110 protein-coding genes and 1 tRNA gene (2 of these 111 only partly in view) are annotated in these 111735 nt (G+C 66.5%); 55 read left to right on the top strand and 56 right to left on the bottom strand.

Annotated elements, in window-relative coordinates; translation table 11 throughout:
• Positions 1-251 carry the beginning of a transcriptional regulator gene (locus tag DIE03_RS08245; RefSeq protein WP_124449214.1) on the bottom strand. The gene continues 544 nt to the left of window position 1, outside the view, so only the first 251 of its 795 coding nucleotides appear in the window; the start codon lies at positions 249-251; its stop codon lies off the left edge, out of view.
• Positions 248-1222, bottom strand: a complete 975-nt coding sequence (locus DIE03_RS08240) for an ornithine cyclodeaminase family protein (RefSeq protein ID WP_124449212.1) — start codon at positions 1220-1222, stop codon at positions 248-250. Before DIE03_RS08240 ends, DIE03_RS08245 begins: the two co-directional genes overlap by 4 nt.
• A 382-nt stretch (positions 1223-1604) precedes the next feature.
• Between DIE03_RS08240 and DIE03_RS08235 the strand changes: the two genes are divergently transcribed.
• The 9 genes from DIE03_RS08235 to DIE03_RS08190 all read left to right on the top strand — a co-directional run bounded on the left by DIE03_RS08235 (position 1605) and on the right by DIE03_RS08190 (position 10313).
• Complete coding sequence (locus DIE03_RS08235; protein ID WP_124449210.1) at positions 1605-2384, top strand: ABC transporter substrate-binding protein; 780 nt, start codon at positions 1605-1607, stop codon at positions 2382-2384.
• A gap of 67 nt (positions 2385-2451) precedes the next feature.
• Positions 2452-3696: an FAD-binding oxidoreductase gene (locus DIE03_RS08230; RefSeq protein ID WP_124449208.1), complete on the top strand. Its 1245-nt coding sequence runs from the start codon at positions 2452-2454 to the stop codon at positions 3694-3696.
• 531 nt (positions 3697-4227) lie between these two features.
• Positions 4228-6690, top strand: coding sequence for a hypothetical protein (locus tag DIE03_RS08220; RefSeq protein WP_124449206.1), 2463 nt, complete (start codon positions 4228-4230; stop codon positions 6688-6690).
• A gap of 295 nt (positions 6691-6985) precedes the next feature.
• Positions 6986-7345, top strand: a complete 360-nt coding sequence (locus DIE03_RS08215) for a hypothetical protein (protein WP_124449204.1) — start codon at positions 6986-6988, stop codon at positions 7343-7345.
• Between the two features lie 33 nt (positions 7346-7378).
• Positions 7379-7894 (top strand): sigma-70 family RNA polymerase sigma factor, encoded by a 516-nt coding sequence (locus DIE03_RS08210; protein ID WP_124449202.1) that lies wholly within the window; start codon positions 7379-7381, stop codon positions 7892-7894.
• Entirely contained in the window at positions 7891-8673 is a 783-nt protein-coding gene (locus DIE03_RS08205; protein WP_124449200.1) for an anti-sigma factor, read from the top strand. Before DIE03_RS08210 ends, DIE03_RS08205 begins: the two co-directional genes overlap by 4 nt.
• 28 nt (positions 8674-8701) lie before the next feature.
• Positions 8702-9124, top strand: a complete 423-nt coding sequence (locus DIE03_RS08200; RefSeq protein ID WP_124449198.1) for a quinol oxidase — start codon at positions 8702-8704, stop codon at positions 9122-9124.
• Positions 9121-9753 carry a DUF1571 domain-containing protein gene (locus DIE03_RS08195; RefSeq protein ID WP_124449196.1) on the top strand — a complete coding sequence of 211 codons (633 nt, stop codon included), beginning with the start codon at positions 9121-9123 and terminating at the stop codon, positions 9751-9753. The genes DIE03_RS08200 and DIE03_RS08195 overlap by 4 nt, the downstream gene beginning before the upstream one ends.
• Before the next feature lie 44 nt (positions 9754-9797).
• Positions 9798-10313 (top strand): SRPBCC family protein, encoded by a 516-nt coding sequence (locus tag DIE03_RS08190; protein ID WP_124449194.1) that lies wholly within the window; start codon positions 9798-9800, stop codon positions 10311-10313.
• Positions 10314-10349: 36 nt separating this feature from the next.
• On the opposite strand, the gene DIE03_RS08185 is transcribed toward DIE03_RS08190, so the two are convergent.
• From DIE03_RS08185 to DIE03_RS08160, 6 genes are all read right to left on the bottom strand, one after another.
• Positions 10350-11399 (bottom strand): ABC transporter ATP-binding protein, encoded by a 1050-nt coding sequence (locus DIE03_RS08185; RefSeq protein ID WP_124449192.1) that lies wholly within the window; start codon positions 11397-11399, stop codon positions 10350-10352.
• A gap of 27 nt (positions 11400-11426) precedes the next feature.
• Positions 11427-13025, bottom strand: a complete 1599-nt coding sequence (locus DIE03_RS08180; RefSeq protein WP_124449190.1) for an iron ABC transporter permease — start codon at positions 13023-13025, stop codon at positions 11427-11429.
• Positions 13026-13027: 2 nt separating this feature from the next.
• A complete protein-coding gene (locus DIE03_RS08175) occupies positions 13028-14062 on the bottom strand; it encodes an iron ABC transporter substrate-binding protein (RefSeq protein WP_124449188.1) in 1035 nt (344 codons plus the stop codon).
• Positions 14063-14124: 62 nt separating this feature from the next.
• Positions 14125-15432, bottom strand: a complete 1308-nt coding sequence (gene efeB / locus DIE03_RS08170; RefSeq protein ID WP_124449186.1) for an iron uptake transporter deferrochelatase/peroxidase subunit — start codon at positions 15430-15432, stop codon at positions 14125-14127.
• Positions 15433-15443: 11 nt separating this feature from the next.
• A complete protein-coding gene (locus DIE03_RS08165) occupies positions 15444-16577 on the bottom strand; it encodes a hypothetical protein (RefSeq protein WP_124449184.1) in 1134 nt (377 codons plus the stop codon).
• A gap of 81 nt (positions 16578-16658) precedes the next feature.
• The gene (locus DIE03_RS08160; protein ID WP_260434826.1) at positions 16659-18083 is read right to left on the bottom strand and encodes a carbohydrate porin; all 1425 of its coding nucleotides are present in this window, start codon (positions 18081-18083) and stop codon (positions 16659-16661) included.
• Between the two features lie 722 nt (positions 18084-18805).
• On the opposite strand from DIE03_RS08160, the gene groES reads away from it, so the two are divergent.
• Entirely contained in the window at positions 18806-19099 is a 294-nt protein-coding gene (gene groES / locus DIE03_RS08155) for a co-chaperone GroES (RefSeq protein WP_011351136.1), read from the top strand.
• 46 nt (positions 19100-19145) lie between these two features.
• Entirely contained in the window at positions 19146-20786 is a 1641-nt protein-coding gene (gene groL, locus DIE03_RS08150) for a chaperonin GroEL (protein ID WP_043181578.1), read from the top strand.
• Between the two features lie 155 nt (positions 20787-20941).
• Here groL and DIE03_RS08145 read toward each other — a convergent pair whose 3' ends face one another.
• The gene (locus tag DIE03_RS08145; protein ID WP_124449180.1) at positions 20942-21808 is read right to left on the bottom strand and encodes a hydroxymethylpyrimidine/phosphomethylpyrimidine kinase; all 867 of its coding nucleotides are present in this window, start codon (positions 21806-21808) and stop codon (positions 20942-20944) included.
• Positions 21809-22061: 253 nt separating this feature from the next.
• On the opposite strand from DIE03_RS08145, the gene DIE03_RS08140 reads away from it, so the two are divergent.
• The 8 genes from DIE03_RS08140 to DIE03_RS08105 all read left to right on the top strand — a co-directional run bounded on the left by DIE03_RS08140 (position 22062) and on the right by DIE03_RS08105 (position 28665).
• Entirely contained in the window at positions 22062-22232 is a 171-nt protein-coding gene (locus DIE03_RS08140) for a rubredoxin (protein WP_004186709.1), read from the top strand.
• A gap of 104 nt (positions 22233-22336) precedes the next feature.
• Entirely contained in the window at positions 22337-23638 is a 1302-nt protein-coding gene (locus DIE03_RS08135; RefSeq protein WP_124449178.1) for a hypothetical protein, read from the top strand.
• Between the two features lie 182 nt (positions 23639-23820).
• Complete coding sequence (locus DIE03_RS08130) at positions 23821-24399, top strand: YqgE/AlgH family protein (RefSeq protein WP_006491354.1); 579 nt, start codon at positions 23821-23823, stop codon at positions 24397-24399.
• Positions 24396-24845 carry a Holliday junction resolvase RuvX gene (ruvX, locus tag DIE03_RS08125; protein ID WP_011351144.1) on the top strand — a complete coding sequence of 150 codons (450 nt, stop codon included), beginning with the start codon at positions 24396-24398 and terminating at the stop codon, positions 24843-24845. The genes DIE03_RS08130 and ruvX overlap by 4 nt, the downstream gene beginning before the upstream one ends.
• Positions 24832-25344 (top strand): bifunctional pyr operon transcriptional regulator/uracil phosphoribosyltransferase PyrR, encoded by a 513-nt coding sequence (gene pyrR / locus DIE03_RS08120; RefSeq protein ID WP_124449176.1) that lies wholly within the window; start codon positions 24832-24834, stop codon positions 25342-25344. The genes ruvX and pyrR overlap by 14 nt, the downstream gene beginning before the upstream one ends.
• A 73-nt stretch (positions 25345-25417) precedes the next feature.
• Positions 25418-26449, top strand: coding sequence for an aspartate carbamoyltransferase catalytic subunit (locus DIE03_RS08115; protein WP_006476735.1), 1032 nt, complete (start codon positions 25418-25420; stop codon positions 26447-26449).
• Positions 26450-26501: 52 nt separating this feature from the next.
• Positions 26502-27788 carry a dihydroorotase gene (locus DIE03_RS08110; RefSeq protein WP_124449174.1) on the top strand — a complete coding sequence of 429 codons (1287 nt, stop codon included), beginning with the start codon at positions 26502-26504 and terminating at the stop codon, positions 27786-27788.
• A 19-nt stretch (positions 27789-27807) separates the two neighbouring features.
• Complete coding sequence (locus DIE03_RS08105) at positions 27808-28665, top strand: 1-acyl-sn-glycerol-3-phosphate acyltransferase (RefSeq protein WP_124449172.1); 858 nt, start codon at positions 27808-27810, stop codon at positions 28663-28665.
• Positions 28666-28697: 32 nt separating this feature from the next.
• Here DIE03_RS08105 and DIE03_RS08100 read toward each other — a convergent pair whose 3' ends face one another.
• The gene (locus DIE03_RS08100; protein WP_124449170.1) at positions 28698-29537 is read right to left on the bottom strand and encodes a symmetrical bis(5'-nucleosyl)-tetraphosphatase; all 840 of its coding nucleotides are present in this window, start codon (positions 29535-29537) and stop codon (positions 28698-28700) included.
• Positions 29538-29880: 343 nt separating this feature from the next.
• Between DIE03_RS08100 and rfbB the strand changes: the two genes are divergently transcribed.
• From rfbB to DIE03_RS08065, 7 genes are all read left to right on the top strand, one after another.
• Positions 29881-30942 (top strand): dTDP-glucose 4,6-dehydratase, encoded by a 1062-nt coding sequence (rfbB, locus tag DIE03_RS08095; RefSeq protein WP_124449168.1) that lies wholly within the window; start codon positions 29881-29883, stop codon positions 30940-30942.
• A gap of 11 nt (positions 30943-30953) precedes the next feature.
• On the top strand, positions 30954-31847 hold the full coding sequence (rfbA, locus tag DIE03_RS08090) for a glucose-1-phosphate thymidylyltransferase RfbA (protein ID WP_124449166.1): 894 nt from the start codon (positions 30954-30956) through the stop codon (positions 31845-31847).
• Positions 31832-32383: a dTDP-4-dehydrorhamnose 3,5-epimerase gene (gene rfbC, locus DIE03_RS08085; RefSeq protein ID WP_011544743.1), complete on the top strand. Its 552-nt coding sequence runs from the start codon at positions 31832-31834 to the stop codon at positions 32381-32383. The genes rfbA and rfbC overlap by 16 nt, the downstream gene beginning before the upstream one ends.
• A complete protein-coding gene (gene rfbD / locus DIE03_RS08080) occupies positions 32376-33290 on the top strand; it encodes a dTDP-4-dehydrorhamnose reductase (RefSeq protein WP_124449164.1) in 915 nt (304 codons plus the stop codon). Before rfbC ends, rfbD begins: the two co-directional genes overlap by 8 nt.
• Before the next feature lie 131 nt (positions 33291-33421).
• Complete coding sequence (locus DIE03_RS08075) at positions 33422-34840, top strand: mannose-1-phosphate guanylyltransferase/mannose-6-phosphate isomerase (protein WP_124449507.1); 1419 nt, start codon at positions 33422-33424, stop codon at positions 34838-34840.
• Between the two features lie 139 nt (positions 34841-34979).
• Positions 34980-35891: a glycosyltransferase family 2 protein gene (locus tag DIE03_RS08070; protein ID WP_124449162.1), complete on the top strand. Its 912-nt coding sequence runs from the start codon at positions 34980-34982 to the stop codon at positions 35889-35891.
• Positions 35892-36224: 333 nt separating this feature from the next.
• Positions 36225-37040, top strand: a complete 816-nt coding sequence (locus DIE03_RS08065) for a class I SAM-dependent methyltransferase (protein WP_185658125.1) — start codon at positions 36225-36227, stop codon at positions 37038-37040.
• Positions 37041-37223: 183 nt separating this feature from the next.
• On the opposite strand, the gene DIE03_RS08060 is transcribed toward DIE03_RS08065, so the two are convergent.
• From DIE03_RS08060 to DIE03_RS08050, 3 genes are all read right to left on the bottom strand, one after another.
• On the bottom strand, positions 37224-39380 hold the full coding sequence (locus DIE03_RS08060) for a glycosyltransferase (protein WP_124449158.1): 2157 nt from the start codon (positions 39378-39380) through the stop codon (positions 37224-37226).
• 61 nt (positions 39381-39441) lie between these two features.
• Complete coding sequence (locus tag DIE03_RS08055; RefSeq protein ID WP_124449156.1) at positions 39442-40842, bottom strand: ABC transporter ATP-binding protein; 1401 nt, start codon at positions 40840-40842, stop codon at positions 39442-39444.
• A complete protein-coding gene (locus tag DIE03_RS08050) occupies positions 40832-41656 on the bottom strand; it encodes an ABC transporter permease (RefSeq protein WP_124449505.1) in 825 nt (274 codons plus the stop codon). Before DIE03_RS08050 ends, DIE03_RS08055 begins: the two co-directional genes overlap by 11 nt.
• 501 nt (positions 41657-42157) lie before the next feature.
• On the opposite strand from DIE03_RS08050, the gene DIE03_RS08045 reads away from it, so the two are divergent.
• The 5 genes from DIE03_RS08045 to DIE03_RS08025 all read left to right on the top strand — a co-directional run bounded on the left by DIE03_RS08045 (position 42158) and on the right by DIE03_RS08025 (position 49923).
• On the top strand, positions 42158-43528 hold the full coding sequence (locus DIE03_RS08045; RefSeq protein WP_124449154.1) for an ABC transporter ATP-binding protein: 1371 nt from the start codon (positions 42158-42160) through the stop codon (positions 43526-43528).
• A gap of 116 nt (positions 43529-43644) precedes the next feature.
• Positions 43645-47040 carry a methyltransferase domain-containing protein gene (locus tag DIE03_RS08040; RefSeq protein WP_124449152.1) on the top strand — a complete coding sequence of 1132 codons (3396 nt, stop codon included), beginning with the start codon at positions 43645-43647 and terminating at the stop codon, positions 47038-47040.
• 46 nt (positions 47041-47086) lie between these two features.
• Complete coding sequence (locus DIE03_RS08035) at positions 47087-48304, top strand: glycosyltransferase family 4 protein (protein ID WP_409364415.1); 1218 nt, start codon at positions 47087-47089, stop codon at positions 48302-48304.
• A 14-nt stretch (positions 48305-48318) separates the two neighbouring features.
• On the top strand, positions 48319-48897 hold the full coding sequence (locus tag DIE03_RS08030; protein ID WP_124449148.1) for a DapH/DapD/GlmU-related protein: 579 nt from the start codon (positions 48319-48321) through the stop codon (positions 48895-48897).
• Positions 48898-48945: 48 nt separating this feature from the next.
• Positions 48946-49923 (top strand): glycosyltransferase, encoded by a 978-nt coding sequence (locus DIE03_RS08025; protein WP_124449146.1) that lies wholly within the window; start codon positions 48946-48948, stop codon positions 49921-49923.
• Positions 49924-50016: 93 nt separating this feature from the next.
• Here DIE03_RS08025 and DIE03_RS08020 read toward each other — a convergent pair whose 3' ends face one another.
• Positions 50017-50832 carry a sulfotransferase gene (locus DIE03_RS08020; RefSeq protein ID WP_124449503.1) on the bottom strand — a complete coding sequence of 272 codons (816 nt, stop codon included), beginning with the start codon at positions 50830-50832 and terminating at the stop codon, positions 50017-50019.
• A 257-nt stretch (positions 50833-51089) separates the two neighbouring features.
• Here DIE03_RS08020 and DIE03_RS08015 point away from each other — a divergent pair, with 257 nt between their 5' ends.
• The 4 genes from DIE03_RS08015 to DIE03_RS08000 are packed head-to-tail and all read left to right on the top strand — an operon-like array spanning position 51090 to position 55797.
• Positions 51090-51917 (top strand): glycosyltransferase family 2 protein, encoded by an 828-nt coding sequence (locus tag DIE03_RS08015; RefSeq protein WP_124449144.1) that lies wholly within the window; start codon positions 51090-51092, stop codon positions 51915-51917.
• A complete protein-coding gene (locus DIE03_RS08010; RefSeq protein ID WP_124449142.1) occupies positions 51914-52879 on the top strand; it encodes an SDR family oxidoreductase in 966 nt (321 codons plus the stop codon). Before DIE03_RS08015 ends, DIE03_RS08010 begins: the two co-directional genes overlap by 4 nt.
• A 5-nt stretch (positions 52880-52884) precedes the next feature.
• The gene (locus DIE03_RS08005; protein WP_124449140.1) at positions 52885-53901 is read left to right on the top strand and encodes a glycosyltransferase family 4 protein; all 1017 of its coding nucleotides are present in this window, start codon (positions 52885-52887) and stop codon (positions 53899-53901) included.
• Positions 53902-53913: 12 nt separating this feature from the next.
• Positions 53914-55797, top strand: a complete 1884-nt coding sequence (locus DIE03_RS08000; protein WP_124449138.1) for a nucleoside-diphosphate sugar epimerase/dehydratase — start codon at positions 53914-53916, stop codon at positions 55795-55797.
• A 90-nt stretch (positions 55798-55887) separates the two neighbouring features.
• On the opposite strand, the gene DIE03_RS07995 is transcribed toward DIE03_RS08000, so the two are convergent.
• The 5 genes from DIE03_RS07995 to DIE03_RS07975 are packed head-to-tail and all read right to left on the bottom strand — an operon-like array spanning position 55888 to position 61325.
• Positions 55888-56994, bottom strand: coding sequence for a glycosyltransferase (locus DIE03_RS07995; RefSeq protein ID WP_124449136.1), 1107 nt, complete (start codon positions 56992-56994; stop codon positions 55888-55890).
• Positions 56995-57021: 27 nt separating this feature from the next.
• Entirely contained in the window at positions 57022-58044 is a 1023-nt protein-coding gene (galE, locus tag DIE03_RS07990; RefSeq protein WP_124449135.1) for a UDP-glucose 4-epimerase GalE, read from the bottom strand.
• Positions 58045-58059: 15 nt separating this feature from the next.
• Positions 58060-59196: a glycosyltransferase family 4 protein gene (locus tag DIE03_RS07985; protein ID WP_124449133.1), complete on the bottom strand. Its 1137-nt coding sequence runs from the start codon at positions 59194-59196 to the stop codon at positions 58060-58062.
• A gap of 51 nt (positions 59197-59247) precedes the next feature.
• Positions 59248-60072 carry a glycosyltransferase gene (locus DIE03_RS07980; RefSeq protein ID WP_124449131.1) on the bottom strand — a complete coding sequence of 275 codons (825 nt, stop codon included), beginning with the start codon at positions 60070-60072 and terminating at the stop codon, positions 59248-59250.
• Positions 60069-61325, bottom strand: a complete 1257-nt coding sequence (locus tag DIE03_RS07975; RefSeq protein ID WP_124449129.1) for a lipopolysaccharide biosynthesis protein — start codon at positions 61323-61325, stop codon at positions 60069-60071. The genes DIE03_RS07980 and DIE03_RS07975 overlap by 4 nt, the downstream gene beginning before the upstream one ends.
• A 255-nt stretch (positions 61326-61580) precedes the next feature.
• Between DIE03_RS07975 and DIE03_RS07965 the strand changes: the two genes are divergently transcribed.
• From DIE03_RS07965 to waaA, 4 genes are all read left to right on the top strand, one after another.
• Positions 61581-62975: a phosphomannomutase/phosphoglucomutase gene (locus DIE03_RS07965; protein ID WP_124449127.1), complete on the top strand. Its 1395-nt coding sequence runs from the start codon at positions 61581-61583 to the stop codon at positions 62973-62975.
• Between the two features lie 175 nt (positions 62976-63150).
• Positions 63151-64146 carry a lipopolysaccharide heptosyltransferase I gene (gene waaC / locus DIE03_RS07960; RefSeq protein ID WP_124449125.1) on the top strand — a complete coding sequence of 332 codons (996 nt, stop codon included), beginning with the start codon at positions 63151-63153 and terminating at the stop codon, positions 64144-64146.
• Positions 64147-64170: 24 nt separating this feature from the next.
• Positions 64171-65055: a Kdo hydroxylase family protein gene (locus tag DIE03_RS07955; protein WP_124449123.1), complete on the top strand. Its 885-nt coding sequence runs from the start codon at positions 64171-64173 to the stop codon at positions 65053-65055.
• A 37-nt stretch (positions 65056-65092) separates the two neighbouring features.
• Complete coding sequence (waaA, locus tag DIE03_RS07950) at positions 65093-66454, top strand: lipid IV(A) 3-deoxy-D-manno-octulosonic acid transferase (protein ID WP_124449121.1); 1362 nt, start codon at positions 65093-65095, stop codon at positions 66452-66454.
• A 63-nt stretch (positions 66455-66517) separates the two neighbouring features.
• Here waaA and ureG read toward each other — a convergent pair whose 3' ends face one another.
• From ureG to hemN, 16 genes are all read right to left on the bottom strand, one after another.
• The gene (gene ureG / locus DIE03_RS07945; protein WP_124449119.1) at positions 66518-67165 is read right to left on the bottom strand and encodes an urease accessory protein UreG; all 648 of its coding nucleotides are present in this window, start codon (positions 67163-67165) and stop codon (positions 66518-66520) included.
• Between the two features lie 16 nt (positions 67166-67181).
• Positions 67182-67862: an urease accessory protein UreF gene (locus DIE03_RS07940; protein WP_124449117.1), complete on the bottom strand. Its 681-nt coding sequence runs from the start codon at positions 67860-67862 to the stop codon at positions 67182-67184.
• Positions 67849-68481, bottom strand: coding sequence for an urease accessory protein UreE (gene ureE, locus DIE03_RS07935; protein ID WP_124449115.1), 633 nt, complete (start codon positions 68479-68481; stop codon positions 67849-67851). Before ureE ends, DIE03_RS07940 begins: the two co-directional genes overlap by 14 nt.
• 18 nt (positions 68482-68499) lie before the next feature.
• A complete protein-coding gene (gene ureC / locus DIE03_RS07930; protein WP_124449113.1) occupies positions 68500-70206 on the bottom strand; it encodes an urease subunit alpha in 1707 nt (568 codons plus the stop codon).
• 31 nt (positions 70207-70237) lie between these two features.
• Entirely contained in the window at positions 70238-70543 is a 306-nt protein-coding gene (locus DIE03_RS07925; RefSeq protein WP_043181642.1) for an urease subunit beta, read from the bottom strand.
• Positions 70544-70550: 7 nt separating this feature from the next.
• On the bottom strand, positions 70551-70853 hold the full coding sequence (gene ureA / locus DIE03_RS07920; protein ID WP_006406310.1) for an urease subunit gamma: 303 nt from the start codon (positions 70851-70853) through the stop codon (positions 70551-70553).
• A gap of 233 nt (positions 70854-71086) precedes the next feature.
• Positions 71087-71962: an urease accessory protein UreD gene (locus DIE03_RS07915; RefSeq protein WP_124449111.1), complete on the bottom strand. Its 876-nt coding sequence runs from the start codon at positions 71960-71962 to the stop codon at positions 71087-71089.
• A gap of 166 nt (positions 71963-72128) precedes the next feature.
• Positions 72129-72821, bottom strand: coding sequence for an urea ABC transporter ATP-binding subunit UrtE (gene urtE / locus DIE03_RS07910; RefSeq protein WP_124449109.1), 693 nt, complete (start codon positions 72819-72821; stop codon positions 72129-72131).
• Positions 72822-72825: 4 nt separating this feature from the next.
• The gene (urtD, locus tag DIE03_RS07905; RefSeq protein WP_124449107.1) at positions 72826-73683 is read right to left on the bottom strand and encodes an urea ABC transporter ATP-binding protein UrtD; all 858 of its coding nucleotides are present in this window, start codon (positions 73681-73683) and stop codon (positions 72826-72828) included.
• Complete coding sequence (gene urtC, locus DIE03_RS07900; RefSeq protein WP_124449104.1) at positions 73680-74867, bottom strand: urea ABC transporter permease subunit UrtC; 1188 nt, start codon at positions 74865-74867, stop codon at positions 73680-73682. Before urtC ends, urtD begins: the two co-directional genes overlap by 4 nt.
• Before the next feature lies 1 nt (position 74868).
• Positions 74869-76488: an urea ABC transporter permease subunit UrtB gene (gene urtB / locus DIE03_RS07895; RefSeq protein ID WP_124449102.1), complete on the bottom strand. Its 1620-nt coding sequence runs from the start codon at positions 76486-76488 to the stop codon at positions 74869-74871.
• Between the two features lie 113 nt (positions 76489-76601).
• Positions 76602-77909 (bottom strand): urea ABC transporter substrate-binding protein, encoded by a 1308-nt coding sequence (gene urtA, locus DIE03_RS07890; RefSeq protein ID WP_124449100.1) that lies wholly within the window; start codon positions 77907-77909, stop codon positions 76602-76604.
• A gap of 364 nt (positions 77910-78273) precedes the next feature.
• Complete coding sequence (locus tag DIE03_RS07885; RefSeq protein ID WP_124449098.1) at positions 78274-78597, bottom strand: rhodanese-like domain-containing protein; 324 nt, start codon at positions 78595-78597, stop codon at positions 78274-78276.
• A gap of 14 nt (positions 78598-78611) precedes the next feature.
• Complete coding sequence (locus tag DIE03_RS07880; RefSeq protein WP_124449096.1) at positions 78612-79268, bottom strand: protein-L-isoaspartate O-methyltransferase; 657 nt, start codon at positions 79266-79268, stop codon at positions 78612-78614.
• Positions 79269-79372: 104 nt separating this feature from the next.
• Complete coding sequence (locus DIE03_RS07875) at positions 79373-79630, bottom strand: hypothetical protein (RefSeq protein ID WP_006488573.1); 258 nt, start codon at positions 79628-79630, stop codon at positions 79373-79375.
• A gap of 72 nt (positions 79631-79702) precedes the next feature.
• Positions 79703-81094: an oxygen-independent coproporphyrinogen III oxidase gene (gene hemN / locus DIE03_RS07870; RefSeq protein WP_124449094.1), complete on the bottom strand. Its 1392-nt coding sequence runs from the start codon at positions 81092-81094 to the stop codon at positions 79703-79705.
• A 159-nt stretch (positions 81095-81253) separates the two neighbouring features.
• On the opposite strand from hemN, the gene DIE03_RS07865 reads away from it, so the two are divergent.
• The 3 genes from DIE03_RS07865 to DIE03_RS07855 all read left to right on the top strand — a co-directional run bounded on the left by DIE03_RS07865 (position 81254) and on the right by DIE03_RS07855 (position 83071).
• Positions 81254-81583, top strand: a complete 330-nt coding sequence (locus DIE03_RS07865) for a YkgJ family cysteine cluster protein (RefSeq protein WP_260434825.1) — start codon at positions 81254-81256, stop codon at positions 81581-81583.
• The gene (locus DIE03_RS07860; protein ID WP_124449092.1) at positions 81580-82161 is read left to right on the top strand and encodes a DUF1439 domain-containing protein; all 582 of its coding nucleotides are present in this window, start codon (positions 81580-81582) and stop codon (positions 82159-82161) included. The genes DIE03_RS07865 and DIE03_RS07860 overlap by 4 nt, the downstream gene beginning before the upstream one ends.
• 79 nt (positions 82162-82240) lie before the next feature.
• On the top strand, positions 82241-83071 hold the full coding sequence (locus DIE03_RS07855; protein WP_124449090.1) for an undecaprenyl-diphosphate phosphatase: 831 nt from the start codon (positions 82241-82243) through the stop codon (positions 83069-83071).
• A 95-nt stretch (positions 83072-83166) separates the two neighbouring features.
• Here the strand turns inward: DIE03_RS07855 and trmB are convergent, their stop codons facing one another.
• On the bottom strand, positions 83167-83934 hold the full coding sequence (gene trmB, locus DIE03_RS07850; protein ID WP_124449088.1) for a tRNA (guanosine(46)-N7)-methyltransferase TrmB: 768 nt from the start codon (positions 83932-83934) through the stop codon (positions 83167-83169).
• 130 nt (positions 83935-84064) lie between these two features.
• Positions 84065-84139 (bottom strand) — tRNA-Gly (locus tag DIE03_RS07845).
• 211 nt (positions 84140-84350) lie between these two features.
• Between DIE03_RS07845 and DIE03_RS07840 the strand changes: the two genes are divergently transcribed.
• On the top strand, positions 84351-84695 hold the full coding sequence (locus DIE03_RS07840) for a cupin domain-containing protein (RefSeq protein ID WP_027788152.1): 345 nt from the start codon (positions 84351-84353) through the stop codon (positions 84693-84695).
• A 284-nt stretch (positions 84696-84979) separates the two neighbouring features.
• Complete coding sequence (locus DIE03_RS07835) at positions 84980-86140, top strand: enolase C-terminal domain-like protein (protein ID WP_124449086.1); 1161 nt, start codon at positions 84980-84982, stop codon at positions 86138-86140.
• Positions 86141-86143: 3 nt separating this feature from the next.
• Here DIE03_RS07835 and DIE03_RS07830 read toward each other — a convergent pair whose 3' ends face one another.
• The 3 genes from DIE03_RS07830 to DIE03_RS07820 form a co-directional block, all read right to left on the bottom strand.
• Positions 86144-86773, bottom strand: a complete 630-nt coding sequence (locus DIE03_RS07830) for a LysE/ArgO family amino acid transporter (protein WP_124449084.1) — start codon at positions 86771-86773, stop codon at positions 86144-86146.
• A gap of 108 nt (positions 86774-86881) precedes the next feature.
• On the bottom strand, positions 86882-87223 hold the full coding sequence (locus DIE03_RS07825; protein ID WP_124449082.1) for a multidrug efflux SMR transporter: 342 nt from the start codon (positions 87221-87223) through the stop codon (positions 86882-86884).
• 122 nt (positions 87224-87345) lie between these two features.
• Entirely contained in the window at positions 87346-88275 is a 930-nt protein-coding gene (locus DIE03_RS07820) for a LysR substrate-binding domain-containing protein (RefSeq protein WP_124449080.1), read from the bottom strand.
• A gap of 180 nt (positions 88276-88455) precedes the next feature.
• Between DIE03_RS07820 and DIE03_RS07815 the strand changes: the two genes are divergently transcribed.
• The 3 genes from DIE03_RS07815 (at position 88456) to scpB (ending at position 91869) form a co-directional block, all read left to right on the top strand.
• Complete coding sequence (locus tag DIE03_RS07815; protein ID WP_124449078.1) at positions 88456-89778, top strand: MFS transporter; 1323 nt, start codon at positions 88456-88458, stop codon at positions 89776-89778.
• A gap of 61 nt (positions 89779-89839) precedes the next feature.
• On the top strand, positions 89840-91063 hold the full coding sequence (locus tag DIE03_RS07810; RefSeq protein ID WP_124449076.1) for a CaiB/BaiF CoA-transferase family protein: 1224 nt from the start codon (positions 89840-89842) through the stop codon (positions 91061-91063).
• Complete coding sequence (gene scpB / locus DIE03_RS07805; protein ID WP_124449074.1) at positions 91060-91869, top strand: methylmalonyl-CoA decarboxylase; 810 nt, start codon at positions 91060-91062, stop codon at positions 91867-91869. Before DIE03_RS07810 ends, scpB begins: the two co-directional genes overlap by 4 nt.
• 33 nt (positions 91870-91902) lie before the next feature.
• Here scpB and DIE03_RS07800 read toward each other — a convergent pair whose 3' ends face one another.
• The 3 genes from DIE03_RS07800 to DIE03_RS07790 form a co-directional block, all read right to left on the bottom strand.
• Complete coding sequence (locus DIE03_RS07800) at positions 91903-92445, bottom strand: chromate transporter (protein WP_124449072.1); 543 nt, start codon at positions 92443-92445, stop codon at positions 91903-91905.
• Positions 92442-93059: a chromate transporter gene (locus tag DIE03_RS07795; protein WP_124449070.1), complete on the bottom strand. Its 618-nt coding sequence runs from the start codon at positions 93057-93059 to the stop codon at positions 92442-92444. The genes DIE03_RS07800 and DIE03_RS07795 overlap by 4 nt, the downstream gene beginning before the upstream one ends.
• Before the next feature lie 125 nt (positions 93060-93184).
• Positions 93185-93940, bottom strand: coding sequence for a DeoR/GlpR family DNA-binding transcription regulator (locus tag DIE03_RS07790; protein WP_124449068.1), 756 nt, complete (start codon positions 93938-93940; stop codon positions 93185-93187).
• 81 nt (positions 93941-94021) lie between these two features.
• On the opposite strand from DIE03_RS07790, the gene DIE03_RS07785 reads away from it, so the two are divergent.
• The 3 genes from DIE03_RS07785 to DIE03_RS07775 all read left to right on the top strand — a co-directional run bounded on the left by DIE03_RS07785 (position 94022) and on the right by DIE03_RS07775 (position 96052).
• On the top strand, positions 94022-94621 hold the full coding sequence (locus DIE03_RS07785; RefSeq protein WP_124449065.1) for an NUDIX domain-containing protein: 600 nt from the start codon (positions 94022-94024) through the stop codon (positions 94619-94621).
• Complete coding sequence (locus DIE03_RS07780; protein WP_124449063.1) at positions 94618-94998, top strand: DUF4406 domain-containing protein; 381 nt, start codon at positions 94618-94620, stop codon at positions 94996-94998. Before DIE03_RS07785 ends, DIE03_RS07780 begins: the two co-directional genes overlap by 4 nt.
• 184 nt (positions 94999-95182) lie before the next feature.
• A complete protein-coding gene (locus DIE03_RS07775) occupies positions 95183-96052 on the top strand; it encodes a Sir2 family NAD-dependent protein deacetylase (RefSeq protein WP_124449061.1) in 870 nt (289 codons plus the stop codon).
• A 37-nt stretch (positions 96053-96089) separates the two neighbouring features.
• On the opposite strand, the gene DIE03_RS07770 is transcribed toward DIE03_RS07775, so the two are convergent.
• On the bottom strand, positions 96090-97301 hold the full coding sequence (locus DIE03_RS07770; RefSeq protein WP_124449059.1) for a S53 family peptidase: 1212 nt from the start codon (positions 97299-97301) through the stop codon (positions 96090-96092).
• Positions 97302-97716: 415 nt separating this feature from the next.
• Between DIE03_RS07770 and crcB the strand changes: the two genes are divergently transcribed.
• Together crcB and DIE03_RS07760 are read left to right on the top strand one after the other, a co-directional pair.
• Positions 97717-98103 (top strand): fluoride efflux transporter CrcB, encoded by a 387-nt coding sequence (gene crcB / locus DIE03_RS07765; RefSeq protein ID WP_124449057.1) that lies wholly within the window; start codon positions 97717-97719, stop codon positions 98101-98103.
• A 23-nt stretch (positions 98104-98126) separates the two neighbouring features.
• Positions 98127-98477 (top strand): DUF190 domain-containing protein, encoded by a 351-nt coding sequence (locus DIE03_RS07760; RefSeq protein WP_124449055.1) that lies wholly within the window; start codon positions 98127-98129, stop codon positions 98475-98477.
• A gap of 14 nt (positions 98478-98491) precedes the next feature.
• Here DIE03_RS07760 and DIE03_RS07755 read toward each other — a convergent pair whose 3' ends face one another.
• Together DIE03_RS07755 and DIE03_RS07750 are read right to left on the bottom strand one after the other, a co-directional pair.
• Entirely contained in the window at positions 98492-99055 is a 564-nt protein-coding gene (locus DIE03_RS07755) for a YggT family protein (protein ID WP_006488584.1), read from the bottom strand.
• Positions 99056-99130: 75 nt separating this feature from the next.
• Entirely contained in the window at positions 99131-100060 is a 930-nt protein-coding gene (locus DIE03_RS07750; RefSeq protein ID WP_124449053.1) for a Rossmann-like and DUF2520 domain-containing protein, read from the bottom strand.
• A gap of 527 nt (positions 100061-100587) precedes the next feature.
• Here DIE03_RS07750 and DIE03_RS07745 point away from each other — a divergent pair.
• A complete protein-coding gene (locus DIE03_RS07745) occupies positions 100588-100896 on the top strand; it encodes a hypothetical protein (protein ID WP_124449051.1) in 309 nt (102 codons plus the stop codon).
• 118 nt (positions 100897-101014) lie between these two features.
• On the opposite strand, the gene DIE03_RS07740 is transcribed toward DIE03_RS07745, so the two are convergent.
• Positions 101015-101683 (bottom strand): LysE family translocator, encoded by a 669-nt coding sequence (locus DIE03_RS07740; protein ID WP_124449049.1) that lies wholly within the window; start codon positions 101681-101683, stop codon positions 101015-101017.
• Between the two features lie 60 nt (positions 101684-101743).
• Entirely contained in the window at positions 101744-103300 is a 1557-nt protein-coding gene (locus DIE03_RS07735; RefSeq protein WP_124449047.1) for a UbiD family decarboxylase, read from the bottom strand.
• On the opposite strand from DIE03_RS07735, the gene DIE03_RS07730 reads away from it, so the two are divergent.
• A complete protein-coding gene (locus DIE03_RS07730) occupies positions 103272-103466 on the top strand; it encodes a hypothetical protein (protein WP_124449045.1) in 195 nt (64 codons plus the stop codon). The genes DIE03_RS07735 and DIE03_RS07730 overlap by 29 nt on opposite strands.
• Before the next feature lie 430 nt (positions 103467-103896).
• A complete protein-coding gene (locus tag DIE03_RS07725) occupies positions 103897-105024 on the top strand; it encodes a lytic transglycosylase domain-containing protein (protein ID WP_124449043.1) in 1128 nt (375 codons plus the stop codon).
• A 108-nt stretch (positions 105025-105132) separates the two neighbouring features.
• Here DIE03_RS07725 and DIE03_RS07720 read toward each other — a convergent pair whose 3' ends face one another.
• The 8 genes from DIE03_RS07720 to hemL all read right to left on the bottom strand — a co-directional run.
• Positions 105133-106329, bottom strand: a complete 1197-nt coding sequence (locus tag DIE03_RS07720; RefSeq protein ID WP_124449041.1) for a pyridoxal phosphate-dependent aminotransferase — start codon at positions 106327-106329, stop codon at positions 105133-105135.
• A gap of 70 nt (positions 106330-106399) precedes the next feature.
• Entirely contained in the window at positions 106400-106837 is a 438-nt protein-coding gene (nusB, locus tag DIE03_RS07715) for a transcription antitermination factor NusB (RefSeq protein WP_124449039.1), read from the bottom strand.
• Positions 106834-107352, bottom strand: a complete 519-nt coding sequence (gene ribH / locus DIE03_RS07710; RefSeq protein ID WP_011351235.1) for a 6,7-dimethyl-8-ribityllumazine synthase — start codon at positions 107350-107352, stop codon at positions 106834-106836. Before ribH ends, nusB begins: the two co-directional genes overlap by 4 nt.
• A gap of 53 nt (positions 107353-107405) precedes the next feature.
• Positions 107406-108548 (bottom strand): bifunctional 3,4-dihydroxy-2-butanone-4-phosphate synthase/GTP cyclohydrolase II, encoded by a 1143-nt coding sequence (gene ribBA / locus DIE03_RS07705; protein WP_124449037.1) that lies wholly within the window; start codon positions 108546-108548, stop codon positions 107406-107408.
• Between the two features lie 192 nt (positions 108549-108740).
• Positions 108741-109259, bottom strand: a complete 519-nt coding sequence (locus tag DIE03_RS07700; protein ID WP_124449035.1) for a DUF1993 family protein — start codon at positions 109257-109259, stop codon at positions 108741-108743.
• A gap of 345 nt (positions 109260-109604) precedes the next feature.
• A complete protein-coding gene (locus tag DIE03_RS07695; protein WP_124449033.1) occupies positions 109605-110234 on the bottom strand; it encodes a riboflavin synthase in 630 nt (209 codons plus the stop codon).
• 14 nt (positions 110235-110248) lie between these two features.
• On the bottom strand, positions 110249-111370 hold the full coding sequence (gene ribD, locus DIE03_RS07690; protein WP_124449031.1) for a bifunctional diaminohydroxyphosphoribosylaminopyrimidine deaminase/5-amino-6-(5-phosphoribosylamino)uracil reductase RibD: 1122 nt from the start codon (positions 111368-111370) through the stop codon (positions 110249-110251).
• Positions 111371-111385: 15 nt separating this feature from the next.
• Positions 111386-111735 carry the end of a glutamate-1-semialdehyde 2,1-aminomutase gene (gene hemL, locus DIE03_RS07685; RefSeq protein ID WP_124449029.1) on the bottom strand. It continues 934 nt past the right edge of the window, so 350 of the gene's 1284 nt are visible here — the last part of the coding sequence; the start codon falls outside the window, past its right edge — the gene reads right to left on this strand; the stop codon is at positions 111386-111388.

Below are 111735 nucleotides of genomic sequence, written 5' to 3'. Positions count from 1 at the left end.
ATCACGACTTCCGCGTACGGGAAGAACAGCGCGGCGATACCGTCGGCGATCGGCGCATAGCGGGTGAGCAGCAGGTCTTTGACGGGGGATTGCTTCTTGCGCATCGGTGTCGCGATCTCGGGTGGGCGGAGGCCGGGCGGCGCGTCGGGCCGGCGTGCGGGCGCACCGGTGGCCGGCATGCCCGTGCGCCCGCGCGCGGCTGCCGCGGCGGTTGCGCCATTGTATCGGCCTCGCGTGCGCGTGCCGCTCATGCGCGCGTCAGATGCGTGTACAGCGCGTGCGCGATCGCGATGTCCTCCAGCCCGAGGCCGATCGACCGGAAGAACACGTGACGCGTGCGCGACGGCGCCGCGCAGGTGCCGGCGACGAGCGTGGGCAGGTCGCCGACGATCCGCCCGGCCTCCCAGCCGTGGTCGGCCGCCGCGATCTGCATCTCGCCGGCGCTGGCGGGCGTCGTGTGGCGGTAGTCGCAGTAGACGTCCATGTCGGGCAGCCAGGCGGGCGGGATTTCGTGCGCGCGCGCGACGTTCGTGCTGATCGACGTGACGAGCGTCGGGCGCGTGAGCATCCCGTCGCCGAGCACGGGCGTGCCCGACGACGTGCACAGCATCACGACGTCCGCGTCGCGCACGCAGGCTTCGATGCTCGCCGCCGCACGGGCGCGCGGATCGAGTTCGGCGAGCTTCGCCTGCTGTGCGGCATCGCGGGCCAGCGCGGGCGAATACACGCGAATCGTCTCCCAGTCGCGCAGCGCCGCCGTGTGCCGCAGGTGCGCGAGACCGACCGTGCCCGCGCCGACGATCGCCAGGCGGCGCGCATCGCGCGGCGCGAGGCAGTCGACCGCGAGCGCCGTCGTGCCGGCCGTGCGTTCGATCGTCAGCAGCCCCGCGTCGCACCACATCAGCGGCTGGCCGGTCTGCATCGACATCAGCGCGGTCCAGGCAGTGACGATTGGTCTCCCGTCGGGCTTGCCGCCCGTCACGACGTACGGCGACAGTTTTGCGCCGAACACCTGCGCATCGGCGAGCGCGCCGAGATACGTGATGAAGTCGCCGGCCTGGCCGGGAAACAGCGTGAGCGTCTGCGGCGGCTGCACCGCGCGCGCCGCGGCGAGCGACGCGAACATGCGGCGCAGCGTGCCGAGCACGTCGAGCGACGGCAACGCCGCGCGCACGGCGGCTTCGTCGACGGTCAGCGGCAGGGTCGGGACGGTTTGCGTCATGGGGACATCTCCGGTGGGGGCCGGACAGAACTGTCTCGAAAGACGGTGTCCGGCAATGTTCGTGATGGACGAAAAGTCTAATATAGACAAACGAAGCCTGGAGAATTTTTCTTTTTCGAGACTGGATTACGCCGCGATTTTTGAGAAAAGTGTCGGTAAATCAAAGGCATATATCGTGGAGTGCAGAAATTTCGATCTGGCTCGACAGCGCACGATTCTCGTAACCCCTATAGTCTAGAGTAGACTTTAAGTCTATATTTCGCCTGCAGGACACGGCACGTCGCCTGGCGGCTGCTGCCTGCATCGAATGCCGATCGGGCGCCTGTCCGACGGCGTCGTGCGACCGATCTTCCTCGCCTCAATCCGGAACAGAAGGACCGTCATGAACTGGAAGCTTTCCCTTTGCGCCGCTGCGGCGCTCGCGTGCGCGGCCGTCACGGCCCATGCGGAACAGACCACGCTGCGCTTCGGCATCGAAGCCGCCTATCCGCCGTTCGAGAGCAAGACGCCGGCCGGCCAGCTGCAGGGTTTCGACGTCGACGTCGGCAACGCGGTGTGCGCGAAGCTGAACATGAAATGCGTGTGGGTCGAGAATGCGTTCGACGGGTTGATTCCGGCGCTGCAGGCGCGCAAGTTCGACGCGATCAATTCGGCGATGAACATCACCGCGAAGCGCAAGCAGAGCATCGACTTCACGCCGGCGATCTATGTGGTGCCGATCGTGATGGTCGCGAAGCACGGCTCGCCGCTGCGGCCCGACGTCGCGAGCCTGCGCGGCAAGCACGTCGGCGTGCTGCAGGGTTCGTCGCAGGAGGATTTCCTGAAGGCGCACTGGGCCAATGCGGGCGTGGCCGTCGTGTCGTACCAGGATCAGGACCAGATCTACACCGATCTCGTCGCGGGGCGGCTCGACGCGGCCGTGCAGGAAGCGCAGACCGCGCAGGACGGGTTCCTCGACAAGCCGGCCGGCCGCGACTACCAGATCGTCGGCGACGCGCTGAAGGATCCGGCGACGCTCGGCGAAGGCACGGGCTTCGGGATGCGCAAGAACGACAAGGCGCTGCAGGCGAAGATCGTCGGCGCGCTCGACGCGCTGAAAAAGGACGGCACGCTGAGCGCGCTGTCGCAGAAGTACTTCAAGCGCGACATCATCGCGAAGTAAGCACCGCCGCGCGCCGGCCGCGGGGTCGGCGCGCGGCGCATCGAATCTCGACGCAGGACGGGGAACCATGGATTTCGACGTCATCGTTCTGGGGGCCGGCATCGTCGGCGTGTCGTCGGCGCTGCACCTGCAGGATCGCGGGCTGCGCGTCGCACTCGTCGACCGGCGCGCGCCCGGCGAGGAAACCAGCCACGGCAATGCCGGGCTGATCGAGCGCTCGTCGGTCGTGCCGTACGCGTTTCCGCGGCGGCTCGGCACGCTGCTGCGCTACGCGCGCAACCGCTCGGTCGATCTGTACTGGGATTACCGCGCGCTGCCCGCGTATGCCGGCTGGCTCGCGCGGTTCTGGCGCGAATCGTCGCCGCAGCGGCTCGCCGTCGCTGCGCGCGACCTGCTGCCGCTCGTCGCGGCGAGCGTGGTCGAACACGACGCGCTGCTCGCGCGTACCGATGCCCAGCCGCTCGTGCACGACGGCGGGTGGATCGAGGCGTTCCGTTCGCCCGCGCTGTTCGACGCGCAAGCGCGCGCGCAGCAGCGCGTGGCCGACGCGCACGGGCTGCGGATGGCCGTGCTCGACGCGCGTGCGCTGCGCGATCTCGAGCCCGGCATCGGCGACGCATTCTGCGGCGCCTTCCACTGGCAGGACCCGAAGACCGTATCGAGCCCGGGCGGGCTGACCAAGGCCTACGCGCGGCTGTTCGAGCGCGATGGCGGCACGTTCGCGTGCGGCGATGCGAAGACGCTCGTGCAGGTGGACGGCGGCTGGCAGGTCGGGTCCGAACACGGGCCGATTTCGGCACGTTCGGCCGTGGTCGCGCTCGGGCCGTGGTCCGATCACGTGTTCGCGCCGCTCGGCTACCGCATTCCGCTGCGCGCGAAGCGCGGCTACCACATGCATTACCGGCCGACGCGCACGCCGCTGAGCGTGCCCGTGTGCGATACCGAGGAAGGCTTCGTCGTCGCGCCGATGGAGGGCGGCCGCCTGCGGCTCACGACGGGCGTCGAGATCGCGCTGCGCGGCGCGCCGCCGACCGGCGTGCAGCTCGCGCGCGCCGAACCGCTGGCGCGCGACGCGTTCGGCATCGGCGAGCGGCTCGATCCCGAGCCGTGGCTCGGGATGCGGCCGTGCACGCCCGACATGCGTCCGGTGATCGGGCCCGCGCCGCGCCATCGCCATCTGTGGTTCGCGTTCGGCCATGCCCACCACGGGCTCACGCTCGGCCCCGCGACCGGGCGCCTGCTCGCCGAAATGATGACGGGCGCGCCGACCTATATCGATCCCCATCCGTACCGGCCCGCGCGCTTCGGCTGACCGGCGGCGAGGCGAGGCAGCGCCTGCCGCCGCCTTGCGTTGCCGCCTGTATGCCGATCGCTTGACGGCATTCACAGTATTTCATTTTGCTATCCGGATAATCGAAAGCCACGCGATCGGAAATGGTCTGCGTAATCGGCAAGAAAGATAATCGCGAAATAAAGAAAATCGGTAAATCCGCGATTTATCAATGCATTTTCATATTGCTGAAATGCGTAATGGGCAGCCGGCCCTGATGGTGTGGCGCACCATCTCGATCAGGTGTTCCGGCGTTACGTGGAATGTACCGGAACACGTTACTACGGGGCTCGCAAACGTTACGTTACATCCGTGCTTCACGGGCCTTTTTCATCAGACGATTGAGGTCCGTCAACCCGTCGCAACCCGTGAATTTCGTCCGAAATCGATTAAAAAATCGTTATTGCAGAAAAATCGACAGACAAATCAATCCGTTTTTTGAATTGGCACGCTTCGTGCAATCCGTCCCCATGCTTTATCAACGTAGTGCCAACCGAGATGGGGAAAATAACGATGGGACACAATTTCAAATTGACGGGTGTGGCGCTGTCGGTCGCGACGGTGTTCGGGGTACTGGCTTCGGGTTCCGCGATGGCGGGCGCCCTCGATTCGCTGCCGATCCCGCAAGTGATCGTCAACCCGCCGACGAACAGCGTGTCGGTCGGGCTGGTCGCCACGGGTACGTCGCCGCTGGGCTCGATCACCGTGACGGCGGGCGGGTCGGGTGCGATCCAGACGTCGCTCGGCGATCCGGGACAAGTGCTGTCGGGCGCCGTGGGGGCGGTGACAGGCGCACTGGGTGGTGGCGGCACGGTGCAGCCGCTCGCGCCGGTCCAGGGTGTGTTGAACCAGGTGACGGGTGCGCTCAATGGCGGCAACCCGGCAGGTGCGTTGACCGGTGCGCTGAATACGGCGACGGGGACGCTGAGCAATGCGGTTGGCACCGTGACGGGTGCGCTGGGTAACGTCGGCGGTGGATCGAACCCGCTGGCGCCGGTGCAGGGTGTGGTGAATCAGGTGACGGGTGCGCTGGGTGGTGGCAATCCGGCCGGCGCGCTGACGGGTGCGCTGGGCGAGGTGACCGGTGCACTGGGCGGTATCGGCGGCGGTGCGAATCCGCTGGCGCCGGTCCAAGGCGTGGTGAATCAGGTGACGGGCGCGCTCGGCGGCGGCAATCCGGCCGGTGCACTGACCGGTGCGCTCAATACGGCGACTGGCGCGCTGAGCAATGCGCTCGGCACCGCAACGGGGGCGCTGGGCGGTATCGGTGGTGGTTCGAATCCGCTGGCACCGGTTCAAGGCGTGGTGAATCAGGTCACGGGTGCGCTCGGCGGCGGCAACCCGGCAGGCGCACTGACCGGCGCACTCGGCACGGTGACGGGCGCGCTGGGCGGTATCGGCGGCGGCTCGAACCCGTTGGCGCCGGTGCAAGGTGTCGTGAATCAGGTGACGGGTGCGCTCGGCGGCGGCAACCCGGCAGGCGCGCTGACTGGCGCACTGGGCACGGTCACGGGTGCACTGGGTGGCCTCGGCGGTGGCTCGAACCCGCTGGCACCGGTGCAAGGCGTCGTGAATCAGGTAACGGGCACGTTGGGCGGTATCGGCGGCGGCTCGAATCCGCTGGCGCCGGTCCAGGGCGTCGTGAACCAGGTAACGGGCGCGCTCGGCGGCGGCAACCCGGCAGGCGCACTGACCGGCGCACTCGGCACGGTGACGGGCGCACTGGGTGGCCTCGGCGGCGGTTCGAACCCGATCACGCCGATCCAGAACATCGTCAACCAGGTCACGGGTACGCTCGGCAGCGGCAACCCGACCGGCGCGCTGAGCAACGCGGTCAACACGATCACGGGCTCGCTCGGCAACCTCGGCGGCGCAGGGAGCCCGCTGGCACCGGTGCAAGGCGTCGTCACGCAGCTCGCAGGCACGCTCGGCAACGGCAATCCGGCCGGTGAACTGACGAACGCGCTGAACTCGGTGACGGGGGCGCTCAGCGGCGCGAATCCGCTGGCGCCGGTGCAAGGCGTCGTGAACCAGGTCGTCGGCACGTTGTCGGGTGCAGGCGGCAGCCCGATCACGCCGATCACGAACCTCGTCAATGGCCTGCAGAACGCGCTGCCCGGCGGCAATCCGGCCGGTGCGCTGACCGGTGCGCTCGGCTCGGTGACGGGCGCGCTCGGCAACCTCGGCGGCTCGAACCCGCTGGCGCCGGTGCAGGGTGTCGTCAACCAGGTCGTCGGCACGCTCGGCGGCAGCAACCCGGCCGGCACGTTGAGCAACGCGGTCGGCGCGGCCACGGGCGCACTCGGCAACGCGGTCGGCTCGGTTACAGGCGCGCTCGGCGCGCTGGGCGGCTCGAATCCGCTGGCGCCGGTGCAGGGCGTCGTCAACCAGGTGGTCGGCACGCTCGGCGGCGGCAATCCGGCCGGTGCACTGACCGGCGCGCTGAACTCGGTGACGGGCGCACTCGGCAGCCTCGGCGGCTCGAACCCGCTGGCGCCGGTGCAAGGCGTCGTCAACCAGGTCGTCGGCGCGCTGTCGGGCGCGGCGGGCAACAGCCCGATCGCACCGATCACGAACCTCGTGAACGGCCTGACGGGCGGCAGCAACCCGGCCGGCGCACTGACCGGTGCACTCGGTTCGGTAACGGGCGCACTCGCGAGCGGTCCGGCGGCACTCGGCCAGGCGGCCGGCGCGCTGTCCGGCGCGGCCGGCTCGACGGCAGCGGCAGGCGGCAGCCTGCTCGGCGCGGGCGCGAACGCGGCCGGCGGCACGGCGGGCGCAGTCGGCTCGCTGCTGACGACGGGTGCCAACTCGACGGCGACGGTCGTCAATGCGGTCGGCACGTCGGTGGGTACGGCGCTCGGTTCCGCGCCGAGCCTGTCGGTGACGCCGCATTCGGGCAACGGCTCGCCGAACAACCCGCTCGCACCGGTGACGACGCTGCTCCAGTCGCTGACCGGCGCACTGCCGAAGTAACCGGCCGGCCCCGCACGGCGGCGCCGCATCGGCCGCCGTGCGCGACGGTCGTGCCATACGGGTCGCGCAACGCGGCATGACAGCGATGTCATGCCGCGTTGTCTTTTCGGGCTTCCCGCTGTCTTTCGTCGCATGAATGACCGCCGCCGATCGTTGCGGCGCAGCATGGAATAACCGATTCCCGCCGTCCGTTTACCTACCGAGTTCCGGCACGGCCGGCGGGATAATGGTTGCAACGAAACCGATCGTCCCGTCCGGCGGTGCGTGCCATGAGGTCCTGCCAAGGAGAACGGGAATGAAGCGGATACTCTTTGCCGCCGCGCTGACGGCGGCGATCGTGCGGCCGGCGGCCGCGGAACCGCCGCAGGTCGGCGACGGGAAACTGGTCGACGAGGCGCACATGACGCTTTACGTGTTCGATCGCGACGCGCCGGGCAAGAGCGCGTGCGACAGCGCATGCGCGGCGAACTGGCCGCCCGCGATCGCGGACGCGTACGACAAGGCATCGGGCGCACTGAGCCTCGTCGCGCGCGACGACGGCAAGAAGCAATGGGCGTACCGCGGGCGCCCGCTGTATCGCTGGAAGATGGACCGCAAGGCCGGCGATGCGGGCGGCGACGGGATCGGCGGCATGTGGCACGTCGCGCGCCCGTGACCGCGCGGCGACGCTGATGCGCAAGGCTTCCTGATGAGCTACGAATCGGATCTGCTGGTGTGGCTGCCGCATCTCACGCGCTATGCGCGTGCGCTGACGGGCGACCGCGCGTGGGCGGACGATCTCGTGCAGGACACGCTCGAGCGTGCGCTGAACCGGCCGCCGCGCGATGGAGGCAACCTGCGCGCGTGGCTGCTGACGTTGTTGCGGCACCGTTTCATCGACCAGTTGCGCGCGCGGCACGAGATCGCGGTCGACGACGCCACCGCACCCTGGCAGACGATGGCCGCGCCGGCCGGCGAGATCGGCGGGCTGGTGCTGCGCGACGTGCAGCGCGCGCTGTACCGGCTGCCGGTCGAACAGCGCGAGGTGTTGCTGCTGGTCGCGCTTGAAGAGTTGAGCTATCGCGATGCCGCACAGGTGCTCGGCGTACCGGTGGGCACGGTGATGTCGCGGCTCGCGCGGGCGCGCGCGCAGATGCGCGCACTGCTGTCGGACGAGCCGTCGTCGCACGGCACGGCCGCGTTACGGGTGATCGGGAAAACATGATGGACGATCCGCACAAGCCATCGAACGAGCGGGATGACGACGCGTCGGCGCAGCTGCTGTCCGCATTGCTGGACGGCGAGCTGTCCGGGCACGAGCAGCGCGAGATGCTCGAGCGCCTGCGCTCCGATCCGGAGGAAGCCGAACGATTCGCGCATTACCGCGCGCAGCGCGACGCGCTGAAAGCACTGTTCCCGCTGCCGGGCGCGGTGCCCGCGCTGTTCGTGCAGCGCCGCGCGCCGCGCCGTCGTGCATTCGCGTATGCGTGCGCGGCGCTGGCGGCCGGGTTCTTGATCGGCGTGGCGCTGCATGCGGGTTGGATGGCATTCGGCAGCGATCCGGCGTTCGCCGCGCGCGCCGATGTCGCATATGCCGTGTACGCAGCCGATCGCGAGCATCCGGTCGAGGTCGGCGCGGGTGATCGCGCGCAGCTTGCCGCGTGGTTGTCGGCGCGCGTCGGGCGGCCCGTGCGCGCACCGTCGCTCGACGAATACGGCTACGTGCTGCTGGGCGGCCGGTTGCTCCCCGGCGATCGCGGGCCGGCCGCGCAGTTCATGTACCAGCGCGCGGACGGCGCGCGCGTGACGCTGTACGTGACCGCCTACGATGCGCGGCATCTCGCGCCGCAGTCGATGTCGGCCGACGGCCGCTACACGTATTTCTGGTCGGATCGCGGCATCGGCTATGCGTTGTCCGGCCGCGGCGACGAACGGCGGCTGCGCGAGCTCGCGATCGAGGCGTGCGGCGCGCTCGGCGGCTCGACCGACGCGTGGAGGAGCTGACGCGCGACGCCGGCAGGGAGTCCAGGCGATGAAGACGACGATGACGAAGGTGCTCGTGCAGGCGGCGCTCGCGGCGGCCGCGACCACCGCGCGGGCGGAAGGCGAGGCGCCCGTGCGCGTGCCGGTCGACGCCGACGGCGTGCAGCGGGTTGCCATCGTCGGCGGCAGCTATTTCTTCCGGCCGAACCATGTGATCGTGCGCGCGCACGTGCCGGTCGAGCTGACCGTGTCGGCCGAGCCCGGTGTCGTGCCGCACAGCTTCGAGATCGATGCGCCGCCGCAGGCCGGCATCGCGGTGCGTACCGAGCTCGGCACGACGCCGAAGACGTTCCGCTTCACGCCGGCGCAACCGGGCCGGTTCGCCTACTATTGCACGCATCGGCTGCTGTTTTTCAGGAGCCATCGCGAGCGCGGGATGGAAGGCGCGCTCGATGTCGAGGCGGCGCCGTGATCGCCGCGTTGCTGGCCGCGAGCCTGATAGGAGCGAGCATGACAGCCGACCCCGTGACCGTCGCCCAGGCGCATTTCGACCATGTCCGCTCGTACCGCGCGACGATCCGCTCGTCGGCGCGCAGCGGCGAGCACACCGAAATCCGCTACGCCTACCTGAAACCGGGCTTCGTCCGGATGGATTTCGTGTCGCCGCATCACGGCGCGGTGCTTGCGTACGATCCCGGCGACGGCAAGGTGCGGCTGCGCCCGTTCGGCGCGCACGCGCCGCCCGCGCTGACGCTGTCGCCGTCCAATCCGCTCGTGCGCGACCGCAGCGGCCACCGCGTCGACCGGTCGGACGTCGGCGAACTGCTGCGCAACGTGCATGCGCTGCAGCAGGGCGGCGCGACGGTGACCGAGGGCGAGGAGGCCGTCGGCGGCCGGACGGCGCTGCGCGTATCGGTCACCGGTGCGCCCGCGCACGTGGTCGACGGCGTGCATCGCTATCGGCTGTGGCTGGACGCCGAGGACGGTTTTCCGCTGAAGGTCGTCAGCTTCGCCGGCGATGACGACGTGCCGCTCGAAACCGTGACGCTCGACGACGTGGAAATCGACGTTGCGTTTCCCGAGCGCTTCTTCACGCCCTGACCGATGCACTGATCCGTTCTCCTGATGGACATGCCGGAGGCTGCATGGCGGAATACCGATTCTCGACGACGTGGCGCGTGGACGCCCCGCTCGCGGCGGTCTGGGACGCGATCTACCAGGTCGACCGCTGGCCCGACTGGTGGAAGGGCGCCGTCCGCACCGTCGAGCTCGAGCATGGCGACGTGCGCGGCGTCGGCGCACTGCATCGGTACACGTGGAAGGGCGCGTTGCCGTACCGGCTGACCTTCGACATGCGCGTGCGGCGCGTCGAGCGGCTGCATGCGCTCGAAGGCCGCGCGAGCGGCGCGATCGAAGGCGACGGACGCTGGTCGTTCGCCTGCGACGGCGTGCGCACCGTCGTGCGCTACGACTGGCACATCCGCACGCAGGTGCGCTGGATGAACTGGCTCGAGCCGCTCGCGCGCCCGCTGTTCCGCTGGAATCACGACGTCGTGATGCGCGAAGGCGCGAAGGGGCTCGCGCGCTTGCTGGCTGCGGCCGTCGAGACGGATGGCCGGATCTTCCGGCCGCTGTCGGGTGCGGGCTGCGCCGATGCGTAGTGACTTATAGCGACGCGTGACGACGGTCCGCGCCGCTCAGCGCGCGTACGCCATCACCGCGCCGTCCACGGCCAACGCGACGCGCTCGCCGACGGCCGGGCACCGGTGTCCCGGCACGCGGATCCGCACGAGCACGTCGCGATCGGCATCGAGGCGCGCGAGCACGTCGGCATCCTGGCCCGCGAACTGCGCGGCTTCGACGCGCGCCGTATGGCCGCGCGCCGTGTCGACCTGCGTGACCGGCGCGATGCCGATCTGCTCGGGACGCAGCATCGCGTCGGCCGGCCCGTCGGGCAGCGGCGCGACGAGCGGCAACTCGCCGAGCGCACAGGCGATGCGCGTATCGCGCACGTGGCCCGCGAGCAGCACGGCCTGCCCGACGAACGACGCGACGTCGCGCGTGACGGGCTGCCGGTACAGCGTCTGCGGCGCGGCCGTCTGCACGAGCCTGCCTTGCCACATCACCGCCACTTCGTCGCCGAGCGTCATCGCCTCGGGCTGGTCGTGCGTGACGAGCACCGACGTCGCGCCGGCCGCGGCGAGCGCGTCGGCCACTGCGCTGCGCGTTTCGTGGCGCAGCGACGTGTCGAGCGCGGAGAACGGTTCGTCGAGGATCACGAGCGACGGCTCGGGCGCAAGCGCACGCGCGAGTGCCACGCGCTGCTGCTGGCCGCCGGATAGCTGCTGCGGTGCGCGGGGCGCGTACGACGCGGGCAGCCCGACCATCTCGAGCAGTTCGTCGACGCGATGATGGCGCCGCCGCGCCGCGCGCGGCAGCCCGAACGCGATGTTGTCGGCTACCGACAGGTGCGGAAACAGCGCGCCTTCCTGCGGCACGTAGCCGATCCGGCGCCGTTCGGGCGGCAGGTGCACGTCGGGCGCGGCCACGCGGCGCCCGTCGATCTCGACGATGCCGCGCTCGGCGCGCTCGAAGCCGCACAGCACGCGCAGCAGCGTGGTCTTGCCGCTGCCGGACGGGCCGAGCAGCGCGAGGCGCGAGCCGCGCCGCACCGTGAGGTCGATGTCGTGCAGGACGGTATGCGATCCGAACGATTTGGACAGGCCGTGGATGCGTAGTTCGCTCATGGGCGGTACCAGGAAAAAAGGCGGCGCTCAGTCGCGCACCGACGCGCGGCCGAGCAACAGGAACAGCAGGCCCGACGCGCCGAGCGACAGCGCAACGAGCAGCGCCGCATACGGCGCCGCGGCCGCGAACGCGAGCGTCGCCGTATCGCTCCACACTTGCGTCGCGAGCGTGCGCGTACCGATCGGCGACAACAGCAGCGTCGCGTTGAGTTCCGTCACGACCGAGATGAACACCATCGTCGCGGCCGCGCCGATGCCGGGCGCCGCGAGCGGCAGCACCACGCGCACGAGTGTCGCGCGCCAGCCGAGGCCGAGCGAGCGGGCGGTTTCCTCGAGCCGGACCTGCACGTGCGACAGCGCCGCACGCACGCTCACCACCGCGAGCGGAAGGAACAGGATCGCGTACGCGGCGACGAGCGCCGGCGCGCTCTGGTAGAGCGGCTGCAGCAGCCGCACCGTGATCGACACGATCGCGAGCGCGACGACGATGCCCGGCACGCCCTGCACGGTCATCGCGGTGCGTTCGAGGAACGTCGCGACGCGGCCCGGGTGGCGGACCAGCAGGAACGCGAGCGGCAGCGCGAGCAGCGTCGTGACGGCTGCCGCCGCGAGGCCGTAGCCGCCTGAAGCGAGCGTGGCCTGCCACAGCAGTTCGGGCGACACGTCGGCCGGCGTGACGGCTGCCGCACCTTGTTGCGTGAGCCAGTAGCCGATCATCGCGAGCGGCACGCCGAGCGTCGCGGCCGCGAGCGTGGCGAACGCGACGGCGACGGGGCCGCGCAGCGTGCCGAGCGAATAGCGCATCGCGACGCGGCGCGCGGCGCGGTGCGTATGGCCGTAGCGCGCATGGCCGCGCGCCCGTGCCTCGATCGCGAGGCACAGCAGGCACAGCGCGATCAGCACGCAGCCGAGCAGCGACGCGCCGCCGCCGTCGAACGCGGTGCGGTATTCCGCGTAGATCTCGGTCGTGAACGTGCGAAAGCGCAGCAACTGGAACGCACCGAATTCCGACAGCACGCCGAGCGCGACGAGCAGCATCCCGCCGCACAGCGCGGGGCGCAATTGCGGCAGCACGACGCGAAAGAACGTATGCCGCGGCGAGCAGCCGAGCGTGCGCGCGCTTTCCTCGAGTGCGGGGTCGAGCTCGCGCAGCGCGGCGGCCACCGGCAGGTAGACGAGCGGGAAGTACGCGGACGTCAGCACGATCAGCGCGCCGAGGAAATCCTGCAGGTCGAGGCTCAGCGACACCCACGCATAGCTCGTGATGAACGGCGGCACCGCGAGCGGGGCGGCGGCGAGCGCGGTCCACAGCGGCCGCGCGGGCAGGTCGGTGCGCTCGATGAACCAGGCGACCGCGGTGCCGAGCAGCGTGCACGCGAGCGTCGCGGCGAGCGTGATCGACAGCGTGTTGACGAGCAGCTCGCCGACGAGCGGGCGCCACAGCAATGCGATCGCGTCGTCGATGCCGAAGGTAGCCGCGCGGTACAGCGTGAAGCCGAGCGGCAGCAGGATCGCGAGCGGCCCGCACGCAGCCGCGGCGACGAGCGCGCGCGACGCTCGCCGCCGCGTCGCGGTGCGCTCGCCGTCGGGTGCGGGGCGTGCCGTGCGGGACACGGCGTCGCTCATGCTCAGAGCAGGCCGGCCTGGCGCAGCAGCTTGCCGGCCTGGCTGTCGTCGCCGAGCTGTTCGAACGTCAGCGCCGGCGGGCTCAGTTCGTCGAACGGTTTCAGGATCGGATCGGGGGCGACGCCCGGGTGCAGCGGATACTCGAAGCTGATGTGGCCGTTCGCCATCAGCTTCTGCGCGCGCTCGCTGACGAGATACGCGACGAACTTCTGCGCGTCGGCCTGGTGCTTCGATGCCTTCATCACCGCGGCGCCCGACACGTTCACGGCTGCGCCGACGTCATGGTTGCCGAAGTGATGGATCGCGCTTTTCGTCGACTTGTCGCCGAGCTCCGCGTGCAGGCGGTCCCAGTAGTAGTTGTTGATGATGCCGGTCAGCACGCCGCCGCGGTTGACGGCCGCCGTCACGCCTTCGTCGTCGTCGAAGACCTGCGCGTTGGCCTTCAGGCCCTTCAGCCATTGCAGCGTCGCGGCCTCGCCGTGCAGCGCGAGCACCGCGCTCACGAGCGGCAGGAAGTCCGCATCGCTCGGCGCGACGCCGACCTTGCCTTTCCATTCCGGCTTCGCGAGATCGAGCAGCGACGCGGGCAGTTGTTGCGGCTGGAGCTTCGCGGTGTTGTAGACGAGAACGTTCTCGCGTGCGAGCACGCCGACCCAGTTGCCGTCGGCCGGGTTGAAGCGCGCGGGCACTGCCTGCAGCGCGGCGCCGTCGGTCTTCGCGAGCAGGCCCTTGCGGTCGAGCAGCACGAGCTCCGGCGAGTTCTCGGTGAAGTACACGTCGGCCGGCGTGCGGTCGCCTTCCGCGACGATCTGCGCGGCGAGCGCGGGGCCTTCGCCCGAGCGCACCTTCACGGTGATGCCGCTCTGTGCTTCGAAGTCCTTGACGAGCTGGTTGACGACCTGCTCGTGCTGCGCGTTGTACAGCGTAAGCGTCGCGGCATGCGCGCGCGTGGCGTGCAGCGCGCCGGTCAGCATCAGCGCGGCGGCCGCCGCGGCGATCAGGTGCCGCAGCGGGCGGCTAACGGGAAAAGTGTTCATGTCGTCGTCGTGGGTTGCGTCCGGGCGGGCCGGGGAAAGAGGTGCGCGGCGTCGCGGTGCCGTTACGCTTCGAACAGCGCGGCGCCGATGTACGAACCGGGTTGCGCGCCCGGCGGACACGCGAAGATCGCGCTGCCGACGTGCGTGGTGAACTGGTTCATGATGTCCAGCTTCGCGAGCTTCTCGTTGATCGGGATGAAGCCCTTGCGCGGGTCGCGCTGGTGCGCGACGAACATCAGCCCCGCGTCGTACTCGGTCTGCTGGCGCCACGGCGGCCAGCGCTCGATGTAGAAGTTCGCGCTGTCGTTGTACGAATACGCGCGGCGCAGGATCTGCGCGCCGTTGTTCACCTGCGGCGACGCGAGACGCGCATGCGCGTTGTCGGGGATCACCGGATTGCCGTCCTTGTCGACCGCATCGAGGTCGAGTGCCTCGAACTCCTGCTTGCCGCCGATCGGCGCGCCGCTGTATTTCTTGCGGCCGAACACCTGCTCCTGGAAGCCGAGCTCGGTGTTGTCCCAGTGTTCGAGCGTGATGCGGATGCGGCGCACGACCGTGTAGGTGCCGCCGTTCATCCACGCCGGGCCTTCGTTGCCGGCCCACACGAATGCGTTCATCGCGGCCGGATCGTCGCGCGACGGGTTCATCGTGCCGTCCTTGAAGCCCATCAGGTTGCGCGGCGTCTCGCCCGGCTTGCCGGACGTGAAGCCGGCCTGGCCCCAGCGCATCTGCACGGCGTTGCCGCCGAGGCGCACGAGCTGGCGCACCGCGTGGAACGCGACCTGCGCGTCGTTCGCGCACGCCTGGATGAACAGGTCGCCGCCGGTCTTCTCCGGGATCAGCTGGTCGCCGTTGAAGCGCGGCAGGTCGACGAGCGCGGCCGGGCGCTGCTTCGCGAGGCCGTAGCGGTCCTTGCCCGCGACCGCGAACAGGCCGGGCCCGAAGCCGAACGTAATCGTCAGCCGCGAGGCGCCGATGCCGAGCGCGTCGCCCGAGTCGGCCGGCGCGACGTCGTCGCCGCCGGTTGCCGGCAGCGGCTGCGCGGTGTCGCCGCGCGTCAGGCGCGCGGCCGCGTCGGTCCACGTCTTCAGCAGCGCGATCACGTCCGCGCGCTTGGTCGTCGTGAGGTCGAGCGCGGCGAAGTACGCGTTGCGCTGCTGCGGCGTCGTGATGCCGCCCTGGTGCTTGCCGTAGAACGGCTCGATGTCGTCGTCGTGCGCGTGCGCGTCCGGTGCCGCAGCGGGCGCCGCATCGGCCGCGCGGGCGGCCGGCATCGTGCTCGCCGCGAGACCTGCGGCCACCGCGGCGCCGCCGGCCTTCAGGAAGCCGCGGCGCGCGGGGCGCGACGGCGGGTTCAGTTCGTCTGCCATGGTCGGTTCCGTTACTTCGCGAGCATCAGCGTGTTGACGTCGTCCTGGACGTAATAGAAGCCGTCGCCGGCCGGCGTCATCGCGATCCCGAACAGGTCGCCGTTGCCGGGCGGCGATTGCGCCTTGTCGGTATCGATCCAGCGCGCATAGAGCTGCTTGCCGGCGACCGGATCGATCTCGACGACCTGGCCGTTCAGTGCGTTGGTCGCGAGCAGATGGCCGTTCGGCGCGGTCGCGAGCGCGAGCGGGCGGCGCAGGAAGCCGTCGGCCGTGACCTGGCGGCCGACGCCCGCGCTCGTGTCGCGCGTGAGCGGATCGTCGATCTCGACGACGCGGTTGCCGATCGCATCGGATACGTACAGCTTCTTCTGGTCGCCCGACAGCGCGAGGCCGGTCGGGCCGACCAGGAACACGCCTTTGTCGGCCTGCGCGCCGAGGCCGCTCGCGACGACCGTTTCCTGCTTGATGACGGGCGGCTTGCCGGCCGGCACGTCGAGGTCCAGACGCAGCACGGTCGCCTGCTTGTAGACGGGCGGGTTGCCGTCCGCGCCGCCGACGCCGAAGCCGGCCATGCTGACGAACAGCGTCGCGCTGTCGCCGCGGTCGACCACGGCCATGTTGCCCCACGGGTCGTTGATGTTCGCGCTCGACCACGTCGACGCGATCTTGCCTTGCGGATCGAGCACGATCAGGCAGCCGGCACCCTTCGTGGACGTCGTGCCGTCGTTGCTCGGCGTGCTGCCGACGATCACCCAGCCCGACTTCAGCATCGTCATCGCGGTCGACAGGCCGACGCCGCCGGGGCACGCCTTCAGGTCGCGCGGGATCGATGCGAACAGGCTCAGCTGCTTCGTTGACGGGCGATAGTCGACAATCGTGCTGCCGGTGCCCTGCAGGTTCGCCGCGTTGTTGAAGTTGTCGACGAGCACGTCGCCTGCCTGGATCGTGCCGGCCGACACCGGCGCGACCGCGATCGCATACGGGTTCTGGTCGCCGTTGTCGGGCACCGTGTTGACGAGCAGCGTATGGCGATGCAGCGTCTCGAGGAAGCCTTGCGGCTCGGCGAACGCGCCGGCGGCGGCCGTCAGCGCGACGGCGGCCAGCGCGCCCGTCGCGAGGCGGCGAAGCGGGGCGGATTGAATCATCGGGATCTCCTGGGGAGCGCGCCGCGCCGGCGGCGCGCGAAAACGGGGTGGCGTAGGGCGACTGGCGTGCGCGTGCGGCGCTCAGAACGTGATCGTCGTGCGTGCGCCGAGCAAGAACGTGTTGCGCAGCGGCTGGGTCGCATCGCTCGGGTTCTGGCCCGCGCCGGCATTGAACGTGTACTGCGCGTCGGCCGCGATCACCCACCACGGGTTGACCTGGTACTGGTAGGTCGCCTCGACCGTCGTCTCGCGGGTGCGCACGCCGTACGGGCCGGCCGCGAACGTCCGCGCGGCCTGGTCGAGGTCGGTTACGTGGCTGCCGACCTGGATGTACGTGACGGCGAGGCCGACGCTGTCGTTGTCGCGGCCGTCGAACGGCGCCTTCAGCACGATGCCCGCGTTCGCCGCGAAGCTCACGAGGTTGCGGTCGCCCGGCGCGCCCATCACGCGCGCGAACACGCCGAGGCTTTTCGCGCCGGTCGGGTCGGGGCGCCAGATCATCTGGTCGGCCACCGCATAGAAGCTGTAGTCGCCGTGATGCTGCTGCGCATTGCCGTTCGAAGCAGGATCGGCGAGCGACAGCCCGTCGGTGCCGATGCCCTGGTCCGCGAAGCGGCCGTTGTGATACCAGACGCCGATCTTGTAGGTGCCCGGCAGCCCGTTCGAGTGGCCGGTGTCCATTTCGCCGTCGGACGGCTGGTTCAGCGCGTATTGCAGCTCGCCGATATAGAGCGTGCCGTTGTGCAGGTTGAAGTTCGTGCCGCTCAGGTTGCCGGGGTTGTTGCCGAGCGGATCGCCGTCGAACACGCCCGCGAGCGCGGTGAGCTTCGGCGTGATTTGCGCGCGCACGCGCACGCCGAGGCCCGCGAGCGGATAGGCGGGGCCGCCGTTCGGCAGATCGTACGACGGCAGCGCGGGCCAGCCGAACATCGTGTTGACGAACGTGTTCGCATACGTGCTGACCATGAATTCCTGGTCCAGGCTTTGCTGGCCGATCTTCACGTCGACGCGCTTGTCGAGGAACGACTGCTGGTACCAGAGCTCCCACAGGCGCGTCGTGTCCTGCGCCTCGATGCCGCTCGCGGTGTTGAGCGTGCCGAGATTGCGCGCACTCAGGTTGCTGCCGTGGATCTGCAGCGCGCTGACGTTGAAGGTGCCGCCGGGCAGGCCGATCGCCTTCTGCGTATCGACCGTCAGCGTCGCGGTCGTCAGCCCGTCGTACGTGCCGCCGCGGTTCAGGCCGCCGCGCAGGTTCGCGAGGTATTCGCTGGTTTCGGTGATCTGCAGCGTCGCGCCGTACTTGCCGAGCCACGGGCGGATGCCGCCCATGTCGCCGAGCAGGCTCTGGCGCGTCCAGATGCCGGTCCACATGTCGGTCGGCTTCGCCTGGATCGCGAGGTCGGCCTCGGGTGCTTCGGGCTGCGCATCGACCGACGCGGCGGCGAACGCGGCGCCGCTCGCGAACGATGCACACGCGAGGACGGCCGCACAGGCGGCGGGGCGCATCCTGGCACGGACGCGGTCTCCATGGAACGACACAACCTTCATATCAAATCCCTGTTTCTAATTGGTTTGGAGTCCTGCTTGTCGGTCGCTGTCCCGACGCTCGGCACCGATCGGCCAGGGCATGAAGAAGAGCGCAACGCGGCGCATCGTAGGAGTCTCAAATGAGAAAGTCAATGTAAACGAGAATGATTCGCATCTAAATTACTGAATGTAATGGGATGCCTTACGGAAGAGGCCCGACGGGTGTTTTTCGGGAGGAGGAACGTAAATATCGGCGTAATGAAAATGAATGCTTAGATGCGTAGCGATGGATCGCCGGGGAGCGGGCGCGACGGTCGTCGGGCGCGGTGAGCGGGCATGTTGCGGCGGACGGAATCAGCGCCTGTGCAGGTTTTTCGATGCGATGCCGCCGGTCGCAGGAACTCCGTGCTTACCCGGTGTCCAAACGGGGCTGGATGCGAATCGCGGGCCGCGCGGGCTCGTGTGTCGGGCCGGGTAGCGTGGGTCGGAGTCTTGTTTTGAAAGGGTTTTTTGTGATTTTCGGGTGTTTTCCCCGCTGCGGTGCCGCGTTGAAAATTCGTCCGGTTTCCCTTCTTGAATTTGTCAAAACCCGTCCATATAATTAGCACTCGCTGCACGAGAGTGCTAACAATTCTCTGCCGGGCGACAAGCCGGGCAGATTCCCTAAGCGTTCTTCAATCTCAGTCAAGAGAGGAGTGAATATGAACCTTCGTCCTTTGCACGATCGCGTGATCGTCAAGCGCCTGGATCAGGAAACCAAGACCGCCTCGGGCATCGTGATCCCCGACGCCGCTGCTGAAAAGCCGGACCAGGGCGAAGTCCTGGCCGTCGGCCCGGGCAAGCGCGACGACAAGGGCGCCCCGATCGCGCTCGACGTGAAGGTCGGCGATCGCGTCCTGTTCGGCAAGTACGCAGGCCAGACCGTCAAGGTCGACGGCAACGAACTGCTGGTCATGCGCGAAGAAGACATCATGGCCGTGGTCAACGCCAAGTAAGCGTCCTCCGACGGTACATATTCCCAAGAATTCAAGGAGTTAGAAGATGGCAGCTAAAGACGTCGTATTCGGCGATTCCGCCCGTTCGAAGATGGTCGAAGGCGTGAACATTCTCGCCAACGCAGTCAAGGTCACGCTGGGTCCGAAGGGCCGCAACGTGGTGCTCGAGCGCAGCTTCGGCGGCCCGACGGTCACCAAGGACGGTGTGTCGGTCGCGAAGGAAATCGAGCTGAAGGACAAGCTCCAGAACATGGGCGCGCAAATGGTCAAGGAAGTCGCTTCCAAGACCAGCGACAACGCAGGCGACGGCACGACGACGGCAACCGTCCTCGCGCAATCGATCGTCCGCGAAGGCATGAAGTACGTCGCATCGGGCATGAACCCGATGGACCTGAAGCGCGGCATCGACAAGGCAGTCGCAGCGGCTGTCGAAGAGCTGAAGAAAATCAGCAAGCCGTGCACGACGAACAAGGAAATCGCACAGGTCGGCTCGATCTCGGCGAACAGCGACACGTCGATCGGCGATCGCATCGCTGAAGCGATGGACAAGGTCGGCAAGGAAGGCGTCATCACCGTCGAAGACGGCAAGTCGCTGGCAGACGAGCTCGACGTCGTCGAAGGCATGCAATTCGACCGCGGCTACCTGTCGCCGTACTTCATCAACAATCCGGAAAAGCAAGTCGCCGTCCTCGACAACCCGTTCGTGCTGCTGCACGACAAGAAGGTGTCGAACATCCGCGATCTGCTGCCGGTGCTCGAGCAAGTCGCGAAGGCTGGCCGTCCGCTGCTGATCATCGCTGAAGACATCGAAGGCGAAGCGCTCGCGACGCTGGTCGTGAACAACATCCGCGGCATCCTGAAGACCGTCGCGGTCAAGGCGCCTGGCTTCGGCGATCGTCGCAAGGCGATGCTGGAAGACATCGCGATCCTGACGGGCGGCCAGGTGATCGCCGAAGAAACCGGCCTGACGCTCGAGAAGGCAACGCTGGCAGAACTGGGCCAGGCGAAGCGTATCGAAGTGGGCAAGGAAAACACGACGATCATCGACGGCGCAGGCGAAGCCGTGAACATCGAAGCACGCGTGAAGCAAGTGCGCGCGCAAATCGAAGAAGCGACGTCGGACTACGACCGTGAAAAGCTGCAAGAGCGCGTGGCCAAGCTGGCCGGCGGCGTTGCAGTGATCAAGGTCGGTGCTGCGACCGAAGTCGAAATGAAGGAAAAGAAGGCACGTGTCGAAGACGCACTGCACGCAACGCGCGCAGCTGTGGAAGAAGGCATCGTGGCAGGTGGCGGCGTTGCGCTGATCCGCGCTCGCACCGCGATCGCAGGCCTGACCGGCGCGAACGCCGACCAGAACGCCGGCATCAAGATCGTGCTGCGCGCAATGGAAGAGCCGCTGCGCCAGATCGTCACGAACGGTGGCGAAGAAGCCAGCGTCGTCGTGGCGGCAGTGGCTGCCGGTACGGGCAACTACGGCTACAACGCAGCAACGGGCGAGTACGTCGACATGGTTGAAGCCGGCGTCGTCGACCCGACCAAGGTCACGCGCACCGCACTGCAGAACGCAGCTTCGGTTGCAGGCCTGCTGCTGACGACGGACGCAGCTGTTGCAGAACTGCCGAAGGAAGATGCACCGATGCCGGGCGGCATGCCGGGCGGCATGGGCGGCATGGGCATGGACATGTAATCGACTTCGGTCGATGGTGCCCGGGGCGCGCAGCGATGCGCGCTCCAGCCAAAAGAAAAGACCCGCAGCGATGCGGGTCTTTTTTTATTGGCGCGAGGATTTTGGTGCGCGCGGTGCGGCAGGGACGACGACGGGGCATGCCCGCCGCGCCTGCGTCAATGCCGGTGCGACGTCCTCGTTACCGGGTCGGCCTTCACGGCCGGCGGCGTGTCCGAGTCTTCATTGCTGCGCGCCCAGAAAAACCGGTCGGGCAGGTACGCGCCCATGCCGGGCCGGAACGCGTCGCGCACGGCCTGGTACAGGTATTCCTGCGCCTCGCGAACCGCCTCGGGCGGCTCCTGGCCGTTTGCGAGCAGCGCCGCGATGGCTGCGCCGAGCGTGTCGGTGATGCCCATCAGCCGGTGCGGCGAGCGATCCCACATGTCTTCGCGAAGCTGGCCTTCCTCGCCGTACAGCGTGTTGACGAGCCGGTGCGAACCCGTCTCCGACGACAGGATGTACTCGCAACCCTGCGACAGCAGGTGCGACACGGCCGCATCGAGATTCGGCGCCTCGGCGTCGCCGTCCGGCTGCGCGAGCGCGATCAGTGTCGCGTGATCGGCCACCAGCAGCGTGGTTTGCGGCGCCAGCAGGTCGGCGATCGATTCGCGCAGGTCGTCGGCCGCGAGCACGTGCTCGTCGTCGAGCGTGAAATCCGGCGCGAGCACGAGCGGCACGCCGTCGTAGTCGGCGACGACCTCCGCGATCGCGCTGACGACTTCCGCGCGCGTCGCCGCGCCGATCTTGAACGCGGCAACCGGCATGTCTTCGAGCAGCATGCGCGCCTGGGCGGCGACGACGTCGGGGTCGAGGCCGGTCACTTCTTCGCAGGCGGCCGAGTCGCGCACGGTGTAGCCCGTCAGGACGGACACGCCGTGACAGCCCATGCTCGCCAGGGTCATCAGATCGGCTTGGAGGCCGGAGCCGCCGGTGGGATCGGACAGGCCGAAGGTGAGGACGATCGGAGGGGCGTTGCTGGACATGTAAAAATGGGGCAAGAGAAAAACGGGAAAGCGACGGAGATGCGGACGGCGAGGCGAGTGGCCGTTTTCGGCCCTGTGTTGCCCGGCAGGCCGCACTTTTCAGCCATTATGCGGTGGAATCCGGCCCGCACGACGGATTTTTTAGCGCAGCGCAACGTAGTCGCCGTCCTCCAGCGCGATTGCTAGGCAGTCCGGCCCCGACACGGTACCATCATGGCTCCCGAATTTACCGACTTTTCCCGACGCGGCTAAGATGGAATACAAGAGCTGGATGTGCCTGATTTGTGGCTGGATTTATGACGAAGAAGCCGGGCTGCCGGAAGAGGGCATTGCCCCGGGCACGCGCTGGGAAGACGTCCCGATCAACTGGACGTGCCCCGAATGCGGCGCCCGCAAGGAAGACTTCGAGATGGTCCAGATCTGACCGGACCGCTGGCCCACGGACACCCCGCTCAGGCCTCGCACCGGCCCGGCGCTCGCGCGCCGCGGTTTGCGCGAGCGACTTGACGATGACAGGCGCGCGTGTCCATGACGTCCGATCCGGCGAACGTTCCCCTCCCTGACGCACTGCCCAACCCGCGTGGCGGCGCCGTGCGCGCGGCCGATGCATGGCTTGCGGCGGCTGCCGACGCATTCGAGCGGCACGACGATGCGGCTGCGCCGCTGTCTGCTGCCGCGGCCGTGCTGGCGGAAGCCGGCTGGCTGCCGGCCGCGCGGTTCGCCGGGCAACTGGCGGCCGCCGCGCCGCTGGTCGCCGCCGAGCCGACTTCGGCCGGCTGGCGTGCCGCGCTGCGCGATTTCCGCGCGGCCGTCGAGCGCCACAACCTGCGTGAGCTCGCCTGCTCGCCCGTTCTCCTCGACCATTTCCGTGCATTGCGCGCGCAATGCGCCGCCGACCTGCGCGCCAGCGCGCCGCTCGATGCACTCGCGCTCGTCGGCCGTGCGGTGCCGCCGGCCACGCTGCGCGCGCTGCCCGACGCGCTCGCGGCCCGGATCCGCGCCCGTTACGAGCAGGCGCTGCTCGGCGTGCTGCGCACGGAGCACGGCGCGCCAGACGCTGCGCTGGACGAGCTCGATGCGATGCAGGTCGCGCTCACCGACGACGGGCCGTACGATTTCTGGCGGCTCGCGAACGCGTGCCTGCGCGCGCTGCGCGCAAGCGGCGCGCCCGAGCTGAAACGCTTTCTCGCACGGACCAACCTGCTGCTCGGCGAGCATGCGCAGGGCCGACGCAGCGCGCCGCCCGAGCTCGTGCGCGAAACGGTGGCGCTGCTGTGGCGCGATTTCGCGCTGTTCGGCGCTGCGGCCGAGGACGTCGCGTTCGTCGACGTGCTGCACGACTACGGGCTGACGGTCGACTGGCACGTCGCCGGCACGCTGGCGTCCGAGGCGTTGTGGGAAGCCGACGCCGCGCGGGCCGAGCACGATGCGGTTGCCGTCGCGCCGACCCGCGCGCTCGGCGTCGTGACCGTCAACGCGCATGCCTATGAGGATTTCCTGCAAACGGCCGATGCGTCGATGGCCGATCTCGCGGCCGACCCGGCCAGGGCCGACGCAGGCGCTGCCTGGCACGCATCCGGCGCCGCCTACCGGGTCGGCACGGCCGCGTGCGCGCTCGGGCTCGGCCACGCGGCACTGCTGGCCGACACCCTCGGCCTCGCGTGGCGCCGTGCCGCCCACGGCGTGCCGCTCGCCGACGGCGGCCTCGATGCGCAGGGCCACGCATCCGACATGCTGCGCGCGGCGTTGCTGAAGATCGCGGCCGGCGTTGCGCCGCCGGACCTCACCGCGGCGTCCGAAGCGCTCGGCACGGCGCTCGGCCGGAACTGACGGACAAGGGGACGGACACGTGGCGGCGCCCCTTGCCGCGCGGGCCAGCAACACGCTGCCGACAGCGCCCGCGCGCGTGTTAGAGTGCCGTGTGATCCGCGCGCGCCGTTGCCAGCGTGGCGCGGCGTTGCTTGTTGATCGCGGCCCGGTCAGGTCGCGGCGTCTTTGCTAAAATTCAAACCATGTCAAAGCCTTCCGATCGCATCAATCTCACCAACCAGTTCCTGATCGCCATGCCCAACATGGCCGATCCGACGTTCTCGGGAACGGTGGTCTATCTTTGCGATCACAGCGAGCGCGGTGCGCTCGGCCTCGTCATCAATCGTCCTACCGACATCGATCTCGAATCGCTGTTCAACCGTATCGACCTGAAGCTCGACATCGAGCCGCTGCTGCACATTCCCGTGTACTTCGGCGGCCCGGTCCAGACCGAGCGCGGCTTCGTGCTGCACGAGCCGGTGGAAGGCGCGAGCTACAACTCGTCGATGTCCGTCGACGGCGGGCTGGAGATGACGACGTCGAAGGACGTGCTCGAGGCGGTCGCGACGGGCACCGGCCCGAAGCGCTTCCTGCTGACGCTCGGCCATGCCGGCTGGGGCGCAGGGCAGCTCGAGGAAGAAATTTCCCGCAACGGCTGGCTGACCGTGGCCGCCGATCCGCGCATCGTGTTCGACACGCCGGCCGAAGAGCGCTTCGAAGCCGCACTCGGCCTGCTGGGCGTCAGCTCGTCGATGCTGTCCGGCGAAGCAGGGCACGCATGAGTGGCGCGAGCGCGCGCGATGCGACGCTCCTGGCGTTCGACTACGGCGAAAAACGGATCGGCGTCGCGGTCGGCAACGCGCTGACGCGCTCGGCCCGTGCACTCGTCGTGATCCAGAACCTGAACCGCGAACACCGCTTCAAGGCGGTCGGCGACCTGCTGGCCGAATGGCGGCCGGACGCGCTCGTCGTCGGCTTGCCGATGCATCCGGACGGCACGCCGCACGACATGACGCAGCAGGCGAAGCGCTTCGGCAACCAGCTGAACGGCCGCTTCGGGCTGCCCGTCACGTGGGTCGACGAGCGCTATTCGTCGGTCGAGGCCGAGGCCGGGCTGCGCGAGCGCAACGTGCGCGGCCGTGCCCGCGCGGAGATGCTCGATGCCGAGGCCGCACGCGTCATCCTTCAACAGTATCTCGATCAATTGTCCGACCATGAGCACCATTGATGCCGAGGCGCTTTACCGCGTCCTGCTCGACCAGATCCGCGCCGCGTACGGCACGGCGTTCGCCGAACCGGGCGGGCCGCGGCTCGCCGGCATTCACAGCGGCGGCGCATGGCTGACCGAGCGCCTCGCGCGCGATCTCGGCACACCGGCGTTCGGCGTCGTGAACGTCGCGCTGCATCGCGACGACTACGCGAAGAAGGGGCTGCACAGCCAGGCCAGCCCGACGTCGCTGCCATTCGACGTCGACGGCGCGCGCATCGTGCTCGTCGACGACGTGCTGTACACCGGGCGCACCGTGCGCGCGGCGCTCAACGAACTGTTCGACTACGGCCGTCCGGCCGCGGTCGAGCTCGCGGTGCTGGCCGATCGCGGCGGCCGCGAGCTGCCGGTCGCCGCACGCTTCGCGGGCGGCACGCTCGACGTGCCGGCCGGCGCGACGCTCGTGCTCGCGCGCGACGACGCGCAGTTCACGCTGCGCGTCGACACGCACGGCGCCTGAACGACACGCGAACCGTATCCCGGGCCGCTGGTTTGCACCGCGGCCCGTTTGCATAGTTGGAATCACGCACACCATGACCACCGACACCACTGGCCGCACCGGCAATCCCGCTGCGGCCGCGAGCCCCGACCGGTTCCGCTACGGTTTCCTGAAGGGCAACCCGCAGCTCACGAAAAACGGCGAGCTGAAGCACCTGCTGTCGATCGAGGGCCTGCCGCGCTCGATCGTCAACCATATCCTCGATACGGCCGAGCAGTTCGTCAGCGTGACGGACCGTGAAGTGAAGAAGGTGCCGCTGCTGCGCGGCAAGTCCGTCTTCAACCTCTTCTTCGAGAACTCGACGCGCACGCGCACGACCTTCGAGATCGCCGCGACGCGCCTGTCGGCCGACGTGCTGAACCTGAACATCAACGCGTCGTCGACGAGCAAGGGCGAGTCGCTGCTCGACACGATCAACAACCTGTCGGCGATGCATGCCGACCTGTTCGTCGTGCGCCATGCGTCGAGCGGCGCGCCGTACCTGATCGCCGAGCACTGCGCGCCGCACGTGCACGTGATCAACGCCGGCGACGGCCGCCATGCGCACCCGACGCAGGGCCTGCTCGACATGTACACGATCCGTCACTACAAGCGCGACTTCACGAAGCTGCGCGTGGCGATCGTCGGCGACATCCTGCATTCGCGTGTCGCGCGCTCCGACATCCACGCGCTCACCACGCTCGGCGTGCCGGAAGTGCGCGCGATCGGCCCGCGCACGCTGCTGCCGGGCGGGCTCGAGCAGATGGGCGTGAAGGTGTTCCACAACCTCGACGAAGGGCTGAAGGGCGTCGACGTGATCATCATGCTGCGCTTGCAGAACGAGCGGATGAGCGGCGCGCTGCTGCCGTCCGCGCAGGAGTATTTCAAGACGTGGGGCCTGACGCCCGAGCGCCTCGCGCTCGCCGCGCCCGACGCGATCGTGATGCACCCGGGCCCGATGAACCGCGGCGTCGAGATCGATTCGCAGGTCGCCGACGGCCCGCAGTCGGTGATCCTCAACCAGGTCACGTTCGGCATCGCCGTGCGGATGGCGGTGATGGGCATCGTCGCCGGCAACAGCGATTGAGCCTGCTTTCGCGCCTCCTTATTCACGCAATCAACGCATTCACAGACAGCGCATGAAGATTCATATCAAAGGCGGCACGCTGATCGATCCGGTCGCCGGCACCGAGCGGCAGGCCGACGTATTCGTCGCGGCAGGCAAGATCGCCGCGATCGCCGAGGACGGCAAGGCGCCGGCCGATTTCAACGCCGCGAAGACCATCGACGCGTCGGGCCTGATCGTCGCGCCCGGCCTCGTCGACCTGTGCGCGCGGCTGCGCGAGCCCGGCTACGAACACAAGGCGACGCTCGCATCCGAGATGGCCGCGGCCGTCGCGGGCGGCGTCACGACGCTCGTGTGCCCGCCGGATACCGACCCCGTGCTCGACGAGCCGGGCCTCGTCGAGATGCTCAAGTTCCGCGCGCGCAACCTGCACCAGGCGAACGTGCATCCGCTCGGCGCGTTGACGGTCGGCCTCAAGGGTGAAGTGATCACGGAGATGGTCGCGCTGACCGAGTCCGGCTGCGTCGGCTTCACGCATGCGAACGTGCCGGTGCGCGACACGCAGGTGCTGCTGCGCGCGCTGCAGTACGCGAGCACTTACGACTATACGACGTGGCTGCGTCCGCTCGACGCGTTCATCGGCCGCGGCGGCGTGGCCGCGAGCGGGGCGCTCGCGTCGCGGCTCGGGCTGTCCGGCGTGCCGGTCGCGGCCGAGACGATCGCGCTGCACACGATCTTCGAACTGATGCGCGTGACGGGCGCGCGCGTGCACCTCGCACGGTTGTCGTCGGCGGCCGGCCTTGCGCTCGTGCGCGAGGCGAAGGCCGAAGGGCTGCCCGTGACCTGCGACGTCGGCGTGAACCATCTGCATCTGATCGACGTCGACATCGGCTACTTCGATTCGCAGTTCCGGCTCGATCCGCCGCTGCGCAGCGAGCGCGACCGCGAAGCGATCCGCGTGGCGCTCGCCGACGGCACGATCGATGCGATCTGCTCCGACCACACGCCGGTCGACGACGACGAGAAGCTGCTGCCGTTCGGCGAAGCGACGCCCGGCGCGACGGGGCTCGAGCTGTTGCTGTCGCTGACGCTGAAGTGGGCGGACGAGACGCGTACGCCGCTCGCGCAGGCGCTGCGCCGCATCACATCCGCGCCGGCCGATGTGCTGCAGTTGCCGGCAGGCCGCCTCACCGAAGGCGGCGCGGCCGACCTGTGCGTGTTCGACCCGCGCGCGCACTGGCGCGTCGAGCCGCGTGCGCTGAAGAGCCAGGGCCACAACTCGCCGTTCCTCGGCTACGAACTGCCGGCTACCGTGCGCGCGACGCTCGTGGCCGGGCAGGTCGCGTTCGAGCGCCACTGAACCACGCCGGACCCTCGCCATGACCGCCCTTCGCAAGCTGCGTCTCGTCTTTCACCTGTTGCGCGGCATGGCGATCGTCGCGCTGCGTTTTTCGCACGTCACGCCCGCGCGGCGCGCCGAGCTGATACGCCGCTGGTCGCTCAAGATGCTGCGAATCTGCGGGATGCGCCTCGTCGTCCATAACGACGGCGCACGCCTCGACGCGAGCGCGCTCGTCGTCGGCAACCACGTGTCGTGGCTCGACATCTACGCGGTCAACGCGTGGCGGCCGACGCCGTTCGTGTCGAAGGCCGAGGTGCGGCAGTGGCCGGTCGTCGGCTGGCTTGCCGAGAAGCTCGACACCGTGTTCCTGCAGCGCGAGAAGCGCACCGAGGCGATGCGGATCATGCACGAGATGGCCGAGCGCCTGCGCAACGGCGGGCTGATGTGCGTGTTTCCGGAAGGGACGACGTCCGACGGCCAGGAGCTGCTGCCGTTTCACGCGAACCTGTTCCAGTCCGCGGTATCGGCCGGCTGCGCGGTGCAGCCGATCTGCCTGATGTACGAGGATGCGCAGCGGCGGCAGTCGGTCGCACCGGCCTACACGGGCGAGCTGTCGCTCGGCAAGTCGCTCGACATGGTGCTGCGCGGCGGCCCGCTCGTCGCGCATCTGTACGTGTGCGATCCGATCGCGCCGGGCGGCGACCGGCGGGCGACGTCCGCGGCGGCGCGCGACGCGATCGCGGCCGCGCTGGCGACGCTGCAGGAAAAAGTCGGCAAGCCGTCGGCCGAGTCGCTCGCGGAACTGCAGAAGCATGCGTATCCGGCGACCGAGCTCGGTGGTGGGGCGGCGGGTGATGCGGCGGCCGATGAGCCGGTGCCGGGGCGGGAAGGGTGACGTGCCGCTCGGTCACGCGAATCGGCGTGCGGTCACTCTCCGCCCGGTGAGCCGCACGCTTCGCACTGCACCTGCGTGACCGTGCGCTGCGCCGGATCGGCCGTCAGCCGTACGGCTGACAACTGGTTCCCCCATACACATCCCGAATCGAGTGCGACGACGTTGTCGCGCAGCATCAGGCCGAGTGCGGCCCAGTGTCCGAACACGACCGTCACGTCTTCCGTACGGCGCCCCGGCACGTCGAACCATGGCAGGTAGCCGGGCGGCGCGCTGTCGGGGCCGCCGTTCGCCTTGAATTCCATTGCGCCGTCGGGCGTGCAGAAGCGCACGCGCGTGAACGCGTTGAATGCGACGCGCATCCGGTCGCGTTTTTTCAGGTTCGGACTCCATTGATTCGGCTCGTTGCCGTACAGGCCTTGCAGCGTGTCGCGCCAGTCGGGCGCGCGCAGCGCGCGCTGGAGTTCGTCGGCGAGTTCGAGCACGAGCGTGGCGTCCCATTGAGGCAGCAAACCCGCATGCACGAGCAGCATCCCGTGCTCCGCGTGCACGAACGGGCGGTGGCGGACCCAGTCGAGCAGCGCGTCGGCGTCGGGGGCGTCGAGGATCTCGCCGATCGTGTCGCCAGGGCGTTCGGTGCGCAGCCCGGCGGAGACCGCGAGCAGGTGAAGGTCGTGATTACCGAGCACGACGGTCGCGCGCGGGCCGAGGTCGACGAGCGCGCGCAGCGCGGCGAGGGAACCCGGCCCGCGGTTGACGACGTCGCCGGCGATCCACAGAGGGGTGTCCGCGGGAGCCGAAAGCTTCTCGAGCAGGGCCTGGAAAGCGGAATGACAGCCTTGGATGTCGCCAATGGCGATGGGGATGCGGGTCATGTAGCGGCGGATTTTGCGAGTGTCGATAACGCGGGAAAAATCATCCATTCAATACGCTGATTCACAATTTGTGTTCCGCAACAGCTGGTTGATTTGGCAAGAAATTTCATGCTCGGAAAGGGTTCGAAGCGCTGTATCAAGTTGTTAGCGGCATGGCTTTTGCAGGGGGCGGCTCCCTATAATTGTCGCTTTCCCCAACAAAATTAGCATTTCATGACTTTGGAGGCCATGTCGACCGGTTAAAATTCCCGGTCTGACGTAGCGATCACAAGTTACTAGCATTTGCGAATCTGAGGTGGCCGGCGCCTGATGACGTCTGCCGCACATTATTTGAGGGAGCCTCATGATCCTGGTTACGGGCGGCGCGGGTTTTATCGGTGCCAATTTTGTACTCGACTGGCTGCGCGCATCGGACGAAGCCGTGCTCAACGTTGACAAGCTGACGTATGCAGGAAACCTGCGCACGCTGCAGTCGCTGGACGGGAATCCGAAGCACGTGTTTGCACGCGTCGACATCTGCGATCGCGATGCTCTTGATGCGCTCCTGGCCGAGCACAAGCCCCGTGCCGTGCTGCACTTTGCCGCGGAAAGCCACGTCGATCGCTCGATCCACGGTCCTGCGGACTTCGTGCAGACCAACGTCGTCGGCACGTTCACGCTGCTTGAGGCCACCCGTCAGTACTGGAACGGCCTGAGCGACGCCGACAAGGCCGGGTTCCGCTTCCTGCACGTGTCGACCGACGAGGTGTTCGGTTCGCTGTCGGCCACCGACCAGCAATTCTCCGAGACGACGCCGTACGCGCCGAACAGCCCGTATTCGGCGACGAAGGCGGGTTCCGACCACCTGGTGCGTGCTTACCACCATACGTACGGTCTGCCGGTACTGACGACGAACTGTTCGAACAACTACGGCCCGTATCAGTTCCCCGAGAAGCTGATTCCGCTGATGATCGCGAATGCGCTCGCGGGCAAGCCGCTGCCGGTGTACGGCGACGGCCAGAACGTGCGCGACTGGCTGTATGTCGGCGACCACTGCAGTGCGATCCGCGAAGTGCTCGCACGCGGTGTGCCCGGCGAGACGTACAACGTCGGCGGCTGGAACGAGAAGAAGAACCTCGAAGTCGTGCATACGCTGTGCGACCTGCTCGACAAGGCACGCCCGAAGGCAGCAGGTTCGTACCGTGACCAGATCACCTACGTGACGGACCGGCCCGGCCACGATCGCCGCTATGCGATCGATGCGCGCAAGCTCGAACGCGAGCTCGGCTGGAAGCCTGCGGAAACGTTCGAGACCGGTCTGGCAAAGACGGTCGACTGGTATCTCGACAACCAGGTCTGGGCCGATGAAGTCGCATCGGGCGAGTACCGCAAGTGGGTCGAGACGAACTACGCGAAACGCACTTGAGGAGAGAAGCGATGGCACGTAAGGGCATCATTCTCGCCGGCGGTTCCGGCACACGGTTGTACCCGATCACGCACGTCGTATCGAAGCAGCTGCTGCCGGTGTACGACAAGCCGATGATCTACTATCCGCTGTCGACGCTGATGATCTCGGGCATTCGCGACGTATTGATCATCTCGACGCCGCAGGACACGCCGCGCTTCGAGTCGATGCTCGGCGACGGCAGCCAGTGGGGGATGAACATCCAGTATGCGGTGCAGCCGTCGCCCGACGGTCTCGCGCAGGCGTTCATCATCGGCAAGGAGTTCGTCGGCAACGATCCGTCGGCGCTGATCCTCGGCGACAACATCTTCTACGGCCACGATCTCGCCAAGCAGCTCGAGCGTGCGCACGCACAGGAAACGGGCGCAACCGTGTTCGCGTATCACGTGCACGATCCGGAGCGTTACGGCGTCGTCGAATTCGACAAGTCGTTCCGCGCGCTGTCGATCGAGGAGAAGCCGGCGAAGCCGCGTTCGAACTATGCGGTGACCGGTCTGTACTTCTACGACAACCGCGTGTGCGACATCGCGGCCGACATCAAGCCGTCGCCGCGCGGCGAGCTTGAAATCACCGACGTCAACTCGCGCTATCTCGACAGCGGCGCGCTGAATGTCGAGATCATGGGGCGCGGCTATGCGTGGCTCGATACCGGCACGCACGATTCGCTGATCGAGGCGGCCAGCTTCATCGCGACGTTGCAGAAGCGACAGGGCCTCGTGGTCGCCTGTCCGGAAGAAATCGCCTATCGCCGCAGCTGGATCGACGCGGAGCAAGTGCTGAAGCTGGCACAGCCGCTTGCGAAGAACGCATACGGTCAGTACCTCAAGAACATTCTTACGGATCAAGTCGCATGGCCATCCAAGTAACGGCAACGGCGCTCCCCGAAGTCAAGATCATCGAGCCGAAGGTGTTCGGCGACGCGCGCGGGTTCTTCTACGAAAGCTTCAACGGGAAGGAGTTCGCCGAGCAGGTCGCGCCCGGTGTCGAATTCGTGCAGGACAACCATTCGCGCTCGTCGAAGGGCGTGCTGCGCGGCCTGCACTATCAGATCCAGCACGCGCAGGGCAAGCTCGTTCGCGTAGTCGAGGGCGAGGTGTTCGACGTCGCGGTCGATATTCGCAAGGATTCGCCGAACTTCGGCAAGTGGGTCGGGGTTGTCCTGTCGAACGATAACCATCGGCAGCTGTGGGTGCCGCCCGGTTTCGCACACGGTTTCGTCGTGCTGTCGGAGGCTGCGCAATTCCTCTACAAGACGACCGACTACTGGTTCCCGGAACACGAGCGCAGCATCGTGTGGAACGACCCGGAGATCGGGATCGAGTGGCCGATCGATTTCGAGCCGCTGCTGGCGGCGAAGGACGCGGCCGGCAAGCGTTTGAGCGAAGCCGAAGTTTATGCGTGAGGTGGGTGTGACTCCTGAACCGACGATCCTCGTGACGGGCGTGAATGGCCAGGTCGGGTTCGAACTGCTGCGCTCGCTGCAAGGCCTCGGCCGTGTGGTGGCGTGCGACCGATCGATGCTCGACCTGTCCGATCTCGATCGGGTGCGCAGCGTTGTACGCGAGCTGAAGCCGTCGATCATCGTGAATCCGGCCGCGTACACGGCCGTCGACAAGGCCGAGACGGACGTCGACGCCGCACGTCGACTGAATGCCGAAGTCCCGCGTGTGCTGGCCGAAGAGGTGGCGCGTAGCGGCGCGGCACTGGTTCACTACTCGACCGATTATGTGTTCGACGGTGTAAAGCCGGGTGAGTATTGCGAGACCGATCTCCCGGATCCGCAAAATGTCTATGGCCTGACCAAGCTCGAAGGCGAAGCGGCGATTGCCTCGTCCGGATGCCGGCATCTCATTTTGCGCACCAGTTGGGTATATGGTGCGCGTGGGCATAATTTTCTGCTGACGATGCTTCGTTTGGGCGCCGAACGTCCTGAATTGAAAGTTGTTGCTGATCAAATGGGGGCGCCGACCTGGAGTCACGCCATCGCGACGGCGACGTCGCATGTGATTGCCCAAGCGCGCGGTGCCGCGGATGCGGCGGAATGGTGGGACGCACGTTCCGGAACGTATCATTTGACAGCTAGCGGCAACACGTCGTGGCACGGATTCGCGTCGGCGATTTTCGAGCTGGCGGACCTTCCGAAGGGGCCGGCCGTATTGCCGATTCCGGCTGCGGACTATCCGACGCCGGCGAAGCGGCCGTCGAATTCAAGGCTGTCCAACGCAAAGCTGGCGCAGGTTTTTGGTGTGGCCTTGCCGCACTGGCGCGAATCTCTCGGGCTTTGCCTGGCTGGTATGCAGAAGACCTGATCGTTTCTGTAGTGTGAGTGATCGCATGCGCGTGTAGCGCGTTTCGTACCGAAGCGGGCGGATGCGGCTGATATCCGCGGCGCCGTACGTCGACCGAAGCGCGTTGATCGTCAATGCAATACGAGGAAGATGTGAGCTTGTTGCCTATTATTCTTTGCGGCGGTGCCGGGTCAAGACTTTGGCCCGTGTCTCGTGAATCGCATCCTAAGCCGTTCATTCGGCTTAGCGACGGTGAAAGCCTGTTGCAAAAGGCCTTCCTGCGGGCGGCCGATCTGGCTGGCGTCGATGAAGTGCTCACGGTCACCAATCGCGACCTTTTCTTCAAGACCGAGGACGAGTATCGGGAAGTCAATGCGACCGGATTGGCGACCTCGTTCATTCTCGAGCCTTTCGGCAGAAACACGGCTGCTGCGATCGCCGCGGCGACCTTGTATGCCGCTGCCACCCAGGGCGAACAGGTCGTGATGCTCGTGCTCGCGGCGGATCATCTGATCAACGACACATCGGCGTTTGCCGACGCAGTGGAGAAGGCGTCGGTGCTGGCCACGGGCGGGCGGGTCGTCACGTTCGGCATACAGCCCGACAGCCCGGAAACCGCATATGGATATATCGAGGCGGATGGAACCGACATCGTGCGTTTCGTCGAGAAGCCAGATCTCGCCCATGCGCAGCAGTATCTTGAGTCCGGACGGTTTCTGTGGAATTCCGGGATGTTTTGTTTTACGGCCGGAACGATGCTGCGAGAGCTTGCCGAGCATTGCCCGGACATCCTTGATTCCGTGAAAGCCTGTATCGATGCGTCACCGTCGTCGACGAGTGCGGGCGGTGGGGCGCAAATTCGTCTCGAGCCGAACACTTTCGGTGCGGTTCCCGATGTTTCCGTGGATTATGCGGTGATGGAAAAGTGCCGGCAGGGGTCGGTGGTACCGTGTTCGATCGGCTGGAGTGACGTCGGATCGTGGACGGCGCTGGGTGATCTTGCGACTCCGGACGAGCACGGCAATCGCGTAGAAGGCGAAGCGCTGCTTGTCGATGTCAGGAACAGTTATCTGCAGAGTTCCGAGCGATTGATTGGCGCGGTCGGTGTCGAGAACCTGATCGTGATCGACACGCCCGACGCATTGCTGATTGCGACACGCAGTCGCGCGCAGGATGTGAAGCAGATCTATGCGGAGCTCAAGGCGACCGGTCACGAGGCGTACAAGGTACATCGAACGGTGCATCGCCCGTGGGGAACGTACACGGTGCTTGAAGAGGGGCCTCGATTCAAGATCAAGCGCATTGTCGTGAAGTCTGGCGCGAGCCTCAGCCTTCAAATGCATCATCATCGCAGCGAGCACTGGATCGTCGTGTCCGGGATGGCCAAGGTCGTCAATGGCGACGAAGCATTTTTCGTGTCGACCAACGAATCCACTTACATTCCTGCTGGCCACAAGCACCGGCTGGAGAACCCCGGGGTAGTCGACCTGGTCATGATCGAAGTTCAGAGTGGCGAGTATTTAGGCGAAGACGACATCGTCCGCTTCGAAGACAACTACGGGCGAACATGACGCGATGGCAGGCCGGGATGTGGCGGATTCGAGTTGCCAAAACGGCTCGGCATAGTGATCGTGTCAAAGCGCATTGAAATCGCAGGATGGCGTACATGGCCATTTCGCACGATGCTGGTACCGTAGGCGTAGCAATCTTATGAGTAATACACAAAATCGATCGCCGAACACCGGAGCGGTTGTCGTTTTCTTTCATCCGGACGCGGCCTGTGTTGCGCGCGCCAATCGGCTGGCCGAGTCGATGCATTGCGTGGTGGTCGACAATACGCCGGAAGTGCTTGATCGCCGCGCTCTCGGGCTGGCCGACTCGATCAAATACATTCCGAACGGGTGGAATGCCGGAATCGCGATGGCGTTCAATCAGGGGGTCGGCGCTCTGATTCACGCGGGTTGCGATGTCGCGTTGTTGTTTGATCAGGACAGCGAGCCGCCTCAGTCCTTGCTGACGGATCTGCCGAAACTAATCGTCCAGGCCCGGGAGTCGGGTAGCCGCGTTGCGCTGATCGGCCCCGCTTATGAGGATCGACGTCTGCGTGGTGTCGCACCGTTTGTCCGGTTCGGATGGGGACGGCTCCAGCGGATACCTCCGGTTGGCGACGTACCCATCGACGTTGACTTCCTCATTTCGTCCGGATCCTGCATCAACCTTGAATGCTGGAAAGACGTTGGCGCAATGGACGAGTCGCTATTCATCGACTTCGTCGATCTCGAATGGTGCATTCGTGCGAAGCAGCGCGGCTATCATGTTTGGGGGATTCCCTGGTTGCGGATGAGTCACGAGCTGGGAGGCGAGCCTGTTCAGGTATTGGGGCGTCGTTATCCCATGCATGGACCGATTCGTCACTATTATCAGTTCCGCAATGCAATCGCATTGATGAAGCGTGCATCGATGCCGTTGAAATGGAAATCCACGGAACTCGTGAAGTTGCCATTTCGAGTCGTGATCTATTGTTTTTTCCCGGATCGTCGCGGGGAGCATCTTGCGATGGTATGGCGTGGAATCAGAGATGGTTTGCGTGGGCGGCTCGGACCTTATTCCGATAACGCTTGATGAAAATTCCGGAAGGTGTCGCCAGGCGGTTCAGTTAGGTTCGCTTGATTGGCATTGTAGCCGCGGCGCTGTTTGCCGCACATCAGAATTCAGATGAGGCGTAGTCCTGCGTTGGCAGGCTGTTTTGATGTGGTGCGTTGGAGGCGAGCGAATTAAAATTTGACGGTTTGGACGATGAGTCAGGGTTGGTATTAACCCCACTTCCTTTCAAAATTATAATTCTATGTAATATGATGTAAGACCGTGGCATCGGCCTTCAGTCAGCAATATCTCGATAATTGCCACGGCTATGGCAACAGCAGCCTACCCAAACCGTCTACCTGAGAGATGAGTATGGAGCCGACGCAAATTGCTCGCGGATATTGCCACGTCTGCGGATCGCAAGCCATTTTCAAGTCATACGAGCCGGTAGATTTTCCCTGCAAGCGCAATTCTTTCCTCTGTGAGCACTGTGGATCTTCTGCAAGAAATCGGCATCTTGCGAAGTCGATTCTCGATTTGTGGTTGAGTGGCGATTCCCGTGCGTCGCTTCGGAAATTTGCAAGAAAATTCCGCGGAACGGTCTATATAGCGAGCACTGCAGGTGCTGTCGCTGAATCTCTGGCCCCGCTTGGCGAGCGTCTCGTTGCAAGTGAATACATCGACGGCACTGCTTCGGGAGAGTGTCGTAATGGAATTCTGTGCGAGGATATTCAGGCTACGTCGTTTGACGACAGTTCATTTGACCTGATCATCACTGAAGACGTCCTGGAACATGTTCCTTGCCCTGAAATGGCATTTTCCGAGATTCGACGTATTTTGAAGCCCGGTGGTTACCATATTTCTACGATACCCGTTAAATGGCACCTTGCCAAAAGTGAGCCTCGAGCAATAATTGAGAACGGGATGATCGTTCACTTGCGGGAACCCGAATTTCATCTCGATCCGACCAGGGAAGAGGGAATATTGGCTTTTACCGACTATGGGCAGGATATTCTCACTCGATATTGCAGCATCATTGGCAAGTCGGAGATGTTGGCTGCTCACGGGGACCTTGACATGGAACGTGCATACGCAATTTATAACAACTGGGTCTTCCTGTCGCAGCGGCAAGGGGTATCGTCCCTGCCGGCATCTGCCTGGACAAGATTTGTCAGTCGATGGATGTGAAGTTGATGAAACTCGAGTATCGAATTTAAATCGATTGAGCCGACGTATCGGCGACACTCGCCGGCGTTGTCGTTCACGCGGCAACCAATGTTTTTTGATCTGCTGCAGATGGACTGGGGCGGAACAGGCGCCAGCAGCCTGCTCCGCCGTGTTGCGTGCACTTCACGCGGGCAGGGCTTTGGCCTAGTCGAGCGCTCCGATGCGCGGAGGATTGGCCAACGTGAACGGCAAGACGTCCACGGCGAGGGAAAGATTTGGGTTGTACGCCGGGTCGCGGTTCAGTGCGGTACCCCATCGCTCTTCCATTCGACGCACCTCACTCACGAAGCGCTGGTACTTGTCAGGCGCCATGTCGGAACCGCGTGTTGCGGATTCGTAGTGGTACAACTCGGCGAACGGCGTCCATACGTTTCGGTAACCTGCGTCTCGCACCCGCAAGCAGAAGTCCACGTCATTGAAGGCGACGGCAAATGATTCGTCAAGGCCGTGTACTTCGTCATAGATTCGCTTGCTGACAAGCAGGCAGGCAGCCGTGACGGCAGACATCTCCTGCACGGACACCGCGCGGTTGAAGTAGCCGAAATTCCCTCGCTTGAGCATGTGGTGCATGTGGCCCGCGATACCGCCGAGCCCCAGCAGCACGCCGCCGTGCTGAAGCGAATTGTCCGGATACCACAGGGCTGCACCGACTGTACCGACGCCCGGTTGCGACGCGATGCCGACCATTTCGTCGAGCCAGTCAGGCGAGATGACTTCGGTATCGTTGTTCAGCAGGCATACGAAAGTGCCCGTCGCTGCTGCTGCGGCGGTATTGTTCAGCGCAGAGAAATTGAACGGCGAGTCGTCCCTGACGATCCTGAAGTTCGGGCGAAGCAATATCTCCCGGAAATAGGCGAGGGTCGCCTCGTCGGTACTGCCGTTGTCGACGACGATGATTTCGTAGTTCGGGTACACCGTGCGTCCGACGATGCTTTCGACGCACTGGCGGAGCAACGCGACGCCGTCACGCGTCGGGATGATGATGGACACCTTAGGGGCAGGGGAGGGTATCGCGTACCTCACCCGGAAAACCGGCAACTCGCCGAAAGGCTGTTCCACGCTTGCGGCGATGCCGGAGCGCGAGAGATGACCTTCAATGGCGCGCTGCGCCGCTGTCGACGCGTACGGCTTGGCATGACTCGTTCCTGCAGTGCTGCTGGCCGTGATGCGCCAGTGATAGAGCACATGCGGAATATGAACGACGCTGTCATCGCCGGCAATCTCGACGCATCGAAGCGCGAGATCATAGTCCTGGCTTCCTTCGAATCCGCGCCGAAAACCGCCCGCTTGCCTCACCAGCGCGGTTTCGATGACGCCGAGATGCGAGAACAGGTTCTGCGTACGGAACAACGCAGGATTCCAGTCGCACTTGAAGTACGGGGCCGTTCGTTGCCCGCGTTCGTTCAGCTTGTCCTCGTCGCTGTAGAACATGCGTGCGCGAGGGTAGCGGTTGACGTATTGCGCAACGACGAACAGTGCGTGAGGCGGGAGGAGGTCGTCGTGATCCAGCAGCGCGACGAATTCACCGGTTGCCAGCGAGAGGGCGCTATTGCTGGCTTCGGAGATATGACCATTCTTGGTACGAAACACCAGTCGGATTCGAGAATCCTGCGCCTGATGGCGCGTTAGGATTTCGCGCGTAGTCTCGTCCGGAGATGCGTCGTCCGCGATACAGAGCTCCCAGAACGGGTAGACCTGCTCCTGCACGGAACGAATCATGGCTTCGAGGTGCGACGGATTGCTGTTATACGTCGGAACGACGATTGAAATCAGCGGCCGATGTTCGAACGATTGCAGCGCGCTTTCGGCGGCCGCACGTTCCGCGTCGCCGAACCGATCGAACTTGTCGATCCAGTCATGATAGACCTCATCGGGCGGCGGGGCATCGGCGAATCCTCCGCCATCACGGAGGCGCCTGGATCGAGCGCGGATTCCCTGGAGGCCTTCCCTCTTGAGCATGGCCGCGTAGTGCCCGAGCGCGCTCGGCAGGCTGCCGCGGACGACCGCCTGGCGCCGGATCGTTGCCACGACGATGCCGGCCACGCGGATTGCAGAGGTCACGCGTCGAAGTGGTGAAGTCAGGCGCCACGATAGCGACGCGTGGATGTTTCGCAGTTCATCCTCGAGCCGGATTCGATCGGCTTCGGCATTCGCACGCAGGACATTTTCCTTGCGCAGGCCCGCGAGTTCACGTTCTAGTTCGACAATACGCTGTGCCGATGCGCTGCCCTCTACGTCGTCACGGGAATGGGCATCGTGCTCGGTCGAATCGTGTGGGGCGCGATGTTGGCCGGAAGTCATATGGGTAATTCGGGGCCCAGTCGGTGTGGGTTGATCGGATCCTCAAACGGACTGATGCGTGTTATGCCGTTTCGCGAACAAAGAGCTCGATGCGATTCATCGGAACACCGACGAGGCCGGTCGCGACACGGGCAGACTCCGACTTCACGATAATGGCGTCGTGCACACAGTCGAGTATGCGGATGCGATTGTCGGTCGGTGCCGCGACGAGCACGGTGAACGCGTAGTCGCCGGGCGGAAGAATCGGCATGCCGAAATGAAACTCTGCGACGACATGGCTTCCGTTCGGTGACGGCGAACCGACTTCCCGCAGCGCGAATACGCTATCGTCACCAAACAGTGGCTGTCCGAGTCGGTCCTTGACGAAGAACGCAATGTGCGGCGTGTCGGATTCGGTTCGACGGATGCGAATCCGAAGTGAAACCCGTTCGCCACCTGTGACCCAGGTAACCGGCGCCCCTTTCGTGTTGGTGAGGGTCGTGGATTCGATCAGCATCGATTCACGTTGCGCGGGAAGTTCGTGGGGATCCAGATCGACGCTCGGCAGCGCCGGTAGTGTATCGATCGTGTTGCGCGGGAATTGGCTGCGCTGATCTGCGCGTGGTTCGTTGCCGATGGCGGTTACGTCGAACCTCCTAGTGTCGGATTCAACACGAGACACGCCGTCCTCGCCACTTTTCCGATAAAACGCCTCGAAGTAGTTCATACAGACGGTTTTCGCGCTTCCCGACTCGCGCATCACACCTCTATCCAGCCAGATGACCCGGTCGCACAGGCTGCGGATGGCGGACGAATCATGGCTGACGAACAAAACCGTCCCGGTCTGTTGAAAGCGACGCAGGAAACGCATGCATTTTTGCGTAAAGAATGCGTCGCCAACGGCCAGCGCCTCGTCGATGACCAGGATGTCTGCATCGACGTGCGCGATGACAGCGAACGCGAGGCGGACGAACATGCCGCTCGAATAGGTCTTGACGGGCTGATCGATGAAGTGGCCGATATCGGCGAATGCAATGATCTCGTCGACGCGCGAATCGATCTGCTCGCGGGTCAGGCCGTGCAGCTGGCCGTTGATGTAGATGTTTTCGCGGCCAGAGTATTCGGCATCGAACCCGGAACCCAGTTCGAGCAACGCGGCAATGCGGCCCTGGGTTTCTACCGTGCCACTCGTGGGAGCAAGTGTGCCGCAGATGATTTGCAGCAACGTGCTCTTGCCGGACCCATTGCGGCCGATGATGCCAACCGTTTCTCCGCGCTTAATCTCGAAATCGACGTTTTTAAGCGCCCAGAACATCCGGGTGCACGCCTGCGCACGCTGGCGCAGCGATTCGCGTACGGTCGGAACCGGCGCAAGCCCGCTCAGCAAGCTGAGGACACTGCGTTTCAGACGGTCGGACGGTTTGCGATAGGACTCGAATCCTTTGGCGAGCGACGCGGCGCGGATGACAACGTCAGATGACATCGGCGAAACCCCGGCGCGTCTTCTGGAACCAAGCGAAGCCAATCCATGCAACGGCGATGGCCATGATCGAATAGATGGACCACCGATTCCAGTCGATCATGTGCCCCCAAATGAGAACGTCACGACCTTGTTCGATTGGATAGGTCATCGGATTCAAATAGACGAAGCCGCGGAACTGCTCCGGCAGCGAAGACACCGGGAAGAACACGGGCGAGAGGAACATCATCGCAGTGATGACGATACCCACGGTTTGTCCGATGTCGCGGAGATAGACGCCGGTGGCGGACAGGATCCAGCTCACGCCCATGATGAATACACAGAGCGGTGCGAGCACGATGGGGAACAGAAAAGCAGTCAACGGCACGCTGCCGACGACGATCCATTCGGCCACCAGCAGGATGCTGACGCTCACGCTGAGGTGAAACAGTGCCGACAACAGCGTCACGCACGGCAGGATCTCGAGCGGGAACACGATCTTCTTGACGAAGTTGGAGTGGGACAGGATTTGTCCCGGTGCCCTGTTCACGCATTCGGAAAACAGGTTGAACACGATCATTCCGGCGAACAGCACCACGGCGAACTCGCCCTTCGATGCTGCGTGTGATGCATCGTTCCAGCGGGACTTGAACACTTCGCTGAACACGAACGTATAGACACTCAGCATCATGAGGGGGGTGAGCAGCGACCAGAAGATGCCTAGAAAGGACCCCTTGTAACGTCCCACGGCGTCGCGGCGCGCGAGATCGAGCATCAGGCGGCGATTTTTCACCAGTGAAGCGGCGAGAGATCGCGGCGAAAGACTAAAGCTTTGCATAAGTTCGACGACAAGGTCAGCGGGTGTGGCACGGCACAACGAGCCGGCGGGAAAGCGGATCCGTGCAGCCGCGATTCGATGATCGCAGGCGGGCGTCAGGCCGGTGCAGCGCCTGCGGTCCAGTGCTTTGCTTGGCCCGGAGGCCATTCTGGTGCATGCGAATTATCGCATAGTGGTTCACCTGCGGACCGACGTTGCTCCGGTCGCGGCGTGTGTCGAAGTGTAAATGTCGCAAGCAATCCCGGATGCGTGTACGGGATAGCGGATCAGCGCCGATCGTTGGCATTTCCAGGCGGTGAGCCGACCTCGAACGGAATTCCGGCCCCGGAGAACGCCTTGTCCGGGGCTTCCAGTGTCGATTTTCCATATTATGAAATGATGCGTCGTGGTAGGATTCGTTGTTTACCATCAGCGACTGATGGCACATCACTGGACCGATCCATCCGATCGCAATCCATAGGTTGGCATCGTGTCCGGACGGGATGCGAAGAATGAATCCATATGTCTGACAATATCGCGATCGAATCTCACGGCATCAGCAAGGGTTTTGAGTCCTACGAGCGACCCGGCGACCGGTTGAAGAGAGGTGTGCTCGGTGCCATTGCGCGACTCGTGCAAGGCTCGGCGACGCGACAGGCGACGGATCGGCAAGCCGAAGTGCAGTCGAACGTATTTTGGGCCCTTCATGACGTGAGTTTCGCCGTTGCAGCCGGAGAAACCGTCGGCATCGTGGGGCGCAACGGGTCGGGCAAGAGCACCTTGCTCCAGATCGTCTGCGGCACGCTGGCTCCGACTCGCGGCAATATCACCGTGCGCGGCAAGGTTGCCGCGCTGCTCGAACTCGGCTCAGGCTTCGACGTCGAGTACACCGGCCGCGAAAACATCTATCTGAATGCACAACTGTACGGGCTGTCTCGTCAGCAGATCGACGATCGCTACGAGTCGATCGTCGATTTCGCGGACATCGGCGAGTTTATCGATCAGCCCGTCAAGACCTATTCGAGCGGCATGTTTGTCCGTCTGGCGTTTGCAGTCATCGCGCATGTCGACGCGGACATCCTGGTGATCGACGAGGCACTGGCGGTTGGCGACGCATTTTTCAATCAGAAGTGCTTTCGTTTCCTGCACGAATTCAAGCAACATGGAACCATCCTGTTCGTCAGTCACGATACGTCGACGATCAGAAAGCTGTGCTCACGCGTCATCTGGATCGACAGTGGACGGATTGTCGCGCAGGGGAAGCCGGCGGAAGTTTGTGCGGCGTATCTGGAGGCGCGCTACAGCACGGGCGGAGCGGTCGTGGCGGCGGTGCCCGTGGAGTTGGAACCTCACGAAAGCGCAGTGGATTTCCGTCGCGAACGCTTCAACGCGTCCCCGTTTCGCAACGACATCCAGGTGCTGGCGTTCAATCACGAGTCGCAGGCTTTTGGCGAGGGGGGGGCGCGAATCGTCGATGTCGCATTCTTCGACGATCAGGAGCGCAGGCTCGAGTGGATCGTCGGTGGCGAGTCGATTACGTTGCGCGTGACAATTGAAATCGCCGAGCCGCTGGTTTCCCCGATCGTCGGTTTCTATCTCAAGAACGAACGAGGCCAGGAACTGACGGGAGACAACACGTTCGCGACCTTCGCCGAACGGCCCGTTTCGTGCGACGCGGGCGACGTGCTGTGCGCGGAGTTCACCTTCGTTATGCCGGTTCTTCCGGCGGGTGCTTTCTCGATCAACGTCGCGATTGCGGAGGGTACGCAATACGACCACGTTCAGCATCACTGGATCCACGACGCATTACCCCTTCGCGTGCACGCATCCCGCGTGAGACATGCGCTCGTGGGCGTTCCGATGGTGCATGCCGGACTGTCCGAAGAGATGTAGCGCGGAACGGATTTGATCCGCAGGCACGAGCACAACCTCCCGGCGTGAAGTTGTCGTCACGTGTTCGGCGAGATTACTTACAAGATTTTTGCAAGTTTGCAGAGCAGGATTCTCAAATGATCAAGCAAGAGCGAATTTTTCGATTCAAAGCCTCGGAAGATGACCACTCGTTCACGGGTGAGCGATATCTTCCGGGCGTTGCGGGGCCTATTCAGTACGAGCATTACCATCGGTATCTTTTCTCGACGGCGATCTGCGCAGGCAAGGACGTACTCGATATCGCTTCGGGGGAGGGCTATGGGTCCGCGTTGCTCGCGCAGGCGGCGCGCTCCGTGACCGGTGTCGATGTCGACCCGCAAGCAGTCGAAAATGCGAAGGCCCGCTATGGTGACGTACCTAACCTCCGGTTTGAGTGGGGAAGCGCCACGCAGATTCCCCTTGCCGACGCGTCGGTCGACATTCTCAACTCCTATGAGACGCTGGAGCATTTTCGCGAGCATGAAGCGTTCATGCGCGAGGCGCGTCGGGTGCTGAAGCCGGGCGGCATCATGATCATTTCGACGCCGAACCGTCCGATCTATTCGCCGCCCGGATCGCCCCCCAACGAATACCATGTGCGCGAGCTCGATCGCGAGGAATTCGTCCAGTGGCTCAAGAGCGGGTTTCAGAATTTCGTCCTCTACGAACAGAAGCCGCTTGCCGGATCGCTGCTGCAGAAGGAAGGGCGCAGCGGTGAGCGCCGCATCAACTGCTGGTCCGAACACGAGATTGGCGAGTATCGCGAGACGGCGGGCGTGCTCGATCCCGTGTACTTCATTGCGATTGCGTCTGACGGCCCGATACCGGAAATGGACGACAATCTGCTCGATGGCGGGGTGTCGTTTACGCGTTACGATCAGGCGCGCAATGCGCATATCGGCACTCAAGCGGCTGAAATTGTCCGCCTGACGACGGAAACCATGGCACGCGGCGACGAAATCGGCCGACTGACTGCCGAGGCCGTGCGGCTGACCGACGAAGTTCTCCGGCGCGACGAAGAGATCGGCAGATTGACGGTCGAGACCGTGCGCTTGAACGACGTCATCATCGCAAACAATTCCGAAATCGGCCGCCTGAGTGCCGAAGTCGATCGGTTGAATCGGACCGTTTCCACGCTTACCGAGGCGACCGAACGTCGCGACGAAGCGATGACGACCTCACGCAAGGTGCTTGAATCCCTCGACGTGCAGAACAACACGTCGACGGTTCTCGCTGCTCGGGTCGATGAGTTGACCGACCAGTTGAAACATGCGGAAGGCGTGCTCGGCACGCAGGTTCAGGACAGCGACGGCGGGCGCGAGAGCGATCCGTCGACGGTTGCATTGCTGACCGAGAACGAGAGCCTTCGGCGGCAGTTGAAGCAAATCACGAACTCCACCTCCTGGCGCGTGACGAAACCCCTTCGTTATGCAGCCCGCCGTATCCGCGCAAAGCAGCAGGGTGCCGGCACGGCGCCGGCATCGCGCCCAGGGGCGACGACAGGGCAGTCCACGCCGATCGCCGAGGTCGATGGATTGTCGTCGTTGACGCTTCGGCCGTTCGAGCAGGCGTCGGCGCCGCGAGCGACGATTGTCGTGCTGCAATCGCAGGGCGGCGCGGCGATGCGCGCATGTCTCGCGGCACTGAGCCACCATACGACGTCCGTCGCATACCGGATATTCGCGGTTGGCGAGATTGATGCAAAACTGGCGGCGGAGAGCGGCGTCCGTGTCATCGGCGATCCCCGCGCAACCCGGTCGATGTCCGCGCTGGCCGAGCATGTTGGTGATGTGTCCGGGAGCGAATTCATCGTCCTGATGTCGGACGTATTGCTGGCGCGTCCGGGATGGCTGGCGGCGATCGATGAAGCATTCGAACGCTTCACCGACGCGACTGCAGTCTCCGCGGTCATCCTGGAAAGGAACGGTACGGTGCATGCCGCTGGCGGCGTCATCGATGCCGGCGCGCATCTTCTTGCCGCGCATGCGGGCGTCAATAGCGATGACGTCACGATCCAGAATGTGACCGAGATCAAGGCAGCGAGCCCCGGATTCATCGCGGTTCGAAACGATGCCTGGGGGCGTGCATGGCGTTTCGAGGAAGAGATGCCGGTCCTCACCACCGGATTCGTTGCCTTGACGCTCGATCTGTTTGCGCGGGGAGAGAAAACCTACCTGCAGCCGTTCGCCCGTTTCGTCATGTCGAATGCGGCGCAAGCGAGCCTGCCGACGGATGATGGCAATTGGGATGACGCGTATGAGCGTTGGCTGCTGCGGCAGCATTACGACACGTTGTTCCGTGTCGACCGGCCGTTTGGCGATGTGCTTACCTCGCCGCAGCGACCGAAGGTCGTGATCGTCGATGCATTTGTGCCGAAGCCCGATCAGGATTCCGGGTCGGTCGATGTCTACTGGTATATGCGGATTTTCCGCGAGTTCGGCTACGACGTGAGCTTCATTGCGGCATTCGAACAGTCGCCCCCTGTCGCCTATATGGACGCGCTGCGGCGTTGGGGCGTGCGGGTTCAGTGTGCGAGCGATCTTGCGTCGCTCAACCAGTTGTTCATGGAGGAGGTCGCGGATGCGCGCGTGGTCGTTGCGCAACGCATCATCGTCGCTCGTCACCTGGTCGAACCGCTTCGTCGTGGCGCGCCGCATGTCAAGCTGGTGTTTGGCACGGTGGATCTCCATTACCTCCGTGAAGAGCGAGCGGCGATTCACGACCGCTCCCCCGAGGCACTGGAAGAGGCGCTGATGCTGCGTCGCACGGAAATTCAGACCGTGCGCGAAGCCGATGCGACCATCGTGGTGAGTCGTCTCGAGAACGACGTTCTGAAAGAGCTTGCGCCACAAGCGAACGTCCATCGCATTCCGATCCCACGGATGCCGACCCGTTCGGGGCGTACGTTCGACGAGCGGTCCGGTGTCGTATTTGTCGGCGGATTCGCGCATCGACCGAATATCGACGCCGTGCAATTCCTGGTGGAGGAGATTTGGCCGATCGTCAGGCGAAGCCAGCCCACCGCTGAGTTGCGTATCGTCGGCAGCGGTGTGACCGACTACATCCGCTCACTCGACAATCCGGCGATGGGGGTGAAGATCGTCGGATTCGTGGAGAATCTGGGCGATGTGCTTGATGTGGCTCGCGTATCGGTTGCGCCGCTTCGATTCGGTGCCGGTATCAAGGGCAAGGTGGTTTCAAGTCTGTTGCATGGCGTACCGAGCGTGTTGAGCAAGATCGCAAGCGAAGGGATGGGCCTCGTTGCGGGCGAACAGGTGCTTGAGGGTGACAGTGCCGAAGAAATCGCCGCAGCGATTGTCAAACTGCTCGAAGACCCGCAACTGTGGCAGCGCGTCGCCGATGCAGGGTTTGCGGCTGCGGTTGCAGAGTACTCGGTGGAGACCGTTGCAGCCCGGATGTCTACCCTTCTCGCATCGATCAACGTCCTCGATGGCGAGCGCAATCTGCGCCCCGGTGCATTCGACATTCACTGACTGTCCCACTCATATTGATCTCGCCATGCTGCGTTCCCTGTTCTCATTGTTTCGTAAAGCACCGCCGCAACGTCGTCCGCGTACCGACGGGAGGCTTGGAGTCCTGATCGAATTGGCGTCGTTCGACAAGGGCGGTCTCGAGAAGGTCGTGCTTGACTCCGCGATCGCATTCGATCGGGCTCGTTTCGACGTCACTATCGTTACCCCGGGAAAGGTCGGGCACCTTGGTACCGTCGCACGCAATGCCGGCCTGCGGGTGGTCGGACTGCCCGCGGCGAACACGCTCGAGGCTTACGAGAGGCTGCTGGCCGAGTTGAGCGTCGATATCTCGATGTCTCACTTCTCGAATACCGGCTATCCGCTGTTCGATCGCCTCGGGATTCCGAACATCACGTTCATCCACAACGTGTATGCGTTCTTTTCGGACGAACAGGCCCGGGCGTTTGCCGACAATGATCGCTATGTCGATCGCTACGTGTCGGTTTCGAAGAACGCGACTCGCTTTGCGGTGACCAACCTCGGCGTGTCGGACGACAAGGTCGTGACAGTACCGAACGGTCTGATCTTGTCCGAGCACGAGGCAAGGGAAAAGCAACCTCCGAAGCTGACGCGTACCCAGCTTGGCTTGTCAGACTCCGATTACGTGTTCGCGAATGTTGCCTCGTACAATTTGCACAAGGGGCACTACGTGATGGCGGACGCGATGCGTCATTTGCTGGCGCGCCGGCGCGACGTCAAGATTCTCTGCGTCGGCAACGTGATCTATCCGCCTCACGTCGATGCGCTTCGTCACTATTTGGTTGAGCATGGCCTGGAGCAACATATTCTGATGCCGGGCTATTTCCCGGATGTCGAAGACGTGCATCGTGTTGCGGACGCGTTCATCCTCCCGTCGTTCATCGAGGGTTGGAGCATCGCGATGAACGAGGCCATGTTCTACCGCAAGCCGATGATCCTGACCGACACCGGCGCTTCAGCAGAAGTCATCGACGGTGACGATATCGGGATCCTGATCCCGAATGAGTATGGCGACACTCCGAATCTGAATTCGAAGTTGCTCGACGAGCTTGCCTACGCACCGAGGGAATACAAGATTGCGCCAGTTCTCGCGGATGCGATGGATCGGATGGCATCGAACGCCGAACAGTGGCGTGAAAGAGGGGCGCGCGGGCGCGACAAGATCTACGCGAGCTACAACTTTGCCGACATCGTGACGCGCTACGAATCGATCATCGAAGATGTGGTCAGGGCGCACAGCCGATAACGGAAGAGGCGGATATGGTGAGCTCACTCAAGTCGTTTTACCGCTTTGTCAGATGGCGCTTCAAGCCTGCGGTTTGCTTTTACCTGGGTAATCACTTGTTCATGAATTACATGCCTTATCGGGTGAGGCATTGGTTCCTTGGCAGGTTTTGTCAGGTGAGGATTGGTCGCGATTCAAGCATTGCGATGGGGTGTTTTGTTACGGGGTATCACATTTCGATTGGGAATAATACCGTCGTAAATCGGTATACCTATCTGGATGGCCGCGTTCCGTTGACGATCGGGAATAACGTCAATATTTCGCACTATACGTTGATCCAGACGTTGACACACGATCCGCAGAATCCGGATTTTGTTTGCTTGTGCAAACCGGTTGTCATTGAGGACCACGTCTGGATTGGTGCTCGCGCGATCATCAGTCCCGGCGTTCGCATCGGTGAAGGGGCCGTTGTGGGAGCAGGATCGGTCGTGACACGTGATGTCGAGCCGTACACGATCGTTGCCGGAAATCCGGCACGGTTCATAAAGGAACGGACGCGGGATTTGCGCTATCGGTCACGCTACTTCCCGTTCTTTGATACCGATATCCAATGAATTCGCGTTTGAGTGTTTTGTGGATGAAATCATTGCCTGGTCTTGAATATGTCAATCTTTAAATTCCGCAAGCCGTCTGTATCTGCGTCTGTTGCACGGACGAACGCCACCATTTCTGTGGTCATTCCTTTGTATAACCATGCACGGTATATCGAAGGTACGTTGCAGAGCGTGTTGTCGCAGTCTTCTCCTGCCGATGAAATCATATTGATCGACGACGGTTCGTCCGATGACGGCTTTGACGTTGCGTCGCGGCTTCTTGCAAACGTTCCGTACGCAAGCGCCTGTCGACAGGAGAATGCGGGAGCCCACAATACGATCAATCGTGCGATCGGTCTTGCCCGCGGCGACTATGTCGCGGTCCTGAATTCGGATGACGTGTTTGCTTCGGAGAAGCTCGCGCGTTGCCGGGAACTGATTCAGGAGCGGCCCGGCCTGGGGTTGATCGCGGGGCGTGCCGGCATCATGGACGACCATGGCGTCGAACAGCATGCTGGCGTCGCGATCGACTGGCTGGCGCGTGCATACGGATTCCTGAGCGATACTGGATTGCCGCAACTGGCGTTGCTGAACGAGAATTTTGTCGCGACGACGTCGAATATGGTTTTCAGTCGGGCTCTCTGGCAAGCCGCGGGTGGATTCCAACCGCTTCGCTACTGCCACGATCTCGACTTCTTGATGTACGCGTTCGCCCACGACAGCGTGTATATCGACCGGGACGTGCAGCATATCGTGTATCGCGTGCACGAAAGGAACACGATCAAGGAGGACTTGAGCAAGGTTCGAGTCGAGATCGCGGCTGTTATTGCGCAGGCACTTGCGATGTCGGGACCGAGAATGTTCTCTGCGCGATTGGACGGAAGCGATCTTGGTGCATTCAGGCGCTTCCTGCAGAACAAAGGGATGACGGAGATGCTGTGTTTTCTGCAGACCGTCCTTCCGGCATTTCCGACTCGTTCGGCATTCTATGAATATGCAGTCGATGCACGAAATGCCGATGCATTTCGCGCGGCCGTGGCGGGCTGACCTGTAGCGACGCCAAGGAGCAAGACGATCGAGGTCGCGCACCATGGGTGTGCGACCGTTCTCAAGGCAGAGTCTGCGCGGACTCCCGCGTACTCAGATGTATCCGAACGCTTTCAGCCCCTCAGCCGCGGTAGCGCAACAGTGGGCGGTAATGTCCGGTGGCAGGCTCGTCTGCCAAGCCGTTGCGCGGTCGTTCAGGAACGGCCGCGACAGGTTGAGGTGACTCTGATCATTGCGCAGTACCGGCGCCCGCTTCGAATTGTCCAGCATGGATTCTTCAAACGATAGGCCGAGAAATCCAGCAGAACGCGCCAGGACATCGCGCGGGTTCGAGACGAGATCCTCGTAGCGCACGAACAGGTAATTTGAACGCTCGCGCATGGCATGGTGCAAGTGGAGATTGGTGTAGTTCCACAAGCGAGGGAAATATTCCTCGATGCCTGGCGGTGCCCACGAGACGTTTTTGAGGGACAGCATCGTGCCGCGTACGTCGCGGACGATATGGAGAAACCTGATGTCGGAGTCCAGGAGTCCGACCTGTTCTAGCTTCCGGATCGAAAGGAGATCGTCAGGGGTTTTGTCTCCACCCAACCGCTTTCCTGCATTGGATGCGATACGGCTATAGATCGATGTGAGTACGCCTGCCAGGTTCGGTTCGGCTTCGCGTAGCGCGTCATCGATGTCCGCGGCGGAGATATAGGGCTCAAGAACTTCGGAGAAGTCGTCCGTCGACTTGACGATCTTGCTGATCAGCGGGCGAGCAACGGACCAGTCGCTGATGCAGCCCATGACGTGAGCGATCGGACTGATGAGCGTGGTTTGGTTCGGAATGAAGATGTCGCTGTGTAGATTGAGCGACTCCTTGAACAGGGTCGTTCCCGATCGAGGCGAGCCGAAAAGGATGAACATGCTGTGAGGATGAGGTGCGATGAACGACGGCCTGGCCGCATCACCGAATGGGTGGTGCGGGCCCGTGTGATCCATCCACCGTCAATTGAGAATGATCGAACCCGTACGACATCGTGATTGCGAAAACGTTCGTGGCAGGTTGCATGTCGCCTATGCTCCGATGGGGTACACGGGAAAAGATCTCCGCCGAAATGTTTCGAATACCTTACGATCCGAACGCCGTGCGTCATGTTCACTTCGATAATATTTAACTTGAGATGAGTACTTCGAGAGCACCGCTAACCGTATCTATCGTCGTCTATCGGCCGGACGTTGAGCGCTTTTTCAATACACTCCACAGCATGCGCGATGCAGTGTGCACAGTGCGTCTGCGCGATCCGAACTTTCATGCCGTAATCTGCGTGGTGGATAACGGCGGTACACCCGATATCTGGGAGGACGTGGCCGGATCGCAGGTGGCCGGATTCGAGTGTGCGTCGTTGAGTGGGCACGGGAATGTCGGTTACGGTCGCGGACATAACCTGGCGCTCGCGACGGCCAGCAGCGAGCATCATTTGATTTTGAATCCGGATATCGATCTCGACAAGGATGCTCTCGTGTATGCGTTGGACTTTCTTCGTAGTCGTCCGGACGTCGGGCTTCTGACACCGAACATTTCAGATGAGAAAGGTGGCATTCAGTATCTGTGCAGGCGCTCGCCGACAATATTCGACCTGCTTGTCCGCGGATTTTTTCCGGCGAGTTGGAAGACGCGATTCGTGAAGCGCCTCGACCGCTACGAAATGCGTGACGTGATCAACGATCACGATATCGTCTGGGATCCCCCCATCGTCAGCGGCTGCTTCATGCTGTTCCGCACCGAAGTCCTGAAGCAACTCGGCGGCTTCGATCCGCGCTACTTCCTGTACTTCGAGGACTACGACCTGAGCCTGCGCACGCACGAGGTCGCCCGCGTCGCGTATGTCCCGTCGGTGCGCGTGATCCACCACGGCGGCGGCGCGTCCCGCAAGGGTTTCGCGCACATCCGCATGTTCGCCGCATCGGCCTTCAAGTTCTACAACCGCTTCGGCTGGAGGCTCTGGTGAGTCACCTCGTCGTCACCGGCGCGAACGGCTTCGTCGGCCGCGCAGTCTGCCGCCGCGCGCTGGAGGCCGGGCACACGGTTACCGCACTGGTGCGGCGTCCGGGCGGCTGCATCGACGGCGTGCGCGAGTGGGTGCACGACACAGCCGATTTCGATGCGCTGGCTGAAGCGTGGCCCACCGACCTGGCCGCCGATTGCGTGATCCATCTCGCCGCGCGCGTGCACGTGATGCGCGACGAGTCGCCCGATCCCGACGCCGCGTTCGATGCCACCAACGTCGCCGGTACGCTGCGTCTCGCCGAGGCGGCGCGCCATCACGGCGTGCGGCGCATCGTGTTCGCGAGCAGCATCAAGGCGGTCGGTGAAGGCGACGGCGGGGTGCCGTTGTCCGAGGCTTCCGAACCCGATCCGCAGGACGCATACGGCCGTTCGAAACTGCGGGCAGAGCGCCAGCTCGCGCAATTCGGCGCGTCGGCGGGGCTCGACGTCGTCGTCGTTCGTCCGCCGCTCGTCTACGGCCCGTCCGTCCGCGCCAACTTCCTGCGGATGATGGACGCGGTCGCGCGCGGGATGCCGTTGCCGCTCGGCTCGGTTTCGGCGCGCCGCAGCATCGTCTACGTCGACAACCTCGCCGATGCGCTGCTGCGTTGCGCAATCGACCCGCGCGCGGCCGGCGAATGCTTTCACGTCGCCGACGACGATGCACCGTCGGTCGCGGCCCTGCTGCGCCTCGTCGGCGACGCGCTTGGCCGGTCGGCCCGGCTGATCGCGGTGCCGCCGGCGCTGTTGCGTGTGCTCGGCAAGCTGACGGGTCGCAGTGCGGCCATCGACCGGCTGACCGGAAGCCTGCAGCTCGACACGGGCCGGATCAAGCGCGTGCTGGGCTGGCATCCGCCCTATACGACCCGCCAGGGCCTCGAAGCGACCGCCGCGTGGTATCGTTCGCGCGATACACAACAATAACCGACATGCCTTTCACGATCTCCACATGGCCCGCGGCGGCCGTGGTGGCGCTGGTCGCCGCCATCGCATCGACGGCGATCCTGCGTGGGCTGCTTGCGACCGGCCTCGCATGGCGCCTCGCCACCGACATTCCAAACGACCGTTCGCTTCATACATTGCCGACGCCGCGCGTCGGCGGATGGGGCATCGTGCCGGTCTGCGTCGTTGCACTGCTGGCGCTGGCGCCGCGACTCTGGCTGATCGCCGCCGCCGCCGCAGGACTCGCCGCGATGTCGCAGATCGACGACCGGCGCGGGCTGCCGGCCCGCGTGCGGTTCTCGGCGCACCTCGCGGCAGTCGTCGCGCTGATCGTCGTGTTCCCGGTCGATGCGCCTTGGTGGCTGCTCGCCGGCGTGGGTTTTGCGATGGTCTGGCTGACGAACCTGTACAACTTCATGGACGGCGCCGACGGCCTCGCGGGCGGCATGGCGCTGTTCGGCTTCGGTGGGTACGCGGTCGCGGCGCTCGGCGGCGCGCATCCGTCGCCCGATCTCGTCGTGGCAGGTGCGGCGGTCGCCGGCGCGGCGCTGGGCTTTCTTCTGCTCAATTTCCACCCGGCGAGACTGTTCCTCGGCGACGCAGGCTCGATTCCGCTCGGATTCCTGGCCGGTGCGCTGGGCTACTGGGGCTGGCGTACCGATGTCTGGCCGATCTGGTTCCCGGCGATGGTGTTCGCGCCCTTTATTGCCGATGCATCTGTAACACTTTTGAGACGCTTGTTACGCGGAGAAAAGTTCTGGCAGGCGCACCGCGAGCACTATTATCAAAGGATGGTCCGATCGGGCGTCAGCCACGGTCGGACCGCTCTTTATTGGTACCTCATCATGCTCGCGGGCATAATTGTCGCCGTGTGGGCAAAGGGCCGCCCCGAACTGCAGCAATGGCTGTCGTTCCTCGCGTGGTATGGCGTCCTGGCATGGTTCGGATGGTTGATCGACATGCGTTGGCGCCGGTTTCAGGCGGCCGCCGAAAACAATTCTTGAGGTTTCCCGCCGATGTTGCGTTCCAAGGCATCTTGGCTGTCATTGAGTGCTTTCCTGTTCGACCTGACGGCGGTTGTGGCCGCGTGGTTGTTCGCTTATCTCGTTCGTTTCAACGGTAGCGTTCCGCATGATTTCCTGAGCGGCGCGCTGATGGCGTTGACGTGGGTGCTGCCCGTCTACGCGCTGATGTTCCACGGGTTCGGCCTGTATCGCGGGCTGTGGGTGTTCGCGAGCCTGCCCGACCTGATGCGCATCGCGAAGGCGGTGGTCGGCGGCGGCGTGATCGTGATGATCGGCGCCGTGATGTTCCAGCCGCAGCCGATCATTCCGCGCTCGGTGCTGCTCGTGTCGCCGCTGATGCTGTTCCTGGCGATGGGCGGCGCGCGCGCGCTGTATCGCGCGACGAAGGAGTACTACCTGTACGGCGGGCTCGTCGGCAAGGGCAAGCCGGTGCTGGTGCTAGGCGCCGGCACGGCCGGCGCGAGTCTTGCGCGCGAGCTGTCGCGTTCCGGCGAATGGCGCCTCGTCGGTCTGCTCGACGACGACGTCACGAAGCAGGGCCGCGAAATCTACGGCTACAAGGTGCTGGGCTCGTTCAACGACCTGAAGCACTGGACCGATGCGATGAAGGTCGAGTACGCGATCATCGCGATTCCGTCGGCGTCGGTCGAGACCCAGCGTCGCGTCGCGACACTGTGTGTGCGTGCCGGCGTGAAGGCGATGGTGCTGCCGTCGCTGACCGCGCTGATGCCGGGGCAGGGCTTCCTGTCGCAGGTCCGGAACATCGATCTCGAGGATCTGCTCGGCCGCGATGCCGTGACGATCGATACGCCGCACGTCGAGGCGCTGTTGCGCGGCCGCGTCGTGATGGTGACGGGCGCGGGCGGTTCGATCGGCTCCGAGCTGTGCCGGCAGATCCTGCGCTTCGCGCCGGCGCAACTGGTTGCATTCGACCTGTCCGAATACGCGATGTACCGGCTCACCGAGGAGCTGCGCGAACGGTTCCCCGACTTGCCCGTGCTGCCGATCATCGGCGATGCGAAGGATTCGCTGCTGCTCGACCAGGTGATGTCGCGCCATGCGCCGCACATCGTGTTCCATGCGGCCGCCTACAAGCACGTGCCGCTGATGGAGGAGCACAACGCGTGGCAGGCACTGCGCAACAACGTGCTCGGCACGTATCGCGTGGCGCGCGCGGCGATTCGCCACGACGTGCGCCACTTCGTGCTGATCTCGACCGACAAGGCCGTCAATCCGACCAACGTGATGGGCGCGAGCAAGCGCCTCGCCGAAATGGCTTGCCAGGCATTGCAGCAGACGAGCGGGCGGACGCAGTTCGAGACGGTGCGCTTCGGCAACGTGCTCGGCAGCGCGGGCAGCGTGATTCCGAAATTCCAGCAGCAGATCGCGAAGGGCGGCCCGGTGACGGTCACGCACCCGGAGATCACGCGGTTCTTCATGACGATCCCGGAGGCGTCGCAGCTCGTGCTGCAGGCGTCGAGCATGGGGCACGGCGGCGAGATCTTCATTCTCGACATGGGCGAGCCGGTGAAGATCGTCGATCTCGCGTGCGACCTGATTCGCTTATACGGCTTCTCGGAAGAACAGATCCGCATCGAATTCACCGGGCTGCGGCCCGGAGAGAAGCTCTACGAGGAGCTGCTCGCGGACGACGAGGCGACGACGCGCACGCCGCACCCGAAACTGCGGATCGCGCGGGCGCGCGAAGTGCCTGACAATTTGCTCGACGAGTTGCTGCCGTGGCTGATGCAGCACCGCGTGCTGTCCGACGACGAAGTGCGGCGCGACCTGCGGCGCTGGGTGCCTGAATACCAGACGGCCGTTGCCCCGACCTTGCAGAGCGTACCGTCGGTGCGCGCCGCGTCGAGCAAGTGACGCGCCGAGGCGAGACCCGAACGGCTCGACGACACATGAAAAAAGCGCCCCGCGGGGCGCTTTTCTATCTGGCAGCTGGCGTGACGCTGCTCAATGCCCCCGCCTTTCCTTCCGCACCACCATCCACCGCGGCGCCCTGAACCTTACGATGCTGAGATAAAGCCACACATACGTCAGCGCGAACAGCACGACGAACACGAACAGGTGGACCGTATGCCGCCAGAACAGCGTCGCCGGAATCACCGCGACGAGGCACAGCAGCCACAGATAAGGTGAGGTCAGCGAATTCCGCCGCGTCAGGTCGTGCGCATGCTTCGTCCCCACGGCCCAGCGCATCAGCCGCTTGTACACCAGCATGTGCAGATGCACGCCATCCGGAATCCCCGGCGACATCCCGCGGATGAATTTCTTCCGGTAGATCGAGAAACAGGTCTCGAAGATCGGGTACATGAACAGCAGCACCGGGTACCACGCCGACACCTCGTGGTTGCGCATCACGAGCATGATCGCGAGCTCCGCGAGCATGAAGCCGATGAAGTACGCGCCGCCGTCGCCGAGGAAGATCAGCCCGGCCGGGAAATTCCACAGGAAGAAGCCGAGCACGGCGCCCATCATGATGATCGACGCGGACATCACGACCGGGTCGTTGACGTGGAATGCGACATACGCAAGCGACGCGAACATCATGAAGCTGACCATCGATGCGAGCCCGTTGAACCCGTCGATGATGTTGATCGCGTTCGCGAGCGCCGCGACCGCGAGCACGGTGATGAACGCCGAGATGACGACGTAGCCGAGCAGGAAATCGAGCGGCGGCACGCTGATGCGCTTGACCGCGATACCGAGCAGCCAGAACGCCAGCGCGGCCGCGCCCATCGTGCAGAGCAGCCGTGCGCGCGGCGACACGCGCTTGGTCAGGTCCTCGACGAGGCCGGACAGGAAAGCGGGCAGCCCGCAGGCAGCGATCCCGAGAATGCTGCCGGAGATCGTCGGATAGCGCCGGGACAGCACCAGCGCGGCAACGACGACCCCGGCGAGGATCCCGATGCCTCCGACCCGCGGCACGGGCCGCACGTGGAATTTCTGCACGCCGGCCAGATCGCTGTCGACCGAGAATTTCTCGTGAAGGTGCGCATAGCGCACGATGAACAGCGTAACGAGCAGGGAGACGATGAAGCCGGACGCGAAGCTGAGCATGGGATCGCTCGAAAAATGGACAGCGGATTATACAAAACCGCGCGGGTTCCCCTCCTGCCATCGCCAGTGATCGGCACACATTTCTTCGATACCGAGCGTCGCGCGCCAGCCGATGATGTCGGCCGCGGCCTGCGGGTTCGCGTAGCACTCGGCGATATCGCCCGGACGGCGCGCGACGAGCTCGTACGGCACCGGGCGGCCCGACGCCTTCTCGAACGCACGCACGACTTCCAGCACGCTGTAGCCCTGGCCGGTGCCGAGGTTCACGACGAAGCTCGCGTCGCGCTTGGCCAGCGCGTCGAGCGCGGCGATGTGCCCCTTCGCGAGATCGACGACGTGGATGTAGTCGCGCACGCCCGTGCCGTCCGGCGTCGGGTAGTCGGAACCGAACACGCGCAGCTTGTCCAGCTTGCCGACCGCGACCTGCGCGACGTACGGCATCAGGTTGTTCGGGATGCCGGCCGGATCCTCGCCGATCAGGCCGCTTGCATGCGCGCCGACCGGGTTGAAGTAGCGCAGCGTCGCGATGCGCCACGACGGATCGGACACCTCGAGATCGCGCAGGATCTGTTCGGCGATCAGCTTCGACTGGCCGTACGGGTTCGTTGCCGACAGCGGGAACGATTCGTCGATCGGCGAGCGCTCGGGCACGCCGTACACGGTCGCGGACGAGCTGAACACGAACTGCCTGACGTTGCGCTCGCGCATGACCTTGAGCACGGCGAGCAGGCCGCCGATGTTGTTCTGGTAGTACTCGAGCGGCTTCGCGACCGATTCGCCGACGGCCTTGAGCGCCGCGAAATGGATGGTCCCGGTGATCGGGTGCGCGTCGAACACCTTCGCGAGCGCGGCTTCGTCGCACACGTCGACCTGGTGGAACGCGGGCGTCTTGCCCGTGATCTGCTCGATGCGCCGGACGGACTCGGCCTTGCTGTTGACGAGGTTGTCGACGATCACGACATCGTAGCCGTTGTCGAGCAGCTCGACGGCCGTGTGCGAGCCGATATAGCCCGCGCCGCCGGTAACGAGGATGGTGCCTTTAGCGGTCATTGCAGATGCGCTCCTTCAGAGGGTGATACCGGTCAACGAACGAATGGTCTGCCGGTAGCGTTCGACGACCTGCTGCTCGTCGAATTCCGCCGCGACCTTCTTCCGGCCGCGCGCGCCCATCGCGTCGCGGCCGGTCGTTCCGAGTTCGATCATGCGGAGCAGTTGCTCCGCGAGGCTTGCGCTATCGCGCACGCGGCACAGGAAGCCCGTTTCGCCGTCGGCGACGACGTCGCGGCAGCCCGGCACGTCGGTCGCGACGATCGGGCGGCCCATCGCCGAGGCTTCCATCAGCGTGCGCGGCACGCCTTCGCGGTACGACGGCAGCACGACGCAGTCGGCCGCCGCGATGTGCGGGCGCACGTCGTGCGCCTCGCCGAGATAGTCAATGATGCCTTCGCCGACCCACGCGTCGACGTCCGCGCGACCGATCGCGCTCGGGTTGTCGACGCCGAGCGGCCCGAGCAGCTGGAAACGTGCGGTGGGGAAGCGGCCGCGCACGATGCGCGCGGCTTCCACGTATTCGCGCACGCCCTTGTCCCACAGCAGCCGGCCGATCAGGATGAAGACGGGCGCGTCGCCGGCAGGCAGCGGCACGGGCGCGAACTGTTCGAGATCGACGCCTTCGCCGTGCAGCAGCCGTGCGCGGTCGGGATGCGCGAGCAACTGCTCGTCGGTGAAGGTCGCGAGATCGTCGCGGTTCAGGAACCACACTTCACGCGGGAAGCGGAACGCGAACCGGTACAGCCGTTTCGCGACACTCGCCGCACGGCTCTTCTGGATGAAGACGTAGCCGAGCCCCGTCGTCACCGCGATCGACGGCACGCGCGCGAGCCACGCGGCGACCGACCCGTAGATGTTCGGCTTGATCGTGTAATGGAACACGAGATCGGGCCGCAGCGCGCGGTAGTGGCGCACCAGCGCCGCGAGCGTGCCGAGATCCTCGCGCGGGCTCGTGCCTTTCGACGCGACCGCGAGCGCCACGTAGCGGCAGCCCATCTGCTCGAGCAACGGCACGGTGCGGTCGTGCGGCGCGATCACGATGACCTCGGCGCCGCGCGCGACGAGCGCACGGATCAGCCCGTGGCGATACGTATGGATCGCCCAGGCCGTGTTGCAGACGAGCGCGATGCGCAGCGGGGAAGTGGCGGACATGAAAAAAAGAAAAAATAAACCGTCGAAATTGCCGAAAGGGCCGGATGCGCGTCAAGCGGACGGCCGCGCGGCGAACAGCGTCTGCTTGATCCGCTGCAACGTACGGTACGGCGTCACGAAATGCAGCAGGTTCTTGGCGAGGCCGGCCCAGTCGTACGGGTTCAGCGCATTGAAGTGGCTCAGCAGCAGCGTGAGCGTCGACACCAGCTGGCGCCGGCGCTTGGTCGCACTGATCCCGCCCTCGTTCAGTTCGTAATACAGGCCGAGTTCCGGCAGGTTCGCGCAATCGTAGCGTTGCATTAACCGTAAAAAAAGATCGAGATCCTCGGCTGCGCGGTATTTCGCGCGATAGTTGCCCACTTCGCGCACGGCGTCGATACGCAGCATCACCGAAGGATGCACGAGCGGCGAGCGCAGGAAGCGCGTGCGGCGCAGCGTGCGCGGATCGGCGGGCGGCGTCAGCATGAAACGCGGTTCGCCGGCGCGCGACACGACCTGCGTCCACATGCCGACGCAGGCCACGCGCGGGTTGGCGCCGAGATACGCGCGCTCTTTCGCGAGGCGCCGGGGCGCGGCCAGGTCGCCCGCGTCGATGCGGGCCGCATAGCGGAAGCCGCGCGCCGCGAGCGCGTCGATGCCGGCCGCGAGCGCGCGCTCGATGCCGCCGTTCTGCGGCATGCGCAGTACCTCGATCGCGAGGCCGGGCAGGTCCGGCGCGACGATCGGCGGCGTGCTGCCGTCGTCGACGATCAGCACGTGCACGGGCGCATCCTCGCGAAACGACGCGAGGGTCCGGACGACGTCGTCGTGCCCGTTGTAGGCCGGCATCAGCACGGCCACGTCGTCGAGCGGGGGCGGGCAGTCAGGGGACGTCATGTTCGCAGCTTGAAACGGATGTAATAAAAGTTGACGGCGGCCGCGGCCAGGTAGCCGGCGGCCAGCCCGACGAGCGCGCCGTACAGGCCGAGCCGCGGGATCGCGAACAGGTTGACGAGCACGGCGATCGCCAGCGCGAGCAGCCATTTCGACAGCAACACGAATTTTGCTTGATATTTGAGAACGATAAGATTGCCTATCGCCTCGATGCCGGCCGGCACGGACAGCCAGACGGCCCAGCGGAAGATGTCGACCGACGCCTCGTAGCCGCGGCCGAACACCTTGCCGACGATCAGCGGGGCGGCGGCGTCGAGCACGAGCGCGCCGGCCGTCATCAGGCCGGCCGTCATCGCGATCAGCCGGACGATGTTGCGGCGCAGCCGCGCGACGTCCTGCACGCGGTAGACGAAGGCGGGCGCGATCGTCTGCGCGAGCATCAGCGCGAGCGTGATCCAGTTCTCGTTGAGCTGCTGCGCGGCCGAATAGCGGCCGAGATCGGCGAACGACACGTGACGCTCGAGCATCAGGCGGTCGAGCTTCAGGAACAGGTACATGCAGATGAGCCCGAGCCAGAACACGGTGCCGGCCGTTGCAAAGTGCCTGAACAGCGGTCTGTCGAACGTCCAGCCGAGCGTGCCGCCGTTACGATGGCGGTAGTACAGCAGCAGCGCGAGGCCGATCGCGGCGGCTTCCAGCGCCCACAGCCACGCGAAGCGGGCGGGGCCGGCGGCCGCGCGCACCAGCAGCCACACGAGCAGCGCCTTGGCGAGTGCCGTGACCATGCTGGTGACGAGCTGCGGCTTGCTGTAGGTCATGCTCTGCAGCCACGCGTTGATCACGCCGACGAACGGCTCGCGGAACACCATCGTGACGGCGAGGCCCGCGAGCATCGCGCCGACCAGCGGATCGAAGGCGCCCGCGGCGATCGCGATCCAGGTCGCGACGAGCGCGGCGGCCGACACGGCGATGCGCAGCGCGAACGCGCTGCCGAGCACCGCGCCGAGCTGGGCGGGCGCGCGCTGGACGATGGTCGGGACGAGGATTTCCGCGCCGCACACCCAGGTGAGCGGCGCCAGTACCAGGAGGAGCGTATTCGCATACTGCCATTTGCCGAACACATCTGGCCCGAAATAACGGGCCAGCAGGCCGCTGATCGCGATCGCGACGCCGATCTGCGTGAGCCGTTCGAGCCCCAGCCAGACGAGGTTCGCGACGGCTTTCGCGACGTCCGGGTTGCCGAAGCGCTTCAGCATGCGGCGCAGCGGCGCGCGCACGGGGCGGCCGTCGGGACGCCCGAGGGCTGCGGATTGGCGGCGGCGGAGCGGCTAGGCATTAAAATGGGCGATATGCGCGTCATCAAAACCCGCGATTATAAGTGGGATCGCGACCGCTCCAGCCGTTCCGTTCCTTGTTTTGCGGGGCCGCATGTATCATGCGCGGCACCGGCGAGAGGCGGCCAGCCAAGCCAGACAATTTTCCATGCACGCAACTGAGAGAGAAGAGAATCGATGATCTCCCAATCCATCTTCAAGGCATATGACATCCGTGGCGTGGTCGGCAAGACACTCGACGTCGACACGGCGCGCGGGATCGGCCGGGCATTCGGCAGCGAAGTGCGTGCACAGGGCGGCGACGCGGTCGTCGTCGCGCGCGACGGCCGCCTGTCCGGGCCGGAACTCGTCGGCGCACTCGCCGATGGCCTGCGTGCGGCCGGTGTCGACGTCGTCGACGTCGGCATGGTGCCCACGCCCGTCGGCTATTTCGCGGCGAACGTGCCGCTGGCGCTGAAGGGCGGCGAGCGCCGCGTCGATTCGTGCATCGTCGTCACGGGCAGCCACAACCCGCCCGACTACAACGGCTTCAAGATGGTGCTGCGCGGCGCCGCGATCTACGGCGAGCAGATCCAGGCGCTGTACCGCCGCATCGTCGACGAGCGCTTCGAGACGGGCAGCGGCACGTATGAGGAAATCGACGTCGCCGATCAGTACATCGCGCGCATCGTCGGCGACGTGAAGCTCGCGCGGCCGCTGAAGCTGGTCGTCGACGCCGGCAACGGCGTCGCGGGCCCGCTCGCGACGCGCCTGTTCAAGGCGCTCGGTTGCGAACTCGTCGAACGCTTCACCGACATCGACGGCACGTTCCCGAATCACCATCCCGATCCCGCGCACCCGGAAAACCTGCAGGACGTGATCCAGGCGCTGAAGGACACCGATGCCGAGCTCGGCTTCGCGTTCGACGGCGACGGCGACCGCCTGGGCGTCGTCACGAAGGACGGCCAGATCATCTATCCGGACCGCCAGCTGATGCTGTTCGCGGAAGAAGTGCTGTCGCGCAATCCGGGCGCGCAGATCATCTACGACGTGAAGTGCACGCGCCACCTCGCGCAATGGATCAAGTCGAAGGGCGGCGAGCCGCTGATGTGGAAGACGGGCCACTCGCTCGTGAAGGCGAAGCTGCGCGAGACGGGCGCCCCGCTCGCCGGCGAAATGAGCGGCCACGTGTTCTTCAAGGATCGCTGGTACGGTTTCGACGACGGTCTCTACACGGGCGCGCGCCTGCTCGAGATCCTCGCGAAGACGGCCGACCCGAGCGCGCTGCTCAATGCACTGCCGGACGCGATGAGCACGCCGGAACTGCAGCTCTGGCTCGACGAAGGCGAGAACTTCCGCCTGATCGACAAGCTGCAGAAAGAGGCGAAGTTCGACGGCGCCGAGGAAGTCGTGACGATCGACGGCCTGCGCGTCGAATACCCGGACGGCTTCGGCCTCGCGCGTTCGTCGAACACGACGCCGGTCGTCGTGATGCGCTTCGAAGCCGAGACGCAGGAAGGGCTCAAGCGCATCCAGGAAGACTTCCGCCGGGTGCTGACGGCCGCGAAGCCGGACGTCAAGCTGCCGTTCTGAACGTCGGCGGCCTGCGGGCCGCCCGCCGTGCGACGGCCGGTTCACCGGCCGCGCCCATCCCGAAAAGCGGCGCACGCCACGGGCGTGCGGCCGCTTTTTGCCTGTCTGGCCCGCCGGGCGAGATAAAATCCCCCCTTTATGCCTGTCGCCGGCTGCCAGCCGGCGTTTTTTCAGCGTGCAAAAGATCCTGATCGTGCGCGTGTCGTCGCTGGGCGACGTCGTGCACAACATGCCGGTGATCGCCGATATCCGGCGCCGCCACCCCGATGCGCAGATCGACTGGCTCGTCGAGGAAAGCTTCGTCGATCTCGTGCGGCTCGTCGACGGCGTGCGCAACGTGCTGCCGTTCTCGCTGCGCCGCTGGCGCAAGAAGCCGTTCTCGGGCGCCACGTGGCGCGAGATCCGCGCATTTCGCAAGCGCCTCGCGGCCGAGCAGTACGATCTCGTGATCGACTGCCAGGGCCTCATCAAGACGGCCTGGGTCGCGAGCTGGGCGCGCGGGCCGCTCGTCGGGCTCGGCAACCGCACCGACGGCGCCGGCTACGAATGGCCGGTGCGTTTCTTCTACCGCAAGCGCGTGCCGATCGCGCCGCGTACGCACGTGGTCGAGCGGTCGCGGCAACTGGTCGCGGCCGCGCTGGACGACCCGGCGCCGACACCGGCCGATCCGGTCGACTTCGGCCTCGACACGCGCGCGGCGGCGCTCGCGGTGGCCGCGCTCGGCCTGAACCTGCCGGTGCCGTACGTGGTGTTCGTCCATGCGACGTCGCGCGCCGACAAGCAGTGGCCGGACGCAGCGTGGATCGAGCTCGGCCAGGCGCTCGTGCGGCGCGGCGCGTCGCTCGTGCTGCCGTGGGGCAACGACGCGGAGCGCGCGACCAGCGAGCGGCTCGCGAAGGAATTCGGCGATGCGGCGATCGTGCCGCCGAAGCTGTCGCTGCCGGCCGTGGTCGGCCTGATCGACGGCGCGGCCGCGACCGTCGGGGTTGATACAGGTCTGGTTCACATCGCGGCCGCGCTGAAGCGTCCGACGGTCGAACTGTACAATTTCGCGACGGCCTGGCGGACCGGCGGCTACTGGTCGCCGAACGTCGTCAATCTCGGCACGGCGGGGCAGCCCCCGTCGATCGCGCAGGTGAAGTCGGCGCTCGCGGGCTTCGGTCTCCTGTAACGCTGTCACACACGCGAACCGATCATGAGCGAATCCCAGATCATCGAAGTCCCGTCCGCCGACTGGAGCGGACACAACCTGTCGGCGCCGCGCGAGCAGTTGCTGGCCGCCGTCGAGGAAGGCAAGGTGCTGTATTTCCCGCACCTGCGCTTCGCGATCGAAGGCGGCGAGGAAGCGCTGCTCGATCCGGCGCTCGCCGATCCGAAACGCAAGAACATCAGCCTCGCGCCGAACGGTGGCGCGCTCGCCGGCGTGCTCGGCGACAGCGTCACGCAGTCGGCCGTGCGCGCGCTCGTCGCGCGCTTCCAGCAGCAGGCCGGCACGCTCGTCGACGGCCTCTTTCCCGAATACCGCGGCAAGCTGCGCGTCGCGCCGACGAGCCTGCGGCTGATGCAGGTCGAGACGCGCCAGACGTCGTGGCGCAAGGACGACAGCCGGCTGCACGTCGACGCGTTCCCGTCGCGGCCGAACTACGGCGAACGCATCCTGCGCGTGTTCACGAACGTTAACCCGGCCGGCGTGCCGCGCGTATGGCGCGTCGGCGAGCCGTTCGAGGACGTCGCGAAGCGCTTCCTGCCGACGATCAGGCCGCAACTGCCGGGCGCCGCGTGGCTGCTGAACCTGCTGCACGTGACGAAGTCGCCGCGCAGCGCGTACGACCACCTGATGCTGAACCTGCACGACAGCATGAAGGCCGATCTCGACTACCAGAAGACTTGTCCACAGCAAACGATGCCGTTTCCGCCGGGCAGCGTGTGGATATGTTTCTCGGATCAGACTTCGCACGCTGTGATGTCCGGCCAGTTCATGCTCGAGCAGACGTTCTTCCTGCCGGTCGACGCGATGGTCCGCCGCGAATGCGCGCCGCTCGGCATTCTCGAACGCCTGAAGGGCAGGGCGCTGGTTTGAGCGCGCACCTGCTTCGACGTAACACGAGGGCCGCCGCATGCTGAGGGTGATCTATCGCGCGCTGTGGTGGCTCGTCGCGCCGGCCGCGGTCATCCGGCTCTACGTGCGCTCGCGCAAGGAGCGCGGCTATCGCGAGCACATCGGCGAACGCTTCGGCCACGTGGCCGGCCGCTCGCGCGACGACCGCACGCCGCTGATCTGGGTGCATGCGGTGTCGGTCGGCGAGACGCGCGCCGCGCAGCCGCTGATCGACGCGCTGACGCACGCGCGCCCCGATGTGCGCATCCTGCTCACGCACATGACGCCGAGCGGCCGCGCGACCGGTGAACAGATCTTCGGCGATCGTGTGCTCCGCTGCTACCTGCCGTACGACATGCCGGGCGCGGTGCGGCGTTTCCTGCACGCATGGCGGCCGACGCTCGGCCTCGTGATGGAAACCGAGGTGTGGCCGACGCTGATCGACGAGTGCCGTCGCGCGGACGTGCCGCTCGTGCTGACCAATGCGCGGATGTCCGCGCGTTCGTTCCGGCGCGCGGCGAAGTTCGGCGCGGCGACGCGCGACGTGTTCGGCGGCTTCTCGCGCGTGCTCGCGCAGAGCCCGGCCGATGCGGAGCGGCTGACGTCGCTCGGCGCGCGCAACGTGACCGTGCTCGGCAACCTGAAGTTCGACATGACGACGCCGCCGGAACTCGCGGCGCGCGGCCATGCGTGGCGCGAGGCGATCGGCACGCGGCCCGTGTGGGTGGCCGCCAGCACGCGCGAGAACGAAGAAGCGCTGGTGCTGCAGGCGTTCGCGGAAATGCGCACGCCCGGCGCGCTGCTGGTGCTCGTGCCGCGTCATCCGCAGCGTTTCGCCGAAGTCGAGGCGCTCGTCGCGCGCGGCGGGCTCAAGTCCGTGCGCCGCTCGGTGTGGGCTGCCGATGCGGCCGCGCTCGCTGCTGGCCGGCCGGCTGCCGAACGGCTGCCGGACGACGTGACGGTGCTGCTCGGCGATTCGATGGGCGAGCTCGGTGCGTACTACGCGGCCGCCGACATCGCGTTCATCGGCGGCAGCCTGCTGCCGCTCGGCGGCCAGAACCTGATCGAAGCGTGCGCGGTCGGCGTGCCGGTGCTGATCGGCCCGCACGTGTTCAACTTCACGCAGGCGACCGCCGACGCGGTCGCGGCCGGTGCGGCGATGCAGGTCGCGGATCCGCTCGATCTCGCGCACGTGCTCGACGCGCTGTTCGCCGACAAGGCGCGGCGTATCGCGATGGGAGCGGCCGGCGCGGCCTTCGCATCGCGTCACCGCGGTGCGACCGCGCGCACGGTCGACGTGCTCGCGGCGCTGCTGCCGCCCGCCGAACGCGGCGAACGTACGTTGCAGGACGCGCAGGATACTGCTTCCGGCGACGAATAGACGACGGGCGGCGCAAGGCCGCCCGCGAATGCATGGCGGCGACGCGAGCCGCGGCGATGGTGCTCAGACCGTCAGCAATCCCTTCTTCTCGATGAACGCGATCACGTCCGCGACGCCTTCGAGCGCCTTCAGGTTCGTCATCACGTAAGGCCGTTCGCCGCGCATCTTCCGCGTGTCGGACGCCATCACGTCGAGATTCGCGCCGACCAGCGGCGCGAGGTCGGTCTTGTTGATCACGAGCAGGTCGGACTTCGTGATGCCGGGGCCGCCCTTGCGCGGAATCTTCTCGCCGCCCGCGACGTCGATTACGTAGATCGTCAGGTCCGACAGCTCGGGGCTGAAGGTTGCCGCGAGATTGTCGCCGCCCGATTCGATGAACACGATGTCGGCGTCCGGAAAGCGCGACAGCATCCGGTCGACGGCCTCGAGGTTGATCGATGCGTCTTCCCGGATCGCCGTGTGCGGGCAGCCGCCCGTCTCGACGCCCATGATGCGTTCCTCGGGCAGCGCGCCGGCCACCGTCAGCAGCCGCTGGTCTTCCTTCGTATAGATGTCGTTGGTGATCGCGACCAGGTCGTACCGGTCGCGCATCGCCTTGCACAGCATTTCGAGCAGCGTGGTCTTGCCGGAGCCGACGGGGCCGCCGATGCCGACGCGCAGCGGCGGCAGTTTCTTCGTGCGGCGGGCGGAGGAGGGGGCAGGTGCGTTCATGGTCTGGCGATGAGGTTCAGGAGCGGAACAGCCGCGAGTACTGGGTTTCGTGCCGCGCGGACAGGATGCCGAGCTGCGGCGCGAACGTGTTGATGGCGTCGGGCGGCGTCGCGAGCGCACGGCGCACGGCCGCGTCGATCGCGCCGCGCAGCGCGACGATGATGCGTTGCCCGGCGAGCTGGCCGAGCGGCACGGCCTTCAGCGCGGCGGACGTCTGGTTCTCGACCCAGCCGAATGCGTACGCGGCAAGCGTCGCGTCGGCGCCGGCGTCGTGCATCGCGGCCGCGTAGGCGAACGCGGTCGGCAGCGCGACCGGCGAGATCGACGCGAGCGTCGCGCGGCGCGCGGCATCGCCCCATTCGAGCGACGCGCACAGTTGCGCGAGCGACCAGCCCATCTGTTCGGTTTCGCGGCGCAGTTCCGCCGATTCGCGGCTCGCGATGAACCATGCGTTTTCGGCGGCAAGCGCGTGCGTGTCGTGTGCGTGCCAGCGTGCGAGCTGGTGCGCGAGGAACGGCAACTCGCCGTGCGCGAGCACGTCGGTCAGGCCGCTGGCGATCCAGTCGCGCGCGGAATCGGCGTCGCGGATGAGGTTCGCGTCGAGCGCGGCTTCAAGGCCCTGCGAATAGCTGTACGCACCGATCGGCAGCGCCGGAGACGCAAGGTGCAGCAGCGCGACGAGTTCAGTGGTGGTCATGACCGTGGTGGCCGTGCGTGCAGCCGGGACCATGCTGATGATCGTGATCGTGATCGTGATCGTGATCGTGATCGTGATCGTGCGAATGCGAATGCGAGTGGCCGTGGTGTTCGCCGAACACCTGTTGCGCGAGTGCGTAATCTTCGGCGAACGTCGCATCGTGCCCGTGCTTGTGGCCGCCGCCGTACGCGCCGGCCTCCGGCTGGAATGGCACGCGCGCTTCCTCGACCTGTGTGCCGAGCCGGCGCAGCATGTCGGCGAGCACCGGATCGGCTTCGAGCTTCAGGTAGCCGTCGCCGATCTCGACCGGCGTGTGACGGTTGCCGAGATGGTATGCGGCGCGCATCAGCGTGAGCGGATCGGCGGCCCGCACCAGCAGCACGGTCTCGGGAGCAGCTGCGATGCGCACGAGCGCGCCGTCGTCGGCGACGAGCACGTCGCCGTCGCGCAGCACCGTGCCGCGCGGCAGCAGGACCGCGACGTCCTCGCCGGTGTCGAGCGTCGCCGCGAGGCGGCTCTTGCAGCGGGCGTCATAGGCTAGCGTGAGCGTCGGCGCGCGTGCGACGAGCGACGCGGCGAGTTTCACGTTCGGGGCAATGCGTTTGTCGAGGGTGCGCATGAAACTGGGGATTCCGAATCAGAACAGGAAATAGCGCTGCGCCATCGGCAGCACCGTCGCCGGTTCGCAGGTGAGCAACTGGCCGTCGGCGATCACGTCGTAGGTTTCGGGATCGACGCTGATCGACGGGCGCCACGCGTTGTGGATCATGTCTGCCTTCGTCACGTTGCGGCAGTTACGTACGGGCACGATCCGCTTCGCGAGGCCGTAGCGTTCCGCGATGCCCGCATCGGCGGCCATCTGCGACACGAAGGTCAGCGACGTGCGGGCGAGTGCCCCGCCGCGCGTCGCGAACATCTCGCGATAGTGGACCGGCTGCGGCGTCGGGATCGACGCATTCGGGTCGCCCATCTGCGCCATCGCGATCATTCCGCCCTTCAGGATCATCGACGGCTTGATCCCGAAGAATGCCGGTTCCCACAGCACGAGGTCTGCCCACTTGCCGGGTTCGATCGAGCCGACTTCGTGCGCGATGCCGTGCGTGATCGCCGGGTTGATCGTGTACTTCGCGACGTAGCGCTTCGCCCGGAAGTTGTCGTTGCGCGTGCCGTCTTCCGGCAGCGCGCCGCGCTGCACCTTCATCTTGTGCGCGGTCTGCCAGGTGCGGATGATCACTTCGCCGACGCGGCCCATCGCCTGCGAATCGGACGACAGCATCGACAGCGCGCCGAGATCGTGCAGGATGTCCTCGGCCGCGATCGTCTCGCGGCGGATCCGCGATTCGGCGAACGCGAGATCCTCGGCGATCGACGGATCGAGGTGATGGCACACCATCAGCATGTCGAGATGCTCGTCGAGCGTGTTGATCGTGTACGGACGCGTCGGATTGGTCGACGACGGCAGCACGTTCGACTCGCCGCATACCTTCAGGATGTCGGGCGCATGGCCGCCGCCCGCGCCTTCGGTGTGGTACGTGTGGATCGTGCGGCCCTTGAACGCGGCGACCGTCGATTCGACGAAGCCGCCTTCGTTCAGCGTATCGGTGTGGATCGCGACCTGCGTGTCGGTGTCGTCGGCGACCGACAGGCAGTTGTCGATCGCGGCGGGCGTCGTGCCCCAGTCCTCGTGCAGCTTCAGCCCGATCGCGCCGGCCGCGATCTGCTCGACGAGCGGTTCCGGCAGGCTCGCGTTGCCCTTGCCGAGGAAGCCGAGGTTGATCGGCCAGCCGTCGGCGGCCTGCAGCATCCGCTCCATGTGCCACGGGCCCGGCGTGCAGGTCGTCGCGTTGGTGCCGGTGGCCGGCCCCGTGCCGCCGCCGAGCATCGTCGTGACGCCCGACGCGAGCGCCTCGTCGATCTGCTGCGGGCTGATGAAGTGGATGTGCGTGTCGATGCCGCCGGCCGTCACGATCAGCCCTTCGCCGGCGATCACTTCGGTCGCCGCGCCGATCGCGATCGTCACGCCCGGTTGAATGTCGGGGTTGCCGGCCTTGCCGATCGCGGCGATGCGGCCGTGCTTGAGCGCGATGTCGGCCTTCACGATGCCCCAGTGATCGAGGATCACCGCGTTCGTGATGACCGTGTCGGGCACGTCGGCGGCCACGCGCTGCGACTGGCCCATCCCGTCGCGGATCACCTTCCCGCCGCCGAATTTCACTTCCTCGCCGTAGGTCGTGAAGTCGCGTTCGATCTCGATCAGCAGTTCGGTATCGGCGAGCCGGACGCGGTCGCCCGTCGTCGGCCCGAACATTTCCGCGTACGCGCGGCGGCTCAAGCGTAGTGTCATGTCGTGCTGTTCCTGAAGAGCGGGGCGCGGCTTACAGCGGCCCCATCACCTTGCCCTGAAAACCGTAGACGGCGCGCTCGCCCGCGAGCGCGACGAGCTCGACGGTGCGCGTCTGGCCCGGCTCGAAGCGCACGGCCGTGCCGGCCGCGATGTTGAGCCGGAAGCCGCGCGCGGCCGCGCGGTCGAACGACAGTGCATCGTTGACTTCGAAGAAGTGGTAGTGCGAGCCGACCTGCACCGGGCGGTCGCCGGTGTTCGCGACGACGAGCGTCAGCGTCGCGCGGCCCGCATTCAGTTCGTGTTCGCCGTCGTCGGTGAGGATTTCGCCGGGGATCATGCAGGCCTCACGGAATCGGGTGGTGGACGGTCACGAGCTTCGTGCCGTCGGGGAAGGTCGCTTCGACCTGGATGTCGGGAATCATCTCCGGCACGCCGTCCATCACGTCGTCGCGCGTGAGCAGCGTCGTGCCGTAGTGCATCACTTCGGCGACCGTCTTGCCGTCGCGCGCGGCTTCCATCAGCGCGGCGGTGATGAAGGCGACCGCCTCCGGATAGTTGAGCTTCAGGCCGCGCGCGCGACGGCGCTCGGCCAGCAGCGCTGCCGTGAAGATCAGCAGCTTGTCCTTCTCGCGGGGAGTCAGTTTCATGAAGGCAGGCGTTCAGGAAAACGTAATTTTTATCGGTGCGCATGCAATGAGGCGGGCGCGCGAGTCATCGTAGCACCGCGCTGTTTTGCGTGCGTCGTGTATCGCTTATGAAAAGAGCAAGGCGCGTGCCATGTGCATGGAACATGGGGCGATGCGCGTTCGTGGTGCGTCGTGCATGACTGGCGTGCAGCGACCGATGCAGCCGTGCGCCGAAACGGTGCGCGGCGGAACGCTCAGGTTTGCCAGAGGCGCAGCGGCCGTGCGTCGACGCCGTGCACGATCGGCCGCAACTGCAGCCAGCAGTCGGTGAAGTGGCGTTGCAGCGCTTCCATCGAGGTCGACAGTGCGCGCACGAGCACGACGCCCGGCGTCACGCAGGTCGCGCCCGCGCGCAGCGTGCCGTCGAACGGCATCCGGGCGGCGAGCGATTCGGCCAGCGCGGCGTCGCACGCGGCGCCGACGGCCCACAGCGTGCCGTACGCGGGAAAGCCGGCGAGGCCCTGCAGCGCGCCGCGCAGCGGATCGTGTGCGTCGAGCAGCGCGCGTTCGGTCCAAAGCGGCCGGCCGTCGGCATCGACGAGTGCCGAGGTCGACGCGATGCGTCCTGCCGACCAGGTTTCGCCGGCGGCCTGCCGGCCGAGCTGCGTCGCGTCCCAGCCGATCGCGCTCGCGCCCGTGCCGATCGTCACCGTGAAATCGAGCGACGCATGCGATGCGTCGAAGAACAGGTTGTTCTGCGGCAGCCAGTCGAGTTTCGCGCCACGGCCGACGATGATGCCGATGCGCTGCATCGCATCGAGGCCGTTCGACTTGTACCACTTGGTCGCGCCGGGCGTCGTCAGCACCGCGTGCGTGCCGTTGCCGAGCGCGATGTCGATGTCGAGCCGGTCGCCGCCCGCGATGCCGCCCGGCGGATGGACGATCACCGCGTGGCAGATCGCGTCGCCTTCCGGATACAGCGGCCGCTGCACGCGCAGCGGGCCGTCGTGCAGCCGGTGCGCGAGCGTCGTGCGCGCGCCGTGCCGCTCGAAGCCGAGTTCGAGGCGGCCGCGCCACGACTTGGCGACGGCGGGGCGGGACAGCGGGGCGTGCGAATCGGGGGCGGACATCGGCGGTGAACGGAAAACGAGGGATGCGGGTGCGAAGAACGTGGATGCTACCGGAACAATAATGCAGATGCCGCATTCGTTGAAAGCGCCGCGTGCAGCAGCCTCGCGGGCCGGCCGCCCGTGTTCGTCGCCGTGCCTGTCGCCGTAGCTACCGCCGTGCCACGCATCACACCGCGATCAGTTCGCGTACGCCGTTCGCCGCCATGTCGCGCGCGTCGCCGCCCGCGACGATCTCGCCGCGGCTCATCACCCAGTAGCGGTCCGCGATCGATTGCGCGAAGTCGTAATACTGCTCGACGAGCAGCACGGTCATCCTCGATTCTTCGACGAGCTGGCGCAGCGTGCGGCCGATGTCCTGGATGATCGACGGCTGGATGCCTTCGGTCGGCTCGTCGAGGATCAGCAACTGCGGCTCGCTCATCAGCGCGCGGCCGATCGCGAGCTGCTGCTGCTGGCCGCCCGACAGGTCGCCGCCGCGCCGCGCGCGCATGTCCTTCAGCACGGGAAACAGGTCGTAGATGCGGTCCGGCACTTTAGACGGCGCCTTGCGGCTCGCCGCGCCGACGAGCAGGTTTTCCTCGACGGTCAGCCGCGGGAAGATGTCGCGGCCCTGCGGCACGTACGCGAGCCCGGCCGCGACGCGCGCATACGGCGGCAGTGCGCCGAGCGCCGTGCCGCGCCACGACACGCTGCCGCTCTTCGCGGCGACGACGCCCATCAGGCAGCGCAGCAACGTGCTCTTGCCGACGCCGTTGCGGCCGAGCAGCACGGTGAGCTTGCCGTCGTCGGCGGCGAGGTTCACGTTGCGCAGGATATGGCTGCCGCCGTAGTACTGGTTCAGTGCTTCGATCTTCAGCATCGCATCATCGTCCGAGATAAGACTCGATCACCGCGTCGTCGCGCTTGACCTGGTCGAGCGTGCCCTGCGCGAGCACCGCGCCTTCGGCCATCACCGTCACGCGGCCCGTGTCGCCCGCGAGCGCCGCGACGAATTCCATGTCGTGCTCGACGACCATCATCGAGCAGGTGCCGCGCAGCGTGTTCAGCAGCTCGGCGAGCTCCATCGTCTCGTGGTCGGTCATGCCGGCCGCCGGCTCGTCGAGCAGCAGCAGCGCCGGGCGCTGCATCAGCAGCATGCCGATTTCGAGCCGCTGCTTCTGCCCGTGCGACAGCTCGCCGGCCGCACGGTATGCGTGACTTTCGAGGCCGATCAGCGCGAGCGTCTCCTCGATCTTCGCCTGCGCCGAGCGGTCGAGCCGCGCACGCAGCGACGCGAGCCAGCCCTTGTCGGTCTGCATCGCGAGCTCGAGGTTTTCCCACACCGGATGCTGCTCGAACACGGTCGGCTTCTGGAACTTGCGGCCGATGCCCGCACGTGCGATTTCGGGTTCGTTCATCCGCGCGAGGTCGATGGTCTGGCCGAGAAACACCTTGCCCGCATCGGGCCGCGTCTTGCCGGTGATGACATCCATCATCGTCGTCTTGCCCGCGCCGTTCGGGCCGATCACGCAGCGCAGCTCGCCCGCGTCGATCGCGAGCGACAGCTTCTTCAGCGCGCGAAAGCCGTCGAAGCTCACCTCGATATCCTCGAGATAGAGGATCGTGCCGTGCGACGTATCGATGCCGGCCGGCACGACGCGCCCCATCGATGCGGTGCCGCTGACGGCGAGCAGCTCGTCCTCGGGCGGCGGCGTGAACTGGTACAGGGCCGTTCCGTTCATGCGCGTTTCCCCTTTGCGATCAGGGTTTCGACGAGGCCCATGATCCCGCGCGGCAGCAAGAGCGGCACGAGCACGAAGATCAGGCCGAGGAAGAACAGCCAGTATTCGGCGAAGTACGCGGTGAAGAAACTCTTCGCGCCGTTCACCGCGAATGCGCCGACGATCGGCCCGATCAGCGTGCCGCGTCCGCCTACCGCGACCCAGATCGCCATTTCGATCGAGTTGCCGGGCGACATCTCGCCGGGATTGATGATGCCGACCTGCGGCACGTACAGCGCGCCGGCGATGCCGCACAGTACGGCCGACACGGTCCACACGAACAGCTTGTACGCGAGCGGGCTGTAGCCGAGGAACATCAGCCGCGTCTCGCCGTCGCGCACGGCGGTGACGACGCGCCCGAGCTTGCTCGTGACGATCGCGCGCGCGGCGATGAACGACAGCACGAGCGTCGCGAACGTCAGCAGCAACAGCACCGTGCGCGTACCGGGCGACGTGATCGCGAAGCCCGCGATGCGCTTGAAGTCGGTGAAGCCGTTGTTGCCGCCGAAGCCCGTCTCGTTGCGATAGAACAGCAGCATCGCGGCGAACGTCATGGCCTGCGTGATGATCGACAGGTACACGCCCTTCACGCGCGAGCGGAACGTGAAGAAGCCGAACACCCACGCGAGCACGGCCGGCACGAGCACGACGAGCGCGAGCGCCCACGCGAGATGCTGCGTGCCGCTCCAGTACCACGGCAACTGGTGCCAGTCGAGAAACACCATGAAGTCGGGCAGGTCGCTGCCGTACTTGCCGTCGCGACCTATCTCGCGCATCAGGTACATGCCGATCGCATAGCCGCCGAGCGCGAAGAACAGCCCGTGGCCGAGGCTCAGGATCCCGCAGTAGCCCCACACGAGATCGAGCGCGAGCGCGGCGATCGCGTAGCACATCAGCTTGCCGGCGAGCGTCATCGCATACGCGGACAGATGGAACGCGCTCGCTTCGGGCGCGACGAGCGCGGCGAGCGGCACGCCGATGCCGATCGCGATGCACAGCGCGACGAGCGCGAGCCATGCGCGGCGCGACAGCAGCGCCGGGCGCGGCGGCAGGCCGAGCGCGAAGCCGTCGGCTGCACGTGCGGCGACGGCGGGCTTCGGTGCATCGGCGACCGGGTTCGACACCGAATCGGTGAATGAAGTCACGTCAAGCCTCCGCGCTGCGGCCCTTCGGGGCGAATATGCCCTGCGGGCGTTTCTGGATGAACAGCACGATCATCACGAGCACCGCGATCTTCGCGAGCACGGCGCCCCAGAACGGTTCGATCGCCTTGCTCGCGAGGCCGAGCCCGAAGCCGCCGAGCACGGTGCCGGCGATCTGCCCGACGCCGCCGAGCACGACCGCCATGAACGAATCGATGATGTAGTTCTGGCCGAGGTCGGGGCCCACGTTGCCGATCTGCGACAGCGCGCAGCCGCCGAGGCCCGCGATGCCCGCGCCGAACGCGAACGCATACGCGTCGACGCGGGCGGTCTTCACGCCGACGCACGCGGCCATCCGGCGGTTCTGCGTGACGGCACGCACGAACAGGCCGAGCCGCGTCCTGGTCAGCACGGCCCACGCGACGAACACCACCGCGAGCGCGAACGCGAGGATCGCGAGGCGGTTGTACGGCAGGATCAGGTTCTGCATCACCGTCACGCCGCCGCTCATCCATGACGGGTTCACGACCTGCACGTTCTGCGCGCCGAACAGCATGCGCGTCGCCTGGATCAGGATCAGGCTCACGCCGAACGTCGCGAGCAGCGTTTCGAGCGGGCGGCCGTACAGGTGCCGCAGCACGAGCCGTTCGAGCACGATGCCGACGAGCGCGGCCGCCGCGAACGACACGGGCACGGCGACGAGCGGATACCAGTCGAATGCGCCGGGCGCGTAGCGCTGGATCAGCGTCTGCACCACATAGGTTGCGTACGCACCGATCATCAGGAATTCGCCGTGCGCCATGTTGATCACGCCGATCAACCCGTACGTGATCGCGAGGCCGAGCGCGGCGAGCAGCAGCACGCTGCCGAGCGACAGGCCCGCGAACAAGGTGCCGACGATTTCGCCGCGGCGCTGCAGCGTATGCAACGCGTCCAGTCCTTGCTGCGCGGCGTCGCGCACGCGCGCGTCGGGTTCCGCGTAGCTGCCGTCGGCGTTCTTCGCGACGAGCGGACGCAGTTGTTCGATCATGTCGAGATCGCGGCGCGCGGCCACCACCTGCACGGCTTCGAGGCGCTTCGCCGGATCGGCGTCGTGCAGCGCGGCGATCGCCCACAGGGCGTCGAGGCGGCGCTTCAGCGCGGGATCGGTTTCCTTTGCGCGAGCGCGATCGATCATCGGCTTGAGCGCCGGATCGGGCGACTTCAGCAGCGCATCGATCGCGTCGCTGCGCGCGGCCACGTCGGGCGACGCGAGCGCGAGGCCCGACAGCGCGCCCGCGATCTTCGTGCGCAGCAGGTTGTTCAGCATCACGGGCTGCGCATCGCCGGCCGGCGTCGCGGCCTGCGTGAGCGCATCGTGCGCGGTGTCGCCGGTCTGGATCAGCAGGCGGCCGTCGCCCGTCGCGAGCGCGTCGCCGCTCGACAGCGCGTTGAGCACCGCGACGGCGCGCGGATCGGCATCGGCGGCGAGGCGCTCGATCGCGGCGGTCTTCGCGTCGAAGTCGTCGCCGGCGAGCGCGGCGGTATCGGCCGCCGTCAGCGCGAACGCGGCGTGCGGCAGCATGCCCGCGAGGGCGGCGCACGCGGCGATCGCGCGGACGGCTCGGCGAAAGCGTGTAGGCATCGGGAAATCCTGTCGGCGTGGGGAGACGGATTCATGCACCGATGGGCGGGCTCGCGCATCGGTGCAGGCGTGCGAGCGGGGCATCGCGCCGGTGCGCGCGCCCCTGCATCGCGTCAGGCCATCGCCGTGCGCTGCCGGCGCAGGAATGCCGGGATCGACGTGACGATGTCCGGCTTGCCCTGGTTGCCGGCAATGAACGGGCTCCACGGCTGCGCGCGCACGGCGGTCTTCGTCTTCCACACGACGTTGAACTGCCCGTCGCCGCGGATCTCGCCGATCATCACCGGCTTGTGCAGGTGGTGGTTGCCGTCCATCGAGAGCGTGAAGCCCGACGGTGCGGCAACCGTCTGGCCGATCATCGCGACGCGCACCTTGTCGACATCGGTGCTCTTCGCCTTCTCGACGGCTTGCTTCCACATGTGGATGCCGACGTAGGTCGCTTCCATCGGGTCGTTGGTCACGCGCTTCGCGCCGCCCGGCAGGTTGTTCGCCTTCACCCACGAAGCGAACTGGTCCTTGAACTTCGTGTTGGTCGGGTTCTTCACCGACATGAAGTAGTTCCACGCGGCCAGGTGGCCGACGAGCGGCTTCGTGTCGATCCCGCGCAGCTCTTCCTCGCCGACCGAGAACGCGACGACCGGCACGTCGGTCGCCTTGATCCCCTGGTTGCCGAGTTCCTTGTAGAACGGCACGTTCGAATCGCCGTTGATCGTCGAGATCACGGTCGTCTTGCCGCCCTGCGAGAATGTCTTGATGTTCGCGACGATGGTCTGGTAATCGCTGTGGCCGAACGGCGTGTAGACCTCCTGAATATCGGCGTCCTTCACGCCCTTCGATTTCAGGAACGCGCGCAGGATCTTGTTGGTCGTGCGCGGGTACACGTAGTCGGTGCCGAGCAGGAAGAAGCGCTTCGCGCTGCCGCCTTCCGCGCCCATCAGGTACTCGACGGCCGGGATCGCCTGCTGGTTCGGCGCGGCGCCCGTGTAGAACACGTTGCGCGACATTTCCTCGCCTTCATACTGCACCGGGTAGTAGAGCAGCCCGTTGAGCTCCTCGAACACCGGTAGCACGGACTTGCGCGACACCGACGTCCAGCAGCCGAACACGCACGCAACCTTGTCCTGCGTGAGCAACTGGCGGGCCTTCTCGGCGAACAGCGGCCAGTTCGACGCGGGATCCACCACCACGGGCTCGAGCTTGCGGCCCATCACGCCGCCGCTCTTGTTGATGTCGGCGATCGTCATCAGCGCGGTGTCCTTCAGCGACGTCTCCGAGATCGCCATCGTGCCCGACAGCGAGTGCAGGATGCCGACCTTGATCGGGCCGGTGCCCGCATCGGCCGCATGCGCGAACGGGCTCTTGCCCGCCAGTGCGAGCGCGCCGGCCATCGAACCGAACTTCAACAGACTGCGACGTTTCATCGGGATCCCCTTGTCGTGTTGGATGTGCGTGCGCCGTGGCGGCGCCTGCCATCGTGTAACGCAAGGCATGTGCCAGTCGCGCGAATGCACGCCGGGCGTGCCGGTGCGGGGCGTTCCCGGGCGTCGGGGTGGTGCGGATGATGCGTCGTGCAGCACGCACGGTCCGTTGCGGTGCAGGCGCGCGGGCGTAAATGGTGCACGGTCGGCGCGCGGCGCCGTTGTGCGTCACCGGCGGCGTGCGGAAGGAACCGAAGCGGGGCGGAAAAGAGAAACGGGCACGCGATGCGTGCCCGTTCGGCGGGTCAGTGCGGCCGGCGGCAGTGTGCCGGACGGCGCGGCGGCGCGCGATGCGCCGCCGGACAGGTCAGTAGCGCGGCACGGACGGATCGACGTCGCGCGACCACGCGTCGATTCCGCCTTGCAGGTTGTACAGCTTCGTGAAGCCGCGCGATTCGAGGAACATCGCGACCTGCGCGCTGCGCATCCCGTGGTGGCACACGCAGACGATTTCCGTTTCGTCGTCGAGCTCTTCGCTGCGCGCGGGAATCTGCTGCATCGGAATCGATACGCTGCCGGCGATCTGCGCGGTTGCGATTTCCCACGGCTCGCGCACGTCGAGTACGACCGGCGCGGGGCGCGCCGCATCGCCGAGCCATTCCGCGAGCATCGCGGGCGTCAGGATCTGCATGGAGGCTCCGCGGCTCAGAACTTGAAGCGCGACGGCTCGATCGCGTTGACGAGGTGGTCGATGTACGTCTCGAACACGTCGGCGACGCGGTACTGCTTGTCGTCGATGCGCGTGATGATCTGCGCCTTCATCACCGGACGGCCGCCGACGAATGCCGACAGGCGGCCGCCAACCTTCAGTTGCTCGAGCATTTCCTGCGGCACGACGGGCAGGCCGCCGGCGACGCAGATCACGTCGTACGGCGCCTTGGCCGCCCAGCCGCGCGAACCGTCGCCGAGCACGACTTCCGCGTTGGTCACGCCGTCGTTGCGCAGGTTGTCTTCCGCGAACTTCGCGATCGCCGGATCGATCTCGACGGCCGTCACGTGCTGGGCGCGATGCGCGAACAGTGCGGCCAGGTAGCCCGAACCCGCGCCGATCACGAGCACGTTCTCGTGCTTCTTGACCGTCAGCTCCTGCAGCACGCGCGCTTCGACGCGCGGGAACAGCATCTTGCTGGCGCCGCCGGGCAGCGGCAGTTCGAGGTCGGCGAACGCGAGATCGCGGTATTCGGCCTGAACGTAGTTTTCACGCTTGACGATCGACAGCAGGCCCAGGACGTCCAGATCCAGCACGTCCCACGGACGGATCTGCTGTTCGATCATGTTGAAACGCGCGTTTTCGATATTCATGGTGTGGTCACGCAGCCTGGTCGGCCATCAGCGGGGATAGAGAAACTTCGTGATTGTACCAAACGGGGCGGCCGCGAAGCCTTCAGGCGGCCTGCAACAGACCTTTACCCCTTGCTCTTCTTGATCTGCGCCTCGAATGCGAGGTCGAGCTTGCTCGCCTTGCGCGGCTTTTTGGGGCCGAATTCGTCGACGAACTTGACGAATTCGTCGAGCGGCAGCGGCTCGCAGCGCTTTTCGGCGGTGCCGCCGGAACGGTCGACGAGATAGAACAGGCCGCCCGCCATCGCGACGGCCGCGAATTGCGGGTTGCCGGAGCGGGTCTTCAGGCGTTCGACCGCGTGGGTCGCTTTGGTGGTGCGCATCGTGCGGGTTCTGGCGGAGCGTAAGCCCCACACTGTATCAAACCGGCCGCCCGCGTGCGGCCGGCGCGGGCGTCAGACGGTGCGCGAGTAGCGTTGCTGCGGCGTCCGGCCCAGGTACGCGTCGAACGCCATCGCGACGTTGCGCACGACCATCCGGCCGGCCGGATGGATCGTCAGGCGGTCGCGCGCGATCGTCAGCAGCCCGTCGCGCTCGAGCGGGCGCAGCGCGTCGAGCTCGCGTGCGAAATGATCGGCGAAACGGATGCCGTGCGCGGCCTCGACGTGCGAGAACGGCAGGTCGAGATTGCACATCAGTTGCGTGATCACGTCGCGGCGCAGCCGGTCGTCGGGCGTGAGTCGCACACCGCGCGCGATCGGCAGCCGGCCTGCGTCGAGCGCGGCGCCGTATGTGGGCAGGTCTTTCGCGTTCTGGGCATAGACGTCGCCGACCTTGCCGATCGACGACACGCCGAAGCCGACGAGATCGGTATCCGCGCGCGTGCTGTAGCCCTGGAAATTGCGCTGCAGCGTGCCGTTGCGCTGCGCGCGCACGAGTTCGTCGGACGGCCGCGCGAAGTGGTCCATCCCGATGTATACGTAGCCGGCCGACGTCAGCATGTCGATCGCGAGGCCCAGCAGCGCGATGCGCGTTTCGGGCGGCGGCAGCGTCGCGTCGTCGATCTGCCTCTGCATCTTGAACAGGTGCGGCATGTGCGCGTAGCCGAACACCGACAGGCGATCGGGCGCGAGCTCGATGATCGTCTCGAGCGTGCGCGCGAACACGGCGACGGTCTGGTGCGGCAGCCCGTAGATCAGGTCGACGCTCACCGAATGAAAGCCCGTCGCGCGCGCGGCGCCGAGCAGGTCGGCCGTCATCGCGAGCGGCTGGATGCGGTTGATCGCCTGCTGCACGACCGGATCGAAATCCTGCACGCCGAGGCTCAGCCGGTTGAAGCCGATCGTGCGCAGGTGCACGAGCGTCGCGGGCGTGACCGTGCGCGGGTCGATCTCGATCGAGAACTCGGCGTCGGCGTCCGGGGCGAGCGCGAAGTGCTCGCGGGTGGCCGCCATCAGCTCGGCCGTCTCGTCGTCGGACAGGAAGGTCGGCGTGCCGCCGCCCCAGTGCAGCTGCGTGACGGGGCGCGACGGATCGAACAGCGCCGCCTGCAGCGCCATCTCGCGCTTGAGCTGGTCGAGGTACGGGCGGGCGCGGCGGCGGTTGTTGGTCGCGATCTTGTTGCAGCCGCAGTAGAAGCACGCGGTGTTGCAGAACGGGATGTGGAAGTACAGCGACAGCTCGCTCGACGACGCGCCGGGGTCGCTGGCCGCGCGCACGTAGTCGGCCGGATCGAAATCGTCGCGAAACTGCAGCGCGGTGGGGTATGACGTATAGCGCGGCCCGTTCGCGCCGTATTTCGCGAGCAAATCGGGACGGAACAGTGTGTCGGCAGAACCAGAATACATGATGGTCTCGCGCCTTTTAGATGCTTTCGAGTATATAAACGCGCGATTCGGCTGCATTGTGTAATAACGTCGCAGCCGGCGATGGCACAATGCGGGGTGGGGCTGCCGGAAGCCGCGTCCGGTTGCCGCACCGTTTTTGTTGTTTGCCGAGAGAGCCGAGTGTCCGTCGAATTGCCTGTCCGCCCGGTGCCCGCCGAGGTCCCGCCGTCGCATGCGTGCCGCGAGGGCTGCGGCGCGTGCTGCATCGCGCCGTCGATTTCCAGCCCGATTCCGGGCATGCCCGGCGGCAAGCCGGCCGGCGTGCGCTGCGTGCAGCTCGGCGACGACCTGCGCTGCATGATCTTCGGCCGGCCCGAGCGCCCCGCATGCTGTTCCGGGCTGCAGCCGTCCGCCGACATGTGCGGCGCGTCGCGCGACGACGCACTTGCATGGCTCACGCGCCTCGAGGCCGCGACGCAGCCGTCGCCTACAGGAGAGAGTTCAGCATGACTGCATCCCGCGCGCCCGGCCGGCGCCGTTTCCTTGCCGCATCCATCGGCGCCGTCGGCGTGTGCGTCTCGCTCGCTGCCTGCGCGTCGACGTTCCCGTTCATCCCCGACCACTACACGTTCTCGCGCGGCGACGTGCAGAAGGCCGTCGGGCGCAAGTTCCCTTACCAGAAGACGGTCGCGCAGGTCGTGGACGTGTCGCTCGCGAACCCGGCCGTCAACCTGCTGCCCGACCAGAACCGCGTCGCCGTGCAGCTCGACGCGCATTTCGAGAGCCCCTTCCTGCGCGCGCCCGTCAGCGGCAAGTTCACCGTGTCGGGCCAGCTCGCGTACGACGCGCCGAGCCGCTCGGTCGTGCTGAGGGCGCCTGCCGTCGACAGCCTCGTGCTCGACGGCGACGCGCAGATGTACGCACAGCAGGTCGGCGCGGCCGCCGGCCTGCTCGCGACGCAGTTGCTGACCAATTATCCGATCTACACGTTCAAGCCCGAGCAGCTGCAATTTGCCGGGGTGAACTACGAACCCGGTACAATTACGATTCTTACAAACGGCATACGCGTGGCGATCGTCGAAAAGTGACGACGGACCGCGCGTGGCCGGGCGGGCCGCGCGTGGAAGAGTGGCCCTTTCTTTCGACCATTTCGGAGTTGGGCCACGGATGGACTGGATCCTGATCTGCAAGGCATTGATCCTCGGCGTCGTCGAGGGGCTGACGGAATTCCTGCCGGTGTCGAGCACCGGTCACCTGATCGTCGCGGGCAGCTTCCTGAATTTCAACGATTCGCACGCGAAGACCTTCGACGTCGTGATCCAGTTCGGCGCGATCCTCGCCGTCTGCTGGGAATACCGGCAACGGATCGCGTCCATCGTGTCGGGGCTGCCGAGCCGGCCCGACGCGCAGCGCTTCACGCTGAACGTCGTGATCGCGACGATTCCCGCGATCGCGCTCGGCCTCCTGTTCGAGAAGAAGATCAAGGCCGTGCTGTTCTCGCCGGTGCCCGTCGCGCTCGCGCTCGTCGTGGGCGGTGCGATCATCCTGTGGGCCGAGGCGCGGCAGCGCGAACGCAGCGAGCCGCCGCGCGTGGTGTCGGTCGATGCGCTGACGCCGCTCGACGCGTTGAAGGTCGGCATCGCGCAGTGCTTCGCGCTGGTGCCGGGCATGTCGCGTTCGGGCTCGACGATCATCGGCGGGATGCTGTTCGGTCTCGACCGGCGCGTGGCCACCGAATTCTCGTTCTTTCTCGCGATTCCGATCATCTTCGGCGCGACGCTCTACGAAACCGTGAAGGACTGGCAGGCGTTCACCGTCGATTCGCTCGGCCTGTTCGCGCTCGGGCTCGTCGCGGCGTTCGTCAGCGCGTTCGTGTGCGTGCGCTGGCTGCTGCGCTACGTCGCGACGCACGATTTCACGGTGTTCGCGTGGTACCGGATCGCGTTCGGGCTGTTCGTGCTGCTGGTCGGTTACAGCGGCTGGCTGAACTGGGCTTGATGCCGACAACGGGCCGCCGCGCCGGCCCATGAAAAAAAGCCCGACCGGCGCGAGAGGCCGGTCGGGCTTTTTTCATTCTGCGCGGGGCAGGGTGTTCAGCCTGCGCGCTTGCGGAACACCAGGTCCCACACGCCGTGGCCGAGCCGCAGCCCGCGCCGTTCGAACTTCGTCACCGGACGGTAGTCGGGGCGCGGTGCGTAGTCGGCGGCCGTGTTCTCGAGCGTCGGCTCCGCGCCGAGCACTTCGAGCATCTGCTCCGCGTAGTTCTGCCAGTCGGTCGCGCAGTGCAGGTACGCGCCGGGCTTCAGGCGCGACGCGAGATGCGCGACGAGCGGCGGCTGGATCAGCCGGCGCTTGTGATGACGCGCCTTGTGCCACGGATCGGGGAAGAAGATGTGCACGCCGTCGAGGCTTTCCGGCGCGATCATGTGCTCGAGCACTTCGACCGCGTCGTGCTGGATGATGCGGATGTTCGGCAGATCCTGCTCGCCGATCAGCTTCAGCAGCGCGCCGACGCCCGGCTCGTGCACCTCGACGCCGAGGAAGTCGTCGCCCGGGCGGTGCGCGGCGATTTCCGCGGTCGACGCGCCCATCCCGAAACCGATCTCGAGAATGCGCGGCGCGCTACGGCCGAAGATCGCGTTCCAGTCGGGCAACTGCGGCGCATACGGGACGACGAAGCGCGGGCCGAATTCGTCGAGCGCGCGGCGCTGGCCGGTCGACACGCGGCCGGCACGTGTCACGAAACTGCGGATGCGGCGGTGGTGCAGCGGGTTGACGGCGTCGGCGCCTTCGGCGGCTTCGTCGGGAATGGCGTCGTCGTGCGGCGGCAGGCCGGCTTCGTTCGGATCGTCGTGCATCATTGGTGACAGAGAAAGGCTCGGTTGCGGGCGAGGGCCCGTTGCGCAGCGGTGTGTCGAGAACCGACACATGGTACAAAAAAGCCGCCTTCGGCGAGGCGGCTCATGCGCAGGCTGTCATGCAGCCGGAATGTGGAGCGGGCGATGGGAATCGAACCCACGTCATCAGCTTGGGAAGCTGAGGTAATGGCCATTATACGACGCCCGCAGAACGCGCAATTCTACAGGGTTTGGCGGCAATGTTGCAAGTGAAGCGTTTTTGGCCGCCGGCAAACGGCTTCGCGTACCCCTCTGTCCGTGCGCCTGCACGCAACCCCGTGTCGAAAATAGACGAGTCGGTGTCGGACGCATGCAAGTCCCGGCAACGCTTTCGAACTAACGTGACAAGCCTCTCTTACGATCGTTAGTCTGGAGCCGACATGTCCGATTTCATCACCGTTTTGCGCGAAACCTGCCCGACGCCCGTCCTTGATGCGACCAAGTGGAAGCGCATCGGCGGCGATCCGCATACCGTGAACCTCAACGCATACCTCTCCAAGGACGGCAGCAAGATCATGGGGACCTGGATCTGCACGCCGGGCAAGTTCGAGGTGAACTACGAGAAATGGGAGTACTGCCACTTCCTCGACGGCTACTGCATCATCACGCCGGAAGGTGAGGAATCGGTGCACCTGAAAGCCGGTGACGTGTTCGTCATCGAGCCCGGTATGAAAGGGACGTGGGAAGTGGTCGAGACGGTGCGCAAGTACTTCGTCTTCGCCTGAGCGGGCCTGTCGGTTCGATCCACGTATAAAGCCGTCGCCCGATACCTCCCGGTTCACGGAGCCGGGAGGGCAAACGGGGATCCCGGCTCAATAAAATTCGTTCCGGTTCGGAAGCCGCTCGCGGAGCGTGGTCGCACGCCCGGCTGGTTCCTCCATTCCGCGCGATCGCGCCCGGTGCCTGCAAGACATCGCGCAAGCGCCTATGATGCGGCGATCCACCAGTCGCGCCGGTTGCCATGCGTGCATGGCCCGCGAACACCGAACGTATTCCCGGAACCCCGACCATGCGCATCACCGCGATCCACGAGCAAGCGATTCCCGTCTCCCGTTATGCCGACCCGGCGATTCCGTCCGGCGGCCTGACGACGAGCGTCGTTGCGGTCGTGACCGACGTCGTGCGCGACGGCCGTCCGGTGACGGGCTACGGCTACGCGTCGATCGGCCGTTTCGCGCAGGGCGGGCTGATCCGCGAACGGTTCGCGCCGCGCCTGCTGGCGGCGGCCGACGCGCTCGCCGACGAAACCGGCACGAACCTCGATCCGTTCCGCGCGTGGCGCGCGATGATGGCAGGCGAAAAGCCCGGCGGACACGGTGAACGGTGCGTCGCGGTCGGCACGCTCGACATGGCGATCTGGGACGCCGCCGCGAAAATCGCCGACCTGCCGCTCGATCGCTTTCTCGCCGACCAGCTCGAACGCACGGCAGCACCACGCGTGCGCGTGTACGCAGGCGGCGGCTACCGCTATCCGCATGACGACCTCGCGCGCCTGTCCGACGAAATGCGTCGTATCGTCGATCTCGGCTACACGCACGCGAAAATCAAGATCGGCGGCGCGGATTTCGACGACGACCGGCGCCGCATCGAAGCTGCTGCCGCACATCTTGCGGACAGTTCGCATCTCGCGGTCGACGCGATGAACGCGTACGACGCGACGTCCGCCCGCGCGGCCGCCGAAAAGCTCGCACCACTCGATCTCTGGTGGTTCGAGGACATCTGCGATCCGCTCGACCTGCCGCTCCAGGCAGACATCGCCACGCGATATGCGCCGCCGATCGCGGCCGGCGAAGCGTTGTTCTCGCTCGCGGAAGCGAAGCTGCTAGAGCGTTATGGCGGCTTGCGCCACGATCGCGACGTGCTCGTGTTCGATCCCGTGCATTGCTACGGGCTGCCGGGCTATCTGCAGATCGTCGATCACTTCGTGTCGCGCGGCTGGCGGCGCGATGCGTTCTGGCCGCATGGCGGCCACCTGTTCTCGCTGCACGTCGTCGCGGCGCTCGGTCTCGGCGGTGCGGAAGTCAGTCCGTTCGCGTTCCTTCCGTTCAGCGGGCTGGCCGATGGCGAAATCGTCGATGCAGGATACGCACGCGTGCCGCAGGCGCCGGGTATCGGTTTCGAACTGCACACCCACGCGCGCGACGCGTTCCACGCGGTATCCGGCCGCTGACGCCTAAAGCGCGTCGATCGCGAAACGCACGGCGAACCCAAGCATCATCATCGCGACGAAGCCGTCGAGCACCCGCCACGCGAGCGTGCGAGCGAACCAGGCGCGGCACGCGCGTGCGCCGTAGGCGAGCATCAGGAACCAGGCGAGCGAAGCGGTCATCGCGCCGATCGCAAACGGCGCGCGTGCGGACGGCGGGTGACTCACGATCACGGTGCCGAGCAGCAGCACCGTATCGATCCACGCATACGGGTTGAGCAGCGAAACGGCGGCGGTTGCCAGCACCGTGCGCGACCGCGTGGGCTCGCCGCTGGCGGCGCGCGAGCCGTCGGCATGCCCAGGCTGTCGTCTCACGATCGCCGAGCGCAACGCGAGCAGGCCATAACCGGCGAGATACGCGATACCGGCCCACAGTGCGGCCGACACCACGCCGGGATGCCGCGACAGCAGCGACGACAATCCCTGCGCGCCAAGCGCGATCAACAGCGCGTCGCTGCCTGCACAAACAAGGGCGATGGAGAGCAGATGGGGGCTCGAGATCGAGCGCTTGATGACGAAGGCGTCCTTGGGGCCGACCGACGTGAACAGGCCGGCGCCAAGCAGCAGGCCTTCGAGGAAGGCAGAGGTGTCGAGCACGAGCGGGCCGACAACCTCTTAAGCTGAACCGGTGATGGTTATGATGGGAGCAACGTTAAGGGGCGCCAGGGGGCGTTGTCAATGGCCCGCCGCGCGCCTGCGTGCCGATCACCGTGCCGCCACATCGCCGAGGTTGAGCGCGACGAGCGCGCAGACGGTCAGCGCGATGCCGGCGAGCTTCAACGACGACACCGATTCATCGAAGCAGACGATGCCGATCACGGCGGTGGCCGCCGTGCTGGCGGCGGCCCAACTCGCGTACGCGAGCCCCATTTCGAGCCGCTTCGTCGCGAGCGCCATCAGCCACACGGCGCATGCGTAGCAGACGACCGTGACCGCGGACGGCAGCGGGCGGGAAAAACCGGCCGAAAACTTCAGGCCGACGGAGCCGAGCACTTCGGCGAGCACACTGATGCCGAGCAGAAGCCAGGCAGACTGGAACGGGGACACGAACGGCCTCCTTCCCCCGACGCTTATACCGAGCGGCGAGGAGAAGTGGAGGTGTCAGCGGTACCCAGGTGAAAGGAGCTTAGTACGCGCGGCGAGGCAGCACAAGGCAAGCGCTGCACGGGTCACGCGCGATCGCCATTGCCGGCCGCCCACTCCGGCCGCTGCCCGAGCGTATCGAACAGCCGGACGATTTCGGTCTTCACCTTCTGCACCGCGTTGCTGACGAGCGCGGTGTCGTGCCAGCACAGCGACAGGTCGCGCGCGAACAGCCGGTGCGCGACGGTCGACAGCTTGAGCTTGCGTTCCTCGATCTCGACGTGCGCGGCCGTCCAAGGCAGGATCGTCACGCCGAGCTGCGCCATCACGGCCGCGAACAGCAGCCCGGTCGAACTCGCCTCGAAGCTGATCTCGTACGACAGCCCGGCCTCGCGCATCGCCCACTCGACGCGGTTGCGGATCGTGTTCGGCGCGCTCGGCAGCACGAGCGGCATTCGCGCGATCGCGTCGAGCGGCACGGGATCGTCGGGTACCTGGAATCCGGGCCACGTGATCAGGTACAGCGTTTCGGTCAGCAGCCGGTGGATCGCGATGCCGCGCGTGTCGACTGCATCGGCGACGATCGCGAGATCGAGCCGAGCGCGTTCGAGCAGCGTGTCGAGATCGGCGCTTGGCGCCTCGATCAACTCCAGCATGATGCCCGGATAGCGGTCGCGTACCGCGCGGGCGAGCGGAATGGCCAGCACGCGCGCGGTGCTCGACGGCATTCCGACCGTCACGCGGCCCTGCGGCGTGTCGGCGTCGCGGCGCAGCAGCTCGCGCGTGCCGTCGGCCTGGCGCAGCAGTTCGAGCGCATGCTGGTACAGCGTGCGGCCGGCGGCGGTCGGCGCGACGCCGCGCACGCTCCGCTCGAGCAGCTGCATCCCCAGATCCCGTTCGAGATTGCGCATCTGCTGGCTGACCGCCGGCTGCGCGACGTGCAGCGCCTCGCTCGCATGCGTGACGTTGCCGCATTCGACGACCTTCACGAAATAGCGCAACTGTCTCAAGTCCATCGCCGCCGTCTCCCGATTCAAGGCCGATTCAAGTCATAAGGCAATCGGATCGAGCAAGATGAATATCATATTTTTCTGCGATCGATGGGGTTTCTATACTCGTCTCACAAAAGAGCCCGACTGCCGGCCATCCCGGACCGGACGGGCGAACGTGCCGGCCCCGCCGGCAAGGAGACGACGATGTTCAAGGCGATCGACGCGCCGGCGGCCGGCGCGAAGCCGCGGCGCACGCCGCTCACGCGCGAGCAGGTGAAGGGCTTCTGGGCCGTGTATGCGGGCTGGGTGCTCGACGGCGTGGATTCGGTGATCTACGCGCTCGTGCTGATTCCCGCACTGACCGAGCTGCTGCCGGCCTCCGGCATCGCGGCGACGCCAGCGAACCTGGGGATGTACGGCTCGATCCTGTTCGCGCTGTTCCTGATCGGCTGGGGGCTGTCGTTCATCTGGGGGCCGCTCGCCGACCGCTTCGGCCGCGTACGCACGCTCGCCGCGAGCATCCTGATCTACTCGGTATTCACCGGCGCAGCGGCCTTCGTGCACGACGTCTGGGCGCTGGCCGCGTGCCGGCTGATCGCCGGGATCGGCGTCGGCGGCGAGTGGGCGCTCGCGGGCACCTACGTCGCCGAGAGCTGGCCGGAAGACCGTCGCAAGATGGGCGCCGGCTACCTGCAGACGGGCTACTACTTCGGCTTCTTCATCGCCGCCTGCCTGAACTACACGATCGGCGCGACCTACGGCTGGCGCGCGATGTTCCTGTGCGGTCTTGCGCCCGCGCTGCTCGCGGTGTTCACGGTGCTGCGCGTGAAAGAGCCGGGTCAGTGGCGCCGGCACGACGCGCGCGACGGCGACGTGGCCGACGCGCGGCGCGCGCATCCGCTGCGCGAAATCTTCGCGCCGGCGTTCCTGCGCCGCACGCTGACGAGCGCGAGCCTTGTCGGCGTCGCGATCGTCGGGCTGTGGGCCGGTTCCGTCTACGAGGCAAGCGCGGTCAGCACGCTGGCGGCGCGCGCGGGCATCGACCACGTCGGCGCGCTGCGGCTTGCGTCCATCGGTGCGGCGATCCTGTCGTGCGCGACGATCGCCGGCTGCCTGGTCGCGCCGTGGCTGTCGGAACGGCTCGGCCGGCGCACCGCGCTCGGCGTGTATTTCGCTGGGATGGCCGCATCGATCGTGTTCGCGTTCGGCTGGGCGTTCTACCAGCCGAACGGGCTCGCGGCGTTCATGGTGTCGCTCGCATTCCTCGGCTTCTTCGGCGGCAACTTCGCGATCTTCTCGCTGTGGCTGCCCGAGCAGTACCCGACGCGCGTGCGCGCCACCGCGTTCGCATTCAACGCGTCGGTCGGCCGCTTCATCGGTGCGGGCGTGAACTTCCTGCTCGGCGCTGCAATTCACGGCTACGGCTCGCTCGGTGTGCCGGTCGCATGGACCGCGGCCGTGTTCGGGCTCGGCATCCTGATCCTGCCGTTCGCGGTCGAAACGCGTCACCAGACGTTGCCCGAATGAGCGGGACGTATCCCTCGTTCGCAGCCACGCCATACCCAGTCATCAATATCAGGAGTCCGGAATGCAGGCGTTGAATGGAATCAAGGTCGTCGATCTGAGTCGCGCGCTGTCGGGGCCGTTCTGCTCGATGGTGCTCGCCGATCTCGGCGCCGACGTGATCAAGGTCGAATCGGGGCCGCACGGCGACATGAGCCGCGCATGGGGGCCGTTCGATCGCGGCGTGAGTACGTACTACCTGTCCTGCAACCGGAACAAGCGCGGTATCTGCGTGGACTTCCGGCAGCCGGCCGGCCTTGACGTCGTGCGGCGGTTGATCGCGCAGGCCGACGTCGTGATCGAGAACTTCAAGGCCGGCACGATGGACGCGATGGGGCTCGGCTATGCCGCGCTGAGCGCGCACGATCCGCGGCTCGTGATGGGCAGCGTCACCGCGTTCGGTCCGCGCGGCCCGCTGCGCGACTGGCCGGGTTTCGACCAGATCGCGCAGGGCTATGCGGGGCTGATGAGCCTCACCGGTTTCCCGGACGGCGAGCCGACGCGCACGGGTACCGCGATCGGCGATCTCAGCTCGGGGATGTGGGTGGCGACCGGCGTGATGGCCGCACTGTTCGAGCGCGAGCGCACCGGGCGCGGGCAGCATGTCGGCACGTCGCTGCTCGAAAGCCTCGTGTCGCTGCTGAGCGTGCACGGGCAACGCTACCTGAGCCTCGGCGACGTGCCGCGCCGCACCGGCAACGCGCACGCGGTGATCGCGCCGTACGGCGTGTTCGAGACGGCCGACGGCCCGCTCAACCTCGCGCCGATCACGACCGACATGTGGCTGCGGCTCTGTCAGTTGCTGGATCTGCCCGCGTTGCCGAGCGATCCGCGCTTCGCGAACAACGATGCGCGCGTCGCGCACCGTGACGAACTGAAGACGTTGCTCGAAAGCCGGCTGCGCACGCGCGGCAAGCGCGAATGGACGCAGCGTTTCGTGGCAGCCGGTTTGCCGGCCGGCCCGATCAATACGCTCGACGAAGTGTTCGACGATCCGCAGCTCGCGCATTGCGGGCTGGTCGAGCCGGTCGCGCATCCGACGCTCGGCACGCTGCGCCAGGTCGTCACGCCGCTCGGCGGGATGGGCGACGACGTGCCGGCGCAGCGCACGCGCCATGCGCCGCCGCTGCTTGGCGAGCATACGGTCGACGTGCTGCGCGAAGCGGGCTACGGCGACGACGCGATCGACGCACTGCTGGCCGGGCGCGCGATCTTCCAGGCGGAAGCCATGGCGGAGGCCGTGCAATGACCGACCTGACGAAACACGACAGTGCGTCGACCGTGACGGTCGAGATGGTCGGCGAGCGGATCGCGCGCGTGCGGTTCGCGAATCCGGCGCGGCGGCATGCGCTCGACGCGCCGTTGCTCGATGCGCTCGTCGCACGCCTCGATGCGCTCGCCGGACACCGTCCGCCGCCCGTCGTGATCCTGTCAAACGACGGCAGCGGCGACGTGTGGAGCGCGGGGCACGACCTGCGCGAACTGGCCGACGACCGCGATCCGCTCGCCTACGGCAAGCCGCTCGAACGCGCGCTGCGGCGCGTGCGGACCTATCCGGGCGCGGTGATTGCGGCGGTGGCCGGGTCGGCGTGGGGCGGCGCCGTCGATCTCGTGATGAGCTGCGATCTCGTCGTCGCGGCGCGCGACGCGCGTTTCGCGATGACGCCCGCGAACATCGGCCTGCCGTATTCGACGAGCGGCCTGCTGCGCTTTTACGACAACCTGCCGATTCATGTGCTGAAGGAAATGTTCTTCAGTGCGCAGCCGCTCGATGCGGAGCGCGCCGCGGGTCACGGGCTCGTGAACCGGCTGGCGGAACCGGGCGGCGTCGACGACGCGGCGCTCGACGTCGCGCGCACGATTGCCGCGAAGGCGCCGCTTGCCGTGCATGCGGTGAAGGAGCAGTTGCGTGTGCTGCAGGATGCGCGGCCGCTGCCGGCGGATGCGTTCGAACGGGTCGCGGAGTTGCGCCGGCAAGCGTGCGAAGGCGCCGATTTCGACGAAGGGCTGCGTGCGTTTGCGGAGCGCCGCGCGCCGCAGTTTCGCGGCGTCTAGGCAGAGCGGTCGCGCGGCGACGGCTGCGCCGCGCTACATGCCGCCGAGCGCGTGTACGCCGACGAGCAGCAGCGCGCCGATCGCGATCAGCAGTAGCGCATGGAGGCGCGTGTACATCACGCACAGCGTCGACGCGACGGCGATCGCGCGCGCGGCCCAGCCGCCGTCGAGCGCCTGCAGCAGCACCCAGACCGACGCGAGGATCATGCCGGCCGCGACCGGGCGCAGGCCGGTTTCGAGTGCGACCTGCCAGCGCGCGCCCTGGTGCCGCCGCCACAGATGCGCGACGCCGTAGATCAGGAAGGCAGTCGGGCCGAACAGCGCGAGCGTCGCGATCACCGCGCCCCAGAAGCCGCCCACCTGCCAGCCGATCAGCGTCGCCAGCAGCGAGCCGGGCCCCGGCGCCATCCGCGCGATCGCGAAGTCGTTCACGAATTGCGTGGCGGTCATCCAGTGATGGACGTCGACGACCTGCCGCTGGATGTCGGCGATGATCGCCTGCCCGCCGCCGATCGTCGCGATCGACAGCGGCGCAAATACGCCGAACAGCGCGGCATAGCGTACGGACGCGGTCATCGTGCGTCGCTCCCGGCCGATGCCGACGCCACGGCCGTCCGGCGGTACTCCAGCGTGACGCTCAAGGCACCGCCGATCAGCACGGTCCACACGAGCGGCCAGTGCAGTATGGCGACCGACACGAACGTGAGCGCCATCACCGCGAACGGCAGCGTGCGACGCGGCAGCCGCCGCACGGCGGTGATCGCCATCGAGATCGACAGCCCGATCGCCGCGGCCGCCGCGCCGGCCAGCGCGACATGCGTGAGCGGAAAGCGCGTGAGGGTCGAGAACGCGACGCCGAACAGCACGATCAGCACGGCCGGCGGCGCGATGATGCCGGTGAAGCCGGCCACCGCGCCGCGCCATCCGGCGAGGCGGTAGCCGATCCAGATCGCGAGGTTCTTCACGTTGACGCCCGGCAACGCCTGCGACAGTGCGAGCCCGTTGAGGAACGCCTCTTCGTCGAGCCAGCGCCGTTCGTAGACGAAGTCGCGCATCATCCGCCCGCTCAGTCCGCCGCCGAAGCTGGTCAGGCCGATCTGCGTGAACGCGATGAACAGCGTGAGGACGCCCGGCGGCGGTGCGTCGGCGGCGGGCGGCGGCGGGGGAATCGTGGCGGAGGGCGCGGGCATCGGGCGGGCAGCATGGGGCGATCGGGCGATCGCCCATGTTAGCAAGCGGCGCCTGTCAGCACGCTGACATCGGCCCGGCGCCGGCGCGACGACACGCGCAACCCACGTGCAACCACTTCGACGCGCTACGCGCGTACGACCGTCACGCCCGCCGCCTCGATCGGCTCCGTCAGCGCGGCCTCGGTTTCGTTTTCGACGACGATCGTCTGCGCCAGCGTGATCTCGCCGATCACGAACTGCGACGCCGCGCGCAGTTTCGACTGCGACGCGAGCACGACCGTCTCGGCCGCGCGTTCGGCCAGCGCGCGCTTGATCGCCGCCTCCTCGAAATCGCCGGTGCTCAATCCCGCGACCGGATGGACGCCCGTGACGCCCATGAAGTACAGGTCCGCATGGATGCGTGCAATGCCTTCCATTGCCGCCGCGCCGACCGCGACGATCGAGTGCTTGTAGAGCCGCCCGCCGATCAGGATCACGTCGATCGACGGATGGGCGGCCAGCGCGACCGCGACGCTCGGGCTGTGCGTGACGATCGTCGCGCGCAGGTCGGCCGGCAACTGGCTGACGAGTAGGGCGGAGGTCGTGCCGCCGTCGACGATCGCCACTTGCCCGGGCGCGATCATCTCCGCGGCCCGCCGCGCGATGCGGCGCTTTTCCGCCGTCTCGAGCGTCTCGCGCTGCGCGAACGGCGCGACGGCCGGCGACGCCGGCAGCGCGCCGCCATGCACGCGCTGCAGCAGGCCTTCGGCCGCGAGTTCGCGCAGGTCGCGGCGCACCGTGTCCTCGGACACGCCGAATTGCACGCTCAGCTCGGCGGCCAGCACCTGGCCGTCGCGCGCGAGCGCATCGAGGATCGCCTTCTTGCGTTGGGTCGTCAGCATCGTGTTTGCACGAAATATCTTGAAATTGCACGAAACTGCACGTTACCATGGGCACCGTCTTTTGTCGAACGGGAGGCTGCAATGGCTGCAACGCGTGACCGGGTCCGCATCGTCGATACGACGGTGCTGTCCGACGACTGGTATGTGCTGAAGAAGGTGACCTTCGATTTCCGGCGCCGCGACGGAACGTGGCAGCGCCTGAACCGCGAGACATACGATCGCGGCAACGGCGCGACGATCCTGCTGCGCCATGCCGTTACGGGCGACGTGCTGCTGACGCGGCAGTTCCGGATGCCGGCGTTCGCCAGCGGCCACGACGGCATGCTGCTCGAAGCGGCGGCCGGCCTGCTCGACGACGAGACGCCGGAAGCGCGCATCCGCGCCGAAGCCGAGGAGGAGACCGGCTACCGCGTGCGCGGCGTGCGCAAGGTGTTCGAGGCGTTCATGAGCCCGGGCTCCGTGACGGAGAAACTGCATTTCTTCGTCGGCGAATACGATGCGTCGCTGCGGACCGGCGACGGCGGCGGCGTCGCGGAAGAGGGCGAGGATCTCGAAGTCGTCGAGATGCCGCTGCAGGCTGCGCTGGACGCGGTCGAGCGCGGCGAGATCGTCGACGCGAAGACGATCATGCTGCTGCAGTACGTCGCGCTGCGGGAAACCGCCGGCGCGCGCGCCGCATGACGCCGCGGCTCGTGCTGGTCGCCGGCCCCTATCGCAGCGGCACCGACGGCGACCCCGCGCGCATCGCCGCGAACCTGCACCGGCTGGAAGCCGCGGCGCTCGCCGTGTACCGGCGCGGGCACGTGCCGATGATCGGCGAGTGGGTGTCGCTGCCGCTTGCGGCCGCGGCCGGGTCGACGCAGGTCGGCGACGCGATCGGCGAGACGTTCCTGTATCCGGCCGCGCACCGGTTGCTGCGACGTTGCGATGCGGTGCTGCGGATCGACGGTGCGTCGCGCGGGGCGGACATGGACGTCGGCCTTGCGCGGCAACTCGGCAAACCGGTCTATTTCGCGGTCGACGAGATCCCGTTCGCACAGGACGATTCGGACAGCTGACCGGGAAGAACGGCGCCGGGCCGACGAACCACCGGCGGCATCGCCGCCTCGGTCGATGTCCGCGTGGCCGACGGCCGGGCGAGCGTGGCGTCGCGCCGCTGCATCGCGCATGCGGCGCGGCGTCCGAACGGGCGTATGATCGCGACGCCACTCGTGCAACGTTCGACACCACCGCCTTCCCATCATGCCGTTCTCCGATCCCGCCGACTCTACCGACTCCGCCGCCGCGCAACTGCCCGCCGATCTCGTCGCGGCCGCCGTCGCCGCGCTCGAGCGTGCCGATGCGTTGCTCGTGACGGCCGGTGCGGGTATCGGCGTCGATTCCGGGCTGCCCGATTTTCGCGGTACGGACGGCTTCTGGCGCGCGTATCCGGCGCTGCGCCACGAGCGTTTCGAATTCCACGAGATCGCGTCGCCGCATGCGTTCCGTGCGCGTGCGCCGCTCGCGTGGGGGTTCTACGGACATCGTCTCGCGCTTTACCGTGCGACGGTGCCGCACGCGGGTTTCGCGATCCTGCGCCGCTGGATCGGCGCGATGCCGAACGGCGGCTTCGTGCTGACGAGCAACGTCGACGGCCAGTTCCAGAAAGCCGGCTTCGATCCGGCACGGATCGTCGAGATCCACGGGTCGATTCATACGATGCAGTGCCTGCGGCCGTGTACGGACGATACATGGGACGCGGCGCCGTTCGTGCCGGATGTCGACGAAGCCGCGTGCCGCCTCGTTGGCGACCTGCCGCGCTGTCCGCACTGCGGCGGGCTCGCGCGGCCGAACATCCTGATGTTCGGCGACACCGGCTGGCTCGGGGAGCGCTACGACGCGCAGGAGCGCGCGCTGGAAGACTGGATCGCGCAGGCCGGGCGCGTCGTCGTGGTCGAGATCGGTGCGGGCACCGCGATTCCGACCGTGCGCCAGCTGAGCGAACGGCTCGGTGCGGACGTGATCCGCATCAACGCGCGCGAAGCGCATGCGCGCCGTTCGGACGTGATCGGGCTGAAGGGCAGTGCGCTCGCGACCTTGACCGCGCTCGATCGCGCGTGGCGCGGCGGCTGAGCCCCGCGCCACGGGCCGACCGGCGCCGACCGCGCGGTTACGGCCGGGCGACGAGCGCCTGCACGAGGGCCGGCGCGACGGGCGAACCGAGCCCCGTCGCGTAGTCGTAGCCGCCCGCTGCATTGCAGACGCTGCCGCAATTGCCGTTGGACCCGGTCGTCACGTCGTGAAAGTCGCTGCCGTACGCGTTTTTGCCGACCGTATAAAGCGCGTCGTACGTGCCGCTCAACGACTTCTTGCCGGCCGCCGTGCGCAGCGAATTCGCGATCGCGACGAGCGCCGACCATTGCGGCGCGCCCGCGCTCGTGCCGCCGACCTGGAACCAGCCTGCTTGCCCCTGATAGGTGACCGAGTCGTACACCGCGAAACCGCTGGACGGATTCGCGTCGTAGCTGACGTCGGGCACGCCGCGCTTGCCGGCCACCGGGATGGGCCATGCGGCCTGTCCGGCCGGCTCGGCCTCGGTCGTGCTCACGCCGCCGCCGCTGCCGCTCCACGCTGCTTCGCCGACGTAGTTGCCGGCCGTATCGGACGACAGCGTCGTGCCGCCGACCGATACCACGTAGGGCGACGCGGCCGGGTATTCGGTCCCGGTGCCGCTGTCGCCGGACGACGCGACGAACGTGACGCCCGCGACGTTGAAGTGGCTGTCGAAGCCGGTCTCGGTGCCGAATTCGTTGCCGCCGAAACTCATCGACACGACCGACGCGCCGCGCTTGACTGCAACGTCGACCGCGGCCAGCAGGTCGTTGAAGCCGGCCGACGCGGCCTCGACGAGCACGATCTTCGCCTTCGGCGCGATCGCGTGCACCCATTCGACGTCGAGCGACATCTCGAGCGACCATCCCGCATCGGTCTTGGGCCGTGCGCCGCGTGCGTACACCTTGGTGAAACAGCCGTTCGACGACGTGCAGGGCGGCAGCGAGAACGCGTTGCTGAACACGCCGAGGTCGGACTCGATCTTCGGGTCGTCGTACGCGTCGACGATCGCGACGATCATCCCGTCGCCCTGGTTGGCGATCGAATCGAACCCGTACGCGTGCCGCGTGAGCGCGGGCGTGAGGCCGGCGATCGTGGCCGTGCTCGCGCGCGGCTTCGTGTGGAACGGCGGGCGGGCGAATCCTTTCGGCGCGCGGTTGCCTTCGACGTAGGAGGGCGGCCCGTTGCCGTCGGCGAGCGCGACGCTCGATGCGAGCAGCGACGCGCACAGCGCCGGAATCAACATGGATGACAGGCGGATATTGTTCATTTTTCGAGTCTCCATGCCGATGGAGTGGAGTGGCGAAACAATTCTACGAAATCGACGGCGTCAATTGAATCGAATATCGGCTGGATGCGGGAATTCCTGATTAGGGCGAGCACGCGGAATCATTGTGAATACGGGGTTTGCAGGGTTAACCTGCGGCCGTATCCAATCGCCTGTTTCGCATTTAAAAATCTGATAAATAATCGATCGATTCAAAAACGAATTTGTAATGTCAGATGTAATTGCCTGGAAATATCGATCGAGTCCCGCTCGCGAAGACAACGGGAAACGTCGTGCAGTCACGACACGATCGGGCGCCTGCCGGCCCGTCCCGCCGGCATTGCCGCCGTCGCGCGATTCCGCATACAGTTCGGCGTAGGCCGTGCCCGTCGCGCGGCGTCGTCAGTGAGGAGTGCCCTTGTTCCATTCGATCGTCGCGATCTTCGTCGGCGCCGGGCTCGGCGCATTGCTGCGCTGGTTCCTGAGCCTCGCGCTCAACGAATTCTTTCCGGCCGTGCCGCTCGGCACGCTCGCGTCGAACCTGATCGGCGGCTACGTGATCGGCATTGCCGCCGTCGTGTTCACGGCGCGCGTCGGGTTGCCGCCCGAGTGGCGGCTGTTCGTGATCACGGGCTTCCTCGGCGGCCTCACGACGTTCTCGACCTATTCGGTCGAAGTGATGACGCATGCGCTCGAGGGTGAATTCGGATGGGCGCTGGCGGTGGCTGCCCTACACTTGACTGGATCGTTCGCGCTCACGGCGCTCGGCATGTGGACCGCGCGTGCGTGGCTCGCGGCGGCCTGAGCGTGCCGCCATCGGAGGCTGCGATGGACAGGGTCTTCTTGCGCTTCTACGTGCACGAGCAACACCGGCTGCACTGGAAGCCGCTGTGGGAATGGCTGCTGGAGGAGGCGAACCGGATGGGCGTCGCGGGCGGCTCCGCGTTTCGCGCGATGGCCGGTTTCGGCCAGCACCGCGTGCTGCATGAGGACCGCTTCTTCGAACTGCAGGGATCGCTCGCGATCGAAGTCGAATTCATCGTCACCGAGGACGAAGCGCAGCGGCTGCTCGAGCGGTTGTCACATGAGAAGGTGCGCGCGTGCTACGCGATGATGCCGGCGCGCTTCGGCGTGATCGACACGCTCGGCGCACCGCCGGCGCAGGGGCCGGCGGCGTAGGGTGATGCGCTGGATCAGATGCCGAACATCGTCAGCGAGACGGCCGCGCGCGTGACGATCATCAGCAGCACCTGCACGATCACGAACAGCAGGATCGGCGACAGGTCGATGCCGCCGAGGTTCGGGATGACGCGGCGCAGCGGGTTCAGGAACGGTGCGGTGAGCTGGTAGAGGATCGGCATCGCCGGCGAGCGCGGGTTGAGCCACGACAGCAGCGCCATCAGGATCGTCATCCAGATCACGAGGTTGAGCGCCCACTTCACGACGGTCAGCAGCGCGACCACGACGAGCGTCGCGATCACCGCGGCAGGATCGAAGCCGGCCATCACGACCATCAACACGACGTAGACAAGCGCGGTGAGCAGCGCGGCGACGACGCTGGCCCAGTCGATGCCGCGCACGCCCGCGATCACGCGGCGCAGCGGCAGCACGAGCCAGTTGGTCGCCTGCAGCACGGCCTGCGTGACGGGGTTGTAAGGCGGCACGCGGACGGCCTGCATCCAGACGCGCAGGATCAGCGCGGCGCCGAACAGCGTGAAGACGGTATTGAGCAGAAAACGGGCGATCTCGCCGAACATCGTTGGCATCCTTTTTATACAGTCAGTAGCGTGCGGCCGCCAACGCCGGTTGGCGGCGCATCGGCCGACACATTATCACGCCTCGTCCCGCGACGGGGAGGGGTGCGCGGCCGTGCGCGCGAGCGACGTTTCGACGGCTTCGGCCAGCGCCGGCAGCGACGCCGGCGGTGCGGCGCGCTTCGCCGCGAGCGCCACCGCGCGGCGCGTCAGCAGCGCATACAGCGCCGCGTGATCGCCGCCGCGCGCCTCGAGCAGCGCGAGCTGGCGTTCGACGATACCCGTATCGCCGCGCGATACCGGGCCGGCCAGCGCGTTCGCAAGCCCCTTGTCGCGCGCGGTCTCGATCGTGCCAGCGAGCATCGGCAGCAGCGCGCGCAGCGCGGCGTCCTCGTCGAAGCCGAGGCCGCGCCACAGTTCGACCGCTTCCGACAGCCCGCACAGCGCGAAGCTCGCCGCGTAGTGCGCGGCCGCGTGGTAAAGCATCCGGCCGCCGGCCGGAATCGACAGCGGATGGCAGCCGAGTGCGGCAGCAAGTCGCAGCAGCGTCGCGTGCAGCGCACCGTCTGCTTCGATCGTGACCGAGCAGCCGTCGATGCGCGCGAGGTCGGCATCGGTGCCGCCGAACAGGTAGAGCGGATGGAAGCCGCCGGTGGCCACGCCTTGCTGCTTCGCCGGATCGAGCAGCGCAACCGCCGACGCGCCGCTGCAGTGGACGACCGCCTGGCTGGCGGCGCGCGACGCGTCGAAGCGGAGCGCCGCGGCGGTCGGGGCGAGATGGTCGTCGGGCACCGTCACGAAGATCAGGTCGGCGGCATCGGCAACCTGCTGCGGCGTGTCGACTGCGCGGCACCCGTCGATGCGCGCGGCGAGGCCGGCAGCCGACGCGGCCGTGCGGCTCGCGATCGCGACGACGGGGAAACCGGCCTGCGCGAAGCGCTGCACGACGCAGCGGGCGAGGCGGCCGGCACCGATGAAGCCGAGGCGGGGTGTGTCGGGAAGGGGCATGGCAGCGGGCGTAAGCAAAACGAAGCAATCGCCAGTATCGCAGGAATGTCGGTGGTGTCGCGCAAGGGCGCTTGTCGCACCGCCGCAGGTATTCATTACCGACGTGAGACCCGATTCCCATCCGCGTACCGGTGCCCGGCCGGTGCCCTGCGCCGCGGGCGATTCATGATCGTGGAATCCGACCCCGAAACATGTCGCGTGCCCGTCCCGCTTGAAATGTCGGGATCTTGTCTCAAATTTGTAATCGTTCATTACGTGCGCGTCCCCGTTGCGCGCGCCGTATCCGGTAAGACTGACCGGCCAGTATGTCGCGACCCCGGTCGTCGGACGGAGTCGCGCGATCTGCAAGGGGCGTCGCCGGCTCCGGACGCCACGCCACAACGCGCCTCCAGCGTCGTGCAATTGCAATTTGCAACAAATGCACAACACGCGAGGGGCGGGTTTTCGCTACATTGCATCCATGCGACGTGCATGCCCGCCGTTGCCGACAGGAGCGCACAAAATCTCGCTCCAGCAGGAGAATCGAAGTGAAAAAGCTCATTCCGTTCATCGCCGCCGCCGCGCTGGGTCTGGGTGCCGCAAGCGCCGCGCAAGCCCACGTGTCGATCGGGGTCGGCATCGGTATCCCGGTCGCACCGGCGTACCCCGTCTATGCACCGCCGCCGCCCGTGTACTACGCACCGCCGCCTCCGCCCGTCTACTACGCACCGGCGCCGGCCTACTATGCACCACCGCCCGCCGTGGTCGTCGGCGGCTATGGCGGTGGTTACTACGGTCGCCCGTACTGGCACCATGGTTATGGCGGCTGGGGTCATCACGGCTACTGGCGTCGCTGATTCGTCCCGCGCGGCCTGACCGCGCGTGGCAAAACGGCGCATCGTCCCGCGAGGGGCGCTGCGCCGTTTTTCTTTGGGGCCGCCGCTCGATGCGCGGCCTGTTCAAACCCGGTTTCGCTTACACCGCGTGCACGATCAGGTCGCGGTAGCCGCCGACGATCACGCTGTACGAGAAATACGCGAACAGCAGCGCCGACGCGACATGGCACGCGCGCATCAACCCGGCGCCCGCGCGCTTGCGGCCCTGGCTCGCGAGCGTGCACATGAAGAGCGTCCAGGCGAGGCCGCCGAGGAAGAAGCCCGACAGGAACACCGACGCGGTGGCCGGCGTCGTCGCGCCGGCCTTCGCGATCAGTGCGCCGCCGACGGCCGCGAACCACAGGATCGCGCTCGGCGACGACATCGCGAGCAGCATCCCGCGCACGAAGCTGCGCCGGGCGCTCGCCCGCGGCTGCGGCGCGTCGTCCGCATCGTCGTTGGTCGCGCCGGCCGGCGTCAGCGCTTCGCGCGCCATCTTCCACGTGAGAAACAGCAGCACCGCGCCGCCGCCGATCCACACGATCCAGCGCACGGGCTCGAACTGCAGCAGCACGGCCATTCCCGCGAGCGCGAGCGCCGCGTAGACGAGATCGCCGACGCACGAGCCGACGCCGAGCCAGAAGCCCGGCCGGAAGCCGTGCGACAGCGTCAGCGACAGCATCGCGACGTTCACGAGGCCGATGTCGAGACAGAGCGACAGCGACAGGAAGAAACCGTCGGACAGCATGGAGGCGGGCGGAAAGCTCATCTTGGTTGTGTTCTGGTGGCGAGTGCGTTGCGCGGGCCGGCGCGCGCCGGCCGCATGACGTCAGAGGCCGATCTCCTGCCAGAGCCGGTCGACGCGCGCCTTCACGGCCGCGTCCATCTCGATCGGGCGGCCCCATTCGCGATTCGTCTCGCCGGGCCACTTGTTGGTCGCGTCGAGCCCCATCTTCGAGCCGAGACCGGCCACCGGCGACGCGAAGTCGAGATAGTCGATCGGCGTGCTGTCGACCATCACCGTGTCGCGCACGGGGTCGACGCGCGTCGTGATCGCCCAGATCACTTCCTTCCAGTCGCGGATGTTCACGTCCTCGTCGACGACCACGATGAACTTCGTATACATGAACTGCCGCAGGAAGCTCCACACGCCGAACATCACGCGCTTCGCGTGGCCCGCGTAGCTCTTCTTCATCTGGACGATCGCCATCCGGTAGCTGCAGCCTTCGGGCGGCAGGTAGAAGTCGGTGATCTCGGTGAACTGCTTCTGCAGCAGCGGCACGAACACCTCGTTGAGCGCGACGCCGAGCACGGCGGGCTCGTCGGGCGGCTTGCCCGTGTAGGTCGAATGATAGATCGCGTCGCGGCGCATCGTAATGCGCTCGACGGTGAACACCGGGAACCACTCCTGCTCGTTGTAATAGCCGGTGTGGTCGCCGTACGGACCTTCGAGCGCGTGCTCGTAGGCGGCCGACGCGTTGCCGGACGGGCGCGGCGGTGCGCCGGCCGGCGCGGGGGCAGGGGCGCCTTCCTGCGGATGGATGAAGCCTTCGAGCACGATCTCCGCGCGCGCGGGCACCTGCAGCGTGTCGACGCCGGGCGTCAGGCACTTCGCGAGCTCCGTGCGGCTGCCGCGCAGCAGGCCGGCGAACTGATACTCGGACAGCGAATCGGGCACGGGCGTGACCGCGCCGAGCGTGGTGGCCGGATCGGCGCCGAGCACGACCGCGACCGGATACGGCTTGCCGGGGTTCTGCAGCGCGAACTCGCGGAAGTCGAGCGCGCCGCCGCGATGCGCGAGCCAGCGCATGATCAGCTTGTTGCGGCCGATCAGCTGCTGGCGGTAGATGCCGAGATTCTGGCGCGACTTGTTCGGCCCGCGCGTGACCGTCAGGCCCCACGTGACGAGCGGCCCCGCATCGCCGGGCCAGCAGGTCTGGATCGGCAGCTTGTTCAGGTCGACGTCGTTGCCTTCCCAGACGATCTCCTGGCACGGCGGCGACGACACCGACTTCGGTGCCATGTCCCACACGGCCTTCGCGAGCGACAGCAGCTTGCCGGCGTCCTTCAGGCTCTTCGGCGGATCGGGTTCCTTCAGCGCCGACAGCAGGCGCCCGAGATCGCGCAGCGAATCGAGCGCGGCATCGTCGCCCGCATCGACGCCCATGCCGAGCGCGACGCGGCGCGGCGTGCCGAACAGGTTGCCGAGCACCGGAAACGCATGGCCGGGCGGCGCGTTGAACAGCAGCGCCGGGCCGCCGGCGCGCAGCACGCGGTCGCACAGCTCGGTCATTTCGAGCACGGGCGACACGGGTTGCGTGACGCGCCGCAGTTCGCCGAGCGCCTCGAGGCGCTGGATGAAATCGCGTAAGTCTTTGTATTTCATGAAGAAGGTCCGGGCCACCCGCATGGCGGGCAGCGATGGGCGGGCGCAGCTGCCGGCTGCGACCCCGAATCGACCGACGATTTTACCCGCGGCGCCGTCCGGCCGCCCGGCGGCGAAAAAAGTCGATCGCGCGCAAACCCCCTACGGCACGGGATTTGCGTTCTGAAGAGCGATCGTAAATTACTTTTTGTTATAGATTTGAGTTTTTATAGTGTTGACGATCTATAAAACCCTGCTAGAATCCGCTCACATTGGCTGCAGGGTAAAAGGCTTCGAGCCGCCAATCACCGATCTTTGACGCAGCGCGTCACCGTCCGCCGAATCCTGCACGGCGTATCCGACGGCTTGAGTTGTAGTCCCAGCCAGCGCTACCAGACGCTGGTTTTTTGCGTGGGTGCCACCGCGTATGCCCGCCTCGCCCACTGTGCGAAGGTGCCGGCCCTCTTACACCGTGGCCTCGAACGGTACTTATACCGTTTCCCCGATGCTTGCACGTCCCAACCAAGGCGTGCGGCGTCGTGATTCCGCGGCGCGTTATCTGTCTCGCCATCGAGCTGAGCGAGCCGCACGAGTCATGTTCATGGGAGATGATCTGAATGAACGCTTGGTTATCGTGGCGTCCCAATGAGCAGCATGCGCAGATCGTGCGCAACATGCTGCGTCGCGGGACGCGTGTCAGTCACCATCTATTCAGCGTTGTCGGCTGTTTTGCTGTCGCGGTTGCGCTTGCACTGTGGCTGCTGCCAACCGTCCGCGGCACGCTTGCCGCGAAGCTGATGCCGGTCGTATCTGCGGCCGTGCAGGCCGGGCCAGCCCGTTTGCTGTCCGGTCATCCGCTGCCGAACTTCGCGCCCGCCGGCGCGCAGCCGCAGCAGGAAGAGGCGCCCGAAACGGACGCGCTCGCGGTCGGCCTCGATGTCGCACCGGAACCCGCCGCACAGGGCGCCCAGGCCGATGCGTCCGATCCGGTCCGCAACGGCCCGTCGCCGGTCGCACTTGCCAAGCTGATCCCGACCCAGCGGGTCGCGGCCGATGCGCGTGACGACCGTGCGCTCGCGTCGAACCGCGAACAGGCGCTCGTCGCGACCTACCTGTCGCGCCGTTACCGCGTCGCGCAGGCGCCGCTCGGCCAGCTCGTCAAGGCTGCGTTCCAGACCGGCCGTGACGTCGGCCTCGATCCGCTGCTGCTGCTGTCCGTGATGGCGATCGAGTCGGGCTTCAACCCATACGCCGAAAGCGGCGTGGGCGCGAAGGGCCTGATGCAGGTCATGTCGAAGGTCCATTCCGACAAGTTCGAATACTTCGGCGGCACCGATACGGCGCTGCAGCCGCTCGCGAACCTGCAGGTCGGTGCGCTGGTGCTGAAGGACTGCATTGCACGCGGCGGCTCGCTCGCGAACGGCCTGCGCCTGTACAACGGCTCGACGAACCCCGACGACAACGGCTATGGCTCGAAGGTGATGGCCGAGCGTGGTCGCCTGCGCGACGTCGCGCGCGGCCGCAGCGTGCCGGTCAACGCACCGCAGGCACCGGCGCAGCCGGCCAAGCCGATCGTCACGGCTGCCGTGACGGCAGCGGCAGGCGGCGCGAAGCGCGTGCATGCGACGCTCGACAGCGCGACGTCGGCGAAGGCGGCCGCGCCGAAGGAAGCGTCGCCGCAGGATGACGCGAGCGTCGACACCGCGAAGCAGTCGCACGGTGATCACTCGGAGCTCGGCGCGTAACGTCACGCGTTCCGCCCGGTTTCGCCCGGCAGGCAGTGAAAAAGGCACCCGATCCGGGTGCCTTTTCTTTTTGCGGCGGGTGAATCGGCCGGTGCGCGGGCCGCAGCGTCAGTGCTGCCCGAACAGCGTCGCGAGCCGGTCGACCGCCTCTTCGAGCCGCGAGTAGGCCGTCGCATACGACAGGCGGATGTAGTCGTGCGGCGCATGGACGCCGAAGTCCATGCCGGGCACCAGCACGACGCCGGCGTCGTGCAGCATCGCCTGCGTGAGCGCGGCGCTGTCGCCGGCTGCCGGATGGGCGACGCCGCCGCACTGCGCATACACGTAGAACGCACCGTCCGGCATCACGGGCACCGCGAAGCCGAGCCGTTCGAGTGCCGGCACGATGAAGTCGCGGCGACGCTTGAATTCGAGGCGGCGCGCTTCGTAGAGGTCGAGCGTGGCCGGTTCGAAGCAGGCGAGTGCCGCGTGCTGCGCGAGCGCGGACGGGCAGATGAACAGGTTCTGCGACAGCTTCTCGAACGTGCCGACCAGCGCGGGCGGCACGACGAGCCAGCCGAGCCGCCAGCCCGTCATGCTGAAATACTTCGAGAAGCTGTTCACGGTGATCACGTCGTCGCCGAACGACAGCGCCGACACGGGCGCCGCGTCGTAGCTGAGCCCCTGGTAGATCTCGTCGACGATCGTGAAGCCGCCGCGGGCGCGCACGGCTTCGACGATCCGCTTCAGTTCATCCGGTTCGAGCGACGTGCCGGTAGGATTCGACGGCGACGCGAGCAGCACGCCACGCGTACGATCGCCCCAGCGCGTGCGGACGTCGTCCTCGGTGAGCTGGAAGCGCGCGTCCGGGCCGCTCGGCACGAGCACCGCGCGGCCTTCGGCCGCCGCGACGAAGTGCCGGTTGCACGGATACGACGGGTCGGGCATCAGCACTTCGTCGTCGCGGCCGACGAGCGCGAGGCACGCGAGCAGCAGCGCGGCCGACGCGCCGGCCGTCACGACGATCCGCTCCGGGCTGATCGTGAGGCCGTACGCGCGCGCATAGTGCGCGGCGATCGCCTCGCGCAGCGGCGCAATGCCGAGCGCGCTCGTGTACTGCGTGACGCCGCGGCGCAGCGCGGCCGCGGCGGCTTCGACGACGGGCTCCGGCGCGGTGAAATCCGGTTCGCCGATGCCCATGTGGATAACATCGCGCCCAAGGGACTCGAGCCGCTGTGCCTCCTTCATCAGTTCCATCACATGGAAGGGCTGGATCGCGTCGACGCGTGCGGCGAGCGTGACGAGCGAATCGGCGGTGGTATTCATCGGCGGGCAGGGCGGGGGAGAGGAAGAATGAAAAACGGGCGCTTGCGCGCCCGTGGACCGGCAAACGGTGTCAGCCGTTGCGGCGCGCCTGCGTTTCGGCGGGGCGCAGCTTCGCGGCGAGCTTGTCGAGCACGCCGTTCACGTACTTGTAGCCGTCGGAGCCGCCGAACGTCTTCGCGAGTTCGACAGCTTCGTTGATGATCACGCGGTACGGCGTTTCGACATGGTGCGTGAGCTCGAACGTCGCGATCAGCAGCACCGCGCGTTCGACCGGCGACAACTGGTCGATCGGACGGTCCAGCGACGGCGTCAGCGCTTCGACGAGCGTGGCATGCTCGCGGATCACGCCGTGCAGGATCGCGTCGAGCAGCTCCTTGTCAGCCTTGTCGTAACCGAGCGCGCCGCGCAGCTGCGCGTCGATCTCGCCCGGGGACGCGTTCGACAGCAGCCACTGGTAGAGGCCTTGCGTCGCCAGCTCGCGCGATTGTCGGCGGGCGCTCTTCTTCATGCGCGCTCCTCTTCGTCGTCTTCGTCTTCCTCTTCGTCCTCGTCGTCATCGCCGAGCTGGTCGAGGGCCATCGTCAGGTTGGCCATCTCGACGGCGACACGTGCGGCGTCACGACCCTTTTCGGTCATGCGCGCGACGGCCTGCTCGTCGTTTTCGGTCGTCAGGACCGCGTTCGCGATCGGCAGGTTGAAGTCGAGCCCGATGCGGGTGATGCCCGCGCCGCTCTCGTTCGACACGAGTTCGAAGTGGTAGGTCTCGCCGCGGATCACCGCGCCGAGCGCGATCAGCGCGTCGAACTGGCCGCTTTCCGCGAGCTTCTGCAGCGCGAGCGGGATTTCCAGCGCGCCGGGCACCGACACGAGCAGCACGTCTTCACCGGTGACGCCGAGGCGTTCCAGTTCTTCGACGCACGCGTCGGCGAGGCCGTTGCACACGGGCTCGTTGAAGCGCGATTGCACGATGCCGATACGCAGGCCGTCGCCTTCGAGATTCGGTTGGTATTGTCCGATTTCCATGATCTGGTCCGTGGTGTGGATGAACGGTTATGGGGCGAAAGCGCCGTGGCGGGTTACGCGTGGGACGCCGGGCAGGACTTGGCCTCGGCGCCGGGCATCGGAATGAAGCCCGTGACTTCGAGGCCGTAGCCGGACATGCTGCCCAGCTTGCGCGGATTCGACAGCACCTGCATCTTGCCGACGCCGACATCGCGCAGGATTTGCGCGCCGATGCCGAACGTCTTGAAATCGACCGGCCGGCGCTTGAGCGCCGCAGCCCTTTCTTCCTCGTCGAACGCCTTGAAGACGTCGATCAGGTGTTCCTTCGTGTCGCCGCAGTTGAGCAGCACGATCACGCCGAGGTCGCGTTCCGCGATCTCGCGCATCGCGGCGTCGAGCGTCCACGAGTGGGTCGACACGCCCGTCTCGAGCAGGTCGAGCACCGACAGCGGCTCGTGCACGCGCACCGGCGTATCGACGTCGGGCGACGGCGCGCCGCGCACCAGCGCGATGTGCGGCGAGCCGCTCGGCTGGTCGCGGTACAGCACCGCGCGGTACGTGCCGTGCGCGGTCTGCATCGTGCGCTCGGCGATCCGCTCGATGATCGATTCGGTGCGGCTGCGGTACTGGATCAGGTCGGCGATCGTGCCGATCTTCAGGTTGTGTTCCTTCGCGAATTCGATCAGGTCCGGCAGGCGCGCCATCGTGCCGTCGTCCTTGATGATCTCGCAGATCACCGCGGCCGGCGTGAGGCCCGCGAGCGCGGTGAAGTCGCAGCCGGCCTCGGTGTGGCCCGCGCGCACGAGCACGCCGCCCGGTTGCGCCATGATCGGGAACACGTGGCCCGGCTGCACGATGTGCTCGGGGCGCACGTCGTGCGCGACCGCCGTGGCGATCGTGTGCGCACGGTCGGCGGCCGAGATGCCGGTCGTCACGCCTTCGGCCGCTTCGATGCTGACCGTGAACGCGGTGCCGTACTGCGTGCCGTTGCGGTAGGTCATCAGCGGCAGGTGCAGCTGCTTGCAGCGTTCCTGCGTCAACGTCAGACACACCAGGCCGCGGCCGTACTTGGCCATGAAGTTGATCGCTTCCGGCGTGACGAATTCGGCGGCGATCACGAGGTCGCCCTCGTTTTCGCGGTCTTCTTCGTCGACCAGGATCACCATCCGGCCGGCTTTCAGCTCGGCGATGATGTCGAGCGTGGAGGCGAGCGTCATAAAGGGGCGAGAAAGAGGAAAGTGCGTATTTTACGCCAGCCGGACGGCGTTTCGGCTGGCATGGGCTGCGCGCGGCGGGCAAGCGCTCCGGAAAGCGTCGCGGGCGGCCTGCGCGGCAGGCCCGGCGGGCCGCCGCGCGTGGCCGGCACGCGGGTGCGGACGGGTGCGTGCCGGGTCGACCGCGGCCGAGCGTCAGGCGTGCTGGTCGCGCCCGCCGAGGTAGTCGAGCTTGCCGAGTTCGACGCCGCTGTGGCGCAGGATGTCGTACGCGGTCGTCACGTGGAAGAAGAAATTGGGCAGCACGAAGCCCAGCAGGTACGACTGGCCGGTGAACTCGATCGGGCCGACGCGCATCTTCAGCACGATCTGGCGCGCCTCGCTGCCGTCGATCTGCGCGGCGTCGAAGCCTTTCAGGTAGTCGATCGTCTTCTGGATGCGTGCGTGCAGCTCGTCGAAGGTCTGCTCGACGTCGGGAAAGCTCGGGATCTCGGCGCCGGCGAGCCGCGCGGCGCAGCCCTTGGCCGTGTCGGTCGCGATGTAGACCTGGCGGACGAGCGGCAGCATGTCCGGGTAGAGGCGGGCACCGATGAACACCGACGGATCGATCTGCTTCTCGGCCGCATGCGCCTGCGCCTTGCCGAGGATGTGCTGCAGGTTGGTCAGGCCGCGGATCAGGACGGGCAGCGAAGCCTGGTACATCGAGATGGACATGGGAACGACTCCTGTGGGAAGAGGGGCGGCCGGTGCGCGGCGCGTCGTGCGTTGCGGCGTTGAAACCGCTGTCGATGCATCTTAGCGCGACGGCATGACCCGTGCGCGTCGTTGGCCATTCGGCCGGGAATCGTTAGACCAAACGGCCGAGGGCCGGGCGGGAGCGGTTTGGATCACGCCGGAATGGCACCCTGACGAGCACCGGGCATCGCTCCGAAAGATTCATGGGACGAAAAACGGGATATGAAGCACCGGTGTGCCATGCCGGGCAGGATGAAAAAAACGGCGACCGTCCGCACCCGGATATCGGGCCGTCGGCCGCCGTTTCGAGGGGCGCCGCTGCGATCAGTCCTGATGCGCACCCTGCGACGACGACAGCATCCGCTCCACATACCGCGCAATCATGTCGACTTCGAGATTCACCTTGTCGCCAGCCTTCACATGGCGCAGCGTCGTGACCTCGACCGTATGCGGAATCAGGTTGATCGAGAATTCGCAGCCGTCCGCGCGATCGTCGATCGTGTTGACGGTCAGGCTCACGCCGTTGACCGTGATCGACCCCTTGTAAGCGAGATAGCGGCCGAGCTCGCGCGGCGCGACGATGCGCAGCTCGTGCGATTCGCCGACCGGCGCGAAGCGCGACACGGTGCCGAGGCCGTCGACGTGGCCCGACACGATGTGCCCGCCGAGACGGTCATGCGCGCGCAGCGCCTTCTCGAGGTTCACTTCGCCGGGCTGCGCGAGGCCGACCGTGCGGTTCAGGCTTTCGCGCGACACGTCGACGTCGAACGCGGTGTCGGTCTTGTCGATCACCGTCATGCACGCGCCCTGGATCGCGATGCTGTCGCCGAGCGCGACATCGGCGAGATCGAGCCCGCCGGCCTGCACGGTCAGGCGCACGCCGGCATCGGCCGACGTGCCGAGCGGGCTGATCGATTCGATGCGGCCGACGGCCGCGACAATTCCGGTGAACATCGTGGCGACTCCGTTCAACGAGGGGTGTCGGGCGATGCGAAACGCGCGAGGATCCGCAGGTCGTCGCCGATCCGCTCGACCCCGTGGAACGTCAGTCGCGTGCGGGCCTCGAGATTCGCCGGCGCGGCGAGGTCGAACATGCCGGCCGCGTCGGCGCCCAGCAGGCTCGGCGCGAGATAGACGAGCAATTCGTCGACGCACTGCTCGCGCAGCAGCGAGCCGTTCAGCTTGTGGCCGGCCTCGACGTGCAATTCGTTGACGCCGCGCGCGCCGAGCGCCGCCAGCATCGCGGGCAGGTCGACCTTGCCGTGCGCATTCGCGAGCGGCACGATTTCCGCGCCGCGCGACTTCAGCACGTTCGCCCGCATTTCACCGCCGGCGTCGAGCCGGCCGCAGAAGATCAACAGCGGGGCGCCCTCGAGCAGCCGCGCGTCGAGCGGCAGGTCGAGACGGCTGTCCACCAGGATGCGCTGCGGCTGGCGCGGCGTGTCGATGCCGCGCACGGTCAGCAGCGGATTGTCCTCGCGCACCGTGCCGATGCCGGTCAGGATCGCGCAGGCGCGCGCGCGCCACGCATGCCCGTCGAGGCGCGCGGCCTCGCCGGTGATCCACTGGCTTTCGCCCGACGGCAGCGCGGTGCGGCCGTCGAGCGATGCGGCGGCCTTCATCCGCACCCACGGGCGGCCGCGCGTCATCCGCGACACGAAACCGACGTTGAGCTCGCCGGCTTCATGCGCGAGCAGCCCGCAGCGCACGTCGATGCCCGCGTCGCGGAGCATGCCGAGGCCGCGCCCCGATACCTGCGGGTTCGGGTCTTCCATCGCGGCGACGACCTTCGCGACGCGCGCTTCGATCAGCGCGTTCGCGCACGGCGGCGTGCGGCCGAAATGGCTGCACGGCTCGAGCGTCACGTAGACGGTCGAGCCGGCGACGTCATAGCCGCGCGAGCGTGCATCCTTCAGCGCCTGCACTTCCGCGTGATCCTGGCCGGCCGGCTGCGTGAAGCCTTCGCCGATCACGTCGCCGTCCTTGACGATCACGCAGCCGACGCGCGGATTCGGCGCCGTCGTATACATGCCGCGCGCCGCGAGCGCGAGCGCGCGCTGCATGTGGGCGAAATCGATATCCGAGAACATGCGCGCGGCCCCGGGTCAGGCAGCGAGTGCCGCGAAGGCGCGGCGCGCGGCCGCGAGCGTCGCGTCGATCACCGCGTCGTCGTGCGTGCTCGACACGAAACCGGCCTCGTAGGCCGACGGTGCGAAGTACACGCCTTCGTCGAGCATCAGGTGGAAGAAGCGGTTGAAGCGCTCGATGTCGCTCTTCGTGACTTCCGCGAAGCTGGTCGGCACACGCTCGGCGAAGTACAGGCCGAACATCGCGCCGATCGAGTCGGCTGCGAACGGCACGCCGGCCGCGCGCGCTTCCGCTGCGAGGCCGTCGGCGAGACGCTTGGTCTGCGCGGTGAGCGCGTCGTAGAAGCCCGGCGCCTGGATCAGCTGCA

The organism is Burkholderia sp. Bp8992, from assembly GCF_003853705.1.
Lineage (GTDB): Bacteria > Pseudomonadota > Gammaproteobacteria > Burkholderiales > Burkholderiaceae > Burkholderia.
Note: the sequence above shows the minus strand (reverse complement) of the source record. Positions and strands in the feature narration are given on the sequence as shown.

What these genes read in the sequence shown, in the direction of transcription:
- DIE03_RS08240 (WP_124449212.1), bottom strand. Translation starts at nt 1,222, where the DNA reads ATGACGCAAACCGTCCCGACCCTGCCGCTGACCGTCGACGAAGCCGCC.
- DIE03_RS08235 (WP_124449210.1), top strand. Translation starts at nt 1,605, where the DNA reads ATGAACTGGAAGCTTTCCCTTTGCGCCGCTGCGGCGCTCGCGTGCGCG.
- DIE03_RS08230 (WP_124449208.1), top strand. Translation starts at nt 2,452, where the DNA reads ATGGATTTCGACGTCATCGTTCTGGGGGCCGGCATCGTCGGCGTGTCG.
- DIE03_RS08220 (WP_124449206.1), top strand. Translation starts at nt 4,228, where the DNA reads ATGGGACACAATTTCAAATTGACGGGTGTGGCGCTGTCGGTCGCGACG.
- DIE03_RS08215 (WP_124449204.1), top strand. Translation starts at nt 6,986, where the DNA reads ATGAAGCGGATACTCTTTGCCGCCGCGCTGACGGCGGCGATCGTGCGG.
- DIE03_RS08210 (WP_124449202.1), top strand. Translation starts at nt 7,379, where the DNA reads ATGAGCTACGAATCGGATCTGCTGGTGTGGCTGCCGCATCTCACGCGC.
- DIE03_RS08205 (WP_124449200.1), top strand. Translation starts at nt 7,891, where the DNA reads ATGATGGACGATCCGCACAAGCCATCGAACGAGCGGGATGACGACGCG.
- DIE03_RS08200 (WP_124449198.1), top strand. Translation starts at nt 8,702, where the DNA reads ATGAAGACGACGATGACGAAGGTGCTCGTGCAGGCGGCGCTCGCGGCG.
- DIE03_RS08190 (WP_124449194.1), top strand. Translation starts at nt 9,798, where the DNA reads ATGGCGGAATACCGATTCTCGACGACGTGGCGCGTGGACGCCCCGCTC.
- DIE03_RS08185 (WP_124449192.1), bottom strand. Translation starts at nt 11,399, where the DNA reads ATGAGCGAACTACGCATCCACGGCCTGTCCAAATCGTTCGGATCGCAT.
- DIE03_RS08180 (WP_124449190.1), bottom strand. Translation starts at nt 13,025, where the DNA reads ATGAGCGACGCCGTGTCCCGCACGGCACGCCCCGCACCCGACGGCGAG.
- DIE03_RS08175 (WP_124449188.1), bottom strand. Translation starts at nt 14,062, where the DNA reads ATGAACACTTTTCCCGTTAGCCGCCCGCTGCGGCACCTGATCGCCGCG.
- efeB (WP_124449186.1), bottom strand. Translation starts at nt 15,432, where the DNA reads ATGGCAGACGAACTGAACCCGCCGTCGCGCCCCGCGCGCCGCGGCTTC.
- DIE03_RS08165 (WP_124449184.1), bottom strand. Translation starts at nt 16,577, where the DNA reads ATGATTCAATCCGCCCCGCTTCGCCGCCTCGCGACGGGCGCGCTGGCC.
- DIE03_RS08160 (WP_260434826.1), bottom strand. Translation starts at nt 18,083, where the DNA reads ATGCGCCCCGCCGCCTGTGCGGCCGTCCTCGCGTGTGCATCGTTCGCG.
- groES (WP_011351136.1), top strand. Translation starts at nt 18,806, where the DNA reads ATGAACCTTCGTCCTTTGCACGATCGCGTGATCGTCAAGCGCCTGGAT.
- groL (WP_043181578.1), top strand. Translation starts at nt 19,146, where the DNA reads ATGGCAGCTAAAGACGTCGTATTCGGCGATTCCGCCCGTTCGAAGATG.
- DIE03_RS08145 (WP_124449180.1), bottom strand. Translation starts at nt 21,808, where the DNA reads ATGTCCAGCAACGCCCCTCCGATCGTCCTCACCTTCGGCCTGTCCGAT.
- DIE03_RS08140 (WP_004186709.1), top strand. Translation starts at nt 22,062, where the DNA reads ATGGAATACAAGAGCTGGATGTGCCTGATTTGTGGCTGGATTTATGAC.
- DIE03_RS08135 (WP_124449178.1), top strand. Translation starts at nt 22,337, where the DNA reads ATGACGTCCGATCCGGCGAACGTTCCCCTCCCTGACGCACTGCCCAAC.
- DIE03_RS08130 (WP_006491354.1), top strand. Translation starts at nt 23,821, where the DNA reads ATGTCAAAGCCTTCCGATCGCATCAATCTCACCAACCAGTTCCTGATC.
- ruvX (WP_011351144.1), top strand. Translation starts at nt 24,396, where the DNA reads ATGAGTGGCGCGAGCGCGCGCGATGCGACGCTCCTGGCGTTCGACTAC.
- pyrR (WP_124449176.1), top strand. Translation starts at nt 24,832, where the DNA reads ATGAGCACCATTGATGCCGAGGCGCTTTACCGCGTCCTGCTCGACCAG.
- DIE03_RS08115 (WP_006476735.1), top strand. Translation starts at nt 25,418, where the DNA reads ATGACCACCGACACCACTGGCCGCACCGGCAATCCCGCTGCGGCCGCG.
- DIE03_RS08110 (WP_124449174.1), top strand. Translation starts at nt 26,502, where the DNA reads ATGAAGATTCATATCAAAGGCGGCACGCTGATCGATCCGGTCGCCGGC.
- DIE03_RS08105 (WP_124449172.1), top strand. Translation starts at nt 27,808, where the DNA reads ATGACCGCCCTTCGCAAGCTGCGTCTCGTCTTTCACCTGTTGCGCGGC.
- DIE03_RS08100 (WP_124449170.1), bottom strand. Translation starts at nt 29,537, where the DNA reads ATGACCCGCATCCCCATCGCCATTGGCGACATCCAAGGCTGTCATTCC.
- rfbB (WP_124449168.1), top strand. Translation starts at nt 29,881, where the DNA reads ATGATCCTGGTTACGGGCGGCGCGGGTTTTATCGGTGCCAATTTTGTA.
- rfbA (WP_124449166.1), top strand. Translation starts at nt 30,954, where the DNA reads ATGGCACGTAAGGGCATCATTCTCGCCGGCGGTTCCGGCACACGGTTG.
- rfbC (WP_011544743.1), top strand. Translation starts at nt 31,832, where the DNA reads ATGGCCATCCAAGTAACGGCAACGGCGCTCCCCGAAGTCAAGATCATC.
- rfbD (WP_124449164.1), top strand. Translation starts at nt 32,376, where the DNA reads ATGCGTGAGGTGGGTGTGACTCCTGAACCGACGATCCTCGTGACGGGC.
- DIE03_RS08070 (WP_124449162.1), top strand. Translation starts at nt 34,980, where the DNA reads ATGAGTAATACACAAAATCGATCGCCGAACACCGGAGCGGTTGTCGTT.
- DIE03_RS08065 (WP_185658125.1), top strand. Translation starts at nt 36,225, where the DNA reads ATGGAGCCGACGCAAATTGCTCGCGGATATTGCCACGTCTGCGGATCG.
- DIE03_RS08060 (WP_124449158.1), bottom strand. Translation starts at nt 39,380, where the DNA reads ATGACTTCCGGCCAACATCGCGCCCCACACGATTCGACCGAGCACGAT.
- DIE03_RS08055 (WP_124449156.1), bottom strand. Translation starts at nt 40,842, where the DNA reads ATGTCATCTGACGTTGTCATCCGCGCCGCGTCGCTCGCCAAAGGATTC.
- DIE03_RS08050 (WP_124449505.1), bottom strand. Translation starts at nt 41,656, where the DNA reads ATGCAAAGCTTTAGTCTTTCGCCGCGATCTCTCGCCGCTTCACTGGTG.
- DIE03_RS08045 (WP_124449154.1), top strand. Translation starts at nt 42,158, where the DNA reads ATGTCTGACAATATCGCGATCGAATCTCACGGCATCAGCAAGGGTTTT.
- DIE03_RS08040 (WP_124449152.1), top strand. Translation starts at nt 43,645, where the DNA reads ATGATCAAGCAAGAGCGAATTTTTCGATTCAAAGCCTCGGAAGATGAC.
- DIE03_RS08030 (WP_124449148.1), top strand. Translation starts at nt 48,319, where the DNA reads ATGGTGAGCTCACTCAAGTCGTTTTACCGCTTTGTCAGATGGCGCTTC.
- DIE03_RS08025 (WP_124449146.1), top strand. Translation starts at nt 48,946, where the DNA reads ATGTCAATCTTTAAATTCCGCAAGCCGTCTGTATCTGCGTCTGTTGCA.
- DIE03_RS08020 (WP_124449503.1), bottom strand. Translation starts at nt 50,832, where the DNA reads ATGTTCATCCTTTTCGGCTCGCCTCGATCGGGAACGACCCTGTTCAAG.
- DIE03_RS08015 (WP_124449144.1), top strand. Translation starts at nt 51,090, where the DNA reads ATGAGTACTTCGAGAGCACCGCTAACCGTATCTATCGTCGTCTATCGG.
- DIE03_RS08005 (WP_124449140.1), top strand. Translation starts at nt 52,885, where the DNA reads ATGCCTTTCACGATCTCCACATGGCCCGCGGCGGCCGTGGTGGCGCTG.
- DIE03_RS08000 (WP_124449138.1), top strand. Translation starts at nt 53,914, where the DNA reads ATGTTGCGTTCCAAGGCATCTTGGCTGTCATTGAGTGCTTTCCTGTTC.
- DIE03_RS07995 (WP_124449136.1), bottom strand. Translation starts at nt 56,994, where the DNA reads ATGCTCAGCTTCGCGTCCGGCTTCATCGTCTCCCTGCTCGTTACGCTG.
- galE (WP_124449135.1), bottom strand. Translation starts at nt 58,044, where the DNA reads ATGACCGCTAAAGGCACCATCCTCGTTACCGGCGGCGCGGGCTATATC.
- DIE03_RS07985 (WP_124449133.1), bottom strand. Translation starts at nt 59,196, where the DNA reads ATGTCCGCCACTTCCCCGCTGCGCATCGCGCTCGTCTGCAACACGGCC.
- DIE03_RS07980 (WP_124449131.1), bottom strand. Translation starts at nt 60,072, where the DNA reads ATGACGTCCCCTGACTGCCCGCCCCCGCTCGACGACGTGGCCGTGCTG.
- DIE03_RS07975 (WP_124449129.1), bottom strand. Translation starts at nt 61,325, where the DNA reads ATGCTGAAGCGCTTCGGCAACCCGGACGTCGCGAAAGCCGTCGCGAAC.
- DIE03_RS07965 (WP_124449127.1), top strand. Translation starts at nt 61,581, where the DNA reads ATGATCTCCCAATCCATCTTCAAGGCATATGACATCCGTGGCGTGGTC.
- DIE03_RS07955 (WP_124449123.1), top strand. Translation starts at nt 64,171, where the DNA reads ATGAGCGAATCCCAGATCATCGAAGTCCCGTCCGCCGACTGGAGCGGA.
- waaA (WP_124449121.1), top strand. Translation starts at nt 65,093, where the DNA reads ATGCTGAGGGTGATCTATCGCGCGCTGTGGTGGCTCGTCGCGCCGGCC.
- ureG (WP_124449119.1), bottom strand. Translation starts at nt 67,165, where the DNA reads ATGAACGCACCTGCCCCCTCCTCCGCCCGCCGCACGAAGAAACTGCCG.
- DIE03_RS07940 (WP_124449117.1), bottom strand. Translation starts at nt 67,862, where the DNA reads ATGACCACCACTGAACTCGTCGCGCTGCTGCACCTTGCGTCTCCGGCG.
- ureE (WP_124449115.1), bottom strand. Translation starts at nt 68,481, where the DNA reads ATGCGCACCCTCGACAAACGCATTGCCCCGAACGTGAAACTCGCCGCG.
- ureC (WP_124449113.1), bottom strand. Translation starts at nt 70,206, where the DNA reads ATGACACTACGCTTGAGCCGCCGCGCGTACGCGGAAATGTTCGGGCCG.
- DIE03_RS07925 (WP_043181642.1), bottom strand. Translation starts at nt 70,543, where the DNA reads ATGATCCCCGGCGAAATCCTCACCGACGACGGCGAACACGAACTGAAT.
- ureA (WP_006406310.1), bottom strand. Translation starts at nt 70,853, where the DNA reads ATGAAACTGACTCCCCGCGAGAAGGACAAGCTGCTGATCTTCACGGCA.
- DIE03_RS07915 (WP_124449111.1), bottom strand. Translation starts at nt 71,962, where the DNA reads ATGTCCGCCCCCGATTCGCACGCCCCGCTGTCCCGCCCCGCCGTCGCC.
- urtE (WP_124449109.1), bottom strand. Translation starts at nt 72,821, where the DNA reads ATGCTGAAGATCGAAGCACTGAACCAGTACTACGGCGGCAGCCATATC.
- urtD (WP_124449107.1), bottom strand. Translation starts at nt 73,683, where the DNA reads ATGAACGGAACGGCCCTGTACCAGTTCACGCCGCCGCCCGAGGACGAG.
- urtB (WP_124449102.1), bottom strand. Translation starts at nt 76,488, where the DNA reads ATGCCTACACGCTTTCGCCGAGCCGTCCGCGCGATCGCCGCGTGCGCC.
- urtA (WP_124449100.1), bottom strand. Translation starts at nt 77,909, where the DNA reads ATGAAACGTCGCAGTCTGTTGAAGTTCGGTTCGATGGCCGGCGCGCTC.
- DIE03_RS07885 (WP_124449098.1), bottom strand. Translation starts at nt 78,597, where the DNA reads ATGCAGATCCTGACGCCCGCGATGCTCGCGGAATGGCTCGGCGATGCG.
- DIE03_RS07880 (WP_124449096.1), bottom strand. Translation starts at nt 79,268, where the DNA reads ATGAATATCGAAAACGCGCGTTTCAACATGATCGAACAGCAGATCCGT.
- DIE03_RS07875 (WP_006488573.1), bottom strand. Translation starts at nt 79,630, where the DNA reads ATGCGCACCACCAAAGCGACCCACGCGGTCGAACGCCTGAAGACCCGC.
- hemN (WP_124449094.1), bottom strand. Translation starts at nt 81,094, where the DNA reads ATGTATTCTGGTTCTGCCGACACACTGTTCCGTCCCGATTTGCTCGCG.
- DIE03_RS07860 (WP_124449092.1), top strand. Translation starts at nt 81,580, where the DNA reads ATGACTGCATCCCGCGCGCCCGGCCGGCGCCGTTTCCTTGCCGCATCC.
- DIE03_RS07855 (WP_124449090.1), top strand. Translation starts at nt 82,241, where the DNA reads ATGGACTGGATCCTGATCTGCAAGGCATTGATCCTCGGCGTCGTCGAG.
- trmB (WP_124449088.1), bottom strand. Translation starts at nt 83,934, where the DNA reads ATGATGCACGACGATCCGAACGAAGCCGGCCTGCCGCCGCACGACGAC.
- DIE03_RS07840 (WP_027788152.1), top strand. Translation starts at nt 84,351, where the DNA reads ATGTCCGATTTCATCACCGTTTTGCGCGAAACCTGCCCGACGCCCGTC.
- DIE03_RS07835 (WP_124449086.1), top strand. Translation starts at nt 84,980, where the DNA reads ATGCGCATCACCGCGATCCACGAGCAAGCGATTCCCGTCTCCCGTTAT.
- DIE03_RS07820 (WP_124449080.1), bottom strand. Translation starts at nt 88,275, where the DNA reads ATGGACTTGAGACAGTTGCGCTATTTCGTGAAGGTCGTCGAATGCGGC.
- DIE03_RS07815 (WP_124449078.1), top strand. Translation starts at nt 88,456, where the DNA reads ATGTTCAAGGCGATCGACGCGCCGGCGGCCGGCGCGAAGCCGCGGCGC.
- DIE03_RS07810 (WP_124449076.1), top strand. Translation starts at nt 89,840, where the DNA reads ATGCAGGCGTTGAATGGAATCAAGGTCGTCGATCTGAGTCGCGCGCTG.
- scpB (WP_124449074.1), top strand. Translation starts at nt 91,060, where the DNA reads ATGACCGACCTGACGAAACACGACAGTGCGTCGACCGTGACGGTCGAG.
- DIE03_RS07800 (WP_124449072.1), bottom strand. Translation starts at nt 92,445, where the DNA reads ATGACCGCGTCCGTACGCTATGCCGCGCTGTTCGGCGTATTTGCGCCG.
- DIE03_RS07795 (WP_124449070.1), bottom strand. Translation starts at nt 93,059, where the DNA reads ATGCCCGCGCCCTCCGCCACGATTCCCCCGCCGCCGCCCGCCGCCGAC.
- DIE03_RS07790 (WP_124449068.1), bottom strand. Translation starts at nt 93,940, where the DNA reads ATGCTGACGACCCAACGCAAGAAGGCGATCCTCGATGCGCTCGCGCGC.
- DIE03_RS07785 (WP_124449065.1), top strand. Translation starts at nt 94,022, where the DNA reads ATGGCTGCAACGCGTGACCGGGTCCGCATCGTCGATACGACGGTGCTG.
- DIE03_RS07780 (WP_124449063.1), top strand. Translation starts at nt 94,618, where the DNA reads ATGACGCCGCGGCTCGTGCTGGTCGCCGGCCCCTATCGCAGCGGCACC.
- DIE03_RS07775 (WP_124449061.1), top strand. Translation starts at nt 95,183, where the DNA reads ATGCCGTTCTCCGATCCCGCCGACTCTACCGACTCCGCCGCCGCGCAA.
- DIE03_RS07770 (WP_124449059.1), bottom strand. Translation starts at nt 97,301, where the DNA reads ATGAACAATATCCGCCTGTCATCCATGTTGATTCCGGCGCTGTGCGCG.
- DIE03_RS07760 (WP_124449055.1), top strand. Translation starts at nt 98,127, where the DNA reads ATGGACAGGGTCTTCTTGCGCTTCTACGTGCACGAGCAACACCGGCTG.
- DIE03_RS07755 (WP_006488584.1), bottom strand. Translation starts at nt 99,055, where the DNA reads ATGTTCGGCGAGATCGCCCGTTTTCTGCTCAATACCGTCTTCACGCTG.
- DIE03_RS07750 (WP_124449053.1), bottom strand. Translation starts at nt 100,060, where the DNA reads ATGCCCCTTCCCGACACACCCCGCCTCGGCTTCATCGGTGCCGGCCGC.
- DIE03_RS07740 (WP_124449049.1), bottom strand. Translation starts at nt 101,683, where the DNA reads ATGAGCTTTCCGCCCGCCTCCATGCTGTCCGACGGTTTCTTCCTGTCG.
- DIE03_RS07730 (WP_124449045.1), top strand. Translation starts at nt 103,272, where the DNA reads ATGAAATCGCGTAAGTCTTTGTATTTCATGAAGAAGGTCCGGGCCACC.
- DIE03_RS07735 (WP_124449047.1), bottom strand. Translation starts at nt 103,300, where the DNA reads ATGAAATACAAAGACTTACGCGATTTCATCCAGCGCCTCGAGGCGCTC.
- DIE03_RS07725 (WP_124449043.1), top strand. Translation starts at nt 103,897, where the DNA reads ATGAACGCTTGGTTATCGTGGCGTCCCAATGAGCAGCATGCGCAGATC.
- DIE03_RS07720 (WP_124449041.1), bottom strand. Translation starts at nt 106,329, where the DNA reads ATGAATACCACCGCCGATTCGCTCGTCACGCTCGCCGCACGCGTCGAC.
- nusB (WP_124449039.1), bottom strand. Translation starts at nt 106,837, where the DNA reads ATGAAGAAGAGCGCCCGCCGACAATCGCGCGAGCTGGCGACGCAAGGC.
- ribH (WP_011351235.1), bottom strand. Translation starts at nt 107,352, where the DNA reads ATGGAAATCGGACAATACCAACCGAATCTCGAAGGCGACGGCCTGCGT.
- ribBA (WP_124449037.1), bottom strand. Translation starts at nt 108,548, where the DNA reads ATGACGCTCGCCTCCACGCTCGACATCATCGCCGAGCTGAAAGCCGGC.
- DIE03_RS07700 (WP_124449035.1), bottom strand. Translation starts at nt 109,259, where the DNA reads ATGTCCATCTCGATGTACCAGGCTTCGCTGCCCGTCCTGATCCGCGGC.
- DIE03_RS07695 (WP_124449033.1), bottom strand. Translation starts at nt 110,234, where the DNA reads ATGTTCACCGGAATTGTCGCGGCCGTCGGCCGCATCGAATCGATCAGC.
- ribD (WP_124449031.1), bottom strand. Translation starts at nt 111,370, where the DNA reads ATGTTCTCGGATATCGATTTCGCCCACATGCAGCGCGCGCTCGCGCTC.